Below are 115,343 nucleotides of genomic sequence, written 5' to 3' on the forward strand. Positions count from 1 at the left end.
AGAAATTAGAGTAAGTAATCCTTTTAAAAAGATAAAGTTGTAAGGAATGGAGGTGTTGATACAACCATTTTGCTAGCTTTGGAGTCTTTGGGATAAGATGCTCTAACATCTAACTCTTTATTTTTTGATAGCAGATATATGCAAAGCCATAAGATTCTGCAATTTTAAACCCCAATTATTGTATTTATTATGAAAAAACTCTTCTGGTTATTAGCGATTAGCTGCGCATTTTTGGTGACTTCTTGTATGAGTAATGGCGATCCAGACCCAGCTGCAACAGAGAAACTAAAACAAAATGAAGCAGCAGTAAAGAAATATATCACTGACAATAATCTTGCTGTACAACAACATGCCTCGGGCTTTTATTTTCAAATCAACAATTCAAATCCCTCAGGTCGTGTTCCTGTGGTAGGTGACTTGTCGTCAATTAACTTTGTCATTAAAAACCTTGCAGGTACTATTGTCGATAGCTCAAGAGTTAATCAGAAAATTGCTTATGATTATATTTTCGGAGCTTATAACAGCGTGTTCAATTATCCGTTGAGCATCATGCGTGTAGGTGATAAAGGTAAATTTATTTTCCCTCAACTTCAAAGTAATGGTGATCCTGTGATTATTGAGATTGAGTTATTGAATACGCTTACCGAAAATGAGAATATTGATAAATACATCGCAACAAAGTATCCGCAATTGTCATTTACCAAAACTTCTACAGATTTGCGATTTGCAGTAACAAGTGCTAATCCTACTGGGGAGTCTTTAACAGCAGGCAAAAAAGTGTCACTGAAGTACACAGGAAAGTTGCTTTTTGAAATGAGAAAAGTGGATGCCAATAGCAAACTTTATTATGATGCTCAATTTGACGCAGGTACTATGGACTTTACCGTTGGCGCAAATCTTACAGTTAGAGGGTTCGAAGAAGGCGTTGCAAGAATGAAGGTAGGAGAAAAAGCGGTGTTTATCTTTCCGTCAAATATTGGGTATTCAAGTAGTGGTCGTGTAAATCAAACTACTGGTGTATATGTGATACCTCCTTATTCTTCATTACAATTTGAAGTAGAAGTAGTGTCAGTAAAATAATGACAGTCAGGGTAGTACTCAACTGTTTTCTTTGTAGTTTTACAGAAAATATCAAAGCCTTCTTCTTAACAGAGGAAGGCTTTGATATGAAAAGTGTAGCCCGAAACTAAAATTTGAATGATTATTATGAAAAAGTTATGTTTTGCAACGAACAATGCCCATAAGTTGCAAGAAATTCAAGCCATGCTCGGCGAGCAGTTTGAACTTATCTCTCTTGAAGCTACAGGCTGTAAAGAAGAATTACCCGAAACAGGTAATACCCTTGAAGCCAATTCTCTACAAAAAGCCCAATACCTTTTTGATAATTATAGCAATATCAACTGTTTTGCAGACGATACAGGTTTAGAAGTTGAAGCACTCAATGGCGAGCCAGGGGTATATTCGGCACGCTATGCAGGAACCCATCGTAACAATGCCGATAATATAGCCTTGCTTTTGACCAATTTAAAAGATAAAGCAAGTCGTAAAGCAAGATTTAGAACAGTTATTACTTTGATATTAGATGGCGTAATTCACCAATTTGATGGTATAGTAGAAGGACAAATAATCGAAGAATTAAGAGGCGAAGGCGGTTTTGGCTACGATCCTGTATTTGTGCCAGATGGTTATGAGCAAACATTTGCTGAAATGACGATGGAACAAAAAGCCAGTATGTCTCACCGAGGACGAGCTTTCCAAAAATTAGTCCAATTCTTGAAGGAAATATAATGATGGTTTATCATCAAAGATTATCAACTTATCTTCAGTAAGTTATAGGGAAGAGTGTCTTTTTGTTGTCATACTATTAAGTTGTATTTTTAAGTTTCTTTTTCCAAATTTGAATAAAAAATCTCTTTAAATTAATGGCTCTAGTCGTCAACTGTTTAGTTTTCCGTTTACAAAATATCTAATCACAGATTTAAAACATTAACGCCATTTAGGTATTATCCTAAAAATGTTGGAATCAAAATCACTTGTCTCATACATGTGCACAAAAAACCTCTTTTTATTCACAAAAATTTTAACCATTCTAATCTTAACAACCCTAACAACAAAAGCACAATTCGTCATAAAAGGTAGAGTTACAGATGCAAAAAATGGTGATCCGCTTCCTTTTGCCACAGTCGGTATCAAAGGTAAAAATATAGGAGCTCAAACCAACTTTGAGGGTATTTTTACCATTCGTGCAAAAGAACTCGGTGATTCTCTCTATGTAAGTACAGTAGGCTATAAAACACGTACCAAAGCCATTGATAAAAATCTGGCTAATCAAACTATTGATTTTCAGTTATTAGGAGAAGCTAAGTCATTAGATGAAGTAATTGTTTATTCTGGTGAAAATCCTGCTTTTAAAATTCTTCGTAAACTTCGTGAAAATAGTGATAAAAATGACCGTAAGCGTTTGAATGCCTACGAGTATGATTCCTATTCGAAAATGGAACTTGATGTAGATAATATTTCAGAAAAGTTCAAGAAGAAAAAGGTCATGAAGCAAATCCAAGGTGCTATTGACAAATTTGAGAAAATGGCAGGCGAAGATGGAAAGGCGGTTATCCCAACGTTTATTTCAGAAACAGTATCAAAGTATTATTATCGTGAAAGTCCTTCTCGTAAAAAAGAGATAGTGCTTAAAAATAATGTAAAAGGAGTTGGCGTCAAAGAAGGTGGATTTGTGTCACAGTTGGTGGGCGGAAATCTTTTTGCTAACTACAACTTTTATAATAACTACGTAGCGTTTTTAGGAAAAGATATTATTTCGCCAATAGGTGAAAACTGGAAAGGTACTTACAAATGGTATTTGTCAGATACTACCGATATCGATGGGCATATCTGCTATGGAATGGAGTTTGACCCAAAAAACGATAAAGATTTGGTGTTTATCGGAAAAGCTTATATCGATACCACTACTTATGCCTTGGTTCAGATAGATGCCACAATTGGTAAAGAAGCCAATATTAACTTCATTGATAAAATTAAAATTTCTCAGGAGTTAACGCAAACCTCTGAAGGAGCATGGCTTCCAGCTAAAACACGTTTTTTGATTGATATTGCTGAAATTTCAAAAAACTCGGCAGGTATGCTTTTGAAAATGTATATCTCCAACAAAGACTTTGTGATTAATCAGCCAAAGCCTCTAGCGTTTTATGATATTCCTGTCGAAGTAGCCGAAGATTCAAAAGAAGCAGATCCTAAGTTTTGGGAACAAGCGCGTCATGAGCCTTTTAGTGCTCAAGATGTATTAGCGTCTAAGTTGATAGATACCGTTCGTAATGTGCCTATCGTACGCACATATGTAGAGATTGCAGAGATTGTTGCAAGTGGTTATAAGCGTTTCGATGGTATCGAAATTGGTCCATATTTGTATTCTATTGCCTTCAACCGAATTGAGGGAATGCGCTTAAGAATGGGCTTTCGAACGAATGCAGCATTTAGTAAGCATTGGGTCTTTAGAGGTTTTGCAGGGATTGGTACCCGTGATTTAAAAATGAAATATGGTGGTGAGGTTAATTATATTTTATCAAGAAGACACTGGACTGTAGTAGGACTAAGACATACTTATGATTTAGAGCGTATTGGGCTGACTCCTGAACTGATTGCGGATAATAAAGTATTCTATGCTTTCACACGATGGGGACTTTATTCGGGGGCTTTTTATCGTAGCGAAAATGAGGCATTTATCAAGACCGAGCCAACCAAAGGAATAACCTTATCAGCGTCACTGATTCAACGCAATTTTGACCCTCTTTTTGCCTTCAAATACCGTACTGATCCTGAAATGGGTAAACTTTCGCCATCGAGAGATTATTATGACGATACGTTTTTGACACTTGAAGCTCGTTTTGCAAAAAATGAAACTTTTATCATGGACGGCAACGAACGAATTACTCTCGACACCAAACGTGTTCCTGTGGTTACGCTTACCTATCAAAAGGGTTTGAAAGGAGTTTTAAACGGCGATTTTGATTATCACAAATTTACCGCAAAAGTATTTCAAACATTCAGATTGGGAACACTTGGTCGCTCGTCTTATTTGTTGCAAGCGGGTTATACTCCTTCAAACTTGCCAGCTCCCTTATTGTATCCACACTTAGGTAATCAAACTTTATTTTTTAATAGAGCCGCATTTAATACCATGCACTATTTTGAGTTCGTGAGCGATAAGTTTGTGTCAATGCAATACAACCACAATTTCGAAGGGTTATTATTCAATAGAATTCCTGCGATTCGTCAATTGAAATGGCGCCTTTTGGCAACAGCAAATATATTGTTTGGTAGTCAAAAGCAAGGAAATCAACAATTAATGGATGATGCAATGCCAATTTTTAATCCTCGACACCCTTCAAATGTACTTGAGTCAAAGTTTAATTTCTCTGGCTTAGATCCAAATATTCCGTTTGTTGAGGTTGGTTATGGTATTGATAATATCTTCAAAATATTTAGACTTCAGGCATTTCATCGCCTAACTTACTTAGACCATTTGTCACCATCGGGTAAATTACCAGATAAATTTACCATCAAAGGTTCAGTACATTTTTCATTCTAAGTTACCAGCTCCTATTGAACGTAATGTTTGGTAGGAGTTTTTTGTTAAGTCTCTTATTTTGCTATACCCTGTCAGATATCGAAAATGTCTTTGTTGAAGATAGTTTTTTTGCGATAAGGTATTTACTTTGTACAAAAAGTATATTACAGTGCCGTGAATCCAAAAAAAGAAATGAACCTTTAGGACTATACGTATTAAGCAATGCGTATAATTGAGTATTTTCCATTATGTAGAATTACTGAGTTTCCCCTCTGGTTCATTTCTATAGCATATCGACATCTACGTGCCTCCTAAAGTCGAAGACATTAGCTAAAAAAATTTGATGATTGATTGTCAAAAGTACCTTTTGACCGAATGTAAACTTGCGATTTGAAATTTAGAATATTGTAGATTTATAATTTTACTTTTCGCACTTGAGCGGTTTTGCGAATGTCTACAAATTAAGGATTTTTTGTTTTATGGCTAGGACAAACAACTGCTTAGAAATTAGAGATAATTGAAGCGGTATCATTGAAATTCGAAATGATCGAGGCGGTGTACTGAGCACCAACATTTGAGATAATCGAAGCCGTTTTGTGGTTAAGGGTATCTTGGTTGTTGAATTTTGCTACAGTAGATTTAGAAACAGAAAGCTTGTTGTTAGTTGTGATAGATTTCATGGCAATAAGAGTTTTAAATTTTTGAATGTTGTGTTGTTATTGATAAAAAGGGCTATTCTTAGAAATTCGAGATAATTGAAGCGGTATCATTGAAATTCGAAATGATCGAGGCGGTGTACTGAGCGCCAACGTTTGAGATAATCGAAGCCGTTTTGTGGTTAAGGCTATCTTGGTTGTTGAATTTTGCTACAGTAGATTTAGAAACAGAAAGCTTGTTGTTAGTTGTGATAGATTTCATGGCAATAAGAGTTTTAAATTTTTGAATGTTGTGTTGTTATTGATAAAAAGGGCTATTCTTAGAAGTTCGAGATAATTGAAGCGGTATCATTGAAATTCGAAATGATCGAGGCGGTGTACTGAGCGCCAACGTTTGAGATAATCGAAGCCGTTTTGTGGTTAAGGGTATCTTGGTTGTTGAATTTTGCTACAGTAGATTTAGAAACAGAAAGCTTGTTGTTAGTTGCAATATTTTTCATGGCAAAAATCTTTTATTTATTGAGTTATGTGTCTAGTAATAAGCTTCTTGCGAAGTGGTGATACAAAGTTGTTCAAAAGATTTTGGCCTATTTATTTTATCGGATTAATCCGTTTATTATCAATCCGAATAGGAAGATTGTCTATTTTAATTTTTTAATTATCCTAAAAAATTCTATGTTGAATCGAACAGCAGATACACAGAAAAGGACTTGGTGGGCTTCAGGAGAAGTGAGTACGCATATAATGATTTGGGTCTTATACACCATTTATTTTAGCTTACTTATTCATTTCTTCTCGGGTGACCCTATTACACCAAAGTTCATTCTACAGGCAATCGTGTATAGAATGGGCGACGCCATGCTGTTTTATGGGCTTGCGCTGGTAGTTTTGCCTCGTTTTTTTTCAAAATCGAAAATTTTTCAGCTAACTCTGTCATTTTTAGTATTGCTTGGTTTGTATTTAGGTTGGCGGGCGTGGATAGAGTATATTTTAATGCCAGGATTGTTTAATACAGTAGGTACTAAAATAGCACAGATGGTTTCTTTAACTATCTTTAATGGAAATACTTATGTGATGTTTAGTGTAGGGTATTTCTTTGCTCTGAAGTCGATTAAACAGCAAAAAGAAATTGCTCAACAAGAAATTGCAATTGCGGAAAAAGATGCAGAAATTGCACGTCAAGAAGCAGAACTGGCAATTTTAGCAAAAGAGAAAACTCTTGCCGAAATGGCCTTTTTACGTGCGCAAATCAATCCTCACTTTTTGTACAATACCCTAAACATGCTGTACAGCAAGGTACGTGGTGCATCCAAAGAAGCAGGAAATATTATCCTGACATTTGCTGAAATGATGCGCTATGCTACTAGTACTCGAATGCAGCAAGATACCGTCGACTTAGAAGGGGAATTGGATTTTGTCAAGCAATATCTCGAACTACAAAGACAACGTTTTAATAACAATATCTTTATTGATTATGAAGAACAAGGCGATTTTAGCTATTTTAGAATCATGCCTATGGTACTAATTACCATTGTGGAAAATAGCTTTAAACACGGCGAGCTCCATGACCCAGAGAGTCCACTCCAAATTCGTGCGATTCTCGAAGATGATATTTTGACGTTCTCTACTTGGAATTTGAAAAGAAAAGATGATAATCCTATCACTGATAAAGGTCAAACAGGTATTGGTATCGACAATATCAAAAAACGCCTGAAGGTTGTTCATGGCGAAGCTCAAGAATTGAGTGTGATAGATGATAAGGATGATTATGCTGTATTTTTTACCTTAAACTTTAACTATAACCCGAACGGAATATGATTAACTGTGTCGCAGTAGATGATGAGCAATCTGCCTTGGATATTGTGGTAGATTATATCAACGATACCCCATTTCTAAACTTAGTTGCGGCCACTACAAATCCCATGGAAGCGGTTGGTATCTTACAAACTAAAGAAGTTGATTTAGTATTTGCAGATATTCAAATGCCTCGTATGAATGGCATGAACCTAGTGAGTCTTTTTGATGGCCGCATGAAATTTATCATGACTACTGGCTATCAAGAATACGCGCTCAAAAGCTTTGAATATGGCGTACTTGATTATTTGGTAAAACCATTTTCATACCAGAGGTTTTTGAAGGCTGTCAACAAAATGCCTTTTCACATGACTTTGGTCGAAGAGCCTAAGCCTGTAGCGGCTCCTGAGCCTCAACCTGCCAAAAAAGAGGAGTTTATTTTTGTAAAGGTAGATGTAAAAGGTAAGTTTCATAAAGTACTATTTAAGGATGTGGTGTACATGGAAGCCCAAAAAAATTATGCTTCTATTTACATGAAAGATGAACGTATTTCTACCAATCTTACCTTGTCAGATTTAGAAAAACGATTGCCTTCAGACAGATTCATGCGTGTACATCGCTCTTACATTATCTCGATGGAAAAAATTACGGGCATCGAAGGCGACGAAGTATTACTCGATAAAGTAGTTCGTATTCCGATTGGGGATACCTATTCAGAAGAATTTACGAAGGTTATTGAAGGAAGTATTTTCTTCAAAGATAAAGATAGCGCAACTTTGATTGATAAAAGGTTGACAAATTAAGATTTGCAGCTTAGATCATTGGTTATGATTTCTCTGAAAAATCACATAATCAAGGATTTAAACTTGTTTGAAAATCTCGATCGCTAAACCTAAAAGTATTTTTTTGTTTCAAAATATATGTTCATATAAAAGCTGTTCTGTAACAATACAGGCAGCTTTTTTCATGTAAATACCACTTAATTTGTATTTATTTTGAACCCGTTGGATTATTCTAAGAACTTTTATTGCTTAATAGGTTTTGCATAAAGTTTCATTTATTTTTGTTTAGAGAGCAATTTATTACTCAACAAAAGTGCTAAAATTTGAAATCGGATAGATAAGTAGTAACATAGAGGTTATAAGCTTAGAAATTCCAGTTGAACAGATGTTATTCGGTGTTTTTATGGTAAGAATTAGAGATAAATCTTTCGCCAAAATACACAAACGAAATTCTTCATGTTTCGAAAACCCAGATGTTAGACGTTGCTTTTATTACAACATTCCGATTTTATACTTAATAATCTATTAGCAAAAAATGTTAACCCTACTCGTTGTTGTTTGTACAGTACTTGCCTACTTGTTAGGTTCCATCCCAACGGCTATTTGGTATGGCGAAGCTTATTTTGGAATCGACGTGCGCAAGCATGGAAGTGGTAATGCTGGCGCTACCAATACTTTCAGGGTGTTGGGTAAAAGAGCAGGAACTGTCGTGTTGTTGATTGATGCTATCAAGGGGTGGATTTCTACTTCGTTGGCATTAATGCTTTATTACGGTCACATGGTTGAATGGAACGAATGCCAAACATTAAAGTTGGTTTTTGGTTTTGCAGCGGTGGTTGGACATATTTTCCCTGTATTTTCAAACTTCAAAGGAGGAAAAGGCGTGGCAACGCTATTGGGTATGGTCATGTCGGTGCATCCTGAGGCGGCTTTGGTGTGTATGGTTATTTTCTTTGTAGTATTTATGTCGTTTCATTATGTATCACTAGGAGCTATTATTGCATCTTTGGCATTTCCAGTGCTTTTATTGTTACGTACATTTGGTAAAGAAAATGAATCGGTAATTGTCTTTGGATTTATGCTTTTTGGGATGATTGTGATTACGCATCGCAAAAATATTGTACGATTAATGAGAGGACAAGAAAGTCGTATTTATCTCCGAAAAAAGAAAGAGTAATCATTTAACTGGTAATATAATTCTGATGTAGATGTTTCGTTGCGATTATGACATCGGTTGATACCAAACTCGTAATGATAACTCCATAATAACTTACTATATTTGTACCTCCAATTACTAAGTAGTTGGAGGTATTTTTTTGAAATCAATCATCAACGTCTATGCAAGGCTATATTGAGCAAAATAAAGAGAAGTTTTTGAATGAACTTCTTGATTTATTGAGAATTCCATCGGTGAGTGCCGATTCAAAATTTAAGGGTGATGTACGTAAAGCAGCAGAATTTGTAGCCGAAAAAATACAGGTTGCAGGAGCTGATTTAGTAGAGATATGCGAAACGGCGGGTCATCCTATCGTTTTTGGTCAAAAAATCATCGATGAAACCCTTCCAACCGTGTTGGTATATGGTCACTACGATGTACAACCAGCTGACCCTTACGAATTGTGGAATTCTCCTCCATTTGAGCCAGTAGTAAAGGATGGTAAAATCTATGCTCGTGGAGCTTGTGATGACAAAGGCCAGTTTTATATGCATATCAAAGCTTTTGAAGCTATGATGGCAACAAACGCTTTGCCATGCAATGTGAAATTTATGATTGAAGGCGAAGAAGAAATCGGTTCGGATAACCTTGGTATCTTTGTAGCGGCAAATAAGGATAGATTGAAAGCAGATGTTATCTTAATTTCGGATACCGCTATTATCGCTAATGATACGCCATCTATTGATGTTGGTTTGAGAGGATTGAGTTATCTTGAGGTTGAAGTAACTGGAGCGAACCGTGACTTGCATTCGGGTGTATATGGAGGTGCAGTAGCAAACCCAATCAATGTGTTGAGTAAAATGATTGCTTCGTTGCATGATGAAAATAATCATATCACTATCCCAACATTTTACGATGATGTGCTAGATTTGACAGCAGAGGAGCGTGCAGCAATGGCTCAAACACCATTCAATTTGGATGCATATAAAGAAGATTTAGCGATTGATGAAGTATATGGCGAAACAGGTTATTCGACTATCGAGCGTGCTTCAATTCGTCCTACACTTGATGTAAATGGTATTTGGGGTGGTTATATAGGAGAAGGAGCTAAAACAGTTTTACCTTCTAAAGCATACGCTAAAATTTCGATGCGTTTAGTACCAAACCAACAATCAGATAAAATTACAGCGTTGTTTACTAAACATTTTGAATCTATTGCACCAGCGGGTGTTCAAGTGAAAGTTCGTCCTCATCATGGAGGAGAACCTTATGTAACACCAACTAATTCAATTGAATATTTGGCAGCAGAAAAAGCAATGGAGGAAGCATTTGGTAAAAAGCCTGTTCCTACACGTGGAGGAGGAAGTATTCCAATTGTGGCTTTATTTGAAAAAGAGTTGCAAGTAAAAACGGTTTTGATGGGCTTTGGACTTGACTCTGATGCGATTCACTCGCCAAATGAGCATTATGGCTTATTCAATTTTTACAAAGGAATAGAAACAATTCCGTTGTTCTTTAAATATTACGCAGAAATGGCTCAATAATGAGCCCACAAGGGCTTTGTTTTGTTGTATCGGTAGTGTTTGACCTTAAACAAAAGATGAGCTCTTACAGAAGAAAAACAAATTTTTAGTTTAAAGTAAAGAGTTGGACCTCGATAGCTAAAAACTAAATTTAAGGAGGTATTAAGTTGGTGGGTAAAATAAAATTTAAGGAGGTATTAAGTTGGTGGGTAAAATAAAATTTAAGCTTTCAGGTAATGGCTTTCGGCGGTGGGCTTTGAAAAAAGCATGTGTGGTTATTAAAAAACATTTTAACAATCTTTGCCTTGTGCCTGTTGCCTTGTCCCTAAAATAAAAAAACTTAAATGTAATTTTGCCCACAACTTACGGCCGAATATGATTGAGTCAATTTAGTAGGTAAAATAATGGTTATTTAAAATTTTCAACTATTTCAGATTTGGGATTTCTGATGTCGGCAATAAAGTAGAATGACTATATTTTTTACAAAATATTGAAGCTTACACTTCCGAAATCCAACATCCAATATCCGAAATAAACAGTTTTTATAATCGTTCGTTTAGTACTAATTCACAATTCAGCACTAATACTTAATTGCCACTTTGTACAATATCGTTCCATTCGATACTATAGCGGTTTAGGAGTGGGAATCTATTTCAAACCCTTCAAGAAGAAACAGACCCAATATTTTGTTTTGTAAAACTATGTCACAAGAAATCAACTTAGAAACACTCACAACCGAGGCAAGCTCAAAATATAATAATCTCGACGAAATGTCTATTACGACCATTTTGGAAGGTATTAACAATGAAGATAAAACAGTACCCCATGCTGTGGAGAAGGCTATTCCGCAAATTGAGGCCTTAGTTAGCCAAATTGTCCCAAGGATGAAACAAGGCGGTCGCCTGTTTTATATTGGAGCAGGTACTAGTGGCAGATTAGGTATCGTAGATGCCTCAGAATGTCCTCCAACCTTTGGTGTTCCTTTTGACTTGGTTATTGGTATCATTGCAGGTGGCGATACTGCTATTCGTAAGGCTGTTGAGTATGCCGAAGATGATGAAGAACAAGCTTGGAAGGATCTTGAACAGTATGATATCAATGAGTTAGATACAGTAGTAGGAATTGCGGCTTCGGGTCGTACTCCTTATGTGATTGGTGGTCTTCGTACTGCTCGCAATAATGGTGTATTGACTGGTTCGGTTTCTTGTAACATAGGAAGTGAGATTTCAAAAGAAGCAGAATTTCCTATCGAAGTGGTCGTAGGTCCAGAATTTGTAACAGGTAGTACACGTATGAAATCAGGTACAGCACAAAAGCTGATTCTTAATATGATTTCGACCTCGGTAATGATACAACTAGGACGCATTCGTGGTAATAAAATGGTAGATATGCAATTGAGCAACCATAAATTAGTGGCACGAGCTGAAAATATGATTATCAGAGAATTAGGCGTTGACAAAGCCCTCGCTGAAACCCTCTTACAAGAGCACGGAAGTGTTCGTAAGGCAATAGATGCTTATCGTTCTTCTTTGCGTTAACAAACCATTAACAACGAGCTCAGTACTTTTGGCTTAATATTGTCGTTGAAAGAGTATAGAAAAAATTTAAGAAGTACCATTATAAGGTTTTTTGAAGTGATAGGGCGTTTATCTTGTAAACAACAAAGTTCAATTTTAAGTTTATGACCTAAAACCTAATGCTTGTATCTCTATTTAAGTAGCTTTCTACATTAAATTTTACCGAAAAATCAAGAAACACATAGGTAATGATAAATAAATCATCTTTTTGTCTTTATTTTGTATTTCGAGAAGATTGGTAAAATAATATTTGGTGATATGCTTACTATCTTAAATTTTATTTTACTTTATTATACAATTCCTTAAGAAACCCTTTGAATTACAAATGAAAAAAGTTGTTTTGAGCTCTCTAATACTTGCTGCATTTGCCATCAATGCAAAAGCAGAAGATTTCCCAGAAGACATCAAACCATTGATGACTAAATATACTTGTACTGCTTGTCACAAAGTAGATACTCGTTTGGTGGGTCCAGCTTACACAGATGTTGCTAAGAAAAAATATACTAACGAGAAAATCGTTGAATTAATCGCTAATCCAAAGCCATCTAACTGGCCTGGTTATCCTCCAATGGCAGCGATGAAAAACGTTCCAAAAGACGATGCTATCAAAATCGCTACTTGGATTAACTCGTTGAGAAAGAAGAAATAAGAATTTTACAATTCTGTAAAAAACCTTGGTAATGTCATCATTATCAAGGTTTTTTGTTTTTAGGGCGCTAAATTATTGGAAAGTACAACTAATGGTCTCTTTTTTGTGTTATGATAAAAATCACTCTGTAGAATTTAAAAACTAGGAGAGAGGCCAAGGTTTATATCTAATCGCTACGACTATGCACAAATATCAGGTAATTTTTCAATTTGAACTTGACGAGGAGCTACTCTCAAAAGTACCTCAACATCGTAACTTTATAGGAGAGTTGATTCAGAAAGGAATTATAGATTCGTATGCGATTTCGGCAGAGTCGACCCAAGGCTGGATTGTGATGAATGCTAATAGTAAGAAAGAAGTGCTACAAACTTTAGAGAAATCGCCCATATATCACAAGTGGGTTGTAGAAGTCGAACAACTGGTAATTTATGATTCTCAGTTGTATCGTTTTCCAAAGCTTGTTATGAACTAATAGTCATAAGTAAGAAGACGTTATTAGTTAACAGTATATCAGTTATTATAGTACACTCGTACTCAAAAAATATTTTCGATTTTTACCTCAGAGATACTTTTGATTTAATCTTTCATGCTACATAAAAATAAAGGAGTGATAGACTTGGTCTATCACTCCTTTATTTTATAATTTTTTCAATAACGACTATTGAGCAGCAGTTTCTGTTTTAACCTCGAATGCTTCTGGCAAGTTTTTCAAAAGTGTATTGAACCAGTTGATGATTTTCTTTACATCAGAAGGGTAAACACGCTCACGATCAAAGTCAGGAGCAACTTCACCTAAAATTGCGTATAGTTCTTCGTCTGAGGCAGTTTTTGTATTTAATTCAACACCTTCGTTATATTTTTCTTTAAGAGCAAAGAAAATGTCAGCCAAAGGAACTGAACTATCTTGATGATCAGACATATATACTGAAATATCTTTCAAAACTGATACGCGAGCATTAGCTCCTACCACAGAACGTTCTTTTTTTCCATCAAGGCTTTCTACGATAACGCCAGTACGAGTAGGTTTTAAAATTCTGTATAATCCGCTTTTACCTGAAATATTAGCTACTTCTTTTAGTAATTCCATATGATATCTTAATAATTTGTTTTTACAAAATTAGTTATTTAAGGCTTTGACAAGTGTACTTGTTGTGAGTATTTCGTGAAAAAGGCCTAAAATTATTCTCAATTATGGCTTAAAGCCTTGATTTAGCTCATCTATATAGGCTAAGATTTCCTCCCGACCAGTCCCATTAACGGACGAAGTCACAAAATATTGCGGCATTTCTTCCCATGTTTCTAGCATGATTTGTTCATAAATGGCAAGATTTTTATTTACCGCAGTGTTTGAAAGTTTGTCAGCTTTTGTAAATACAATACAAAATGGAAGTCCATTTTCTCCAAGTTTTTGCATAAACTCAACGTCCACTTTCTGTGGCTCATGTCTTACATCGATCAGTACAAAAGTACATACAAGGTTGGTTCTGAGGGTAAGATACTCATTAATCATTTTTTCAAACTTCTCACGCTCCACTTTGCTCACCTTTGCATAGCCGTAGCCTGGCAAATCGACTAAGTACCAATCTTCATTAATAAAAAAGTGATTGATAAGTTGTGTTTTTCCTGGAGTTTGGGATGTTTTAGCAAGGTTCTTTTTTCTAACAATGCTATTGATAAGAGATGACTTTCCTACGTTGGATCTTCCGATAAAGGCATATTCAGGCTTATCAGGCTTAGGACATTGCTGATAAGTGGAATTACTCATTAAAAAAGACGCTTGATTGATTTTCATGGCGCTAAAATTTATGGTGAAAAGCGATAAGCTCCTCTTTTTTTAAATTATGAATTTACTAAGTCTAGCATTTTGCAAGAAATAGTAATATATTAGCACAAATAATGCCCTCTCAGGGTGTCTTTGTGTCAAATAAGTTTGTTAGTTTTAACAAACATCCGCAAATTTACACAATTTTAATTATCCGCTCTCTTACTCTACATATAAGAGTTAATTGTAAAATATAGTGACAGATGGGATTTGATTACGTCTATATGACGTAATTGTTGGTGACGTGGTGTATTAATGTCACTTTTTTTTTATTGTAACGACACGTAAATTTGTTATTAAATCCTTAACACCTGATAAATTTTTCTAACCATGAAGAAAAATTACTATTCGCTATTGTTAACGATAGCAACCCTAAGTACGGTCTCGACGGCAGTTGACGCCCAAAATGACCTACCGCCTAACGCTGTTAATGGCAAGTGTTATGCGAAATGTTTGAAGCCAGCGCAATTTACCACTAAGTCACAACAATTTGTATCTAAAGAAGCAGGCAAAACTTTATCAGTAGTGCCTGCAGTATTAGGTACAGAAACAAAATCGATTGTTGTAAAAGAAGCGGCAAAACGCTTAGAAGTAGTTCCTGCTGCTTACAAAACAGTATCGGAGCAAGTATTGGTAAAAGAAGCAGGCAAAACAGTTACAGTAATTCCTGCGGTTTACAAAACAGAAACAGAAACCATCTTAGTAAAAGAGGCTTCTAAGAAACTGGAAGTTGTACCTGCACAGTACAAAACAGTAACAGAACAAGTATTTGTAGGCGGATGTCCAACTGGCTCTTATATGGCTGGTTCATGGGATAATCAACGCAGATCTTTTGTTCGTCCGGATGGTTCTGAATTAACAGGCTCTCCATGTAAAAAATTAGAAGTAGTACCAGCTGTATTGAAAACTGAAACAGAACAATACGTAGCTAAACCTGCTTCAAAAAGCTACACTGTGATTCCTGCAGTGTACAAAACTGAAACAGAAAAATATGTGGTGAAGCCTGCATATTCTCGCTTGGAAGTAGTTCCTGCAGAGTTTAAAACTGTTACAGAAACAATCTTGGTGAAAGAAGCGTCTAAAGTGTTGACGGTAATTCCTGGAACTTTCAAAAAAGTAACAGAGAAGCGTTTAACAAAAGAAGCTTCAAAAACTTTGACTCCAAATGCCTTTACTTACAAGACTGTAACCGAGCAAGTATTGGTAAAAGAAGCTTCTAAAAAATTGGAAGTTGTTCCTGCTCAATATAAAACTGTAACTGAGCAAGTATTAGTAAAAGAAGCTACTACTGCTTTGGTGACAACCCCTCCTGTGTACGAAACAGTTACTGAAAAAGTAAAAATTCGTGATGAATATACAAAATACGAAAAAGGTAAAGCTGATCCATCATGTTTGTCTGCTAACCCTGATGACTGTCGTATCTTGTGTCTTGTAACAGTTCCTGCTGAATACAAAACAATTACTAAGCAAGTATTGAAAACTCCAGCGGGTACTAAAGAAGTAGTAACTCCAGCACAATACACTACCATCACTCGTCAGATTTTGGCTTCTCCTGCTACTGTGAAGGAAACTGTAATTCCTGCTGAATACAAAACTTTCTCAAAGCAAGTATTGGTGGCTCCTGCTGACTTAGCTTCTTCTAAAGATGTAGTTGCTGAATACGAAACTTATACAAAAGAGGTTGTAGACCAACCTGCTAGAGTTGTAGAAAAAGAAATTCCTGCTGAATACAAAACTATCAGCAAAACTGTAATTGCAAAGTCTGCTTCAACTCGTGAAACAGCTATTGCTGCAGAGTATGCTTCGGTTACTAAACAAGTTTTGGTGAAAGATGCAGAGGTAAAAGAGCAAGTGATTCCAGCTGTGTATGCTACTCGTACAAAACAAGTAGTAGGCACGCCAGCAAAATCTGTTGAAATTGATGTTCCTACGCCTTGTGTAGCGCCTGGTACTACGCCAAATGCTGCTGTAGCAAGCATCAAACTTCCAAACGGACAAAGCTGCTACCAAGTATTGACGAAGCAAATTGTTGCTGCTCCTGCTTCTACACGTGAAGTGGTAATTCCAGCAGTATATGCTACTCGCCAAAAACAAGTATTGGTATCTCCAGCTACGACTAAAGTTGTTGAAACTCCAGCTCAATACGAAACACGTGTTCGTCAGTTGTTAGCAGCTCAAGCTACTACTAAAGAAACCGAAATTCCTGCTGAGTCAAAAACTTATACTCGTACTGTAGTTAAGTCTGCGGCAAAAACTACGGAAAAAACAATTCCTGCTGAGTATGGCTCTTTCGTAACTACTACTAAAGTGGCTGACAATATGTACGCGGATTGGGTAGAAGTAATTTGTGGTAACAAATTGACTGTTGAAAAAATTATCCAAATCCAACGTGCTTTGAAAGTTAAAGGTTACGACCCAGGTCCTATCGATGATGTAATTGGACCAAGAACTCGTGCTGCCTTGACTCAATTCCAGAAAGATAACAACCTTCCATTGGGTAATATCAATATCGAAACATTGAAAGCCTTAGGCTTGAACGATAACTAACAGGGATTTAAGGATTTTAATAGCATAGCTCCGTAGCAACACTACGGAGCTTTTTGCGTTATAAAAGGCAAGCATCGGCATACAAAGGTTTCTTAAAATTTGTATTTTGATGAACAATACTATTTTATTTTGACATTCACTTCTATGAAATTGTTTTCTTTGATATCAAGCTTGTTGTTGTTTCTGAACCATTCATTAAAAGCTCAGGATAAGGTAACGCCTATTGATAATATCCTAGAGGCAACGTTTTTTCAAGGAACCTACCAAGAAGTATTACTTGAAGCAAAAAAGTTACACAAGCCTATCTTTCTTACTTTTTCGGCCAGTTGGTGTCAACCTTGTCAAAAGCTTGAAGCAGAAAGTTTCTCACAACAAGAGGTAGCTTCTGTATTAAGCTTAAGATATATTGCCAAAATAGTAGATGTAGAACAATTTGTGGGTATGGATGTGGCTGATATCTATAAAGTTTCAGAATATCCTATTACTATTATTTTGGATGAAAGAGGCAAAGAGCTAGAACGACTCAAAGGTTTTTTCCCTCCTGAATATCTGATAAAAACCTTGTTGAAATACAAAAAGACCACCTCGAAATAGGATTCTTTGAGTTTATCTTCTTTTTCAAAATCCCATACCGAAATATTGCCGTATATTTGCGGTAATATTATACGAGCCAGCCTACTATGACATACATATCAAGGCACTCGAATTGCTGAATCAATGGAAAACTTACAGAACGATTTAATATTGAGAGCTGCACGTGGGCAGCAAGTAGAGCGTGTGCCTGTTTGGATGATGCGTCAGGCGGGTAGAATTTTAGCTGAATACCGTGCCGTTCGCGAAAAAGCAGGAAGCTTTATACAATTGGCGACTACGCCAGAATTAGCTGCCGAAGTGACTATCCAACCAGTAGATATTTTGGGTGTAGATGCCGCAATTATTTTTTCTGATATTTTGGTAGTTCCCGAAGCTATGGGCTTACCTTATGTGATGGAAGAAAAAGTAGGTCCTATTTTTCCAACTACTATTCACTCAATGGCAGATGTCGAAAAGCTACATGTTGCCAATCCAGAAGAGGAGCTTAAATATGTATTGGATGCTATCAAAATTGTAAAATCAGAATTGAATGGCCGTGTGCCTTTAATTGGCTTTGCTGGTGCGCCATTTACGTTACTTTGCTATATGATTGAAGGAAGAGGTTCTAAAACCTTCTCTAAAGCAAAAAAAGCATTGTACTCTGAGCCTGAATTGTCTCATGCTCTTTTACAGAAAATCACTGATACTACCATTGCCTATCTGAAAGCACAGGTGGCAGCAGGAGCTAATTTGGTTCAAATTTTTGACTCTTGGGCTGGTATTCTTTCTCCTGAACAATACCGTACTTATTCGTTGCCATATATTGCTCAAATTTGTGATGCTATTACCGAAGTACCTGTGACAGTATTTGCTAAAGGTGCATTCTTTGCTCGTGAAGATATGGGTAAGTTGAATTGTGAGGTAGTGGGTCTTGACTGGAATATGGATATTGCTGAATCAAGAAAATTGGTTGGCAGTTCAAAAACATTGCAAGGAAATCTTGATCCATGTGTATTGTATGGTTCATTCGACGAAATCAAAAAACATACTCGTTCGATGATTCAGCAGTTTGGAACACAGAAATACATCGCAAACCTAGGGCATGGCGTATATCCAGATACTAATCCAGATAAAGTAAAATGCTTTATCGATACCGTAAAGGAATATCAAGCCTAGGGGAAATTTCGGATATCGGATGTTGGATTTCGGAAGTGTAACCTACTTTTAGGGAGTCTTTTTTATCCTTCCGCAATCAGAAATCTCTAGTCCGCAATTCTTTGACCTTATCAAAAAGGCTCAGTACAAATCGTACTGAGCCTTTTGAATTTCTACAAAGCTATAATTTATGATTATAAACTGCGGATGTTGCTTACTTCGCGCTATAGTTTGGAGCTTCCTTCGAGATAGTAATATCGTGTGGATGGCTTTCTTTTACCCCTGCTGCTGTAATTTTCACGAAGCGTGCTTTTTGCATTTCAGTGATATTTTTAGCACCACAGTATCCCATACCTGCTTTCAAACCACCTACCATTTGGTAAATGATTTCAGATACAGAACCTTTGAATGGTACACGACCTACGATACCTTCTGGAACTAATTTCTTAATGTCGTCTTCTGCATCTTGGAAATAACGGTCTTTCGAACCATCTTCCATAGCTTCAAGAGAGCCCATACCACGGTATGTTTTGAACTTACGTCCTTCGAAGATAATAACTTCTCCTGGCGCCTCGTCAGTACCAGCCAACATTGAGCCAATCATTACTGTACTAGCACCACCAGCGATTGCTTTTGCTATATCACCAGAGAAACGGATACCACCATCAGCAATAATTGGAACGCCTAAATCAGCAACAGCTTTGGCTGCTTCGTATACTGCCGTAAGCTGTGGCATACCCACACCAGCAATAATACGAGTTGTACAGATACTACCAGGTCCAACACCTACTTTAACAGCGTCTGCACCTGCTTCAGCTAGGGCTCTTGCGCCTTCGCCAGTAGCAACGTTACCCACAATTACATCTAGGTCTGGGAATTGTGCTTTAACACGTTTCAACGCTTCAATTACACCTTTAGAGTGCCCGTGAGCTGTATCGATACTAATTACGTCAACACCAACGGTTACTAAAGCTTGAACACGCTCCAACAAATCTGGCGTAACACCAACTGCAGCACCTACGCGCAAACGACCCAATGTGTCTTTTGATGCGTACGGATTGTTTTTGCGCTTGATAATATCTTTATAAGTTACCAATCCAATCAACTTGTTGTTTTCGTCAACGATTGGTAATTTTTCAATTTTAAATTCTTGCAAGATGCTTTCTGCCTCGTCCAAAGAGATTCCTTTTTGAGCTGTAATCAAACCATCTTTCGTCATGATTTCATTGACAGTTTTAGTCAAATCTTTTTGGAAACGTAAATCACGGTTTGTTAAAATACCGATAAGTTTACCTTCTGAATCGATAACTGGAATACCACCGATTTTGAATTCACGCATGATACGGTGTGCATCGCCAAGTGTTTGACCGTCAGTAAGTGTTACAGGATCGATAATCATACCTGATTCCGAACGCTTTACTTTTCTTACTTGCGCAGCTTGCTGTGCAATGGTCATATTTTTGTGGATAATACCAATACCTCCTTCTTGAGCCATCGCAATAGCCAAATCAGCTTCGGTCACTGTATCCATAGCAGCCGAAATCATTGGAGTATTAAGCGTGATGTTGCGAGTAAGTTTGGTCTGAGTGCTAGTTTCTCTCGGAAGAATTTCTGAGTAAGCAGGAAGAAGCAATACGTCGTCGTATGTTAATGCTTCGTATAAGAACTTGGATGTGTCTAACATGGCAAATAGCTTTGATTTGTTATTTGCCAGACAAATTTACGACGAGTTTTGTACTTTTAAAAGAAAAATCAAAAAATGATTATTATTTTTTTGTAAAATTCATAGTATGTCTTCATTTTAACTTGTCATATTATCTTCAAAATCACGCTATTTCGCTTTAAAGACCATTTTTCTTGTCTTTGAATCGCAAAATTTTAGTAATATTTTTTTTAGTACATTTTTTAGATAAGCATCATATCTAATTAATAGATTCTTAAAATCAATTCGTTAAATTTGCGATTATTTATAATAAATCTAAATAGCTTATGTTTTAATCTAGTTGTAGAAATTAAACTTTTGATGATTTTGATGGTCATTGATGAAAGTAAAAATAGCTAAAGCTATCGGGCAAAATGAAATTAATTATGCTTGCTCTAGGCTTTAAGCAATAGGCTGTAAGCTAAAAACATAAAGCCTATGAATGCAGGTAAAATCAATTTTTGATATAAAAAAATACATTCACAATTCACAGCTCATAATTCAGTACTACTATTTATTCACTCTTATCTCGGTACAGAACGAAACTAAATTTATGCACAAAATAATCTTTATATTTCTATTTCTTTTCTCAATTGCTTCTCAAGCACAGGTTCTTAAAAAGAAAACGACTTTGCTGATGGGGGGGAGGTTTGACATTACTGTTGTTGCGAAGGATACGGCAACTGCCAAACAAAGTATTGAGGATATCATTGCTGAAATTTCTAGAATTGAATATTTGATTTCAGACTGGAAAAGTACCACTCAGATTTCGGATGTAAATCGTAATGCAGGAATCAAACCTGTAAAAGTTGACCCAGAAGTATTTGAGTTGACAGAAAGAGCGCTACATTTTTCTGAAATAACAAACGGAGCTTTTGATATTAGTTTTGCAGCAATGGATAGAATCTGGAAGTTTGATGGCTCTATGACACAAATGCCTACGCCAGAAGCCGTCAAAAAATCAGTAGAAAAAGTAGGTTACAAAAACATCGAGTTAGATAAAGCCAATAGCACAATTTTTTTAAAGAAAAAGGGAATGAAAATTGGCTTTGGAGCATTAGGGGAAGGTTATGCTGCCGACCGTTGCCGTGAAATGATGTTGGCAAGGGGTATTCAGGCGGGTATTGTCAATGGTTCTGGAGATATGAATACTTGGGGTAACCAACCAGATGGTACGCCTTGGACAGTCGGAATTACCAATCCTATGAAAAAAGATACCGTTTTTGCGATAATACCACTTCTTAAAAGCGCTGTAGTAACTTCGGGGAGCTACCAGAAATTTGTGGTATTTAATGGAAAACGCTATTCGCATATCATCAATCCTGTAACGGGATACCCTGCGACTGGACTTTGTAGCGTTACAGTTTTTGGTCCAAGTGCCGAAACAGCCAATGGCTTTAGTACATCCATTATGGTTTTGGGAAAAGATAAAGGATTGAAGCTTTTGAAAAAACACCCAGAATATAGTGCGATTTTGATAACAGATGAGGGAAAGGTGGTAACTACTAAAAATCTGAATATTAAGGACTTTACCTTGAAGTAAGTTTAGAGATTTTAATATTTGAATTTTTCTAATTAGAGTGCGACTTCAGTCGCACTCTGTCGGAAAAATTAATAACAATCTGAAAGAATTTGTTCGTGTGCTTGGTAGTGACTCAAGGACTGAGAAAGTTCTTTCTTACAGATTTGTTCTAGTACGACCATTACATCTTTTTGCATAGCCAACGACCCACAAATCATAATAACGCCTCCATTTTGTAGTACAGTAGCCACTTGACTGGCATCTTTCTTAATCAAATCTCCAACATATTGCTTTTCAGTTTCACGTGACAAAGCGACAGCCAGCGCATTTAATTTCTTTTGTTCTTTGTAGGTATTCAATTGTTCTTGATACAAACTAAGCGAGCCTTTATCTCTAAAACCTGCATACAAATGACATGGTATTTGCTTGGTGTTTTGACTAAGCATTCCTAAAAAAGGACCGATACCTGTACCATTACAAATCATGATGACTTCGGGACTATTTTTAGGGAAATGGAAATGGCTATTTTGAACAATTTTAGCTTTGAATGTATCTCCAGCTCTGAGTCGATGCAAAAATCCTGAGCCTAGTCCATTTTCATGTAGTCTAACACTCAACTGAATATCACTTTTATCTACAACTCCAATCGAATACAGGCGTTCACGATGGTCGTTAGCTGGGTATATTGCCAGTAAATCTCCTGATTTTACCTTTGTCCATCGCTTAGTTTTAAACTTAATCAAGAAAGTATCGTCGTGTTGGTTCGATGTATTTGAAACCACCTCTAAGTTTCTGAAATTATTCGGTTGCTTTAGCGGTGCTTTGCTCGAAATAGTAATTCCTGTTTTTGTTGACCAAGCTTCTGCCCAAAGCGCATAATCTTCCTCCGATTTGTCATTTACGGTATGAACATCCAGCAAAGGTTTCGCCCATGATTTACTACTTAATGAATGATGTACTTCGTAAGCAAATTGACAGAAATCAGGATAAGCACGCGAACCAAAACCTAAAACCGAAATGTGAATATTTTGAGACTGTGAAATATTTTCAAGTAGTTCCTGAAATTTGTTACCACTATTTGGGGCATCGCCCGCCCCGTAAGTAGAGGTAAATATTACCAAATGTTCGGCATTTTGGTAGCTTTGATACTCGTTGAGCGTTGAGATATAGGTTTTTTCACCAAGTTTGACCAGTTGTTGATAAAAACCATTCGCAAAATCCCAAGTACTACCATTTTCAGAACCAACTAAGATAACAAAACGGCTTTCTTCAGCTGTAAATTGATTTTTAGATTTTCCAGAAAGTCTTTTGAAAGTAATGGCAAAGCCAGTGTAGATAAAAAATAGGATATTTCCAGAAGCAATAGCCAGAATGATAGCCAAAATGATACTCGCTCTACCTGTATGCAAATCGAGACTGAGGGTACTCATAATTTGCGTAAAAGGATAAGCTTGTTCGGCAAGAATTTCACCTGTAATTTGATTTACAGCAATTTCTCGGTCTTTGAGCTTGATAGTAAAATAATCTTCAGGATCTTCAGAAAAGGGGAATTCAATACTTTTTATTTCAGCGAGGGATGTATTCCTGAAAATAGGAAAATCTTCCAGTTTCTTTTGGGGTGTATCTTTTATTTTATCAAAATCCACCTCAAGATTTATTTTGGCAGCAGGAAAAACCTCAAAGCGTACCAATGAAAGATAGGCTCCCGTCAAAGCAATGAGCAAAATGGGCAATAACGACCAACGACTTAGCACAACATGGTAGTACTGAGCAAAGCTATCTTTGGGGATACCCTTGAAAAAATTACGAATACCTTGTTGACGTTGGATAAGCAGTAAAATACCCGAAATTGTAATTAAGAATAGGAGGAAAGCGGTGAGTCCTACAAAAAAACGCCCTAATTCATGTAAAAATAGAGAGCGGTGCAAAGCATTAACCCATTCAAAGAAAGCACCTTTTTGTTTAGACGCACCCAAAAATTCTCCAGTTTTGGGATGAATGTACCCCTCCTGAATATCTTTCGGAAAATCAGAGCTTTTTGCTACCAAAGAATGAAAATCATCTACCTCCACCTGACTAATTGAAGGATATTGTTTTTTCCAAACAGGAATACTTTCTGCCAATGTTACCTGACTAAGTGATGGAGTGTTGGGTCTGTTGATTTTTTCTAATGCTGGTTCAAACGACAAAATGATACCAGTAATAGCAGCAAGGGCCAGAAAAAGAAAAGAAGATACCGCCAACGTGAGGTGACTGTATCTCCAGATAGAGAGATTCATATTTTGAGAGTTGGTTGATTAACTGATGGGAAAGACACAAAGTAAAGCAATTGAACGCTGTTACTTTGTGTCTGAGGCCTCTTATGCTAGTTTGCAGGACTAAATCTTACATAACGGATATAACCTGTTCCTTCACTTTTAGCCGCTAAGCCATCTGTTGTTAATGGAACCTCCAAATCTTTTACGTAATAAGGCTTATCCTCAACGGCACTCTCAAAACGAATTTTGTAGTTGGCATTCAATTTCGCATTTTCGATTTCAAGTACAACCACACTACGGTCGCCACCTGTTACTGATGCCCCCGTGATAGCGCTTAAGTTACTTGGCTTTTTTGAGAAAGCTTTATGCCATTCTTTAAGGTCTTTGTACCATTTTTTATCAGAACCTAATACATACAAAGTTTTGTCATAAGCACCTTTAGCATCTACGATAGACACAACCATATAGGCTCCTTCGCCCATGTAGTTGGTCATTTGAATCATACATTTGTACTTCGTTGTCTGAGCTTGAGCAGCGCTAGCAACACCCAATGAAGCGATTATTGTAATAACGGCTAGTTTTAAGAATTTAAGCATTTTACTATTTTAAGAATGTGATAGATATTTTAGATTTTGAAAGTGATTCGTTTTCTGAAGCTAAATCAAAAGCCGTTTCGTTAAAATTAGTAACAGCTTCTTTTTTAGCACCAACAGATACCAAGTATTTCATAACTGTATCGTCTTTAGCAATCATGGCTGCTTTGTGAAGCGCTGTGATACCTTCTGAGTTTTTAGCATTTACGTCAATACCAAGTGCCTGAATGTGTTTGAGAAGTCCAAGGTCATTTTTCATAACGGCTAAATGATACAAGGTATTACCATTTTTTTGTGAAGTAGTAGCTTTTAATCCTTTTTCTTCCAACATTTTTAACTTGGCATCAAAGTCTTCAGTTTTTGCACCAAAACCACCACGACCTTCACCACCGCCTTGCGGAGCACCTTGCGGAGCTCCACCTTGTGGGCCACCCTGTCCTCCTGGAGCCCCAGGACCACCAAAGCCACCTGCGTTGTATGATTGTACCAAATAGGCTAACAAATTTTCACCGTCTTTGTTTGCTACATTTACATCAGCACCTTTTTCTATCAAAAACTTAACAACCTCAGGAGAGTTTCCTTTTACAGCTAGTGAAAGAGCCGATTCGCCTTTACTATTCGTTTGATTGATGTTTGATACTTTTGAAGCAAGTAATCCTAATGTCGCCAAATCTCTATTTGAGGCAGCTGCAAACATAAATGGTGTGTTACCTTCCTCGTCTGCTTGATTGACATTCACTCCTTTTGACAAGAAATGCTCAATAATTTCTTTTTGATTAGGTCTACGAACCAAGAAATGTAAAACATTTTCGCCAGCTTTAGTAGTAGCTGTAGGTTTTATGCCTAGGCTTTCTAAGTATTCAAAAAACTCTAAACTAAGAGTTGTACCTCTTCTACCGCCTTGCGAAGCAACTACAATAGCGTTATCGTTTGGCGTGATACCTTTTTGTGCTAAAGCTTTCAAAAGGTTTACATTTCCGCTACGAGCGGCATAGCCAAAAATATTATTGCCGTTTTTGTCAACACTTTTAATATCTAAACCTTTTGATACTAAATAATTAGTAATCGCCAAGTCTTTATCTCCCGCTACAGCAAGTAACAATACATTTGCACCGTCTTGGTTTACGTCTTTTTTCAAATTTGCTCCAGCTTTCACACAAAGGTCGATTACTTCTGGTGTAAGTCCGTTACCCGCAGCAAAGTTTAATGGAGTAGTTCCATGAGCATCAACCATACTTGCTTTTGAACCCTTATCAATCAACAACTGCATGATTTCGATATTGCCTTTAGCAGTAGCCCAGTGCAAATAGATACGTCCATCGTGAGTGATTTTGTTGACATCATTACCAGGTTGTTCCAATAAGTACTTGATGGTTTCGTTTGGTGCACCAGTATTAATGGCAATTACCACTGGGTCCATCGCCTGACGGTTAAGTTCAGAAGGGTTACTTCCTTTTGCTACTTCAGCTTTGACAGCTTCAGCGTTTGGTTGAGTTCTCCAAAAAGATTGTTCTAATAAGGTATTTCTTTGTGCGCTTGCAGCGAAACTGAAAAGTGCCAAAGATGCAGCAATGAATATTCTTTTCATTTGGAATATGTATGTTTAATCGGGTTGAAGTTTTGACGACTCAAAATAAATAAAATTCTCTTATTTAGAATTAGTACAAATATAAATTAGAATATTTGTTTAATCACAATACCAATTCTCAATTTTATATAATATCTAGTTGGCAAGAAGGTTTAAAAACTTCTGCTTTGACCTTAGAAAAGAGAAAAAGTCAAATGCGACAGTGATATTTTTGAAAAATATTATGTTCGAAACGTCTCAACTATACAATATAATAAGGCTGAAAACGGCATAAAATTAGGATAATTTTAATAGACCGAGTGACCCTCTTATTGAATTTCCTGCTAATAGGCTGATTTATTCGACCGAATACCATCTTGACTGTATAAAATCGTATATGAGTGGTACAAAAAGTAGGTGCTAAAACGATTCTATCTCCGTAAAACAGGGCAAGTTATCAAGCTCTTTTTGATTAACTTGTTAGACCATATCTGTTTAAAGTAAAACCTCTTTTTCTGTGAAAACCCTCAAAACGCTTTCTTTAATTCCTTTTTTCTTACTAATTCTACAGTTTTCAAGGGCTCAGAACCCTCGCAAATGGACTTTTACACAACCCAAGATGGGGTCGCCATTTTCTATTATTGTATATAGCAACGATTCTTTGAAGGTTTCTAGTGCAACTGCCAGAGCCTATAAATTAGTTGATTCTCTTAATCAAGTTTACAGTGATTATGATACTCAAAGCGAGCTAAGCATCCTATCTAGGAAAGGACAAAGTGCAGGCGTATCCGATGCTTTGTGGGATATTTTAAAGCAATCACAAGTCGCATATCAAAAAAGTAGTGGTGCGTTTGACATTACGATAGGACCGCTAGTCAAGCTTTGGAGAAAAGCTAGAAAAGAAAAACAGTTACCTGCTGATTCAGTACTTCGTAAAGCCCAAGTAAGCGTAGGGTTTCAATGGGTACAGATGAACGAAAAGACACATGCGGTTAAGCTTAACAAAAGCGCTATGCAACTAGACTTAGGAGGAATAGCCAAAGGATATATAGCTCAAAAGGTAGTAGACTTTTTGGCAAAGGAGGGTTTGGGTGCTTCATTGGTCGATGCGGGGGGCGATTTAGCCATGGGACAAGCACCACCAAGTAAAAAAGCTTGGAGTGTTGGTGTCAATATCCCTTCCTCTGAAGAGTTATTACCTCGATATCTATTGCTTCAAAATGCTGCTGTGGCCACATCGGGAGATATGTATCAATTTGTTGAGATAGATGGAAAGCATTATTCGCACATCGTGAATCCCAAAACAGGCTTAGGACTTTCGCATCAACGCAATGTTACCGTTATTGCTCCCGACGGCGCCACTGCTGATTGGCTTGCTACAGCCTGTAGTGTATTACCTGTAAAAAAAGCCTTGAAACTTTGTGATAGTTTTCCCAACACAGGATTACTCATTGCAGAGAAAAAAGGTACAATGCTTTTCAAATGGCAAAATAGTTATTTTGAGAAAATGATGGAGTAGGCACAAAGTGGCATAGGCACAAAGGCAAAAAGGCACAAAGTGTAAAACAGTAGAGACGCAATGCTTGCGTCTACATTAGAATAAAATTTTGAAATCACTCAACCACTCAATAACCACAGACATACTGTGAGGGTCTGTTGGGTAGGTGCCGAAATAGAAGGAGTATTTTAGTAAAGTATGTTTTTATATATGTTATAGTTATCTCAATTTAATATTGACTATCAACCTTGTAATTTTCTATGAAAAAAACTCTTTTGACCTTGAGCTTATTAACAGCGATTTTTGGTGCCTCTAAAGCTCAAAACTTCCAATCCTATGAAAAAACTATTCCTAATACTACTGTCAAATTTAAAATGGTAGCGATTCCAGCGGGCGAATTATCCTTAGGTAGTCCTGAAAGTGAATCGGGACATGAGCCAGACGAATCACCACAAGTAAAGGTAAAACTTTCAGCTTTTTGGATGGGTGCTACGGAAGTGACCTACGACGAATATCAACTGTTTTTGGAGGAGGAACGTGACCCTGAGCCAAAGCCTGATGCAATTACTCGTCCTAGTCCACCGTATATAGATTTTACTTTGGGCATGGGTAAAGTAGGAGGTTTTCCTGCTAATTCGATGCAACAATATGCAGCTTTGATGTATTGCAAATGGCTTTATCATAAAACAGGAATTTTTTATCGTTTGCCTACCGAAGCCGAATGGGAATATGCTTGTCGTGCGGGGAGTAAAACTCGTTTCTTTTTTGGAGAAAATGAAAAAGATCTCGCTCAATATGCTTGGTATGGTGCCAACGCCGACGGACATTATCATCGAGTAGGTGAAAAAAAGCCAAATCCTTGGGGATTATATGATATGTTGGGCAACGTAGCTGAATGGACAATGGACCAATACGATGAAGGATTTTATCAAAAAATGAGTGCAGGACAAGAAAATCCTTACTCTGAAAAGTTAAAGCGCTATCCGAGTACAGTGCGAGGAGGCAATTATAAAGATGAAGCGAAAGAATTGCGCAGTGCTAATCGCTTGAAATCCGACCCTATCTGGAATCGTCGCGACCCACAAGTACCCAAAAGTAAATGGTGGAATGCCGATGCGCCTTTTGTAGGATTCCGAATTGTACAACCTTTACAACAACCTTCGGCAGAAGAAGTCGAAGCCTTTTTTTGCAAAAGTATTAAAGTAGGTTGTAAGTGAACAGGAGCAAAGGCACAAAGTGTTAAGGCAAGTTGCTCTTACCGAAAGCTCTAAAATTATTGCGGATTAGGGATATCGGATTTCGGAGATATGAAAAACGTATTTGTTTTTTGTAAAAAGTAGCGAAAACTTCCTCAATCCCAAATCCAACATCCGAAATCCAATATTAAAATACCTCACATTTTCTAACTAATTCTAACTATGAGTCAAACTAGACGCGATTTTGTTAAAAGCACATCGCTAATTACTGGAAGTTTAATTGCAGCTCCGTTTTTGTCGGAAGCGAGTATGTTTAATAGTCTTGTCGACGATACCATCAAGGTTGCCTTGATAGGTTGCGGCGGACGTGGTACGGGTGCCGCTATTCAGGCATTGAGTACCAAGCAAAATGTAAAATTGGTCGCTATGGCAGATGCCTTCCAAGACCGTTTAGACAATTGCTATAAAGAAATTACAGGTGATGATTTTGAGAACTTGAAATCAAAAATTGATGTCCCTGCCGACAGACGTTTTGTTGGATTTGATGCTTATCTCAAAGCAATTCCTTTAGCAGATGTGGTTATCTTGACTACGCCTCCAGGTTTCCGCCCTTTACATTTTGAAGCAGCAGTGAACGCAGGGAAACATATTTTTATGGAAAAACCTGTAGCCACAGACCCAGCTGGTGTACAACGAGTGCTAGCCGCTGCCGAAAAAGCAAAAGCGAAAAAACTGAATGTCGTAGTAGGTTTGCAACGTCATTACCAAACTTCTTACCGTGAGCTCATGAAGCGCCTTCAGGATGGTATGGTTGGAGATGTAGTATCTGCTTCGGCTTGGTGGAATAATGATGGTGTGTGGGTAAATCCAAGAAAAGCGGGTCAAACCGAAATGGAATATCAAATGCGTAACTGGTATTATTTTAACTGGTTATGCGGCGATCATATCACTGAGCAACATATTCATAATATAGATGTAATCAACTGGGCTAAAAACTCTTATCCTGTCAAAGCTAGAGGAACGGGCGGTCGTGAGGTAAGAAAAGGAAAAGATTATGGCGAAATTTTTGACCACCATATCGTTGAGTTTGAATATGCCGATGGGACGATTCTCAACTCTCAATGTCGCCACATTAAGGGGACTTGGGCAAAAGTTGATGAATTAGTAGTGGGCACAAAAGGTAAAATTATGTTTGATGCGGGACATATTACCGACTACAAAGGAAATACTCTCTTCAAACACAATGGTAGCAAAGACCCTAACCCTTACCAAGTAGAGCATGACGAATTGTTTGAAGCAATCGCCAAAGGACAATATAAGTTTGCCGATGCCGAAAACGGAGCTAAATCAACCATGACCTCTATTCTAGGAAGAATGGCTACTTATTCTGGTCAGGTAATAACTTGGGATAAAGCCATTAATTCAGGCTTAGACCTTGCGCCAAAAACATTTGCTTGGGATGCAGATATGCCACTCAAACCAGATGCAAATGGTTTGTATCCTGTAGCAGTACCCGGTAAAACGAAGTTTGTGTAGTTTGTAGCATTGAGCCATTAGCTTTCGGATTTTTGTCGAAAGCTAATAGCTTAAAATTTAAGGCTGATACTGTTTAGGTAAGTTGGTACGCACAATAAACTTAAATTTTTTAGCCTTTGGCTCTCAGATATCGGCATTCGGCAAAAAAAATGCTATTATTACTAAAAAAACATTTAACACTCTTTGCCTTATGCCTGTTGCCTAAACACATAACTTAAATCTTATTTTGCATGATTACTTATCATTAATTAGTTTACATCTAGTCTCCTCAAATACCCTATGAAGTCAAAAATATGTATGCTCTCGATATTGCTAACTTACAGCCTCATGGTAAGGTCGCAAAGTAATAACCCTTTCAAGCTAGACATATTAGTTGGTATAGCAAAATCATCCTCGTCTTTTGGAGGAGGTATTTCTGTTGAACCTAAATATTGCTTTAATGATAAGGTATCTGTAGGACTTAAATTTGAATCAGCTAATGCGTATGGTAGTATTTCTTCAACAGGACCTATTGTTTCTGGTCCCATAAATAGCGTATCTTCTTATTTAGTCACATCCGAATATTGTATTGGAAATTATGGCAGACAAAAACAAACTCGACCTTTTTTCGGCGTAGGCTTTGGTATTTACAATGCAATTTTTGAGTCTGAAAATGCTGAACGTAGGTATGACAAAATGGGAGCCTCTCTAAGGGGAGGAGTTGATATTAAACACTTAAGATTATCAGTGGAACAAAACTTCATTTTGTCTTCTTCTCAATATGAACTTAATTTTCTTACACTTAGGCTTGGACTCACAATTGGACGTAATAAAAATTCAATCCCTTAATAGTCCATCATGTAAGTTCTTTTGTTTTTACATATTACTTCTTGCTATTAAAATAACAGTAAAAGAAAATCATAGAAAGAGCTCAATCGCTGATTTTCTCGTTAGTAAAGAATGAATTATTGTTAAATTTTTGGCAATGCCAGCGAAGTTTAGTAACATAGTATCCTCAGAGATAAAATTGAATCTTATGTTACATTATCGGTACTTTGTAGAATTTACAATACAGCTTTTGTAATCTTAAGATTCGTATTACAATCTAATTACAACAAACGTATGCAAAACAATCAGTATTCACCTTATTATTCACAAGAGGCTGTTCAGGCCGAACAGGCTCGTTATATGACCAAAGTATTTGGTTGGATGTCTTTGGCTCTCATTGTTACAGCAGCGGTTTCATTTGGTGTAGCGAGTACACCTCAAATCGTTGAAATTATTTTTAGTAGCAAGTTTACCTTTTATGGATTGATGATAGCTGAATTTGGGGTTGTGTTGTGGTTATCGTCGCGAGTGGCAACTATGTCGGCTACTTCTGCTACGGTATGGTTTTTTCTGTATTCGATTTTGAATGGATTAACACTATCGGTAATTTTCTTTGTATTCACTGCCGATTCGATTGTATATGTATTTGGTATTGCAGCCTCCATGTTTATGGCAATGGCGGCTTATGGATATTATACCAAAAAGGATTTGACCTCATGGGGTAGTCTTTTGATGATGGGTTTGATAGGTTTGATTATTGCGGGGGTGGTCAACATTTTCTTGCGTAGCGATATGTTTGGTATGGTAGTTAGTTCTATTGGTGTATTGATTTTTGTAGGCTTAACAGCTTATGATACTCAAAAAATCAAAGAAATGAATATCATCGGCAACGAAGGTACAGACGAAGATCATAAAGAAGCAATCATGGGGGCATTGACCTTATATCTAGACTTTATCAACTTATTCTTATATCTACTTCGTTTACTCGGAAATAGAAGAGATTAATACAAAAGCATTTTTCTTGAAACTCCTCATCTAAACTTAGGTGAGGAGTTTTATTTTTGAAGAAAAGTACAGAAGTGTAATTGACTTATTCATAAAAATATGCTCAAACACTTATTGGTTTAATCACAAACTGCTCATGAAGATTTTCAGAAATATTATTTTAGGTTTCTTGGCGCTTATTGTAATAGCCGCTATCGGGACTTTTACGACAGTAGACAGAACAGAATTGCACCAGACCGAGTTTTATGCTCAAACGCAAAACTGGCTGGCTAACTATATACCCGATACTGATCCCCAATATGATTCGGTATATGTAGGTTGGGCGAAGGTAAACCTAACACCTGCACAGCCATTGGCTACAGCAGGATATGGCAATCGTGACGGCAAACCCTATCAGAGCGTGCATGATTCGATTTATGTACGAGCTATGGTATTTGATAATGGTCGTAAGTTTGCGATGGTTTCTTGTGATTTACTGATTATTCCACCAGAGGTACGTTTGAGTCTACAAGATAAACTCGGCAAAATCGGCTTTTCATGGGAGCACGTGTTTATAGGTGCTACCCACACGCACAATAGCATAGGTGCATGGGGTAAAAATGCCATTGGAGAACTTTTTGCTGGAAAATATCACCCTGAAGTGGTGGAGGATATCGCTAACAAAATTGTTAAGGCCATCCAATTAGCGGATGCAAATACTACTGCTGCCGAAATAGGTTATGGTCAAATAGATACCCCAGAGCTAGTTTTTAATAGATTAGTTCATGAAAAAGGTACGGTAGACCCGACTTTACGATTATTGAAAATTCACAAAGACAATGGGCAAAATGCTCTTATTTGTGTGTATTCGGCACATGCCACTACGCTCAATGCTGATAAGATGGTTTTGTCAAGAGATTATCCTGGGGTCTTGGTAGATAAACTTGAAAAAGACCAAGCCGATTTTGCCATGTTTATGGCTGGCTCTGTTGGCAGTACTGGTCCAATAGGAGAGGAGATGAAAGATGATTATGCTCAACTCAATCGCGTGGCTGAAGGTCTTTATCAAAAAATAGCCAAAATTAATCCACAAATTAAAACAGCGCTTGTGGATAACCTACATGCTTCGGTGATTCCAATATCAATGCGTGACCCACAGGTGCGAGTATCGCAAGACCTACGTTTTCGTCCTTGGGTATTTCAAACATTTTTTGGAGAATACCCAGCCGAAATGAAAGTATTTCAGTTAGGTAATACCATTTTTATAGGCACACCTTGTGATTACAGTGGCGAATTAATGCCAGATGTACTCAAAACCGCTCAGAATCAACATCTAAATCTTATTGTAACTAGTTTTGATGGAAGTTATGTTGGATATATCACAGAAGATAGTCGTTATGATTTGAATAGTTATGAGACTCGTGTGATGAATTGGTACGGTCCACAGAACGGACAATATTTTCAAGAAATTATCAACAGTATTTTGACCAAAAATGCCCCTGTAGTCAAACAACCAGATGCTTTACAAAATCAAACGGAAGAATAGGCTTCGGATTCTAATATTTTGGGAAAGAAAGGCAGATATTAATTCAATGTAAACAAAAGTAGTTGTCTAATTTAGAATAATTCTGAATTAGCAAAATCCTGAAAAACATCTAAGTAATCATGCTCAAGCACAATAATTCCGTAGCTTTTTCAGGTAAAAAAAACACTTCATGTAAATTTTTATCAGTAAATTGCGACTTGATTTCTGAAATTGTTGCTAGGTGACCATCTAAAAGCTGTGATAGCAAAATCAATCTAGCAGCGAGCAAAACACAAGTCTCTCATTCAGAATATTTTGACTAAAAGCACCGAGAGAGAAGAGCCGTTGTAGGCAAATTTCAAAACTTAAAGACAAAGAAATGAACTATCAACCATCAGACTACCTTCCGATTATTGTCCAAATAGGGGCAGCACTTGCATTCATCGTATTGACAATGGTGGCTACTCACTGGTTAGGGCCAAAAAGACATAGTAAAGCCAAAGATGATGTTTTTGAATGTGGTATCGAGTCAGTTGGAAACGCTCGTACGCCAATTTCTGTAAAATACTTCTTGGTAGCTATTCTATTTGTACTTTTCGACGTGGAAATTATCTTCATGTATCCATGGGCTGTAAATTTCAAAACATTAGGATGGGACGGCTTCTTGGAAATGGTAGTTTTCATGGGTCTTCTTTTAGCAGGCTTTATTTATGTATTGAAAAAAGGAGTGCTTGACTGGGAAAAATAATTCTCGAAGCCTCTTTCTCTATAAAACCTTCTGCCTCAACAACTAGTTAGGTAGGAAGACATCAAATATTATTAATTGAATAAGACAATGAGTGATAGAATAATAAAGACAGTAGATGCCCCACAGGGACTAGAAGGTCAAGGATTCTTCGCTGGAAAACTAGACGACTTGGTTGGTTTGGCGAGAGCAAACTCCCTTTGGCCTTTACCATTCGCTACCTCATGTTGTGGTATCGAATTTATGGCAACCATGGCTTCGCACTATGACTTAGCTCGTTTTGGTGCAGAACGTCTTTCTTTCTCAGCACGTCAAGCCGACGTTTTGATGGTAATGGGTACCATTGCTAAAAAAATGGCTCCAGTTGTAAAACAAGTATATCTTCAAATGGCTGAGCCTCGTTGGGTAATCGCAGTTGGAGCTTGTGCATCATCTGGCGGTGTGTTTGATACTTATTCTGTTTTACAAGGTATCGACCGTATTATCCCTGTCGATGTGTATGTGCCTGGATGCCCTCCTCGCCCAGAACAAATCCTAGATGGCTTTATGGAAATTCAGGAGCTAGCTAAATCAGAACAAAGAAGAAGAAGAGAATCTCCTGAATATAAGGCGTTGTTGTCTTCTTATGGTATTGAATAGTTATAAAGCAAAATTTTATAACTAAATATCCCTTTTTCATTAGTCTATCATTTCAGCGTTTACAATGACAAACGAACAAATTGCTCAAGACTTAGTAGCGAAATTCGGAGAGGATAAAATTTACGGAATTATGGAAAATTACGGTCTTTTGAACGTAACTACCTCTGTAGATACTATTGTACCTCTTTTACATTATTTATATCAACATCCCACTTTCAAGTTCCAATTTCTTACCGATTTAGCGGGTATCCATTTTCCCGATGCTGTAGGTCAGGAATTCGGTGTCATCTATCACTTGCATAGTCTCGAAAACAATGTACGATTGATTATCAAATTGTATGTTCCTCTTGAGTCTCCTAAAGTGCCAACCATCACAGGGCTTTATGCTACAGCTAACTGGATGGAGCGTGAAGCATTCGATTTTTATGGAATTATCTTTGAAGGACATCCAAATCTTATCCGCATTTTGAATGTAGAAGATATGGACTATCATCCTATGCGCAAAGAGTATCCAATGGAGGATGCTACTCGTCAAGATAAGATTGATGCTTTATTTGGAAGATAATAATCGGTAACTATCGGGTTGCTATTCGGTAGCTCATTCACCCAAGCGAAATATGTCAGATGTTGCTTTAGTGTCGAGTCCTAATGTAGGAATCGCCAAATCAGGAGAAAACAAAAAATATGTTAATGAGTTGACCACCCTCAACCTTGGTCCTACTCACCCTGCCACTCATGGTATTTTTCAGAATATCCTTACCATGGACGGGGAGACAATCATCGATTCAGAACAAACGGTAGGGTATATCCACCGTGCGTTTGAAAAAATCGCTGAACGTCGTCCTTTTTATCAAATCACAACGCTTACCGACCGTATGAACTACTGTTCGTCACCTATCAATAATATGGGTTGGCACATGACTGTAGAAAAACTGTTGGGTATTGAAGTGCCTAAAAGAGCACAATATATGCGTGTGATTATGATGGAGTTGGCTCGTATCGCTGACCACATTATTTGTAACTCGGTACTCGCTGTAGATACTGGTGCCATGACTGGTTTCTTGTATGTAATGCAGTGGAGAGAGCATATATATGAAATTTACGAAGAACTATGTGGTGCTCGTTTGACTACCAACATGGGGCGTTTTGGTGGTATGGAGCGTGACTTCTCTGCCGAAGCTATTCGTAAAATCAAACATTTCTTAAGTGAATTCCCTAAAGGTCTTAGAGAGTTTGAAAGTTTGGTTAAACGTAACCGTATTTTCATGGATAGAACTACAGGTGTAGGAGCTATCTCTTCCGAAAGAGCTTTAAATTATGGTTTTACAGGACCAAACTTACGTGCAACGGGTGTTGACTACGATGTGCGTGTGATGAATCCTTATTCTTCTTACGAAGACTTCGAATTTGAAATTCCAGTAGGTACAACTGGAGATACCTATGACCGCTTCTTGGTTCGTGGTGAAGAAATGTGGCAAAGTTTACGCATTATTCAGCAAGCCATGGACAATCTTCCAGAAGGTCCTTATCATGCTGATGCTCCTCACTATTATTTGCCTCCAAAACAAGAAGTTTATAACAACATGGAAGCATTAATCTATCACTTCAAGATTGTAATGGGTGAAATTGATGCTCCTGTAGGCGAGGTATATCATTCTGTAGAAGGAGGTAATGGTGAGTTAGGTTTCTATCTAGTTTCGGATGGTGGACGTACACCTTACCGTTTGAAATTCCGTCGCCCTTGCTTCATTTACTATCAGGCTTTCCCTGAAATGATTAAAGGATCAACACTTTCTGATGCCATTATTACGATGTCATCTATGAACGTGATTGCTGGAGAATTGGATACCTAGTGTATTTCCATTTCAAATAAATCGACCCAATAGTTTTAGTAGAAATATTTAGTTAGAAGCGAAAAGGAATATCTAAAAGTATTCCTTCCGAAATGCTAATACCGAACATGACGAACACACAAACCGTTCAGTTTCCAGCAGATACGTTGGAGAGGGTACACAAAATCATCAAACGTTATCCAGAAGGTAAACAAAAGTCAGCTTTACTTCCAATTTTACACTTAGCACAAGCTGAGTGGCGTTGGTTGAGTCCTGAAGTGATGGATTACGTAGCTGGTTTATTAAATATCAAACCAATTGAGGTTTATGAGGTAGCTACATTTTATACTATGTTCCACCTTGAACCTGTAGGTGAACACGTAATTGAATACTGCCGTACAGGACCTTGCTGCCTAATGGGTGGTGGTGAAGTATATGACCACTTGAAGAAAAAATTGGGAGTTGATACTGGTGGTACTTCAGCAGATGGAAAGTTTACAGTGAAAGAAGTAGAATGTTTGGCTGCTTGTGGCTGGGGACCAGTTTTTCAGATTCGTGAGAAATACTATATGAATCTTACGACTGAAAAAGTAGATGCCATCATCGAAGAGCTTTCGAAATAACTGTAATAAACCATTTGATACTTAATTCCTCTACCCAATGATAGCTTTTTTGAAAAATACCTTTAGAAGACCTTATCACCATATTAGACATTATGTTGCGCCCCAAGGACCAAAGGACTTTGATAGCGAAACATTACCGTTAGTTGATAAGGATGTTTCATTAGAACAAGTAATTGATAAAGTTCAAATTGAAGGGTCTTTGCCTTTCGATTTAAAAGAAAAGCTAGCATTCTGGAGAGAAAATGGTTTTGTGGTTCTTGAAAATGTTTTACCAACCCAATGGTTAGATAACCTTTGGAATGAAGTAGAGGAAACAATCGAGAATCATGAGAAGTATGATATGACAGCCTTAGTATATCAATTTAATAATACTAAGGATGCGAAGCTAAAGGATATACCAAAAGATAAGCTTAAAAGTATAGGAGCTCGTATCAATGATTATCACAATGCTTCAATTGGAGCAAAAAAGGTGATGACTCATCCTAATATTGTAGCCTTTTTGCGTGCAGTGTTAGATAATGACCTTACTGCTTTTCAAAGCCTAATATTCAAGTATAGTAGCCAACAAAGTACTCACCAAGATTATCCTTGGGTAACATCAGGTGTACCGAGCCACTTAGCTGCTGCTTGGATTCCATTAGAAGATGTACACCCTGATTCTGGTCCTTTGTTCTATTATCCGGGTTCTCATAAATTGCCAAAGTTTCATTTTGGAGTAACAGGTATTTTGTACAAACATGGTTTGTCGCTGTTTAGCCCAGATCAATTTGGTAAATATTTGGACAAAATATGTGCTAAGTTTGGCATTCAAAAGAAAGTACTTTTGATTAAAAAAGGCGATATTTTGATTTGGCACGGAGCATTAGCACATGGCGGAAGTCGTATCAATAATGCTGAAATGACACGTAAGTCATTTGTTTGTCATTATTCGACAGTACAAGCACAACCTAAGCATCGTGCAGAAACTAAAGATGTGTCTCAGACAAGCTATTATAATGGGGTAGCAATTTATGCAAACCCTGCAAATTTGGCACAAGAAGATATTATTTCACAAGGAAAAGACTGGACAGAATAAGCACTTCCTACTTTTTTTGAAAATAACATTTCATGCTTTAATGTATTTTTTAATCACATGAAAATATTAACCCAACATATTGATGTACCTGGTATTGAAACCATCGACGTTTATCGTAAGCATGGTGGATATTCAGCGGTAGAAAAAGCCATCAAGACAATGGCGCCAGATGAAGTAACTGAAGAAGTGAAAAAATCAGGTTTGCGTGGTCGTGGAGGTGCAGGTTTCCCTGTAGGAATGAAATGGTCATTTTTGGCTAAACCAGAGGGTGTACCTCGCTATTTGGTTTGTAATGCCGACGAATCAGAGCCTGGTACGTTCAAAGACCACTATTTGATGATGAAGTCGCCACATACCTTAATCGAAGGTATGATTGTATCTTCTTATGCTTTGGGTGCCAATACTTCATACATCTATGTACGTGGTGAGTTGATGTATGTGATTAACATCCTTGAAAAAGCGATTCAAGAAGCTTACGACAAAGGATTATTAGGTAAAAATATCTTAGGTTCAGGGTATGATCTTGACCTTTTTGTACAACCAGGTGGTGGTGCATATATTTGTGGTGAAGAAACTGCTCTACTTGAGTCTTTGGAAGGAAAACGTGGTAATCCACGCAACAAGCCTCCTTTTCCTGCGGTAAAAGGTTTGTATCAGTGCCCAACCGTAGTTAATAACGTAGAATCTATTGCCGCTACATCTTGGATTGTAAACAATGGTGGCGAAGAATATGCTAAAATAGGCGTAGGACGTAGTGCTGGTACCAAATTGATTTCGGTATCTGGACACGTACGCAAGCCTGGTGTTTATGAAATTCCACTAGGTATTACCGTAGAAGATTTTATCTATTCTGATGAATGGTGTGGTGGAATTCGTGATGGACACAAACTCAAGGCTGTTGTAGCAGGAGGTTCGTCAGTACCTATCTTACCAGCAGAATTAATCTTGAAAACAACTAACGGTGAAAATCGTTTGATGACTTACGAATCGTTATCTGATGGTGGTTTTGCTACAGGTACAATGTTAGGTTCTGGTGGTTTTATTGTAATGGACGAAACTACTTGTATCGTGCATAATACCTTAACATTTGCTCGTTTTTATCATCACGAATCTTGTGGACAATGTTCTCCATGTCGTGAAGGTACGGGCTGGATGGATAAAGTGATTCACCGTATCGAGCACGGAAAAGGCCGTATGGAAGACATTGATTTGTTAGTTGATGTTGCGAAGAAAATCGAAGGAAATACAATTTGTCCATTAGGTGATGCAGCAGCATGGCCTGTGGCAGCAGCTATCCGTCACTTCCGTGACGAGTTTGAATGGCACGTAAAACACCCAGAAGAAGCTACAAAGCCAGGTGCGGTGTTTATGCGTGAAGGCGCTAGTTGGACATTGTAAGATTTGCCCATATTTTTCTATTAATAAGTCTTTTAAAATTTGATTATTTAAGGAAAAACCTTCAAATTCTCAAATCTTCAAATAAGAGAACAATGAAAGTAACTATTGATAACATCACTATTGAGGTAGAACCGGGTACCACCATTATGCAGGCGGCTCGTCAAATCGGTGCGCATGTTGCCCCTCCAGCGATGTGTTACTACGAACCACTCAAAGGTTCGGGTGGTAAGTGTCGTGCTTGTTTGGTGAAAGTAACTGCAGGTTCTGAAAAAGATCCTCGTCCTATGCCAAAATTAGTGCCTTCTTGTATTACTCAGGTACAAGATGGTATGATTGTAGAAAATACAACTAACCCACAAGTGCTTGATGCTCGTAAAGGTGTAGTTGAATTCTTGTTGTTGAATCACCCACTTGATTGCCCAGTATGTGACCAAGCAGGGGAATGTCACTTGCAAGATTTTGCGTTCGAGCATGGTGTGTCAAAAACTCGTACCATCGAAGAGCGTAACACATTCGAAACACAGGATTTGGGTCCATATATCCAATTGAATATGAATCGTTGTGTACTTTGCTATCGTTGCGTGTACACAGCAGATCAAGTTACTGAAGGACGTGTTCATGGTGTAATGCACCGTGGTGACCATGCCGAAATTAGTACTTATATCGAGAAGGCGATTGATAACGATTTTTCAGGAAACGTAATTGATGTTTGCCCAGTAGGTGCTTTGACTGATAAAACGTATCGTTTCAAAAACCGTGTATGGTTTACTAAGCCAGTAGATGCTCACTGTGATTGTGGCAAATGTTCAGGTAAAGTAACTTTATGGTATCGTGGCGATGAGGTAATTCGTGTAACTGCTCGTAAAAATGAGTGGGGCGAAGTACAAGACTTTATCTGTAATACTTGTCGTTTTGAGCGTAAGAAAACTTCTGATTGGACTATCGAAGGACCAATGAAAGTAGCTCGTCATTCTGTGATTTCAGCGAACAAATATGGTGCAAGTTCTATTAAACCTGCTTTCCCATTGAAACAAGCTGCTGAACAGTATAAGCAAATTGACGATAATCGTGATCGTTCATTCTTGGAACCACAAAAGCAGTTGAAATAATTTTTGTCGCTACTGTCAACAGTAGTCAATAGCACTAATATTGTATATTCATGGAACTTACATCCACAGTATTTACCGCAAAAGCCATATATGTAGGTGTTATCTTTGCTATCACCTTGGGCGTAGCAGCGTACTCTACTTATTTCGAGCGTATTTTTGCTGCCTTCTTTCAAGACCGTGTTGGTCCAGATAGAGCGGGACCATTTGGTATCTTACAGCCTCTTGCCGATGCTGTTAAGATGTTTATGAAAGAAGATTTTATTCCTGCTAATTCAAGTAAATGGCTCTTTATTCTAGGTCCATGCTTGTCAATGTTTACAGCACTAATGACTTCGGCTGTAATTCCTTTTGGCGATACAATCGACTTGGGTAATGGTGTGAAATTTGATTTACAAGGTATCGATGTAAATATTGGTATTTTGTGGGTATTTGGTATCGTATCACTTGGTGTTTATGGTATCTTAGTAGGAGGTTGGGCATCAAATAACAAATATTCGTTATTGGGTGCTATTCGTGCGGCTTCGCAAAATATCTCTTACGAATTGGCTATGGGTCTTTCAATCATCTCTATTTTGATGATGACAGGTTCTTTGTCAACTAAGGCAATCGTTGAAGCACAGCAAAATGGACATTGGAATATCCTTTACCAACCAGTTGGATTTATTCTCTTCATCATTTGTGCTTTTGCAGAATGTAACCGTACTCCATTTGACTTACCCGAATGTGAAACTGAGTTGATTGGTGGTTACCACACAGAGTATTCTTCAATGAAATTAGGTTTCTATTTATTTGCAGAATACATCAACATGTTTGTTTCAGGTGCTGTGATGGCTACTTTGTATTTCGGAGGTTATGACTATCCTTTTTACGAAACTGTAGTAAATTCATTTGGCGAAAATGTGGCAAACTTTATTGGTTTTGGAGCATTAATCGGAAAAGCTTTATTCTTTGTATTTGTGTTTATGTGGGTTCGTTGGACATTACCACGTTTCCGTTATGACCAATTGATGAACTTAGGCTGGACAGGTTTGATTCCAATTGCCATGTTCAATGTAGTTTGGACTGGTCTTATCATTTTGTTACCAGCTGAATTCAATTTGTCGAGCTTGGCTTCAATCGGTATCGCAATCGCAGGTATTCCTGTTTTGATTGTAGGTTTGTTTATTTATCACTCGATTGCTGGAGGAAAGAAAAAGAAAACAGCATTGGCTCGTTAATCCCTAATAGCCTTCAATATCCCAACTTTTACTGACTTAGTATGAAATTAAGTAATAGAACGAAAGTATTAGAACAAGAAGAATTGACGCTAGCAGAGCGTATTTATTTGCCAGCGATTGCAGGTGGGATGTTAACTACCCTCAAGCACTTCTTCCAAAAGCCAGTAACCATTCGTTATCCTGAGCAAAAAAGATATTTAGGTCCTGTATTTCGTGGACACCATATCTTGAAAAGAGATCAAAACGGAGCAGAACGCTGTACAGCTTGTGGTCTTTGTGCCGTAGCTTGTCCTGCTGAAGCAATCTCTATGGTTGCCGAAGAACGTAAAAAAGGAGAAGAAACTTTGTACCGTGAAGAGAAATACGCTAAAGTATATGAAATCAATATGCTTCGTTGCATCTTCTGTGGACTTTGCGAAGAAGCTTGTCCTAAGGAAGCTATTTTCTTGCGTCACGACAAAATGGTACCTGTTTTCAACGACCGTAACGAAGTGATTTTCGGTAAAGATAAACTTGTAGAGAAAATGGATGACCGTTATCTACGTGATGGTTGGAAATAAGAAACATTTATAGATTTAACAGCAGAAGGTATTTTTTACCTGTTTAAATTCGAAAAATATGCAATTTTGGTACTTTCTTACAGCCCTTACGTTAATTAGTGCGTTGATGGTTGTACTTTCCAAAAACCCAATTCACAGTGTATTGTATTTGGTGTTTACGTTCTTTTGTATTTCAGGACACTATGTATTGCTTAATGCACAGTTCTTGATGGCGGTCAATATCATCGTTTATGCTGGTGCTATTATGGTATTGTTCTTGTTTGTAATCATGATGCTCGATCTACGACGCAACTCCCCTGATTCGAAAACTAACTTAACTAAGTTGGCTGGGGCTGTTGTTGGAGGTACAGTATTAGTAATCATCATTGCAGCAACACGCAAGATCAATCTAGGTACAGGAGCTGATAACGCTCTTTATGATTCTCAAACGGGTATGGTTGAGAATTTGGGTAAGCTTTTGTATCGTAACTATCTTCTTCCTTTTGAATTAGTATCTATCTTGTTCTTTGTAGCAATGGTAGGTGCAGTAATGTTAGGTAAGAGAGAAGCAGGAGAAAGAAATTTCTAAAGTTTAGCTATATCAACAAAAAAGGGAGCTGCAAGCTCCCTTTTTTGTTGATATAGCTTTTAGATAAAATGTTAATTTACAAGCTAAAATCCTAGAAATCATAGCCAATCGAGAATCCTGTTACATTGGCTTTGGTAGAAGGCTGTGTAACACCTTTTAATGAGTCTGTAGAGCCTAAGTTTAGCCTTTCATATCGAATCTTAATAGTAAGCTTTTTGATCTTTGCAGCGGCCTCTATTGAAGGTGACAAATGCTTTGATAAATTAAATTCTGTATTAGGAGCAGTAAGGTTTTTTTCATCCGTTTTTAGCTTTGAAACAGCTGGATAACTTACGCCTATCCTCAAGGTTAATTTAACTTTTGATTTGGATGTATAATTCAATTTGGCTCCAAGACTTGGAGAAAGAAACTTATATTTTTCTTCAAAAATAGTTTGCTCTCCTTCCTGTCCATATATCAATGAGCGGCTCCACATTTTGCCTTCTAAACCGATAAATGGCTCGATGCTTATTCTTGAGGTATCACTAAGCTTAAAAGGAACACCTGCATCTATATTTGCATAAAAACCAGAGAGATTAGCTTTCGGTTGATTGTAAAGCGGATTAATACTGGCAGAATAAGGCGGAGAAGTCTTATAATCGCTAAAGTTTATGCTTAAGGCATTTCCACTTGACTGTGTGGCATAAGGTTTGTTAATATTTTTATAAGCTCCTAAATCCAGATTGATGTTGAGCTTGTTGGAGGGTTTTAGCTCAAACTTTATTCCTGCTTTTCCTGTCGTATAATTTTCAATCCAGTTAAACTGTTCAATAGATACTTGAGGTGTGATCGTCAATGGCTTTGAATCATCCACGGACTGAGCAATTGTGCCTGTGCTTGCACCTCCCAGTAGTAAACTTACGAGTAAAGCCTTTTTCATGAATGTAAATGTTTTTGAATATGTAAAAAATAGGTCAATAATTGACACTCAACAAGGTATGATTCTATACGTATACCTTATTATAACACAAAGTTGGAAAAAATATTTGATACTTTGTGTTAAAAATTCTTAAGTGTAGATATAGAAATTGATTTTGGTTAGAATCAATCTAAGAAGGGGATGGAAAAGCACCACTAAATTTGGAAACCCACGGCATAATACTTAGCTTTACTTAGATTATCTATAAACCAAATTGATATCATTTATTGACCATTCTGGTCATTTTACCACCTTTTAATCATTTCCCTTAGGGTAAAATTCATCAAACCAAATGAGTATATTGGAGCCGTCAGACAATAATCATCTATTGGGAAAAAAGCCAGCTGTTTACTCTGATCATCTTACTATGTATGATCAGTACGGAGCATTAGCCTATGGGGTAATTCTTCAAATTATTCCCAATGAACAATTAGCACAGGAGGTGCTAGTGTCGCTGTTTAGTTCAGTATCCTTGCATGGATGCAATGAAAATGTCGTGAATAAAACTATTTGTATTATACGTAATGCACGAGCAAAAGCCGTTGAATATAAAGCAAAATACACGAGTTCTACCTCACCTCCTATTAACGAAAACCTAGTTTCGGAAGACGCCATCCCAAAACTAGTGTTTGACTTATCGTTTAGACAAGGCCTAAAGCCTGAAGTGATTGCCGAAAAACTCAATATCTCAAGAGAAAGGGTATTGAAGGCTTTCAACGAGTATTTTAAACTATTTCGTTAATCCTAATTTTGAACCAAATTGAATACGCAAACATACATAGAAAGTGGCGTTTTGGAGGCCTATCTCTTGGGCGTGGCTAATGAGTCAGAGCAACAACAGGTAGAGCAATATGCTTATGAGTTTCCAGAAATTGCCGATGCCCTTAGCCAACTGAGTGTGACAATCAATCAGCACTTTATGGTACAAGCGGTACCCCCTCCTCCAGTGATTCGTGATAGATTGAAATACAAAGAAGAAACGAATGACCTCAAAAAATGGGAGTTTACTGAGCAAGGTAGACAGCATCAAGAAAAGCCTAAAGAAGATGCTAGTTATCTGGAGGTAGAATACGACAATACACACATAAAAGTACATAAATTCTGGCGTCCTGCCTTTATTGCGGTATTTGTGTTATCAAAAATATTTTTGGTTTTGGCTGTGTACTTCTATTTCAAAGCAGAGTCACTGATAAAAGAAAATGCCAAACTTCAGCAGGAAGTAGAGGCTAAAGTAAATCGTTAGAAAATAAAAACACCTGCCCAGAATATCCAGACAGGTGTCGTTCACTAACCATTTATATATTATCTTTATTTAGAGGTTAAATCACCTGTCTTCCCAAGGACAGGTGATTTTTTATTCTTCAAATTTCAATTATTTTACGCCATCTTGTTGCCCACGAGCTACTGCTTTATCTCCCACAAGTTTACCGTATTTCAATCCAAATTCGCAGTCCATGCGGTAGTGAATACCACCCATCAAACGTGACATTGAGGCTTCTGAAGCCATATCATTGAATTTGCTTGCATCCGTCGGGAACAAATATCCTAATACTGTAGCTGCTGCCGCAGAAAATGTTGAGTGACCTGACGAATAAGCAGGAAAGTTTGGTACTCCTGTCAAGGTCTTAATACTTGGGTCTGCTTGGCTAGGACGAGGGAAGTAATAGTAGGTTTTTGTATACCAACAACTTATCGCAGCGTCCATCATGGCTGTATTCAATAGGGCAAGGTTACGTGCTGCACGGAACTCCGACTGTTTATCTGCCACAATATATTTTTCTGCAATCGCATTCCAATGGCCTGGAGGAGTATAAGTACCAGCACCATCTGCCCAGAAATGTACAATAGCAATATTTTCACGCGTAGCTTTTGTCGTTACATACTCTTTTACTTCAGCTACTTGTTTTTTAAATTCTGCAGAATTGTAAGAGAGTGGAGGATACTGAATACTCAATTGCTGTAACTCAGGGTTGGTCATGTTCCAAGGTTTAACATTACCAAAGAATGGAAGCATTGGTGGACGAGGAGCATCTTCTAAAGATTTCCAAGCTACTTCACCTTTTTCTTCAACTCTTTTTGAAAGACTATCCCATTGTGCTTTTACACCAATAGCATTACGCATACCGTCTGAACTGTAACGAGCTAAAATTTTTGTAGCAATCGCTTTTCCTAATTTTTCACCAGCTTCAATATCTGAACGAGTAGAAGCACCAGCCCACAGTTTAAACCATTTCTGTTCTTCTTTCTTTTTATACAAGAATAAAGTATCTTCTGTTGCAGGAAATAAACGCTTCATGAATTCATAAGAAACCGCTGCCATAACAGCATCCTCAGAAGGAAAAGAGGGCAAAGTAGACTTACTCACAATTACAGGAGTAATGCTAGCATCTACCTGATAAGGTGCTTTTCTTTTATATTGTTGTTTGTAAGCCATTGCCGCTACCAAGGCATCATACTGTGCCACGGATACATATGCATAGGCACGCGATGCATATGGAGGATTGGCAAATGGGAAAATAGGGTCTGCATTTGGGTTTGCCGAGTTTGGAATAGGGTACTCACCAGTGGCGTTTTCAGCAGGAGGAAGGTTGCGTTTAGCAACCAAGCTACGCATAATCTGGTTCCAACGTAAAATTCCACCGCCAGCCCAATAACGGATAGCCAAGCGCTGCTCGTCGCTAATATTACCCATCGCTGTTTTTACTTCCTGAAGCTCTTTTTGATAGTTTGCTGAACTTACATCTTCAGGTGCTGTTAATGCTACTTCGGTAGCTGTCTGTAAAATATATGGTTTCCAAGTACCTGCATCAGCATCTACTTTCGTAGGTACAAGGGTTTCTAATTCTGTTCCGTCTTTATCTAAACTTTTTTCACAAGCCCAAATAACCACTAATGCTGAAACTGCTGCAAAAAGCTTTTTTATAGATATGAATGAAGATTTCATGATTCAAAAATTTCAATGATTAAGGAATATTATCAAGAAAAGGTTTTAAAAACCTTAAGAGATAGCTAATCAAGTGTGAGAAAAGGTTTGATTTACCTAAACAGAAATGATAATCAAAATTTTACACTCTTGAGGCTGCCCATTTATTTATGCCCGTCTTTATGTTCATCTGTTGACATATTGCCCATATGATTAACATCACCAGGACGACAAATTGGACCTGTTGGGATACCGCCACCGCCTTTATTTTTACGCAAGTCGATATATTGAAGAATACTAATGGAGAACGTGGTAGATTTTCCTACGTTTCTACCTGCAACCACTTGTCCGATTGTTCCCATAATTTGTAAGTCTTTCAATTGGGGAATACGATACGCTGCCACCAAACCAATACGAGTCAAGTCCATTTTGGCACACAAGCCTGGCATATCATTTCTACGAATGTCGATATCTCCATTTACGATATTTTGCTCATAAGTGGCTTCCAATTGCCAACGGTATGAATAGTGACCAAACTTAGCACCTAAGTTTACCACATCTGGCATCATCATTTCATTGGTGAAGTACGCTTGGTCAGAAAAATACATTTCACGGTCAACACGCACATTGCTACGATGTATATAAGCGCCTTGAGCTGTTAGTGCCAATTCGTGAGGAAGTGTATAATACAAAATTCCACGAGCGAAAACGGTTTTACTTTGCATACCTATTGCCAATGGCAAAAAGTCGGCAACATAGTTATTGGTAGGAAGAGATCCACCCACAGAGCCAATTACTGATAAGTTTTTGATTTGAGCGAGTCTATATTTCAAGGCCAACGTAAGGTCTTGTACTCCACTCATACCTTTCAAAGTACCTTTGGTTGCTTCGGTTTTTACATACGGAAGCATAAATAGTACATTGAAACGGTCAGAAATACCATAGTTACCCATGGCTGTAATAGTTTGGGTATTTACATTCCCTAAGTTTTTATTTTCTCTGAAAAGTGTGCCCTCCCAGTATTTATTCCATGTGTCATGTGTATAGCCAATTCCACCACAAAAATTGTTTTTGCCATGAAAATACCATCCGTCATATTTTGTGCAAAAAGCGATGAGCTAAATGCAAGAATGCTTGATACGAGTAATAGTCTAAATTTCATACTGTTATATATAAATTGGTATTTTACTATCAAAATAGTTCATCATTGGGTCATAGGGTGCATCTGAGAGCACCCCGACCCGTCTAAATAGAGTTTAGAAGCGATGAGAAAGGGTTGCCGAAATAAAGTAATCCGCAAAAGCGGCATCGCCATGCTTACCGTATTTCAAGTCTGCTACACTCTTAATTCTGTTACGAGTAGTAGCAATAGGTACTGTGAGAGCAAAGGTGTTTTTCCCTTTTGAGTAAACAATTCCAGGCTCTACTGAGATGATATAACCAGGACGACGGAAGCCTTCGCTTTTGCCAAAAACGTCGTGTGCAGGAACACCCTCGATACGACCGCCAAAGCTTACCGCTAAGCCAGCTTTTGGAAGTAGTGCATAACTTGCTCCAACACGACCTGCAAATTGATCTGCTACTGAATGGTATACCACAATCTCATTGGCAGCGGCTTCTTTAGAAACAGCATTCAAAGTATTGTTTACATTACGTGGGTTGAATAAATAAAATCCGTTGAAATAAAGAACAGTCTTAGGAAGTACTTGTTGATAACCTTGAATTTCTAGGTTTGCACCCCATCCGCCATCTCCGAGCTGAATCGATTGGTCTACAGCCTTAGTAAGTAGATAATCTTTTCCTTCTTTGTCTAGCTTATGAAATTGACCTTGTACGTTCGAATTGCCCGTTGGTGCTTTTACACCAAGACCTAAAGCAATATTGCCTTTTGCATGATCTAATGGATCTAATAACCAGTAAGTGGCAGTCAGACGCATATCGCCAATACCTGTTGAATAAGTATCAAAGTATTGAGAATTTGCAGCGGTATTGCCATAGTGTTCATATTTGGAGGCACGAACATTGACAGCAAAGGGAACATTCAATGCAAAACTCAAGCGACTGTTGTAGGCATAAGAGATGCCTAAATCAAAACCTTGAGAATCATTGATTACTTCAGTATTGTTTAGAGCTCTATGGGTTTGTTCTTCTGTACCCACAAAATGTCTGTGCGAATGAAGGTTTCTAAACCCTAATGAAACTTGCCATTGCCCTGGTTGTAACATCGATGAAGAGCTAGTTCCGCTACCTGTTGAGCAGCTCATGTGACGAACAGCTACACATCCTTGTGAAAAATTTTTAAAATTTATTAGAAAAATGCAAAAAAAGATAATTGCGATTGAGGAGAATTTTTTCATATAATGCTGAATTTTAGCGTTTTGTATGGACATAGAGGCTCTGTTGGATAAAATTTATCCAAGACAACCTATGCAATAGCTACAGCTACTGCCAACAAATCGTACAAATTAGCATTGCCGTGGAGGCGGCGATTGAGTATCTACAGAACGAGTTTCTGGGGTGAATAAATGAATGGTGTTTTGACGTGGTTGTACCCAGTCAATGACGAATACGATATGCTTCTTGTCAGAAGACATGTATTCCTTCAAGAAGTTTTTGAGTAATTGAGAAGATGATTTTTTAGAGAAGTCACCAGCTTTATCTGCCACATGCTCGTTGATGTGCGATGCGAGGTTGAAAAAGCGATCACGAGCAGATTGGTCTATTTTACAAACCGTATAAAGGGTATCATTGACCAATTTCTGAGAAATCATTTGATAATGAATATCTCCTTGTCTGATAGTCCCACTTACTTTTTTGTCTGTGCTCCAATCCGTTTGGTAAGGAAGCGATAATGGCATTTTGAGTAGCACATAGTCTTCTTTCCCTGAAATAGGCTGAACCGTATGCGCAAACGAACTTTCGGCTCTATTGGTCTCAAACCAATAGACTACCGAATACCCCATCATGTTATACAGAAGGAGTCCAACCAGTAATATGGAAAGAATACGTTTCAACGGATAGATATTTGCACAATGATTCTAGAACAAATTTACAGAAAAATATACCAAAAAAATCAGGGTAAAATTCGATTCTTAGGAATGTACAAGTTTTACAGGGCACTTGATGGAGATAAAACTAGTTTTGTCTGATTATTTCTATCAGCAAAAAGCCCTAATCCGTTGTTGTGATTAGGGCTTTTTTTAGAATAAACCTTGTATGTTATTTGAGGAAAGCTAAACTATTGACGTTTCTTCCTACTTTTTTACCCTCTCTTAAACCAACTTCATTATCCTGACGAGTATGAATGCCGCCATAAAAACGTGACATGGCCGATTCGTCGGCAAATTCATAGAAGTTATTAAAGCTTCTAGCCTTAAATGGCGTGCCTGTAGCGGCATCGTTTCCTCGACCTACGTGCGAATTGTCTACGAATTTAAAGTTGTTTCCATATACATACGTCAAAACCTCGGCGGCAGCACCTGACTGAGTTGCATGCCCCGACGAATACCCAGGAAAAGGTGGAGCGGGCCAGAAAGGTTTCCATGTTGGATCTATGGATCTTCTCACCATAGTGTAAGGGCGTTCGTTATTGAATAGAAATTTGCATTTCCAACAAAGGATAAATGCGTCTGCAACAGCAATTCCTGTGCGAGCAAATCCCTCAACAGCTTTGCCCAAAGTAGTTTTTGAGGTTTTGGCTGCAATGTTAGCCAGATTGTATGAGTGCCCAGGAGGTGTAAAAGTCTCGACGGGGTTATCGGCCCACCAAACGGCAATTTCTTTTTCTTCAGACGTTAAAGATTTATTTTTGGTATAAACCTCCAAATATTGTGCAAAATACTGAGATGTAATACTAGTCGAAAAAGCAATTGGCGCTGGAGGAACAAGAGAGGCATTCACGGGAACAAAAGTACGATTGTTGCCCCATGTGGGTTGCATAGGGATTTTTTGCCCATTCTCGGTAGCTTGCCAAGCCCCAGGAAAAATAGGAACTATGTAGTTTGAAGGAAAATTACGCTTATATCCCTCATGCCCACCGTCGGTTTTTGACCATTCGAAAATGGCATTGGCTATGTTTTTCCCGAAAGTAGTAGAGCGTTCTATTTCATCGGTATTGGAGCTACCCTTAAAAGCAGCAGTCATAGCCGTTTCGAGCGAGTCAATTTTCTTTTGATTATTAGAAGCCTGTGCTAAAGAGCTTTCAGCATATAGTGCTTTCAAGATAGTGGCTTGTCCAGCATTGAGTGCCAATGCCCAGTTATAGCTTTTTCCAGATTCGATGGTTGGAAGTTTACTTAAATTAGAAAGTTGACCAGCTAAAGAGCTATGATCTAACAAACCAGGAACAATAGATTCGTACATCGTAAGTCCGCCAAGGCCATAAGCTCTGGCAGCTACAGGAGGAGTATATCCACTGGTACTTTTGGTGAGATTAAGCTGCAATTCTGCCCAATTAGAGGCTATTTCGTATGTGAAGGCATCAGCTGGATTAGTTGTATTTGAGGGATTAACATCAGAGTTTTTAGAACATCCTGCAAGAAAAATAGTAAAGAGACCAAGTACAAACAGCTGTTTAACTACAGACAGTCTGGAGTGAAGTAATTTTTTTTTCATCATATTCTTTCGTAAACTACCATTAAAAGTAGTGTGATTGGTAATGGGCGGTTGCTTTCAAGGTTATCTCCACACAAAAATAATGCCTAAGAATGCGTTGTTTTGATGATATAAATCAAAACGATGGTTTGGTAAATGTAGATTTCTAAGAAGATACTCAAATGAAAAAATAGACCGTTTTATGGAATAACTAAGGATTTCGACAAAATCTATGAGACATTCATTAATTTAGTATTGTTTTTAGTAAAGAAGACATCGTGCTTGTAAAAGCGAATCCTTAAGTTGTAAGTATTTTTAGAAATTATTGAAATGAGACTTGACCAAGAAACCATAGAGCGAATCAAACAGGCTGCTCAAGTTGCAGATGTAATAGGCGACTATGTGTCGTTGAAGAAGAAAGGGGCGAATTTATGGGCTTGTTGTCCTTTTCATGGTGAAAAGTCACCGTCATTTTCGGTGTCTCCAGCCAAGGGTATTTACAAATGCTTTGGCTGTGGAAAAGCTGGTGATTCGGTTCGCTTTATTATGGACATCGAGGGTTTAGGTTATGGCGAAGCACTTCGTCACCTTGCCAAAAAATATAGTATTGCTATTCAAGAATCGCCTTTGACGGACGAACAATTGCAAGCTCAAAATGCACGAGAGAGTTTGTACATTGCTTTGAACTACGCCAAGAACTACTACCAAAATAACCTGTTTCAGCATGAAGAAGGGCAGTCAATAGGATATCCGTATTTTAAAGAAAGAGGTTTTTCTGATAAAACGATCAAAGCTTTCGAGTTGGGATATAGTCTCGATATCTGGGATGCTTTTACCAGAGATGCACTCAAAAATGGCTATAGTATCGATGTACTCGAAAAGGCAGGGTTGACAATTCGGAAGCCAGAAGAAAACAAAATGTTTGACCGATTCCGAAATCGTGTCATTTTTCCTATTCATAATGTTTCAGGTAAAACGATTGCTTTCGGGGCTAGGATTCTCAAAGCGGATAAAAATCAACCCAAATATCTTAATTCTCCCGAAACAGAAGTTTATCACAAATCCAATATTCTTTACGGAATCTACCAAGCCAAAAATGCTATCCGTTCAAAGGATGTTTGTTATCTGGTAGAAGGATATACCGATGTGATTTCATTGTATCAAGCAGGTATCGAAAACGTAGTGGCGTCCTCAGGAACATCCTTGACGCTAGAGCAGATACGCTTGATTGCGAGATTTACACAAAATATTACGGTTCTTTACGATGGTGACCCTGCAGGTATCAAGGCATCATTGAGAGGAATGGATATGATTTTGGAGGAAGGTTTGAATGTGAAATTGGTAGTTTTCCCACAAGGAGAAGACCCTGATAGTTATGTTCAAAAGATTGGCTCTGACGCATTTGTGCAATATATTACAGACCACGCCTCCGATTTTATTACTTTTAAAGCCGAATTATTCCTGAAAGAAGCGGGTAACGACCCCTTCAAGCGTGCCGAGTTGATTAAGGATATGGTAGGAAGTATTTCCAGAATTCCAGATTCAATAAAACGCTCAGTGTTTTTCAAAAAACAGCAGGCTTAATGCAAATCGATGAGGCATTATTGATCACAGAAAGCAATAAGCTGACACTTGAAAAAGCTAAGCAAAAAGAAAAAGACGCACAAAGAGATACCAATCGCCAACGACTTCAAAATGACTTGCCTTCGGGAATAACCTTATCAACAAACAACCTGCCTTCTTTTGATGAAGGTATGATGAGCTTTTCGGAAGAAGATAATTTTGGTTATGAAGAGTTTGGAGGAGCACCAGCCACTGCGCCACTTACGCCCGAGCCTAGCCCTTTACCTCAGATAGCACATTATGCCACCACTTTACATGAGCAAGAGTGTATTCGTTTATTGATTAATCATGGTACCCGAGAGGTCGATCCAGCAGTTGCCCCTGGCATTACGCTTATGCAATATGTCTTGGGTGAAATAGACGGATTACAATTTAATACTCCTATTTATCAAGAAATGTTGATGCTGTGTCGTCAGAAATTTCTGGAAGGAACAGTGGCAGATACACAATACTTTTTATCACATCCGATTGCAGAAATACAGTCTGAATCAATCAACCTAGTAGCCGAAAAACACTCCGTTTCGGAGGCATGGTTGAGTAAGCATGAAATATTTGTACCAACCGAATTGGATAAACTGGCAGATATGGCTTATACAAATATTTTGCGTTTGAAAAAGTCATTTAATGATGATCACTTAAGCTCATTGATGAAGCAACTATCGCAGACCAAAGACCCGCAAGAACAAAATACTTTGTTAATGCAGTTTATGCAAGCCAAGGAAGTAGAGAAACAGATAGCCAAAGAATTAGGAACGGTAGTGGTTCGATAAAGAGATAGATTTTTAGATAATATATAACCTGTTAACAGGTATTACCAACAATTTTAAACCGCTATTGGTCTATGAAAAAAACATTATTTTTGGTGCGTCACGCACAAGCGTCGAGTTCGGTAAGTCCAGATATATTTCGTCCACTTACACCAAGTGGAATGATTGATGCCGCACGTATGAGCAGACATTTAGCCGATAAATTGGCAGGCATTCAGTTAATTCTTACTTCAAATTCAGAACGTACACGTATGACAACGCAGGTGTTTTGTGAACAATTGAAGTTGGATGAGGGAATAATTCAAGAGGAGGCTTCTTTGTATGAAAGTACCCCAAAATATTATCTCGACGCCATCAATGCCATACCAGAAAACATTACCTCGGCAATGTTGGTTGGACACAATCCAAGTATCAGCTATTTTGCTGAGTATCTAACACATGAAGATATCGGCTCAATGCCAACTTGTGCAGTTGTAGGAATGACATTTGAGAACTTAACATGGGCGGAAGTTTCTAAAAGAACAGGAGATATGTTTATTTATGATTCGCCTGATTCGATTTTAGGAATAAAATTAGACTAATAGAGTAGCATGAATGCTATGTTGTGGAATTTGAATATAATTATTTGACAATCATATATTTAAAAGTATGTTTGAATTAGTGGATAGTATTAAATTGCATTAATATCCTATAGGCTGTAAGGCTTTAAAAATTAAGTCAAAATGCTTGTTTGAATTCATTGAGAATATTTTTGCCGAAAGCCCAAAAGCTCAGATATGTGAAATATCTCGCCAGTTATCAAACATGACTTATCCCTAATTTAGTGATTGAGCAAGTGAGAGATTATGTAAAAAATGTATTCCATCAGTAGAGACGCAATGATTACGTCTTAAGCCAATTAATTTCTAGTATAGCAGCATCAAACATGAGTCATCCCGAATTTTAAAAATCATAAAAAAGCAGTCGAAATTAGTTTTTCGACTGCTTTTTTATGATTGGAGAGTAACGAATTCCTACTGTTTCAGCGAAGCGAGTTTAGGAATTCTTGATTTTTTGTTACTTTTTGCATCAAGGCAAAAAGTAAGGAGGAGAACGAATCCCAAAACGTTGAAATCTTTTAAAGTTTACTTTTTCATGAGAAAATTCTGGATGACGCATGTTTGATTTTTATTCAGACATCACCATTAGTTTGTGGCTATAGATTGCATCATTCATCGACGATTTAACCATAATAGTATAAGTACCACTTTCAAGATTAGATAAAGAAAGTGCTATCTTTTCCTGATTTTGAATCTTTTGATTAACCCGCAATTGCCCGCTTAAATCCCAAACTTGTATCTCACCACTTATAGGTTTAATCAACGTGATGTGAGCTATACCTCTGGCTGGATTGGGATAAATTAACACTGAAGGATTAAGTTCAGCTGAGGTAGCAAGCGGGATTTGTGTTTTACCTTCTGTTATTGAGCTAGCTTCACTTGTATTGGTTTGCACCCTCAATCTATATTCATAAACCTGATCTGGCTCTAGATCATTATCGATAAAACTATTTGCCCGAGATGTTTCGAATACTGGAACAAAGTCTCCAATATCTTTTATTCGTCTTTCTAAAATATATTTTAGGTTATTATCTCTCACTTCCCATTTCAAGGTGATTTGGTTGTGTGTGGTATTGTCGATAAACAAAACTGGTGTTTCGATATAATTACCAATTTTTACGTTGTGAAAGGCAAAAGCTCTGTAGCCATCTGTATTCTTAATGAAAGGTCCAAGATATACCCATGGCATATCGCTCACATAGTCATAGTCGCCAGAATAGGGGAATACAGAAGGTAAATACTTGATTAAAGTATCCTGTAAAGAAGCAGGTTCTTTAAGCTTTAAGATAATTTTATTTTCAGAAGCGTACCCTGTTGCTACTTTTTTCCACCTTCCATTAAGATAAAAGAAGTCTTTTAGACTAAGTGTTCCTGTTTTATTAATGATAAAATTATCAGTCGTTGTATCATTCGGATAGATAACCTTTTGGTCATCTTGAAAAGCTAAGGTAATCTCGTCACGAGTAGGTGAAGAGTAGTAGGCACGACGAATATTGGGAGAAGCATATTTTTTATTTTCTCCATAAAAATGGAAAGATGTCATCTTGGCTAATTCTGTTCCTAATTGGCGATAGCCTGCAGTTTTATAATGAAAACCGTCCCATCCTGTTGCTCCTAAAGCAGCAAAGCTATTTACTTTAGGATAAATATCTTCCAACTGTCGTTGATAGTCGCGCATAACACCGACTTCTTCATTGTATGAAGCTCCCCCAAATAAAGGAAGTTGAAAAATATAATATTGTTGTATCGATGGGTAATCTTCAATAAGTTCTTTATAAAGTTTGTCAAATAATGGTTTCCATTCGCTAGGAATATGCGAAGCTTCTGTTTCTCCTTGCCAATAAAAAAGTCCTTTTACTGCATTATTGAGTTTAGCTTGTGTGACATAAGTTAGTAATCGACCATATTGGGTACTAATATCAGCATGATTAGTGGGATTACGCTCTACAAGATTACGAATTGGCTGTCCAGGAGAGGCATGAGAGATAACACAGGTAGGAATACCATAGGTATTCATAATATATTTTTGAAAACTAATACCCCATTGACCTACGATTTGCCTATCAAAACTATAACCAGTGTAGTCCGAATTAGAAAGTCCCCATTTAAACTGATTGGTGTCATAGCCGAATCCATAGGTTCTACAAAATTCATTGGTATAGGGGTCAAGTTCCTCCCATCCACGAGCATTAGATTGACCATAAATAATATATGCATCACCAGCCACAAGATTTTCTCTGGTTACCATCAATACAGAGTCTTGATCGTTGTGAATAGCATACACTTTGACATCATATTCTGCCAATTCAGCCTTGATAGTTGGCGATAGCACAAAGGTTCCAGTATCTTTACTAGCGGTGTAATTAATAGCAACTTTCTGATAAGAATACGGCTTTTTGTTTCTTAAAACCTGTACAGACATACTTTTCCAGTTTGGAATTTCGATACGCCCTTTGATTGGAATAACAGCAAGGTTGTTGTTGTTACGAGGGTAAAGTTGCCAGTCTCTTGGTAACTCTTCAAAAAAATGGAATAAAACTGCTGTGAAAAACATAAGTTAGAGCAAAGTAGCAGAGCAAAAATAAGTAGTTTTTTAGACATAGACATTTTGAGGTAAATGGTAGAAACTATCGAGATATCTCGTCTATGATGCTAATGGTAAAGTGTGCGTAATAACGATAGGATAGATGCAAATCTGGTAGTATTTTTACCAAAAATAGGCTAGTCAATATTACATTTACAGCAAATAGTCGTAGAGTCTCTCTAGTTTATTGGAACAAAAATGTTAGAGTGTTATGAACAAAAATCAAAAAATTCTTCGTTGGGTATTTGTTATTTTTACAACTATTGTCGTAATTCTTGCTATTGATATGGCTAGAAATACCACTGCCCCATGGAATAAGAAGAAACAACTTGTAAGGGCTTGGGGGGGAGATTCTACTAGTACGATAGAATCATCCGATACAGTAAAACAAAAGTAAGTTGGCATAAAAAAGGCTAAATCACGTATGATTTAGCCTTTTTTACTATTCAAATTCGTAATTATGCACCAGCGATAGTTTTGAATTCTTCAACATCGATAGCTTTTTTCTCAACTTTTACTTTTTCAACAATTACAGCAGCTACTTTGTCTGCATATACTTGGTTGAACATATTCATAAAGTTGTCTTTCTTCGATTTGTCAGTCAAGTAACCATTAGCGATACGCTCAATCATTTCTTCCATTTGAGCATCGCCAGGACCGTACATACCGAATTGACCACGAACCATATCTTTAGTCTTTTCGATTACTTCTGGATAGTCTACTTTTACTTCAAATTTGTCAGCGATTTCATTTTTGATAAAGTTCCAACGAACGTCACGTTTCACAGCTTCGAAATCTGCTTCGATTTGTTCCATTGTAAATTTACCTTCGTTTACTTTCACCAACCATTCTTTCAAGAATTCTTCAGGAAGTTCGATTGAGATATTTTCAAGAAGTGCTTTTTCAGCGTCGATTCTCAACAAATACTCAGATTCACGAACGTAGTTAGATTCGATGATAGAAAGAATTTCTTTTCTGAATTCTTCTTCAGAAGATACTTTACCAGCACCTAAAACTTTGTCGAACAATTCTTGGTTCAACTCAGTAGCACCTTGGCGAGTGATGTCTTCGATAGCGAAAGATACTTCACCAGTCAAAGCTGCAACATCGTCACCTTTTTTATTAGTAGCTAATCCTTTTGATTTTTCGTCAACAAATACGTTGTCGATATTAAATGTCAAAGTAGCTCCTTTAGCTGCACCTACGAAAGTAGCTTTAGCTTCGTCTTTGATTGATTTTGTAGGAATTGCAGATTTTTCTGACCATTCACCTTGTGAGAAAGTTCCGAAAATCATATCTCCATCTTCAACTGACTCAGCGTGGATTTGCTCAGCAAATTGCTTTTTCAAGTTGTCGATAGTTTCTTCAACTTCTTTCTCAGTTGCTTGAATTTCGTAAGAAGTAATAGCAGGAATTGCGTCGAAATCTACAGTGAAGTCACCAGCTAAACCTAACTCATAAGTGAATGTGAATTCTTTTTGAGTATTCCAGTCGATTGACTCTTGGTCTTCAACTACTGGCATTGGGTCGCCAACGATATTCAACTTGCTTTCTTTGATATATTCTTGAACAGAACTACCCAACAAGTTGTTAATTTCATCTAATAAAACAGATTTACCGAACATTTTTTGTACAACAGTCATTGGTACAGTTCCAGGACGGAAACCTTTGATGTTAGCACGTTTACGGTAATCTTTAAGTGTTTTCTCAACTTGTGATTTGTAATCCTCCTCAACCAATGCTACGATAAGCTTGGCGTTTACGTTGCTACTTTTTTCGAGCGTAATGTTCATTTTCTTGAGATTTCTGATTTGCAATTAAGGATTGCGGCTTGATACTTGAAGGTGGATAATTGTTGAAATCAAAAATTTACGTTTAAGTAATGCGAGAATGAGTCATCTCTGAAATGGAGGATATAGAAATGGATAGGCGCTTTATCTGTAGGCTGTCCTAAACTTTTCTACATTTTCGTTTACTTAAATGTGTAAATCTGATATCCGCAACCCGTGTATCCACAATCAAAAAAGCCCTCAAAACCTTGTCGGTTGAGAGGGCTTTGAGATAGTACGGGCGGAGGGACTCGAACCCCCATGCCTCGCGGCGCCAGATCCTAAGTCTGGTATGTCTACCAATTCCACCACGCCCGCTTGCGTTTTGGAGTTGCAAAATTAGTGAAGAGATTCGTCATTCCAAACTTTTTGCGAAAAAAAATGAAAATATTTTTTCTGTGTTTTGTTGTTTGTGTTGCAACTAATTGTCTTTCAGTAGATTGTTTCAAGATATTTTTTTGAAAATTAAAATAAAAATTTGCGATAAGTAATAGTGCAGAATAAGATTTAAGTTATGTGTTTAGGGACAAGGCAACAGGCACAAGGCACAGAGTGTTAAAATGTTTTTATTAACCACAGCCATGCTTTTTTCCAAAACCCACCACCGAAAGCCGATAACTGAAAGCCCTAAGCATAATCTTAAATTTTATTTTGCCCACTAACTTAAGATACATTCATGTGGTTTCAATGTTCAATCTACGCTACTTTGTCAATCACTTCGGCCATTGTCCATTCATGATTTCCTTACCTGCTATCTTTTTAGGATCTACAACCACATGCTTGATGGTTTTTCTTTTCCAAGTGTAGATGATATGTACCCTGCCATCGGTCGATTGAATGACGGCAGGATATGAAAATTCCCCAGGTTCGGTTTCTAATTCGGTAACTGCAAACCACTTTTTACCATCTGTCGAAATAGCGACATTGATAGGGGAGCGAGGGCCTCCCCATTTGCCTGCGTATCTTATGGTATGGTTATAGACTAACAAATGTCTACCATCTTTGAGTGTAACAGCATCTGTTCCTGAATTGGGATTGGGAAGGTTGGTTTTTTGAACTTCACTCCACGTCATACCATTGTCGTTTGAATAGGCTTCTAATATGGCATCGTTTTGGCTTCGACAAAGTAGTTGAAGTTTGCCTTTAGGATGAAATAAAACACTAGGTTGAATAGCCATAATATTTTTGCCATCGTTTAAAAATGCCGTTTTCTGCCATGTTTTTCCTAAATCTTTACTATATTCAAAGTATAATTTCCAGCCATCTAGCTCGGTGCTAGTAGGACATAAGATTGTGTTGTTTTGTAACCAAACGGGTTTGTTCTTGATAGGGCCCAAAATTCCTTCTGGAAGCTTTTCGGGTTCAGACCAAGTTCTGCCTTCGTCTTTTGACCGTCTAATCATTCCCCACCAATGTACAGGGTCGGGACCTACTTTGTAAAATAATAATAAATCACCTTGAGGTACTTGGAACAGCACGGGGTTCCAACAAGGGTAACGCACATCCGAAGATTGAATACCATTGGCTAGTTCGATGGGCTTAGACCACGTTCCGTGGCTATATCTGCTAGCATAAATAGAAACATCTGGATTTTTTTCGTGTGTACCTGCAAACCACGTAACCAAGAAACCATCCTTAGTTTGAACAATACTTGAAGCATGACATTCTGGGAATTCATTTGTTGGAAAAATGAATTCTGATTGGATAATGCCTTCAGGAGACGTTTGTGCTTGACCGTTGTGAAAAGGTAGAAGTAAGAAAATACTTTTACACAGTATTCTAAATAGAGATTTCATGAAAATAGTACAGTTTTTAGAGATGTTATCTTGAAATTACAGAATTCTCTGAGAACTTAAGTTGAATAAGCCGAATAATAACTTGGGCGAACAAGTTTGAAAAATAGTGAGCAATTTTAACCGTTTTTATTGCCTAAAATTGAAATTGATAAACTTTTAAAAATATGGAAGTAAGTGCTAATTGGGTATTTATTCTAATCATCATACCCATATCTGGGATTTTGGTAGGTGCTTGGGATCTTACCAAAAAGAAAGTCTACCTATGGCTTTTAGTAACACTTTGGGGAGTTGTGGGAATTATATTTTTGTTTAGTAGGCGTGGTGTTACTCAAGAAGAAAAACTGGTAAATATGCCTATTGAGAAAAAGCATTATTATGGCTCGTATGTCATAGCGAGAGAGTTTTTTTCGGGTGAGCAAGTAGACTGGCAATACGACCATTTTAGATTTGAAATAAAAGATAATGACTCTATCTATTTCCATTTGACTAATGGGACAAAAATCAACAAGACCTATCGTGGAGGTATTTCTACTGTTAAATTAGATACTAATGAAAATTTGGTGTTACACATGGAGCCCCAAACGCACCATATTCTCAAGACAAATCCACGATTGTATTTGAAAGACAACGAACTATTTTTAGTTTTTAAATCAAAAAAATATCATCATGTCTATTTCAAAAAAGGCGAATGGAAAGATACAGAGTAGATTTGTTGAGTGAGTTGGTGAATTAGTGAATTAGTAGTGTACGAAGGATTTCCAATAATTTCGGATATCGGATTTCTGATTTCGGAAATAAAGTAAAACTTTTCTGTTTTATGAAATACCATGTAACACGTGGATTACACTTCCGAAATCCAACATCCGATATCCGAAATTGACAAATCTTTCTCCGCTCATACTTATATTGTTGTTCCGCCGTCGGCTTCGTAGATTCCTCCTGTGCAATAACCAGAGGCTTCAGAGGCAAGGAATAAGGCTAAGCCAGCGATTTCGTCTACAGTTCCCATACGAGCAATAGGCAGACGTTTAACAAAATGGTTGAGTACTTGCTCGTTTTGCCAGAGCGCTTCTGAAAACTTGGTTTTGATAAGCCCCGGGCAAATAGAATTTACCCTGATGCCATCGCTTCCCCATTCTTTAGCAGTAACTTTTGTCAGCATATTCAATGCTGCTTTCGATACTGAATACATACCTAAGCCCGGGTCGGGTGTGAGGCCAGCAATGGAACTAATATTGATAATCGAACCTCCTCCACGTTGTTTCATGATTGGGTGGACTAACTTACTGATTTCAAAAGGAGCTTTTACATTGATGTTCATAATTTTGTCGAATGCCCATTCTTCGCAGTCTAATACTGGACCATATACAGGATTGGTAGCGGCATTGTTGACAAGAATATCGATACCACCGAGTTCATCAACTACTTTTTGAATGAGAGCTTTACAACTTGGAATATCGCCAGCGTTAGCGGCCATACCTACACAGAATCCACCTTCGGCACGAATGCTTTCCGCAACTTTATCCAACTCTTCTTGTTTTCGAGAGTTGATGACCACTTTGGCGCCACAAGCTGCAAAATGACGAGCTATTGCTTCTCCGATTCCTTTACTGGCACCTGTGATGAGGGCTACTTTATTTTCAAGACTAAAAATCTGATTGGCATTCATTGGTTTGATAGTTAAGATTGTTTTAGTGTAAAATATTATGCTTGCATACTAAATTTAAAAGTATTTTTTCAAAAACACAAGATAGAAGCACTTTGTAAGCGATGTTTCAATTCCATTTCAAATGTCTTATCTTGCAGAAGGTTTATTGCTGATTAAATAAAGACTATTGATTAATGATTTATGAAACCAGAAACTAGAAAAGATAAAACGTTACCGCCATTTGTTTCTTCTTGGAGACAATTATATTGGATTGTTGTCGGCAACCTTGTACTGATGATATGTTTATTCCAACTATTCAGCGAATATTTTCGCTAGACTAAAATACCACTAGTAAAAGCTTGGTTATAGTTTATGAATTTTGTATTTCTAAATCGCAAGCTTTGATTTTATAACTGATTAAATAGATGAAGAATATCGACTGGTTGGTCTTGGTAGCTACCCTTGGGGGAATTGTAGGATTTGGTATGTGGAAGGGGCGTGCTTCTAGACAAAATATTGAAGGCTTCTTGTTGGCTGACAGACAATTACCTTGGTATCATGTTACACTTTCGGTAATGGCTACACAGGCAAGTGCTATTACTTTTTTGTCGGCTCCAGGACAGGCATATACCGACGGTATGCGCTTTGTACAATTTTATTTTGGTTTGCCCTTAGCCATGATTGTATTGTCGGTGACCTTTATCCCGATGTTTAAAAAACTCAACGTTTATACCGCTTATGAGTTTCTGGAAGGTCGTTTTGATTTAAAAACAAGGGTGCTGACTTCTTTCTTATTTTTGATTCCAAGGGCACTTTCTACAGGGGTGACTATTGCGGCGCCTTCGATTATCTTATCCACCATTTTGGGTTGGGATTTGTATTGGACCAATATCATGACAGGTTTGGTCGTAACATTTTATTGTATGTATGGTGGCTCAAAAACCATTTCATATACCCAAATGCAACAAATGTTTGTGGTATTAATAGGGATGTTTTTGGCAGGATACATGGTCGTACACCTTTTACCTGCTGAAATAGGTTTTGTAGATACGCTAAAAGTGGCTGGTAAAATGGGGAAGCTTAATGCCATCGACTGGAAATTTGATTTGAATAATCGCTACAATGTTTGGTCTGGTTTGATTGGAGGTTTCTTTTTGCAGTTATCTTATTTTGGTACAGACCAGTCGCAGGTAGGTCGATATTTGTCTGGGGAATCTGTAGGAGAAAGTCGTATTGGTTTACTCATGAATGGTATGCTTAAAATACCGATGCAGTTTTTGATTTTGTTGGTTGGTGCCTTGGTTTTTGTCTTTTATCAGTTCAATCAACCACCACTATTTTTTAACCAAACAGGTTTAGATAAAATTGCCAATACGCAAGAATACCGTCAAATTGAAGCCAAGCATACACAGGTTTTCCAAGAAAAAAAGATAGCAGTTGCTCAAATGTTCGATGCCCTTAAAAGTGGCAATGAGCAACAAATCGAGCAAACGAAAGTCAAGGTGACTGAGGCCGATAAAGCAAGTGGTGTGTTGAGAACAGAAGTAAAAGATTTACTGAAGAAAACGAGTCCCGAAACTGATACCAACGACACCAATTATATCTTCTTGTCGTTTGTGACCAAATACCTTCCTGTTGGGATGGTGGGGCTGTTGATTGCGGTGATTTTATTAGCCTCTATGGGTTCGATGGCATCAGCATTTGGCTCGCTGACCTCTTGTACTATTATTGATATTTACAAAAGGTTATTACATCCCGAAGATACTGATCAACACTACCTGAATGTATCGCGTTGGGTTACGCTTGGTTGGGGGATTTTTTGTATTATCGTGGCGCAATTTACTGTCAATATTGGAAGCTTGATAGAGGCAGTAAATATCTTAGGATCTTGGTTTTATGGAACAATCCTTGGGGTATTTTTAGTGGCTTTTTATTTCAGAAGCATCCAAGGAAATACTGTGTTTTGGGCTGCAATTTTAGCAGAAATTATCGTGATTTATACTTGGTGGATTGACCTAACTGCCTTTTTATGGCTAAATCTGATTGGCTGTGTATTAGTGATTGTATTTGCGTATTTGATTCATTTACTAACACCTAAAAGGGTTGTTGAAAAAATTGATGAATTGTGAGTGGTGAATTGTGAATATAAATGTTTTATTGTCGAAGCTGTTTAAACTTTGTAGAATTGCTGGCGTAAGCAATGAATTTATACTGTTTGAGCGAAGCGAGTTTATAAATTCTTGAATTTTTGTTACTTTTTGTTTCAAGACAAAAAGTAAGACGAAGAATTAATCCAAATAACTGTTGTTTTTTGAAAAGTTTAAACAGCTTCGTCATTTATATTTAAAATTCATTAAGCATTAAGTAAAAAGCTTTAATAGATACATGAAAAATTTTAAGCTTACAGCACAAAGCCTAGAGCTAAAAGCCAGTAAAATTACCTTAATTTTGTACTTTCCTTAAACAAACCATTACCTCTGTCTCATGATTACCATTCAAAATCAATATCTCAAAGCAACAATCAATCACAAAGGCGCTGAATTAGTAAGCCTTATACAACTATCCAGCAATATTGATTTTATGTGGGAAGGAGATGCTACTTTTTGGGGCAAACACTCGCCTGTGCTTTTTCCAATAGTTGGTTCGCTCAAAGACAATACCTATTTCTATGAGGGAAAATCATACCAGTTGGGACGTCATGGGTTTGCTAGAGATAGAGAGTTTGCAATAGAAACCCACACAGAAGGTTCAGTAACTTTTTTGCTAGTTTCTGATGAAAATACCAAAACGGTATATCCTTTTGATTTTGAGTTTAGGTTAAAATATACTCTTCAAGAAAACCAGCTGGAATTGCAATACATTGTGGATAACTCTGGGGATAAGTTACTTTGGTTTTCGGTAGGCGGGCATCCAGCCTTTAAAGTGCCGATTGAAGAAGGGCTTGCTTATGAAGAATATAGATTAGTGTTTAATAAAACCGAAAACTTTGCACGTTGGCCTTTATCGCCAGAGGGTTTGATTATGGACGAACCTGAAAGTACAGTAATTACTTCTAACGAAATTGCACTTACCAAAGAACTTTTTCAGCAAGATGCTTTAGTCTATAAAAACCTGCAATCAGATAGTATTACATTAAAGTCTCATTCGGGGCAACATAGATTAGAGTTTGGGTTTAAAGGGTATCCATTCCTTGGAATCTGGGCAGCTAAAAATGCTAATTTTGTTTGTATAGAACCATGGTGTGGCATTGCAGACCATGTAAGTCATAACCAAGATATTACCCAAAAAGAAGGAATGATAGCATTGAATCCTTCTGAGACTTTTACTCGTGCATGGAGTGTAAAGTTGGCATAGGAAAATTTTAGTAAAAATAAAAAGGCACAAAATTTAAGGAATAGATGTATAAAAACACTATCTTAAATTTTGTGCCTTTTTTCTTTATTTTCAGGATGTTGTTGAAAAAAACTAACCTTCAATACTATCTTTTATGAATACCAATATGAAAAAACTAGTTCTTCTTTTGCTTGTTTTTCAAGCACTTTTTATCAGTTGTAAAAGCGGACAAACGCCGAACGCTTCTTCTTCATCAACCGTAAATGTTACCTTCTTGCATCTCAACGATGTGTACGAAATTGCACCACTCGAAGGAGGTAAAGTAGGAGGAATGGCACGCGTAGCTACAGTTCGAAAAGAGTTATTAGCTCAAAACCCCAATACGATAACGCTTTTGGCGGGCGACTTTTTGAACCCTTCGCTCATTGGGACTTTTAAGCACGAAGGTAAAAGCATCAAAGGTAAACAAATGGTTGAAGTGATGGATGCCATTGGCATGGATTGGGTCGGATTGGGCAATCATGAATTTGATGTAGACGAAGCCGAATTAGTAGAGCGTATCAATCTTTCTAAATTTAATTGGTTGGCTTCAAATGCTTTTCATAATGCTCCTAATGGCGTAGAGCCTTTTACCAAAAATGGTGTTCCTTTTCCAAAAACTACAGTTTTGACTTTCAAAAATGCTTCAGGTGCTTCCGTAAAAGTGGGAATGTTCTCGGTAGTTTTGCCAGCAAATAAAAAGAATTTTGTAGTGTATGATGACTTTTTTGAATCAGCCAAAAAAGCATATCAAGAACTTAAACCACAATGTGACTTTGTGGTGGCTATCACTCACCTCAACAAGGTAGACGACGCAAAATTGGCAGAAATGTTACCAGAGGTAAAACTTTTGATGGGTGGGCACGATCACGACAATATGATTCAGAAAGTTGGTGACGTAGTCATCGCAAAAGCGGATGCTAATGCAAAAACAGTTTATGTGCACAATCTTTCTTTTGACACCAAAACGAAAAAAGTGAGCCTTACGAGCGAATTACGCAAAATAGACGATACCATTGCGGAGGATGCCTCTGTGGCAACTATTGTACAAAAATGGGAGCAAATTTTGAATGCAGCTATCAAGAAAATGGGGCTTGATAAAAATGATGTAGTAGCCACCCTCGATACTCCTCTTGATGGTCGTGAAAGCAGTATTCGTAATTTTCAAACTAACCTAGGTACAGCTATCGCCAAAGCAATGTCAAAAGCATCTAGCCAACCCAACGACTGTGCGATATTTAATGGTGGTTCGGTGCGTATCGATGACCAAGTGGGAGGTAAAGTAACGCAGTTGGATATTATGCGGGTATTGCCTTTCGGTGGAAAAATCGTGGAGGCCGAAATGAAAGGTCGATTACTCGAACAAGTATTAAATACAGGCTTGAAAAATAAAGGTAATGGTGGGTATTTGCAGTGGGATAAAATTACTTACAATAATGCTAAAAACGAATGGACTATCAATGGGAAGTTATTAGATGTGAATCAAACCTATTATGTGGTTTTACCTAAATTTTTGATAGAAGGAAAAGAAACAAATCTAGGCTTTTTGACAGATAAAAATCCTGATGTTTTGAAGATTATCGAACCCGATGCCAATGATACTAATGACGTGCGCTCAGATGTGAGAAAGGTATTGATTGCGTATTTGAAGACAAAATGATTTTATTAGTTTGAAAACCTAAGAATTTGAAGATTCGGGAATTTGAAAATTTGAAAATGAAGAGATTTTTTCCTGATAGTGTGCAACTTAAGTCGCACCCTATCAGGAAAAAATGCAATAGTTTATCTTTTAGAATTCGAAGATTAAAAAAACATTTTCAAATCTTCAAATTAGAAAGAATCTATTTCTTCTTTTTGATAGGATTCATTACTGGAAGTTTTGCTGTCCATTCTGCTACGCCTTTTTCGATAGCATCTTTGAAGAAACCGAAGTTTGCGTCGCTTTTACCTAATTCAAGCGCTTTTTGTGCCAATGGAACCGCCTCTACGAAGTTGTTCATTTTAGCCAAAATTTGAGCTTTTGTCCAAACATTTCTGAACGTTTCTACTGCTCCAACTGAAGAGTTAGCCAATTTCAAAGCTTGTTCCAATTTGCCTTTTCCTAACAAAAAGCCAGCCGCATTATTCATCGTATTGGCATTGTCTGTAGCAGCTTTTGTAATAGCAGCTTCAATCATTTTGGTAGTTTCAACGCCAATTTTAGCAGATACTTTTTTGTCAGCCCAAGAAAAATTTAAGTTGGCAGTACTATCCGTAATATCAGATAAATCAAAGCTGAACGATTCAACTTTGGCAATACCACTTGCTGCAGCTTTTACACGAAGAGCGTCTTTTTCTTGGCTATAAGATTGCTCAGAAGCTGTAATATCTTTGTTAAAAATCAAAGTCCATTCGCTTTGTGAAGGAATAGAGAAGATAGAATAGGTTCCAGCAGCTAATTTTTGACCATTTACTGTTACATCGTTCGATAATGTGATTTGTGTTGCAGCATTAGCACCTGTACGCCAAACTTTGTCATAAGGAACTAAGGCACCAAAGATTTCACGACCACGTACATTTGGGCGAGAATATTTGATCGCAATATCAGTGGTACCAACAGTTTGAGACACTGATGCCGCCGAACTAGGTTGTGGCAAACGTAATTGAGCTGAGGCTGCAAATGAGCCAGATACGAGTAAAGCTAAGAGGAATTTTTTCATGAGATTGGTAAAAATGATGATTAGAATGAATTGAATACAAAGCTAAAAGTCTTTCGTGGAGATAGACTATTTTTTCGCTCAAATGCTTAGAAAGTTAGCTATGTAAGATTGATGAGATTGTAACTCGGAGCACATTACGCTTGCTATCACAACAGAATATCCTCAACTTTGTAAGCTCAATTAAAATCCTTATTTCATGCACAGAAAGCAACTTCTTCAACTGCTAGAGCAATACACGCCTGCCGATGCCACCGAACAACTACACTATGAGGCTATTTGTGAGTTTGTTAACCAACAACCAGACTGTTTTGAACGTACTTTATTGATAGGTCACGTTACTGGTTCGGCTTGGATTGTCGATGCCGAACGTAGACACACTTTATTGACACATCATCATAAATTGAATCAGTGGTTTCAGACAGGAGGGCATTGCGATGGTGATCCTGATGTATTGGCAGTAGCCTTACGCGAAGCGGAGGAAGAAACTGGTTTGACATCTGTAAAGGCTATATCTCCTCAGATTTTCGATATTGATGTACATATCATTCCTGCTCGTAAAACTGAGCCTGAACACTATCATTATGATGTTCGTTTTTTGATAGAAGCTGATAAAAATGAACCATTGATTGTGAGTTCAGAATCAAAAGATTTGGCTTGGGTAGCTATTGCTGAAGTAGCTAATCTTAACAATAGCGAATCGATTATGAGAATGGCTAGAAAGAGTTTGGAAATTTGAAAATGAGATAATTTGAAGATTTGAAAATTTCAGTTTTAAAACTGTTTAAATAAATAGTCCAAGACTAAGTCTTGAACTAGGGATGAAAATTACCCTCATTTTCAAATCTTCAAATTCCCCAAATTTTCAAATTACAAAATCAATCCTTCCACTAAGGCGTCTATATCATTCATATCGTTATACACGTGTGGTGCAATACGAATAGCCTGTCCTCTGAAAGAAACCTGAACATTTCGAGCTTTGAGTGAGGCTTGAATTCGAGCAATATCTGCTTGTGGTGGAATACGTAAGCCAACAAGGTGTTTGCTACGATAAGGTAGATCGTCTACCCAGAAACCTTTTTCTTGTAGTAATTTTAAAGGTTCTTCTAGTAATTGATGGCAATACGACTCAATGTTTTCGACACCCCAATCAAGAATTTGTGTCAGCGAAGCGCAAAACATAGGATTCAAGATAAAATTACTTCTTTCGCCCACATTATAACGATCTGCAAATGAACGATATTCGGTTTGATAATTGACTAAGTTTTTAAATTCTTCCGAACCTATTCTATTAATCCAGTTGCGTTCCAAAGGGCGACCTTCGTCGAAAGCAGGGCCAAAATACGCAGCTCCCGCCGAATAGGGCCCCAATAACCATTTATACCCTACATTGATAATGGCATCTGGTTGTACTTGCTGAACATCAAAAGGCATAGCGCCAATCGACTGTGTACCATCCAATACCAACCAAGCACCAACTTCTCGACAACGTGCTCCAATTGACATGAGGTCAAAACGTGTACCATCAGCCCAATGTGTTGGCGAAACTACTACCATACAAGTGTTAGCGCTCACAGCTTCGAGCAAACGCTCATTCCAGATTTTACCACGATTTTCTAAGGTATCTGGAGGTAAAATATAGCGAACAGTTAAGCCCTTATCTTCCGCAATTTCCTCCCAAGCATATACATCCGAAGGAAACTCTTCGTGCACCATCAGGATTTCCTGTCCTGATGCCAAGCCTGCTTTGAAGGCCAAGTTTTTGGCAATGATGGCCATACCATAAGAAGTCGATGGAATTAAGGCAATTCGTTTAGGTTCAGGACAATTAATCAGCTTTGAATACGCTTCTTGCACGGGAGCTGTAGTTTCAAAAAAGCTTTCTTGGGTAATACGTTGCGGTTGTGATTTACGTAAAATTCCTTGAATACCAGCCTCCTCCACCGATTTGAGGTTGGGCGACATAGTAGCGCAATTGATATAATGAATTCCGTCTTCGAGACTAAAAAGATGTTTTTGACAGGTTAACGACATTTAGTTTGAATTTAGAAGTGAACGTCTTTCAAAGATAGAGTTTTTTAGGGAATAGTTGTGTTGAGTGAACAGGGGCAAAGGCACAAAGGGGGTTTAGGGGATTGGTGAGGAGTCAAATTACTAGTTCAAGACTTAGTCTTGGACTTATTTTTTAACAGTTTTAAAACTGAATCAATAAATGGTTAAATATAGTACTCTTTAAACTCTCTCATTACAAGTGAATAAATTCACCCGCTAAGTGGAATCATTGATTTAGAACTAGCTATATGTCAACTTTAGAGAGACTATATCCCTAAATCCACTATGTGCCTATGCCCTTGTTCCCTAAAAAAACTACAGCCTCTTAGCCTAACCCCAAATCCCTAACTTCACTATGTGCCTTTGTGCCTATGCCCCTGTTCCCTAAAAAAAACTACTGCCTCCTTGCCTAACCCCTATCCCCTAAACCCCCTTTGTGCCTCTGTGCCTATGCCTCTGTTCACTCAAATAAATATTTCCCCTCAAAGAAACATTTATTCTATCAAATCGTTATATTTAAAAAGTTTAATAAATTCTTGGATAGTTTAAATATATAATCGAATGGAGCTACCTATTTTTAATTATAACTATTCGAATGAAGGAAAAGGTCAGAAAGATGATTTGGAAGTAGTGAAGGATGAAAGATGGCTTGGGAATTCGTTGGTTGGATATATGGTCGATGAGCAAAATGGTGAATGGCTGGTATCCTTGGTTTTTATTTCAAATGAAAATCCTTTAAAATTTGCCATCCGACGATTGGAACGACACCATTCTATCGAAAAGGCAAATCAATATGCTATTCTTTCGCAAAAAACAGCAAGAATGCTGCAACCTTGCTATCAAAGTTTTAGTAATTAGGCAGTGAATTTTGAATGATGAATTGTGAGTTGTGAATAATGTTTTTTATCGCTAAATTTCGAGTGAAAAACACCATTTATTAATAATTTATACTTACAATTCATCATTCACAACTCATCACTCACAACTCAAATACATTCTGATATTACCAGACTTTGTTCTCTTACTTGTTCCTCTTTTTCGAGACGTAACAAAATTCTTCTGAAAATTTCTTGTAAACTGATGCCTTGATGTTGGGCAATAAATGGCAAAAAGCTATTTGAATCTAAATTTGGCATGGTATTGATGTCCAAAATATAGATTTTTCCGTCTGACACACGCACATCCGTGCGTGACATTCCTCTTAATCCTAAGGCATGATGTACACGTAAAACCATTTCTTGCATGGCTTGGCAAGTCTCTGCATCTAAGTCATGATACAACACTTTTTCGGTACGACCGTATTGCTGTCCCGCAATGTACACTTCTCGCTCGTCGTCTGGACGAATTTCTAAGGGATTCAAACAAATATAATCGCTCGCTTCTTCATTTGGAATTACACCGACCGTAAACTCTCGCCCCGAAAGATATGGTTGGATAATCATTTCATCTTTTTCCAATAATTGCTGATAAGGAATACTTTCTTTATCAAATACCAACATATTTTGATGAAGACTACCGAAACGAGGTTTAGCAATAAAGCGAGTAAAGCTGGAAGTACTAATTTCACTCAAAGGAATGATAGCAGGTGTCGGAACGCCCACTTTGGCACATACCTCTGGTAAATGTAGTTTATCTTTAGCCAATATCTGTGACTGATAATTGCTAGCAGTATGCTTAATTCCATTATCTTCGAGCCAACGAACGATGTCATGTTGTCCTTCGTCGCCAAAACCATAACATACGTTGAATACAATATCAAATTGTTTGAGAAAATTGGCAAATTCGGAAGTGAATCCTACAAAATGGGTGACATAGGGGTAATATTCTTCGGGTGTGGAGGCTAAAAAATTAGCTACTGTACGAGCAAAAATATTTTCCTTCCATGGGGTAAAGCTAGAATCCGAGTAAAGGTAGATAAGCCTTTTGGTTGTCATGGGTAAAAAGGGTTTTAATTTCGACCCAAAATACTTGAACAAAATGGAGAAAAGGTTATCGGAATGTTATCTGTTTATTATTCTTTTTTCGCTTGTTTATCAGCATGTTACATATATTTTTCTTTAATGCTAAATTAATAATTCCATAACCCGAAATACCATTTTAGCATTGCATCTTTGCCCCTTAATTATGTTATCAAATCAATTTATTTTGAAAGTGTTTTATCGACCACTTTGGCTTTTTTGTATTCTACTAATTGCTTGGAATTCTAGTGCACAAACTTATATCAAGGTAAAAGGAAAGGTGGTTGATGCCAAGACCAGCGAGGTGATTCCTTTTGCTAGTATTTTGATTCAAGGCACCAATCGTGGAACGCAAACCGACCTCAACGGTAATTTCTTTATAGAAACTTCCGTTCAGCATCCTTCTATCAAAATCTCTATTATTGGGTATCAGTCCCAAACCAAAACCTTTCAAACTGCCAAAGACGTGCAACAACTTACGGTGCGTCTTCAATCGCTCAATACTAGTTTGGACGAAGTGGTGGTAAAAGGGAAAAAAGATAAATACCGCAATAAGGACAATCCTGCCGTGCAACTGGTGCGAAAGGTGATTGAGCATAAATCCATGAACCGCCCCGAGGCACTTGATTTTTATCAATACAATAAATACGAAAAGTTAGAATTTGATTTGAGTAATATTTCTGAAAAATTTAGAAATAAGCGCTCTCTTCGCAAGTTTGACTTTGTATTTAACCACCTCGATACGTCTAAAATCACTGGGAAGGTTACGTTGCCCATGTATCTCAAGGAGACTATCTCGGATGTGTATTACCGTAAAAATCCAGAAGCTAAAAAAGAGCTTATTACTGGAGATAAAATGACTGGTCTGGGTGGCTATGTCGATAACAATGGGATAAAACTCTATTTGGAGGCATTGTATCAAGAGGTCAATTTTTATGACAATAATATTCTATTACTGGCGAAGCAGTTTTTAGGGCCAACCTCACCGATTGCACCGCAGTTTTATCGGTATGCCATTATTGATACAACCGTTTATAAAGACACAAAATGCATCACTTTAGGCTTTGCACCTCGCAATACCAATGATCAACTGTTTCAAGGGCAAATGCTCGTAGCTATGGATTCTAGCTATGCGGTACGAAAAGTGGAAATGGGTTTTTCGAAAGATATTAATGTCAATTTTGTTACCGACCTCAAAATTTCGCAAGAATTTGAATTTGTGGGTGATAAAGGTTTGATGCTTACCAAAGACGATTTAATCATTGAATTTAATCCTCTGAAAAAAGAAAATGGTATGAGCTTATTTGGACAAAGAAGCGTGTCCTATCATGACTATAAGCTCAATATGCCTATAGAAGCAAGCCATTTTGAGGGATATCGTACCGAAGTGCTCAAAGACGCCACTCAACGAAAAGATGATTATTGGGCTAATGCACGTCACCAACCGCTCAGTACCAAAGAGATGGGTATTTACACCATGGTAGATAGTGTCAAAAGTGTGCCAGCATTCCAAAGGTTTATGAATACGGCCTCTTTCTTGTTGGAGGGATACAAACCTTTGGGAGCCTTCGAAATAGGGCCTGTAAATACTTTTTATAGCTTCAACCCTGTTGAAGGACTCCGTCTGCGCTTTGGCGGGCGTACTACTGCCAAATTTAGCGAAAGAATGGCCTTTGAGGTATATTCGGCTTATGGTTTCCGTGATCAAAAGTGGAAGTATTTTGCCTCGGCGACACTATCGCTTACCGACCATAACATTTATACCTATCCGATTCGTCATTTACGATTGTCTTATCAAAATGACTTAAAAATCCCTGGGCAAGAGTTACAGTTTGTTCAAGAAGATAACTTTTTACTTTCTTTCAAAAGAGGTATCAACAACCAACGAACCTACAACCAAGTTTGGACACTAGACTGGCTACGAGAATCGAAATCTGGGGTAGCGTGGAGTGCACAAATCAAGAAAACGATTCAAACACCAACGGGCTCGTTGACCTACGAAAATGGCTTAGGTCAAACCGTACCTCAACTCGACAATACAGAATTTGGGGTAGGGTTGAGATATGCCCCTAATGAGCAGTTTTATCAAGGAAAAAACTATCGTATCCCGATTGTGAATCAATATCCCGTTATTCAACTACGCTATAATTATTCGCCAAAAGGATTTTTGGGAAGTGAATACGAATATAGTCGCGTAATGGCACAGATGTACAAAAGGGTAAATATTCCGCCATTGGGTTATACCAATTTAACGATTGAAGGTGCCAAACTGTGGGGGAAAGTACCATTTCCGCTGTTGCTCATTCATAGAGCCAACCAAACGTATTCGTATCAGTTAGAGTCCTATAACTTGATGAACTTCTTGGAGTTTGTGAGTGACCAATATGCTACCATATTTTTCGATCATCATTTCAACGGATTTTTCTTTAATAAAATCCCCTTGTTGAACCGACTCAAAATTCGTGAAGTAGCCTCATTTACGGGTTTGTGGGGAAGTGTATCTGACCAGAACAAACCTTCGTCGGATAATCAGTTACTGGCGTTTCCAAAATATGCCAATGGCGACCCTATTACCTATTCCTTAGATCACCGACCTTATATGGAGATGAGCGTAGGGGTAGAAAACGTATTTAAAATTCTTAGAATAGATCTCCTCAAACGACTATCTTATCTCGATCATCCAAATGCACCAAGTTCGCTGGCAATTAGATTTAGAGTGAAGTTTGATTTCTAGGCACAAGGCAACAGGCACGAGGCAAAGAGTGTTAAAATTGTTTTTAGTAACGATAGAGATGCCAAACTTGGCGTCTCTATTTTTGTAATATCTCAATCCTATTTTATCATCATTCCTATCAAAAATTATTAGAAAAATGGTCTAATAAGTTCTATTTGATTACCAATGGTTTTACTAAAATGAGCTTTGTAGAAAGGTCCTGAATTATTAGGGTCAAATAGAAAATTTCTACGAATACCCATATATTCAAACGAAAAAATGTATCCGCCTTGGTCGTAAGCATCGGGATTGCCAAAAATGTTTCTAGGTTCAAAAAGCATCCACAAAGGAATCGTCACTAATAATTTGGCATTAGAATTTTCATTTCGTTTCCATTGTGTTGGCAAGTTAGATGGGTTTCTCTGTGAATTACAGTAAGTGTTTGGATATGATTTAGATAACCCTTGCGGACTCACTTCATATACAACTGCGCATGAGTCCATACATTCACACGTATAAAAGCCATACGACTGTATAGAGGGAGTGATAGAAATAGTAAAAGACAATAAGAAAAATAGACTCAAGCCTAAAAAAATCTTTGATGAACGATTCATGATATTAATGTGAGCTACAATTACAGTTTACTTGTTTCCAAACCTCATTGTAAGTTGGCAGTAATAGATTTTGCTTCAGCGAAACTTTAGTTTTTTGAATTCTTTTTCTTTGAAAATCAATGAATCCCAATTCACTTGTCAAGCTTCCTTCTTTGGGAAAATAGGAAACGTAATACGCCCCATTTTTATCATAAATATTTTGATATTCTAATCCATCCATATTTTCGATACTCATGAGTATTTTATGATTTTTTAAATCGTAAATGGTCAAAATTTGAATATCAGAGGAGTAATTAGCAAAAAGATAACGCCCATCCTTTGACACTGCAAAAGCTCCGCCTTGTAATGTGGTCAACTTTCCACTAGCATCAATCAGTAGAGTTTCACCATCATAGTCACCAAATTTAGATACGATAAAGTAATCCTTGAGAGGTTGCTGAGAGGGAAGATATAGACCAGAGCATGAGCCTACAGGATCTATATCATAAAATTTCTTGCTCACAGTTTTTCGATTCTTTCTGATATATAACCAAGCACGACATGCAAATTGATTGGCAGTGTTTTTCTTGGGATGTATCATCGTAGTAATAACTTCTAACGAACCCCACTGCAAAGTATCACTTTGAGTTATGTACTTACGACTAGGGTAAATCTCCTTTTTGTAGGTCAAAAACTTATTAACTTGTCCCCAACTCTTAAAGGATAACAAAGTAAAGAATAGAAAAAATGCTTTTTTCATAGGCGTTTACTAACAAGGTTTGATTGATAAGACAAGTTATAAAAAACAATATCATTCAGCCAAATTTACTAGTTCAAGACTTAGTCTTGGACTCATTTTTTAAACAGTTTAAAACTGTATTTACAAAATTCAGCTGAATAAAACTTTTCGTTTTGCCCAACAATAACCTAAGGTTTGTTTTTGGGTTGCACTTCCTTTATTATCAAATTGTTAACTCAATAATTCGTAACCTATTCATAATATTTGGGTAATAATAATTCTCTACTTTTACATCACAGAAAACGCTAGATATTCCTAGAATTCTGGACTCACTAAGCTTATCAATAGCGGATGCATATACCAAAGAAAATACTGTTTATCACAGGGTCGATTAACCAAACCTCGCAGATGCACCAAATCGCTCAGCAATTGCCTGAGTATGATTGTTGGTTTAGTCAGATTTTTGCAGACTCGCCCTTGGTGAACTGGGTGATTGAAAATACCACTTGGGCCGACCGCACGGTGCTGGCTGGGCAGTTTCGTCGTAATTCTGAGACCTATTGCACAGAACACGGTTTGCAGATGGACTACAAAGCACAAAAAAATCGCTATGATTTGGTGGTCTATTGTTCGGATTTGATTATTCCTGACAGAATGCTTCAAACCAAAACTTTGTGGGTGCAAGAAGGTATGATAGATGAATGCACCACTATTAGTAAATGGGTCAAAAAATTACATCTTCCTCCTTATTTAGCTATAGGAACATCCCTGAACGGTACTTCCAATATTTGCGATGTATATTGTGCTGCATCGGAAGGCTACAAAGGATATTTTTCTGACATGGGAACCCAAGCTCACAAAATTATGGTCACAGGTATGCCTAATTTTGATAATTGTGAAAAGTTTGTGGATAACACCCTCGATATGAAAAACTATGTGTTGGTAACTACTTCTGATATTCGCGAATGTTACCGACCAGACGATAGAGTAGGCTTTATCAAACGTTGTGTTGAAATCGCCAACGGACGACCATTGGTGTTTAAGCTACATCCCAACGAGATTTTTGAAAGAGCCATTGCCGAAATCAAAGAAAATACGCCCGAAGGTACTTTTATTTACACTAATGGCAATGTAAATCACATGATTGCCAATTGCGACGAATTGATTACACAGTATTCGACGCTCGTATATGTGGGTATTGCCTTGGGGAAAAAAGTACATTCTTATTTTGATGTGGAGGACCTAAAAAGATTAGCGCCAATTCAGAATGGGGGTACTTCTGCTCAAAATATTGCTCGTGTATGCCGTGACTTTTTGGAGTTTAATGGTAAAAAAGAAGACTTTACCAAACAGTACCAATACACTGCGACACCCATTATTAAACCTAGTCTTTGCGAAATCGCATGAGTCAAGCGCCAGTTATCACCATCGTCGTACAAGCTCGCATGAGTTCGAGCCGATTGCCAGGTAAAGTAATGCTTCCTATCTTGGAAGAGCCCCTACTTTACCGCATGATAGAGCGTCTTCGAATGGTAAAGCGTATATCGCATATCGTTATAGCAACTTCTGATCATACACAGGACGATGTCATTGAGCGTTTTTGTAAAAACTATCAAATAGATTGTTACAGAGGAAGTCTTAATGATTTACTAGACAGGCATTGGCAAGTAGGGCATCTGACCGAGGCAGACGTTGTTCTTAAAATACCATCAGATTGTCCACTTATCGACCCTCGTATTGTGGATAAAGTATTAGATGTGTACTTGTCAGCACCCGACAAATATGATTATATAAGTAACTTACATCCTGCTACTTATCCCGATGGCAACGATGTAGAGATTATGAGTTTTAAAGCCCTAACCAAAGCTTGGGAGGAGGCAGTTCGTCCTTTGGAACTAGAGCATACAACGCCTTATTTCTGGGAAAATCCAGAGAAGTTCAAACTAGGCAATGTACTTTGGGAAACAGGTTTGGATTATTCAATGTCACACAGATTTACTATAGATTATCATGAAGACTACCAATTTATTAAGCGGATTTTTGAAGAGCTATATCCTCTCAAGCCTGAGTTCTCTTTGGAAGATATTTTAAATTTATTGGTGCAAAAGCCTGAAATTATGGCTATTAACGCTCAGTGGGCAGGTGTCAACTGGTATCGAAACCATTTGGACGAGCTAAAAACTATCGACGCTTCCATGACGGTTCAGGTAGAAGCACAGGGTCTGGTGCCTTCCCCAAAACTATCAAATTCCAATGAGTCATAAGTAACAATGATTGTTGGAAAATAAGTCTTTTTTTATTAGAATTCTTGGTATAAGACGCGGCGTAGAACGTCTATCCTTTAAAAATAAAAAAGTGTAATTAGATTGAAAAATCACTCATTTATTCAATCGAAACTCACTCAATAAACTCCCCATGAACGAAGTAAAATTAAAGAAATTGGAGCAAACGGCTTTACGAGTTCGTGAGCATATCATCAAGCTTTCGACCGACGGAGGCTGTTTTGTGGGTGCATCGCTTTCAGCAACCGATTTGATTGTTTACCTCTACACAGAATTCCTCAATTTAAACTCTTCTAACTTGGATGACCCCGACAGAGACTACTTGTTTTTGTCGAAAGGGCACGATGTGCCTGCACTTTATGGAACGTTGGTTGAAATGGGTGTTTTAGAAGCAGAGAGACTGCAAAACCACTTATCTACCAACGACCATATCTATTGGCATCCTAACACCCAAATTCCTGGTATTGAGTTCCATTCGGGTTCTTTGGGACATTTGCCAGCGGTATCAGTGGGTGTGGCAATGGACTTGAAAATTAGTGGTTCTCAAAATCGCGTGGTATGTATCTTGGGCGATGGCGAGCTTAATGAAGGTTCGGTTTGGGAGGCGGTTATGGTGGCACACGCGCACAAATTAGACAACCTTATTTTTGTGGTGGATCGTAACAATTTCCAAGCTAATATGGCCACAGAAGACCTTATTCCACTTGAGCCTTTAGTAGATAAATTTGAGGCTTTTGGTTGGGAAGTGTGTCGGATTGATGGTCATAATTTCTTGGATTTGGAAGAAGCATTTGCAGACTTGCCATACAAAAAACATAAACCAAGTGTAGTAATAGCCGATACAGTTCGTGGAAAAGGTTTACCAAGTATCGAAGCTCGTGCTGACCGTTGGTTTTGCAATTTTTCGACTGTAGAAATTGAACAACTCTTACAAGAACTCCACGGTGAACACACGACTACCTTAGTCTCAGAAACCTTGGTGGTGAGGTAGATGGAAGGTATATCCCGTAGAGACGTTGCACCGCAACGTCTTATTGAGTGGCTGAGTAAAGTATGTAATTATTAATTCACAACTCACTCATTCACAATTAACTAATTGAATTTATGTACGAAGAACTACTAAAAAATATAGCCATCGACGACGAGCGTATTGTTGTCATGACAGCCGAAAACCGTGCTTTGATTCGTAATTTGCCTCCAGTTTTAGGTAAAAGATTTATCGATACAGGAATTACCGAACAATGTATGGTAGGCGCCGCCGCAGGGTTGGCATTACGTGGAAGGATACCTGTATTACACGCCTTGGCGTCTTTTCTTTCGATGCGTGCTTTTGAATTTGTACGCACCGATGCAGGAATCCCCAATTTACCTATCAAGTTGAGTGCCTTTATTCCAGGTTTTTTATCAGATGGAAACGGTCCCACACACCAAGCTGTAGAGGATGTCTCTCTCATGCGAGGAATTCCAAATATGCAAGTTTTTGCACCAGCAAATGAGCAAGATTTGGCCATAATGTTACCCGAAATTCTTGCCTCTAAACATCCAGCTTATATTCGTATTTGTCACCGTACTACCTCTTTTCAACATCAAAAACACTTTGAAATTGGCAAAGCTGAAGTTATTGCTGAAGGTACTGATGTTACCTTGCTGACTTACGGTTTTATGCTTGAGCAAACGCTTATCGCTGCCGAAATTCTTAGAGCAGAAGGCAAGTCTGTGGGTATCGTCAATCTTCGTAGTCTCAAGCCAATCGATGAAGCCTATCTGGTAGATTTAACGCAAAAAACAGATTTGTTAGTAACCATTGAAGACCATTTTGTTACAGGAGGTTTGTATTCAATTGTTGCAGAAATTTTCTTGAAAAAACAGATACAATCACCTGTTTTACCTATTGCATTATTCGAGAAATGGTTCAAACCGGCACGCTTGCAAGAGGTACTAGAATACGAAGGATTTACAGGGAAACAAATAGCAGAACGTATTTTGGGCTATCATACTGAATCCATTCAGCCTCATATCGTAGCGTCTGAATTTGCAGAATAATCCCCACTTGTAGAGACGTTGCACGCAACGTCTTTTAGGCTAAAGAAAAAAGGAGTTTTATATGAAATTATAAAGACCTTTTGCCTAATGCATACAGCCTAAGCCAAACTATATACAACATTGCATTTCGAGAATCACCATTAATTCATTGTCATGCCAAACGGAGTAAAATTTAACGACCATTATCCTAATATTACTATTTCGGATATCCTATATGAACGTGCATTGGCAGTTCAAAAACCTATTACTCAGACCCTTGCTAAAGGGCCAGGTCAATTTACCAAAGGTATTGCACCAAAGTATTTGGTAAAAGGAAAAGGCTCACACGTTTGGGATGTCGATGGCAACGAGTATATCGACTACAACGCCGCAATTGGTCCAGTATCTTTAGGATATTGCTACCCAGCAGTCGATGAGGCCATCCAACGCCAATTAGCTGACGGAATTTCGTTTTCTCTGACGCATCCTTTGGAAGTTGAGCTTTCAGAACTGATTCAAGATATTATTCCAAACGCTGAGGCAGTCAAAATCTCCAAAATGGGAGCAGATGTTTGTTCGGCGGCTATTCGTGTATCACGTGCTTTTACAGGTCGTGAAAAAATCTTTTGCTGTGGCTATCACGGTTGGCATGATTGGTATATCGGTATCACAAGTCGTAATGCTGGTGTGCCCGAAAGTACGCAAAATATGACTTATACTTTCGAATACAACGACATCGAAAGTATTCGTGCTGCCTTGGACGAAGACGTAGCAGCTGTGATTTTAGAGCCATTTATTTTTGAAGCACCTAAAAATAACTTCCTCCAAGAATTAGCCGAAGCTTGTCGTGAAAATGGAACATTACTCATTTTTGATGAAATGTGGACTGGCTTTCGAATTGCCTTGGGTGGTGCGCAAGAATATTTCCAAGTAAAACCAGACTTAGCGGTTTATTCAAAAGCTTGTGCTAATGGAATGCCAATTGCCTTGTTGACGGGTCGTGCAGACGTTATGGAGCTGTTCAACAAAGAAGTATTCAGTTATACTACTTTCGGTGGCGAAACTTTGTCTTTGGCAGCTTGTATTGCTACTATTCGTGAATTACAAGAAAAAAATGTACCAGCATATTTAGCCGAAAAAGGGGCGATTTTGCAACAAGGATATAACCAGATTGCCGAGGAGTTTGGCTTAGGCGCATTTACCAAATGTATCGGTTATCCATGTCGCTCTATGGTAACATTTAGTCCAGAAGCTGGCAATGGCCTTGAGCTAAAAACGCTTATGCAACAAGAAATGATTAAGCGTGGTATCCTGTGGGCTGGTTTTCATAATATGTGCTACAGTCATACCGACGAGGATATTGCTTACACTTTGTCTGCTTATCGCGATGTTATGCCAATCATGAAAAAAGCGATTCTTGATAAAGATGCAATGCCATTGATTCGTGGAGAAGTATTGGAAGCTGTTTTTAGAAAAACCTCAAACTACAATATCAAACCTGCTTTGCAGAAAGCCTAACCATGAATCAGCTAATCTCGAATCCTTCTTTGGCTGTACCCCAATTGTTTTCATTGGCAGGTAAAACGGCTATTGTTACAGGGGCTACAGGATTGATTGGACAAAAACACTGCGAAGCTCTCGCTGCCGCAGGCGCCAACGTGGTAGTAGCCGACGTACTCGAATTACAAGCCAAAGGTTTGGCTAATCAATTAGGAGAAAAACATATCGGTCTAAAGCTCGATGTAACAAATCCTAATAGTTTGGAGAAGGCGAAAGCGACTATTCTCGAAAAATATGGTTCAATCGATGTGTTGGTCAACAATGCGGCTATCAACGATATGTTCGAAAATCCATTGATGGCAAAAGAATTGTCCGCCTTCGAAAACTATCCATTGGAGTCTTTCCGAAAATCACTTGAAGTCAATGTTCTTGGGGTCTTTTTATGCTCGCAGATATTTGGTTCAGTAATGGCAGAGGCAGGTGCTGGTAGCATTATTAATATTGCCTCTACTTATGGCATGGTGGGTCCTGATCAACAAATTTACCGTGACGAAAACGGGGAGCAGAGTTTTTTTAAATCTCCATCATACCCAACTACCAAAGGTGCTGTTCTCAACTTTACTCGCTTTTTGGCTGCCTATTGGGGGCACAAAGGTGTGCGTGTGAATACACTGTCGCCAGGGGGTGTTGAAAACGGTCAGAATGAATTTTTTATCAAAAACTATACAAATAAAACGCCACTTGGTCGTATGGCTCAGCCTAACGATTATCAAGGGGCATTGGTATTCCTTGCTTCTGATGCTTCGGCTTATATGACAGGCGCCAACCTAGTAGTCGATGGCGGGTGGACAAGCATTTAGAGTTTTGAATTTTGAGTGCAGAGTTTTGAAATAGCTCCAATGTTCAAGTAAGCTTAACCACAAATTACTCAATGGAAAAATTACAACATATAAAATTGCTCCTTACCGACTGTGACGGTGTTTTGACCGATGCAGGGGTGTATTATGGAGAAAATGGTGAGGTATTGAAAAAATTCAATATCCGTGATGGGATGGGTGTCGAGCGTTTGCGCAATAGACAAATTGCTACAGGTATTATTACTGGCGAGCTTTCGCCTTCTGTACGCAAACGTGCCGAAAAGCTCAAGATTACCGAATTGCACATGGGTATCAAAGATAAGCTGGCGGTACTCCAACAAATATTGGTGAACCGTAATATCCTTCCTGAGCAAATTGCCTACATCGGCGACGATGTCAATGACCTCGAAATCATGAAGCACGTAGGCTTTACGGCTTGTCCTGCCGACGCCCTTAAGCAAGTGCGTAGCCAAGTAGACTATATCTGCGAAGCCAAAGGCGGCGAAGGCTGTTTCCGCGAACTAGCTGAACTTATTCTAGAGGCACAAACTCAAGAGGTGATAACTGAAATTTTATTAGAAGCTTAATAGTGGCAAAGGTTCAAAGGCACAAAGTGGCAAAGTGATTTACAATAAAGTGAATGAGGTACAAAGTAGCAAAGGCACAAAGTGAATTTGAATAAGATAATATAAACCACTTTGTGCCTTAGTGCCTGTTCCCTTTGTGCCTTCAAAAAACTAACAATAAAGTAGCAAAGGCACAAAGTGAATTAGAATAGGATAATATAAACCACTTTGTGCCTTAGTGCCTGTTCCCTTAGTGCCTTCAAAAAAAACTAACAATAACAAACGCATGAAATCAATTGAACTTAACACAGGAAAAGTAATTGGCGAAGGTGCGCCATGTTACATTATTGCAGAAATTGGTATCAATCACAATGGCTCGATTGATATTGCTAAAAAACTCATCGACGAGGCAGTCAATGCTAGAGTAGATGCGGTGAAATTTCAAAAAAGAACTCCAGAAGTATGTGTGCCACGCGACCAATGGGAAATCATGCGTGATACACCGTGGGGACGTATGTCATATATCGACTATAAGCGCAAAACTGAATTTGGTACAGTAGAGTTTTCTATCATTGACCAATATTGCAAAGAGCGAGGAATGGACTGGTTTGTATCGGCTTGGGATGTAGAATCAGTAGATTTTATGGAGCAGTTTGAAACACCTTTGTACAAATTGGCTTCAGCGTCGTTGACTGACTTTGAATTGATTGAACGTATTTTGAAAACTGGTCGCCCATTGATGATTTCAACAGGGATGTCTACGCAAAATGAAATCGTTGAAACAGTTCGTTTTATCTTAGATTTTGACCCTGAATATCCTTTGTCGATTGCTCACGCTACTTCGGCGTATCCTTGCAAGCCTGAAGAGTTGAATTTGAACATGATTCATACCTTAAAAACGATGTTCCCTAATCACCCTATTGGTTATTCTGGACATGAAACTGGCTTGGCTACTACCGTGGCAGCAGTGGCAATGGGTGCGACTTTTGTAGAGAGACACTTCACGCTTGACCGTGCTATGTGGGGTTCTGACCATGCGGCGTCGGTTGAACCACAAGGTTTGGCTCGCCTAGTAAAAGACATCCGCGACGTAGAAACAGCGAGTGGCGACGGTATCAAAAAAGTATATGATTCTGAAGTAGGTCAGATGAAAAAATTAAGAAAGCATATTTCTGCTGAGTATAATAAATAGCTGACGGCTTTCGGCAATCAGCTTTCGGGCGGAAAACCGACAACTGAAAGCTGATTGCCCATGGCTTATAAAAGACCTATAGATTCAACTCTGTAGGTCTTTGTGCTAAAAAACGGAACCCTTTATTTATATGACAACGGTTGAAATTACCACACTAATTTTGGTAGTTTGGATTGTACTGATTATTACGCTCGAAAGACTTTTCCCTTATCGCAAAGGACTTCCTTTTTTTAGAGAAGGCTTTTGGGTTGATTTGGTTTGGTACACCATAATTCAAAGCTATTTTCTCAAAATTCTTATTTTTCAATACATCATTGAGCCTATTCATGAGGCTTATCCTTGGTCTTCTTGGGTGTCGGTGAGTCATTGGCCATTAGCATTGCAGGTGTTCTTTTTTCTGGTAACCCATGATTTTTATATCTATTGGTTTCACCGTTTTCAACATGCCAATGCTTTCTTTTGGCGGACACATGAGGCGCATCACTCGGGCAAAAATGTAGACTTTCTGAGTGGCTCACGCTCGCATATTGTCGAGATTGTTATCAATCAAACGATTGAGTTTTTGCCAATTATTTTGCTAGGTGCATCCCCCGAAGTATTACCGATAAAAGCCTTACTAGATGCTATGTTTGGTATGTTTATTCATAGTAATCTTGATGTGAAACTGGGAAAATGGAAATACCTTTTCAATTCACCTGAGTTACATCTTTGGCATCATGCTAATTATAAAGAGGTTTTTCATGCCAATTTTTCGACCAAATTTGCCACATGGGACTATCTCTTCAAAACAGTATATGATCCCAAGCACAAGCCTGGGAATGCCCCCGAAAATTGGGGTTTATACTATGATTTCCCGAAAGACTATTTTTTACAACATGCTTTTTCAGTTAAAAGATTTGAGGAAAAAAAACTCTTGAAATATCCTTTGTTTCGAAAGTATTATTTCCTCAGAATCAATCTGTGGAATTGGTTTTTACAGAAAATAAAAAAAAGATAATAGCGAGTTAGACGTAACGTGTTATGTCTCTACAACATCATAAATCTGTGAGAGACGTAACATGTTACGTCTCTACATAAACCATAAATTATGCAATGGATTTATTTATTAATTGCTGCGGTATTTGAAGCCGCTTGGACATTTTCTTTGAAATATCTTGATTTTCAGAAAATCAAAACGATTCAATGGGATACCATTTTCTCCATGCATACTTGGGTGCTTATTTCGCCTTTGCTGGGATATATCTTTTTTGGGATTGGCAATATTTATTTTTTCGCACTAGCACTCAAAATGCTCCCTACAGCAGTGGCTATGGCCGTTTGGACAGCTCTTGCCTTGGTTTTTATCAAGCTGGCCGATGTTTTTATCTTACATGAAAAATGGGTTTGGCAAGAAATCGGGTGGATAACCCTCATTGCTATTGGTATTGTTGGGTTAAAAACATCGGTAAAAGCTTGAAAACAAAAAACGGTAAGACAAAGCCTTACCGTTTATAAACGAGAACCACTTATTTCATAACTAGCTACCAAAAAAATATTCTCAGTGCATGTCGTAATAGATGAGCGAACCTAATGCAATTTGGAAATATGAAAATGAGGTAAGACCAAAGTATGAGTGATGAGTTTTGAATGTAATTTTATGATTACTACTATTTTATTTCATCGATTTCCTTCACTTAATTTTTGAGCTTTCAGCTTTGGGCATTCGGCAAAAACATATCTATCATTACTAAAAACAATTTAACACTCTTTACCTTGTGCCTAAACACATAACCTAAATCTTATTCAGCACTAATCCTTAAAAAGGCTTTTATGATACTTTTGGCTATAAGCTTCGGCATTAAGAAAAATACGTTTTTGAATTCATAAAAAATATTTTGCCAAGAGCTCATAGCTGAAAGCCGAATGTTAAATAGTGACCATTAAAATATTACATTCACAACTCAGCATTCATACTAATGCCTACAGCTCACAGCCTAAAGCCATTAATAACTTATATAGGTATTAGTAAACGAACCGTCGTCGTAAAGGTCGATGATGGCATAGCCTGCTTCGGTATGCTGGTATTTACCAAACCACCATCTACCAGATACAGCGCCATTACAACAGTAAGAAACGCCATTATAATCAACTCGGTCGGTTAGGTGAATATGTCCCGAAACAGCCAGTTTTACATTTTTATGGTCATCAAAAAGATTTGAAATACGTTTGGCGTCGGTGTGCATCCAGCTGCCAGGTACTTCCCATTTGCCGTTATTGCTATTGTCACCATCAAAAAATACACAAGCCGCTAAAATCGGAATATGCGAAATCACCATTACAGGCTTGTCGTCGGGCGTAGCCTTGAGTGTCGACTTCAGCCAATCGTATTGCTCGTCGTCGAGGTGGGCGGTGTACCATGAGCCGTCTTTTTTGCGCTGAACGCTATCGAGCATGACAAAACGCCATTGGTCGGTATCATGCGAGTAATAGCGCTTGCTTATAGACATCTCGTCCATGGCCCATTTTTTGCCGTCCTCGAAGGTCTTGAAACTATCGCCCTCGCAACAGATGTCGTGATTGCCTACACAACTGATGACTGGTAAATTATTTTCACTTTTGAGTACTTCATTAAAAAGCTTCCATTGTTTGTCTGCATTGTGTGGAGTGCGTTTATGTGCATCCATCACACAATCACCAGAGTTGATGATAAGGTCTGGTTTGATATCCAATGATTGAATATGGTGCAAACAACGCTCAAAACCTTTGGCCGCCCCAATCAAGGGTTGGATGTGTACATCGGTAATATGAGCTACACGAAGTACACGTTTAGGAGCGCTGGGTTTTTGAGCATTTGCCAACGAAGGAAGCGATAAACCTCCTGCGGTAAGAGCCAATTGTCGAAGTAAATCTCTTCTTTGCATAATATGCGATTGCTTGGTTAGAAATAGCTATCAAGTAGTGCTTGGCTACCACCTCTACCTCCTCAGAAGCACAGTGCAAAATTGTGATTTTAGTGTAACTTCATGATTTGTAATAAGTTAAGAATTTGTAAAAAGAGGAGGCTCAATATGAATTTCTTGTCAAATTTTGAAGACATCGTGGGAACTTAAATACAATCAAAGAAGATTTAACATAAACAATTCATAAAGTTTTTTTACTTTTGTCGCCCTTTTAATAAATATAAAAGGTGCTAATTATCAGGAAGTTGGAGTGGAAAAGGATAAATGCCGACTAAAGTTAAGACCATAACTTTACAAATAATATACTTGCAGAACGCCAAGGGCTAAAAACCTAATCATGTAGAATAAGATAGAAAGGGGTTTTAATATAAAGTATTGATAATTAAAACTTTGTATTCACAATTTACAACTCATAATTCAGCATTAATACTCGCAGTCAAAAAATAATAAAATTATGAACCATCAACAGTTGCGTAAGGAAAATTTTGGAAATGATTTTGTGTGGGGCATCGCAATGTCGGCCTTTCAAAATGAAGGTGCTTGGAATGAAGGAAATAAAAGTGAGTCTATTTGGGATAGATTTAGCCATAAAAAGAATAGAATTTTAGATAAAACAAATGCCGATGTAACTACAGATTTCTATCATCGCTACCGCGAAGATATCCGTCTGACCAAGGAGTTGGGATTTGAAGTGTTTCGCTTTTCTTTTGCTTGGTCAAGAATTCTACCTAATGGCATTGGCACGGTCAATCATGAAGGAATTGACTTTTACCATAAGGTGATAGATACTTGTTTGGAATTTGGTTTAGAACCTTGGCCTACGATTTATCACTGGGATTTGCCTCAGATTTTGGAGGATATGGGTGGTTGGACCAACCGCCATATCGTAGATTGGTTTGTGGAATATTGTGAGGTATTGACCGAAGAATTTGGCTCAAAAGTCAAACATTGGATGGTGCTCAATGAGCCAGCAGGTTTTACGGGTTTGGGCTATATGACGGGTTATCATGCGCCTGGGCGTATGGGTATGAGTAATTTTTTACCTGCAGTCCACCACACAGCACTATGCCAAGCTGAGGGTGCAAGAGTGATTCGTAGAAATGTGTCAGATGCCGTGATTGGCACTACTTTTTCATGTTCTCATATCGAACCACATACGCATCGCTTCGCCGATATTAAAGCCGCCCAGAAAGTAGATGCCCTCCTCAATCGGTTATTTCTTGAGCCTGCTTTGGGTTTAGGATATCCTATTGAAGATTTACCTTTTCTTAAGACCATGATGAAAAAGTATGTCTTTGAAGGTGATATGGAGCGACTGGCGTTTGACTTTGATTTTATTGGTATTCAAAACTACTTTAAGTTGGTGATGAAAGGAGCTTGGTGGATGCCCTATATCAATGCCATGGAAGTAAAACCCCACAAACGAGGCGTACATCATACAACGGATTTGGGCTGGGAGGTATCGCCAGATGGAATGTATGAAATTATCAAGAAATTTGCTTCGTATTCTCAAATCAAGCAGTTGATTATTACCGAAAATGGCGCTGCTTTTAAAGATACCCTTCGTCATGGTGAGGTACATGACCCTGAGCGAACAGCTTTTTATCAGACCTATTTGCATAGTATTCTGAAGGCAAAGCAAGAAGGTATCAATTTGGGGGGATATTTGGCGTGGACACTAACCGATAATTTTGAATGGAGAGAAGGTTATCAGCCCAAATTTGGTTTGGTATATGTAGACTTCGAAACTCAAGAAAGAATTGTAAAAAGTTCAGGAAAATGGTTTAAGGAGTTTTTAACAGCCGAAAAAAAGCATAAGCAAGCAGATATATTAGTTTCGGAAAAGGTTATTTGTTAAGTGATGAGTTGTGAGTGGTGAGTTGTGAATTTTAGTACTGATACATCATTCACAATTCACCATTTTAAAAATCACTAATTCACCCAATCACTCAGCAGCAAGGTTTTATTTTACTGTAAACCCACCTGTTCCGATTTGATAACCTTCTGAATATAATTCTACCTTATAGTTGCCAGCACGATACGGAGAATTTCCGCCACGTTGGTATGAAATTTCAACGTTTTGGTTATTGTTTTGAAAGAAGATTGACTTTTTAGCTGTATAATTAGTTTCCTTCCCAAATATGTTAAAACTTCCCGAACCAGCAGCCGTGTCAAACAATACAGCACCGTCTGGGTCGAGCACACGGAGGTAAATTACTTTTTCGTCTTGTTTGGCAATTGGATTAGGCATCAAGCTAAATGCGACCTTAATTTTACTCACCTTTGATGCTCTGTAAGTACCGCCATCACGCTCTTTTCCTCTGTCTGATATGGCCAATACTTGTACTTCTTGTGCTTGTAAGGCGGAGGCTCTACTCACTTTTGCCGAAAGCTCAGAGTTTTTACGAGATACATTTTCGACTGAATCGCTCAAAGATTTTTTGATGCCTTTCAACGAAACATTTTCGGTACTCAAGTCGGTATTTTCAGAAGTTAGTGTACGATTTTTTTCTGCCAAAATGCCATTTTCTTTACGAAGGCGATTCAGTTCGGCGTCCTTGTTGTTGAGGAGACTAATATACTCAGCTATTTTGCCATCATATTGTTGTTTCGAAAGTTCACCAGCTGATTTGAGTCCAGCAACATCAGCTTCTAACTGTTTTTTGGCAGCTTCTAACTCTTCTACTCGTCCACCCAAAGATTTGATTTCTGCAATTTTGGCATCCATTTGCATCCCAATCGAGTCCAAGCTCATACGTGCCGACGAAATTTCGGCTACACGCTGGTCTATCATTCGATTTTGGTCTTTACTAATACCTTTTGCTTCAAATAGTAAATAGCCTAAAACAGCTGATAAAATAGCAAATGCACCTGTACCAGCTTTCCAGAGACTATTGTTGGACTTGTTTACATCCATAAAAGAGTTGATTAGATATTAAGGCTTATTGGCTGGCTACAGTCTAATATTCTGACAGCAAACAGCCAAAGGTATATTAAAATAAGGCTAAATCTGAGCTGCTGGTATAGATATATCATTGATTCATAAGTGCTCTGAGATACATCTTTGACCTAGCTTCGCTCAATTCAAAGCCCGAAATTAAACAATTTAGGCTGATTCAAGAAATCTCTTTTTCTAAACTGTTTAAACAAATATAGAATTTTGAAGGAATGATTTTATCCTGATTCTGGTGGTTTTTCAAAATACCTCAGCTGAGTGCTTATATTTGTAAATAATTCTGGAGATTGTGTAAATAATTTGCGATTTCTAGGAAATATTTTCTTTTTAACTCAAGATGATGTCGTCTTTGCACGTAACTTTGACGACATTTCAAAACGGCTTTAGGCTGTGAACGGTATGCTTTAGGCAAAATATTTCTATGATTTATTAAAATATACTTTTAAGCTTAATCATATCTTTTCTATCGAAGTAATACAGACTTTATTCTAGTACCTACGGCTTATAGTCTAAAGCATATTAATGCAATTTTACTCTATATTTTACTTAGATTAGGACATAATTCAATAGCTGATGGCTAAAAGCTGATAGCCGATAGCCAAGATAAACTTATTTCAAAATAATGCCCAAATACGATTTTTTAGTCATAGGCTCTGGTATTGCAGGACTTTCCTACACCGCCAAACTTGCATCACATTTTGCTGATAAAAAACAAGATGTCAAAATCGCAGTCATCACTAAAACGGTGGCCGAAGAAACCAATACCAAATATGCACAAGGAGGTATTGCTGCTGTTTGGAATAATGAGGATTCCTTCGAAAAACATATCGAAGATACCATGATTGCGGGCGATTTTTTATCAGATCCCAAAGTCGTAGAAATTGTGGTAAAAGAAGCCCCTGCTCGTTTGCAAGAGCTGATTGATTATGGCACAGAATTCGACAAAAAAGCTGATGGATCCTATGATTTGGTAAAAGAAGGAGGTCACTCAGACCATCGTATTTTACACCATAAAGATTCGACAGGTAACGAAATAGAACGCGCTTTATTGGCGAAAGTAAAGTCCTTTCCAAGCGTTGAGATATTTACGCATTATTTTGCCGTTGACTTGATTACACAACACCATTTGGGTGAAAAAGTAACTAAAGATACACCCGACAAAAGATGCTTTGGGGTATATGTATTCAACACTTTGACAGGTAGACCCGAGACTTTTCTTGCTAAAACTACACTTTTGGCAACGGGTGGTATTGGTCAAATATATCAGAGTACTACCAACCCAACCATTGCTACGGGCGACGGTATTTCGATGGCCTATCGTGCCAAGGCTTTGGTGGACAATATGGAGTTTATCCAGTTTCACCCAACGTCTTTGTATCAGCCAGGCAAAAAGCCTTCTTTCTTAATTTCGGAAGCTGTACGTGGGCATGGCGGTATTTTGAAAAATAAGGATGGAGAGACATTCATGGAAAATTATGACCCTCGTTTGTCGTTGGCACCACGTGATATTGTGGCTAGAGCGATAGACTCTGAGATGAAGAAGAATGGGGTTGACCATGTTTATTTGGATACTCGTCATTTGGAGGCAGAAGATTTCAAGCATCATTTTCCGATGATTTACAAATACTGCAAGGATAACTTGGGCTTGGATATTACTGGCAACGATATGATTCCTGTAGTGCCAGCGCAACATTATTTGTGCGGTGGTATTAAGGTCAATGAATATTCACAAACGACGATTAATTACCTTTTTGCCGCAGGCGAATGTTCGTGTACAGGCTTGCATGGAGCTAATCGTCTGGCTTCCAATTCTTTGCTAGAGGCTATTGTGTATGCACATCGTGCGTTTGAAAAAACGATCGAGATTTACCAAGAAAATACCATTCCTGACAATATTCCAGATTGGAACGACGACGGAACAACTCACCCAGAAGAATTGATTTTGGTGACCGAAATGACCCGTGAGTTAGAGTCGGTGATGAGTAATTATGTTGGTATTGTAAGAACTGACCGTCGTTTGAAACGTGCGTATGACCGTCTAGAGCTGATTTATATCGAACACGAAGAGTTGTATCGTGAATCCAAGCTATCAGTACCAATTTGTCAGTTGAGAAATATGATTAATGCAGCGTACTTGGTGATTAAACACGCCATAGCTCGTAAAGAAAATAGAGGCTTGCATTATAACTTAGATAACATCAGGTAGGTGAGGAGTTTTGAATCTTTTCTTGAAATCCACATTTCACCAGTAGAGACGCAATGTTTGCGTCTGAAGCCGAGTAAAACATAGCATAGTAGTATCAAAAAAGCGGTCTGAAAATATTCTTCGACCGCTTTTTTGATGCTATCATGTTACAATCATTGAATCTCTACTGCTAAAATTTAGATTTTAAAACAATCACTCATTTACTCATTCACAAATCACTCAATATCATTAGCTGAACAATTCTTTTAGTTTAAGGGCGACCATAACATTTCCTGCAAATTTTAATTTTCCTGTGATTACCGCACTCATCGGGTCAATATGACCATTAATAAGGCTTTGTAAGACTGTAGTAGTCGTTCTAAACGAGCAATCTGCTGTTTGGTAGTCGTCGCTTACATGACCTTTGGGACAAATCATGATACTTCCTTCAGGCAGGTCAAAACGAACCGTGCCGCCCATTTGTGTTAATTTCTCTTGATGTTGAGCGATTTGATGCATTAATCTTTCCATAGCCGTATTTTTTACTTGTTTAAGTTCTTATATCAAAGCTAATTAATTGAAAAAATAAAAACAAGCGAAATTTCGCTAAAATGTATATTTTCGCAAATGTGTTTTTCGGAATGCCTCAAAAACCCTATTCAGGCCTAATAATTTCCTGTTCACCAGCATATTAGGGCTTCTTAGCAACGAAACTTTCTATATATCAGTCAACATTTCATAATAAATCCAACCACATTTTTGGGCATATAAATAGTATCTTTGTGAATAAATACAAAATATTCACAACAGACTAAACCCTATTTTCGCTCAGACAAAGCGATATTTATCACATGCAAAAACTTTTTACAACCTTAGTAGGGCTATTATGGCTATCGTCTTTTAGTATTATTGCGCAAAATTTTACCCTAAAAGGACAAATCATCAACCAATCGACACAGTTGCCTATCGAAGGAGCGATTGTTCGATCTTTTCCTCATGGTTATGCGATTACCAATTCTTTGGGAGAATTTTCTATCTCAAAACTGACCTCTGCTGAAGTGCAAGTGCAAGTTTCACATATTGGTTTTCAGAAATATGAAGCTAAAGTAAAAACGAGTCAAACACTTAAAGTTGCTCTACCTGTAGCGATGGTTCAGCTCGAAGAGGTAGAGGTTCATCCCGAAAATGCACACCAACAACAAACAATCAGTAGTATAGATTTGCAATTGCGCCCTATCAATAACTCACAAGAAGTATTGCGCTCAGTACCAGGGCTATTCATGGGTCAACACGCAGGAGGAGGCAAAGCCGAACAGATATTTCTACGCGGATTTGACCTTGACCATGGTACTGATATTCGCTTGACAGTGGATGGTATGCCTGTAAATATGGTATCACATGCACACGGACAAGGATATGCCGATTTGCACTTTGTGATTCCTGAATTGATAGAAAGAGTAGATTTCAAAAAAGGGTCCTATTATGCCGATAAAGGCAATTTTACCACAGCAGGTTGGGTAGATTTTAGAACAAAAAATGTCTTGGACAAAAACTTTGTAAAGGTTGAAGCAGGGCAATTTAATACCTATCGTGCAGTGGGTGCGTTTAATCTTTTGGGACAAAAAGCCAAAGAACGCAACGAGTCGATGTACGTAGGAGGGGAGTATAGCTATTCGGATAGTTATTTTGACTCACCACAGCATTTTCGACGTGTCAATGCTGTTACCAAATACAATCGTCAATTTTCGAGTAAATCACAATTAACCCTGACGGCTTCTACTTTTTGGAGTAAGTGGAACCACTCAGGACAAATCCCCGACCGTGCAGTAGATTCGGGTCAAATTTCATTTTATGGTGCGATTGATGATACCGAAGGTGGCGAAACTAGTAGAAGTAATGTTAATGCGCAATTGGTTACTCAATTGGGAAATGGCGTGTTGAAAAACCAATTATTTTATTCCAACTACAACTTTTTATTATTCTCCAATTTTACCTTTTTCAAAGAAGATCCAGTAAATGGAGATCAGATAAAGCAACATGAAAATCGTAATCTTTGGGGAGGAAATACCAGTTATTCGATAGAACATGGTAATGGTGCGAGTTCGAATATTGGCGTGGATTATCGACAAGATTTTGTAAATAATCTTGAGCTTTCACGAACTGTCAATCGCACCTTTGTTAGTGATTCATTGAAATATGGTAAAGTCATGGAGCAAAACTTAGGATTCTACTATGATTATACCATGCGACTATCTGAGCGATTGACAGCCAATGTTGGTTTGCGATATGATGTGTTTTGGAATCGATATAATAACTTTTTGAGTGATTCGAGTAAATATACATTGAAAGCAAATGCCTCTATTTTAAGTCCTAAATTCAACTTGTATTATACGCCAAACAATCGTGTACAATTGTATTTGAATACAGGAAAGGGTTTTCACTCAAACGATACACGTGTAGTAGTAGCTACTCAAGGACGTGAGATATTACCAGCAGCTTACGGTTCTGATTTGGGCGTTGTATGGAAGCCATTACCTAAATTATTGCTCAATATGTCGGCGTGGTATTTATGGCTCGACCAAGAGTTTGTGTACGTGGGCGACGAAGCCGTAGTGGAGCCAAGTGGTAAAACTCGTCGTATGGGATTAGATCTTTCGTTGCGTTACCAAATTACAGACTGGCTGTACGCCGATATGGATTGGAACATAGCAAAACCAAGAGCGTTAGGTGTAAACGAATTACAAGCATTTTTACCATTGGCCCCAACCCGAACCTCAACGGGAGGATTGAATGTCAGAACACAAAATGGATGGAGTGGCTCGTTGCGATACAGATATATGGCCGACCGACCAGCCAATGACGATAATACAATTATTGCCAAAGGGTATTTTGTCAACGATATGCAGGTCAATTATCAATACAAGGCATATAACTTTGGATTATCGGTTCAAAACCTCGCCAATGTACGCTGGAAAGAGACGCAGTTTGCGACAGAAAGTCAGTTGAAAAATGAAACAGAACCTGTAAATGAAATCCATTTTACGGCAGGAACACCATTTTTGCCAAGCTGTCGGTAGGTATATCATTTTAGAATAGGAGCTAGAAAAAATGAAAAGGGTAGGATATAAACCATTAGTCTATATTCTACCCTTTTCTTGTAAATGTCTTAAAGCTTACTGATGAATTTTTGCTTTCAAGAAATTAATCAGCACATCCAAACCTAAGTCGAAGCTATGGTTGTTTGGGATTACGATATCGGCTACTTTTCTATAAGGTTTAATGAATTTCTTATAAGTAGGGTTTACGTGATTTTTCCAGCGATACATCACGTCCATCAAATCATATCCTCTTTCTTCGGCGTCGCGTTTGATACGGCGATTAAGTTTGATTTTGTTGGTAGCATCAATAAATACCTTCAAATCCAACTGGTTGGCTACTTCAGGGTAATGGAATACAAAAATACCTTCAACTACCACAATAGGGGCTGGTCTAAAGCATAACATTTTTGGTGTTACAGCTTTGTTATTGAAAGTATATTCTTCTTTGTGTACTTCCAATCCTTTTTTCAACAGCTCAACATCGTGGGCAAAAGCCTCTCCATCAATTGATTCAGGAAGGTCAAAATTTTCAACACCATTTTCATCTTTCAACTGAAGATGACGTGGGCGATAATAATTGTCTTGAGAAATCAAACAAATTTCATTTTCTGGAAAAGCCTCAAGCAATCGCTTCAGGAACAAAGTTTTGCCCGAAGCACTGCCACCAGTAATACCTACGAGATACGGTCGTTGGGGAATAGCCATTGATTGGATTAATGTTAAAGAAATTTTACTACTAGAATTCTACCCAAACGGGCAATGAACCATGCTTATACACATAAACTCCCCCAGCCGATAGAATAGTTTCTTTGAATGGGGGAATTCTTAATAGCGCTGAATGGAGAGATAAGAGTGAAGAATTCAACACCCACTTTCGATTTAGACTATTGTATATTTCAGCAAAGTTCGGAAAGATTCACGACTTTATTTTCGTCCAGTAATAATTTTCTTATCTAAAGCAGCCCAAAGTTGATTACGATAGGTATCTCCTAAGGGGATAGAGGTCTCATTATCGAGGAATATCTGGTTTCCTTCTACAAAATCTATTTTACCCAAAGAAATGATATAGGAACGATGAACCCTCAAAAATAAGTCTGGCGAAAGGGCTTCTTCCAAGTCTTTTACATTGAGTAGTGATACAAATTTTCCACGGGTGGTATGCACCGTTACATAATTTCCTAAACCTTCTACAAAGAGTATGTCATTGAGTTCTATTTTCTGGATTCTACTTTCAGTTTTGATAAAAACATAGTCATCTGCTGTACCCGGGCGCTCGCTTTCGGTGCTTCTTCTCAAAATAGATTGAGTTTTATCGATGGCACGTACAAAGCGTTCGAAAGGAACAGGCTTTACCAAATAGTCGATATTATGATATTGATATCCTTCAAGAGCATATTCTTCATAGGCTGTAGTAATAATGAATCGGCAGCGACTGCCCGCCAATTTCATGAGTTCGATGCCCGACAATTCAGGCATTCTTATATCTACAAAAGCTAAATCAACGGACTGGGTTCTGATTAGTTCGAGTGCTTCAACTGGACTTGTAAAGGTGGCTAGTAAGTTTAGTTGAGGCAAACGATTGACATAATTGCTTAATACATCAATGGCAGCACGTTCATCATCAATAATGATACAATTCAACATTTTTATAAAGTATTTAAAGTACTAAGTGTAGCGTCAAGCTAAAGAAATCGCCTTCATCGCTGGTGGTTAGTTTGTGCCTATTAGGATAGGCCAGCAAAAGTCGTCGGCGGGTATTGCTTAAGCCAATACCTCCTGATTGTTTTTTAGCTTCGGAACACTTTTTATTATAAGTTTTAAATATTAAGTGGTTTTCTTTGACCAAAATTTCTATCAAAAGTGGGTGATCGGGGTTCGACAAATCTCCAAATTTGAAAGCATTTTCTACAAAAGTTAATAGAATCAAAGGCACAATACGGCGATATTCCAAATTGCCCTTGATATTTAATTGCACACACAACCTATTGTCAAAACGTAGTTGATTAAGTTCGACATAGTTTTGTATTTGCGCTACTTCTTTACTCAAATGAACTTTCCCTTCCTCATCATCGTCTTTTATGGCATAACGCATAATTTCAGAAAGTAGCATAATGCCACGAGAAAGGTTTTCAGAGTATTGCACAGACTGTGCATAAAAGAAGTTTAGGGTATTGTAAAAAAAGTGTGGACTGATTTGTTTTTTCAGATTAGTTAACTCTGCTTGTTTGATGGCGTCATTCAAGCGATCATTCTCTTGTTGATTAAATTGTTGTTGTTGTTGTTGAGTAAAAAAAAGCTGAGCAAATCGATAAGTAATTGCCCAAGAGATCACAACTGTATAAGTAATAACCTGAAACCAAAAGTTCTGTTTTCCGCTAAAATATACATAAGAGTCAAAAAAGCGGGGTATTAAAAGGAAATGAACCAAGCAATTCCATACAACAATAGTTCCAAGTATTAGTGCTGTGCGTCGGAATAAAGTTCCTTTCAAATTTAGCGTGGCTTGAGAAGGAATAATATATTTTAAGATAAAAATAAAGACGCAAAGCTTACAAACAGAGTGTAGTATGAGCGGTACACTAGATTTGAGGTTGAAGGGTGCTTCCAATAACCCATTGAACACCATAACCTCGCAAAACATGTATAACAACCATACCAAAAGATATATCCAAACAAGCCTCAATTTGTTATTCATTCCCAAATTTACCATGAAGAAATACACTTATCATCAAAAAAACATCATTTTGTAAATTTCATAACCTAAGTTAAGAGACTCTATTTATTTAGCCCTATTTTGAGAATAGCTTCACACAGAAATCTGACTTGTTGACCCTCTTTATATACCCGTCCACGTAAATAATTTTTAGAATTGTGTATTAATATTGAAATTTGATTTCCAAATAATATTTGGTATGAGTACACCTCAAAAGCATTTAAAGTTAATAGTCTCTACTCCTATTTTCCCTTCAAAGGACTCACTTGTTGAGTCCTTTGTAATTTATAGCTATCTCCAATTTGGCAATTTCCTCTTTACTTCCTATCGCTTAAAGAAACTTACAAGCTATCTTTGCGGTTAAGTTTAATAAACGATAGTGATAAGATATCAATTCTTGTCTAAATGGCATAAGTTTTATTTGCCACTAATTTCGAAAAACAATCATGGGCGATTTAAAAATCAATAAAGAAGAGATTCTCAAGGCTTTATCTACGGTTCCTGAACCAGACTTGAAAAAGGACCTTGTTACCCTTAATATGATTAAGGACATTGAGTTGGGGGTAGGCGAAGTTCGCTTTACTGTTGTACTTACAACACCAGCTTGTCCTTTGAAAGAAAAAATCAGAAAAGACTGCGAAAATGCTATCCACGAGCACGTAGACCCCAATCTGAGAGTGGTTATTAATATGACTGCTGATGTTACTACGACTCGCTTTGGCAATTCTACTTTATTACCCGATGTCAAAAATATTATTGCAGTAGCTTCAGGTAAAGGTGGTGTGGGTAAGTCTACAGTAACAGCCAATTTGGCTATGGCGCTCAAATTGTCTGGTGCTAAAGTGGGTATTATCGATGCCGATATTTCTGGCCCTTCGATTCCAGTGATGTTTGGTGCTGAAGATTTACAACCAATGGTACAGCAGATAGATGGCAAAAATATGATTCAGCCAATCATGCAGTACGGCATCAAGATGATTTCAATGGGCTTTTTGGCTCCGCAAGACAATCCTGTGCCTTGGCGTGGTCCTATGGCTACACAAGCTTTGCGTCAGTTTTTTGGTGATACACACTGGGGAGAATTAGACTATTTATTGATTGACCTCCCTCCAGGTACTTCAGATATTCACTTGTCGTTGGTACAGCTTGTGCCTGTAACAGGTGCAGTTGTAGTAACTACGCCACAAAAAGTGGCGTTGGCCGATGCTACTAAAGGTTTGATGTTCTTCCGTCAAGCACAAATCAACGTTCCTGTATTGGGGGTTGTGGAAAACATGGCTTATTTTACTCCAGAGGAATTACCAGACAATAAGTATTACATTTTTGGAAAAGATGGAGGTAAAAAATTGGCTGAAAAATACGAAACTGAATTATTAGGCTCTATTCCGTTGGTACAAGGAATCCGTGAAGGTGGTGATGAAGGCAAACCTGTAGTAATGGGTGATTCGATTATGACTCAAGCCTTTAAAGACCTTGCCGAAAACGTAGCACAACAAGTAGCTATTCGTAATGCAACGATAGACAAAACTACACCAGTACAGTTGAAAGTGTAGACGATAAATACATATAGCTAAATTTCCTAGCCATCTGTCGGCTTTAGTATCAAATAATTACGATATTTGTATTACTAGCAAAATCGAATAGGGCAGAAGCAAAATTCTAGCTTGAATATATTTATGGATCTTGCTAAAAGACCATACAACCAACTTGTTATAAAGCATGGAAACAACGTTTGAGAATTCTCTAGCAGAAAAAGTAGAATCGGCCTTAAATAAGATTCGTCCTTATTTGGTAGCTGATGGTGGCAATGTGGAAGTTATCGAAATCACAAACGATTTGGTTCTCCGATTACAATTTGTAGGCGCATGCAGTTCGTGTTCAATGTCTGCCATGACTTTCAAAGCTGGTATAGAGGAAACCATTCGTCGTGAAGTTCCTGAAATTGCTCGTGTCGAAGCTGTCGTGGCCTAATTCACTCAAAGCTTTGTCCAAAATATATATAGCCCTTGCAAATTATTTTGCAGGGGCTATTCGTTGTGTAGGAGCAATAATCAATTTCGGATTGGGGATTTTTGATTTCGGATTTTAATAATAGTATTTGTTTATAAAAATAGATACTTCCGAAATCAAACATCCGAAATCCGCAATACTTAAAATAAAACCGTATGAAAAAAATTGCTTTACTATTTGCCTTCGTAGTAGGTTTGGTACAGGCTCAAGCACAGGTACGTGGAGGTATTAACTTCTTTAAAGGAACACTCAAAAGTGCCTTTGCTTTAGCTCAAGCTCAAAACAAACCTCTTTTTGTCGAAATTTATGCGATTGGTTGTCCTCACTGTGAAAACTTCAAAAAGACTTTTGATGCTAATGCCAAAGTCGGAGCTTTTTACAACAAAACCTTTATCAATTACCAATTGGAGGTAAACTCTCCTGAAGCAAAAGCTTTTCGTCAAAAACATAATATCTATGTGTTGTCAACGCCTTTGATGAGTTTTTGGGATAAAGACGAGAAATTATTACATATCCAGTCGGCTGGAGATGAGCAAAACAATGAAGCCTATATCATCAATATGGGCGAGCGCGCTATTAATCCACAAATGCAATCGGCTACTTGGAAAAGCTATTTCAAACAAGGTATGAACGATGATAATTTCTTGATTGAATATGCCTACACTTGCCGCTTATTATGTGATACAACCGACAACCTTGCAGCAATGCGCACGTATGCGCAAAAACAAAAATCAGAGGTGATGTCTAGTCCAACCAATTTTGTGGTTTTACAGAAAATCATCATGGATGACGAAAACCCCTTGTTCATCAATATGATGAATCATTTGGAGGAGTTTAATAAAAAGTTTGGTGCGCAGAATGTCAAAGTTACAGCCGAGAATATTATCATGTATAGTTTGTATTGCAGTCGTGCGCAACAATATTCGCCTGAAAAATTTACTCAAATGAAAGAATATCTTCGTCGTTTGGGCATCGACGAACAATCAATTCGTGGGCGTTTTGTATGGACCGAATCGACGATTCTTTTCAAAGCAGGAAAAGACATAGAAGCTGCCAATTTGATTGATGCGTTTTGTAAAAACGTAAAGCAAATCGACAAAAAAGATGCAGCATTTATTGAGAATTTTGTGAAAACAAAAACAACTAACTCCGCAGCTCTCGAAAAACTAGACTGGATTTTTAAGAAAAAATAAGTTGATGCTATTCGCTGTAGGCACTACGCTGTAAGCAAAATGATGAAAGTCAAAGACTCACTTTGCCTACAGCTTCTAGCCTACAGCAGCAAGCAACCTATAATGACTCACTTTGCTTTAGGTTAAAGCTTATACATTTTATCGCCTCAAATCTTCCAAAACCCTGCTGTCTCGCCTAAATTTGCTATATTGCACGCCAAAAATAGCATTCTCTTCAACGTTTAATCCCGATTGCTTAATCGGGCGTTTCAAGCATGAATATAGGTATCTTCTTTGGCGGGCCCGCTCGTGAACGTGAAATTAGTTTTGCAGGTGGTAAAACGGCGATGGAAAACATCGACAAATCACTTTTTACGCCTGTTCCAATTTTTGTAGACGGCACAGGAAACTTCATCATTCTCAATGAGTCGCTGGTATATTCTAGCGCTATCCGTGATTTTTATCCCCCAAAATCTTATCAAGGCGATTATACAATATACTCAGAATCGTTAGGGCAATTATCTGATGAAGAACTTGATACCATGCTTCAATCCATTGGTACACGTATTTCACCCGACAAATTTAAGTCCTACATCGACTTTGCCTTCATTGCTATGCACGGTCCTGGTTGCGAGGATGGAAGTATTCAAGGTTTGTTGGAATGGTACGGTATTCCATATTCAGGTCCAAGTGTGATGGGTTCTTCGATTGGGATTGATAAAATCGCCCAAAATGACTTGATTCGCTTGGCAGTAGGTCTTAACAAAAGAACAGCAACATTGACTCGCCAGTCTTTTGAGCAAGAGGAGGCTAGTGTTTTGTTCGAACAAATCAAAGCCCAAGTTGGCTTACCATTTGTCGTGAAAGCACCACATCAAGGGTCATCTATTGGGGTAGCTTTTGTGAAAAAAGATGAGGTAAGTGATTTTGTAAAAGCAGTAAAACAGTGTTTCTTTATTCGTGAGGTAAGTGCTGAAGAATGGAATGCATCTGACAAGAAAGAATATGTTCAAAAAATGGCGAATCTCGATGAAGGTATCGGTTTGCCAGTAGCATTGAACAACGAATTAGTATATCATCCTGCGGAGTTGTTGACCAAACTTGATGCGCATTTTGCACAAGCAAATACCAAAGCAGAGTTGATTTCGAGCAATGCCGAAGATGCTGTTTTGTTTGAAAGTTTTGTAAAAGGACAAGAATTTAGTTGCGGTGTCATCCAAACGCCAGATTGCGTATCGGTAGCATTGCCGCCAACCGAAATCATAGCAGGGGTAGAGGTATTTGACTTTAAAGCAAAATACCAATCTTCCGCAACTCGTAAGCGTATTCCTATCGAAACGTCATTGGATAACCTTCATAAGGTGCAAGCTGATGTTAAAAAGGCTTTTGACTCATTGAAATTTGGCGTTTGTACACGTATCGATGGTTTCTTGACACCAGATGGTGAAGTTTTATTGCACGATCCAAACACTATTCCAGGTATGTCGCCAACCTCCTTGATATTCAAGCAAATGGGAGAAATCGGATTGAATGTGACAGACGCAATTACCTATTTTATTCGTCAATCAATTCGTGAGCGTGTTCGTACAGGAAAAAATACGATCAAGTTTCAATTACTATTAGAAAAATTAGATGCGGCTATTGCCGCTCGTATCGCAGGTTTGCCTTCTCGTAAACAAGTAGCCTTTTTGTTTGGTGGTTTCGACGCCGAAGCGCAAGAGGCATCTTATGCCGAAGCAAAAAAAGCGTATGGTCGTTTGGCAGCTAGTGTGGATTCGCTTCCTGTTCCTATTTTTGTGACAGGAAATGACGCTTCTTCAGCGAAGTATTACAAGCTTCCTACGAATATTATGTTCAAAGAGTTCGCCGAAGATATTGTGAAAGCATTAGATGGTTCAGTTCACCCATTAATTACTCAGACTCGTATCAATGCAGAGGCCATCACACTACATTTTACGGGTAAATTGGTAGGTTCTGTGGAAGAAATCGACTTATCCACAATCTTATCAACATGCCAAGCACAGCAAAACTTTGTAGCTGGCTTGGAGATTGAGCTGTAGTATTGAAGGATTATTTGTATCCGTAGAGACGTAATATTTTACGTCTTAAGCCGAGTCAGAGATAGTGTAGTAGTATCAAACATGAGTCATCATGAAACATGATTCAATAATTTTATCAAAAAAAGCGGTCGAAAAACAATTTTCGACCGCTTTTTTTGATGCTAGATACAACTCAGTTTTAGACATAAAGTATTACGTCTCTACGGTTGACATACCAATTTTAACATAATCACTCATTTACTCAATCGCTATTTACTAAATTTACTTAACCGTAAATACGCCTTGACCGATTTTAAAACCTTCGGCATACAATTCTATAGTATGATTACCAGCATTATATTTTGAGTTTTCGCCACGACTAAAAAGCATTTCTACACGTTGGTCATTGCTCGTATATTCTATGACTTTTTTGGAAGTGTAAGCCGTTTCGATACCATTAAATTGGAAAATACCAGACCCCAATGCACTATCCGAAATCACAGCACCCGTTGGGTCAAGAATACGAAGAATGATTTCCTTTTCATTTTGCTCAGTCAGAGGATTAGATGGAAGTGTGAAAATGACCAATAACTGATTCATTTTCTTTGATTTATAATTGCCACCATCTTGTACTTTTCCACGAGAACTTACTGCCAGCGCCTGAATGTTAATAGCTTTCAATTGAGCACCAATTCGTACTTTTTTGCTAAGTTCTTCATTTTTACTTCGTTCTTCTGTAACTGATTGCGTTAGCACTTCACGTTCGGCGCGTAAGCCTGTATTTTCACGTACAACGCCTTCTTTCTCTTGTGTCAAAATTCCCTTCTCTTTCACCAAACTTTCATTTTCAGAACGAAGCTTATTGATTTGTTGGTCTTTTTCAGATAGTAAGGCAATGTATTCTTGAATTTTTTCTTCGTAGGTATTTTTGTCAAACTTACTGGTATTCTTAAGTTCGGCTTTGTCATGATTTAAGCGAGCTTTCAAGTTTTCTAGTTCCTCAACTTTTCCTCCAAGCTCCTTTATTTCAGCGATTTTGGCATCTAGTTGTGTCGAAATAGAATCCAAACGTGTCCGTACCGTAGTCAGTTCTTCTATTTTCTGATTAATGATAGACTCTTGACTTTCAGTTTTTTGATTTGCATTAAATAGCATATAGCCTAAAACCAAAATAACAACAGCTGCAAGTCCCAGAAGGATTTTGAGAAGGCCATTATTACCTGAGTTAGGCGAATTTTGATTATTCATAATAATAAAGTACTAAAAATGAAAAGATATATTTTACCATAAATTACGGTTGCAATAATAGATAAAGTTTTGAACCGAAATAAATTTTCATTTGAAATATCAATATTTTGTGCGTATTGATGAAAATCGGGTATTATTGATTAAAATATAATGTAAGGGAACGTGTTGTAAAACTATCCAAACGTGGATATAGATGGACTAATGGAAAACTAGCAGAAACAAGGATAAGGCTTATAACTCAGAAAGCTTTACTAAAGTACGCTTTTCTGGGCATATAAGCATCATGTAAAGGATACCATTTACTGGATTATGATAATGTTTGCTTTTATTAAGTTAGTGGGCAAAATAAAATTTAAGATTGTTCTTTGGGCTTTCAGGTAGTGGCTTTCGGCGGTGGGCTTTGTGAAAAAGCATGGCTGTGGTTATTAAAAAACTCTTTGCTTAGTGCCTAACGCTTGTTTAAATTCATTGGGAATATTTCGCCGAATGCCCATTGCTGAAAGCCGAAAGCTCAAAACTCAGCACTCATACTTACCTTAATAGGCATATTACCTTTTGGTTTTAGGGTAATTTGTGGGTCAGGAATCACATTCTCCATTTTTTCAAAATCAAAATGTTTGACTAATAGAGCCAGCATAACCTGCATTTCCATTAAGGCAAAATTGTTTCCAATACAAAGTCTAGGGCCACCTCCAAATGGTAAATACGAATAACTAGGACGTTGTTTTATCCGCTCAGGCAAAAAATTGTCAGGATTAAATTCCTCTGGATTTGTCCAATAGGCTTTGTTGCGGTGTAACAAATATGGGCAGAAAAAAACTTGTTCTTTGGCAGGAATCAAATATTTACCAATTTTTTGGTCTTCCATGACTTGTCTACTAATTGCCCATGCTGGAGGATATAACCGTAACACTTCATTTACGACTTGTGATGTATAAGTTAGTTGTCTGATATTCTCAAAATTGGGTAAATGCTCTCCTAATACCTCCTGAGCTTCACGACGCATCTTTTGGACTATTTCAGGGTGTTGTGCCAACAGGTACATCGCCCAAGACATTGCCATTGCGGTAGTTTCATGACCAGCAATAAACAGCGTAACAATTTCGTCTCGTAGTTGCTTATCAGTCATTTGCTCTCCTGTCTCTTCGTCCTTAGCAGTGATAAGCATTTGTAATAAATCATCAAATTGAGCCTCTGGATTAGATTGAAGGGCATTTCTGCGAGTGCTGATAATTTCCTGAATCACAGCATCTAGTCGCTTAGAAGCAGCTTTGAATCCCTGATTTGTCTTGGTAGGCACCCACATCGGGAATCTTACTGGAGTACGCATCTGCATGCTCAAGATTTCATTGAGGGTATCAATATCTTGTGAAATATGAGCAATTTTATTTGGGTCGATACCTGTACCAAACAGCGATTTTGTGACAATCAACAAAGTTGCCTTCATCATTTCCTTGGTCATAGGTAGTGTCGTAGAACCATTCTCTTGTTGGAGTGTAGCTTCCCAACGTTTGACCAAAGTCATAGTCTCGTCGTTCATGATATCGACTAATAAGGCCAAACGCTGTTTGTAAAATGCGGGCTGTGCCAATTTGCGTTGGCGGTGCCAAAACTCACCATGACTCGTCAAAATACCATTTCCTAATACTTGCCCAAGAACTCTGTAAGCACGCCCTTTGACGAAGGATTTGCTATTTTCTTGTAGTACATATTTGATATCTTCTGCATTAACCAACAGGTAGACTTTGAGATACACAATTCGTAATTGCGCAATACGTTCATAGTTATTTTGAAGTTTAAGCAAGAAATTGAGAGGGTCTCGTCCAAATTCTAATGCATGTCCAAAGAAAAACACACCCTTGACCACTGGAGCTTTTTTAAGAAACATAGACTGTTAGTAAATTGTAATGCTGAAATATCAGTTAGTCCTGTAAGAATGATTCTAAAACTGTCTATTTCGGATATCGGATGTTGGATTGTGAAAGTTTAATCTTTTATGTTTTGTAAAAAATAAAGGTATTTTACTTTATTTCCGAAATCAGAAACCCCCAATCTGCAATAGTTTGAAATCCTATCTGGATGATTAACTATCTGTAAAATAAATGATTGTGTAAAAGTAAAACACTCAATTCACTCAATCTAAAGATATATCTGTACCATTTTTCGCCAATAGCGAGCTTTGTGAGCTTCCTCGTCCCATACGTACAAATGATGGTGAATATCTTTATAATTCAGAATTTCACTAAAATGAATATTGTTTTCTAAAAATGCATCCTCCTGTCCGATGGCTAAAATAATATCCATTTTACGTAAATCAGAAAGTGTTCGCTCGTCTTGAAGATTGGGAATAAATTGAATAGGCGTGTTGAAATAAATATCTTCATCGTGATAACCACTAAACAAATCCCTAAAATACCCAGTTGCCCAAGTTAAGTCATAGCGTCCGCTCATACCTACAGCCTTACAGAAATAATGTGGGTATTTCATTGCTACGTTGATAGCATGATAAGCTCCTAAGCTACAACCTGCCGAAATCATATCACTAAAAGGATTGATTTGGTGCATGAATGGAATTACCTCCTGTATAATATATTGTTCGTAAGCAATATGCCGTACAATGCGTTCACGAGGAGTAATATACTCGTTATATAAACTTTCGGCATCTACGCTATCTACACAAAAGACCTGTAAATACCCAGCTTCGATTTTGTCTTGGATGGCAGCAATTACCCCCCAGTCTTCATAGTCATAAAACCTTGCAGCCCTTGTAGGGAAAAACAGTACACGTGTTCCAGTATGCCCAAATACCAGTAACTCCATGTTTTTTTGAAGGTTTGGACTAAACCATTGGTGGTATGAGCGGGTCATGTTAGCGGAATTTTAAAAGGGATTGATAGGTCAGAAATTTAATAGGAAATCTTTTAAACTTGTTTAAATTGAGATAAATGTTTCAATAAAATTTCCTTCAAAATAGTATGTCCTTGTGTATTGAAATGCAATCCGTCGTTTTCGTAATACTGTGGATTGGGACGATTGTCGTATCCTAAATAATTATCATAGATATTCACAAAATGCCAATAAGGATTTTGACGAGCTTCAATTTCGTTTTTGATAATTATATTGGTGTATTTTACTTGGTCGTTGAGATACCAACGAATCGGACTAGGCTTTATCGAAACATAAGAGCAATGAATATCGCCATAGCGCTCTTTTACTTTTTCAAAAAGCTGAAAAAGAAAGATATAAATTTCCTCTGGATGACGGTTATTGCTCAGGTCGTTGTCGCCTGCATATACGATAATATTATCGAGAGACTTTTGGTATTTGAATACTCTATCAAAATACCAAGTACAGGCTGCTAATGTAGAGCCACCAAAGCCTAAGTTGACAGGTTGGAAAGGTGCAAAGTCATGGTAAAGTGATTGCCAAAGTGTAAAAGTCGAACTTCCATAAAAAGCCGTTTGGGGTTGATATTCTAAGGTTTTTTGTAATTTCTCTAATCTTTTAACTTCTTCTTCGTACCAAAACATGACTTTAGTGGATAACAGGGTTATGATATTTGGGTGTGGACTGTTGACTCTCAGAAAGCAAAACAGCATAAAGCCATTTGCTAACCACCTTGAAGGTTACAGCATCATTCAAATATAGCCAAAAGACTTTAAACAAAAGGGCTGGCTGTGTCAATTTTACACGAACTCTTGTGTAGATAGGATAGACGATTTATCTAAATGACCTATAAATAGTTATTTGTTTTAGATAAAATTGCCTTAAAGCACTACGAAAAATACAAAATTGCTTATTTTTGCACTTTCATTCTGACGAGGTTAGTTGTAGGGTAACACACATAAACTAAAGCCCTAACGAGCAACTAGCCGAAAATGTATCAAAACAATGTCATCCAAAAAAATCCAATCAGCCCTCATTTCGGTTTATTACAAAGACGGACTCGCTCCAATTGTTGAACTCCTCCACAAGAACGGGGTAAAAATTTACTCAACAGGTGGTACTCAAACTTTCATCGAAGAAATGGGTATTCCTGTAACTGCCGTAGAAGATCTTACTAGCTATCCTTCTATTTTTGGTGGTCGCGTAAAAACTTTGCACCCAAAAGTATTTGGTGGAATTTTATACCGTCGTGACAATGAAGGCGATGTGCAAACAGCAGCTCAATTCGAAATTCCTTCGATTGACTTGGTAATTGTGGACCTTTATCCATTTGAAGAAACTGTAGCAGGTGGTGCTTCTGAAGACGACATCATCGAAAAAATCGACATCGGTGGAATCTCATTGATTCGTGGTGCTGCTAAAAACTTCAATGATGTATTGATCGTTTCTTCTCGTACACAATACGCAGAAGTATTAGCATTGTTGGAAGCTAAAAATGGTGGAACTGACTTGGCAGACCGTAAGCGTTTTGCTATGTTGGCGTTTGGCGTGTCATCTCATTATGATACTGCTATTCACGCGTATTTCTCTGGCAATACAACAGATATTTATGATTTCAAAGCTTTACCAAACCACTCGTTACGTTATGGTGAAAACCCTCACCAAACAGCCACATTCTATGGCGATTTGGAAGCGCTTTTCGAGAAATTAAATGGTAAAGAACTTTCTTATAACAACTTGGTTGACGTAGATGCTTGTATTACATTGTTGGATGAGTTTACTCAAACTTCATTTGTCATTATCAAGCATACTAATGCTTGTGGTGTAGCTTCGGCCGAAACGGTAAAACAAGCCTACTTGAATGCTTTTGCTTGTGATACTATTTCAGCGTTTGGTGGTGTGTTGGCAACAAACGGCGAAGTAGATGCTGAAGCGGCTGAGGCAATGAACTCATTGTTCTTCGAAATTTTGATTGCTCCTTCTTTCACTCCAGAAGCGCTTGAGATTTTGAAAACAAAGAAAAACCGTATCTTATTGAAGCGTAACGAAGTGGCGTTTGGTAAGAAAATGTTCAAAACTTTGTTGAATGGTGTTTTGGAGCAAGATAAAGATTTGGCTACAGAAACAGCTTCTCAAATGCGTACTGTAACTGAAAAAGCTCCTTCTGAAGCAGAATTGAAAGCCTTAGAATTTGCATTGAAAGTTTGTAAGCATACAAAATCTAACACAATTGTATTGGCGAAAGATGGTCAATTAATCGCCTCAGGTGTAGGTCAAACTTCACGTGTGGATGCCTTGAAACAAGCTATCGAAAAAGCAAATGAGTTTGGTTTTGACTTGACTGGTTCAGTAATGGCATCAGATGCATTCTTCCCATTCCCTGACTGTGTTGAAATTGCTCATAAAGCAGGCATCACGGCGGTTGTGCAGCCAGGTGGTTCTATCAAGGATAAAGATTCTATTGCTTATTGCGACGCCAATGGCTTAGCAATGGTTATGACTGGTGTGAGACACTTCAAACACTAGAAAATATGGAACGCCTCAATCAGCCAGATTGAGGCGTTTTTATGCTTTATTGTGTAGATTTGGTGTTACCACTTACACAATATCTATTCTTCAAAACGACAGCCAAAATACTTCTTTTTTCTTCAATTATTTTTGATTTTATCTTCAGAAAAATATTTCCTGAAAATTTCGAAAGTCAAGCCCTTGAAAATGCCCATTTTTTAGGCTTTTAAAGCCCTTAAAGTGCCGTTATTTGTAGGTAAAGCAATACTTTTTTCGTATTTTTACGTTTTAAAGCAAAATTTCAAAGAAAGTGACTTGTTATCCTTACAAAAAAATCAGCATACAAACCCACGCATTACATAGGTTTTCAATCGCTACTCAAGTCCACTCAAGGAAGCATGTTATACTTCCTTTACTTTCTGGTACGTTTTATCATTAACAAACTGTAATTTATAACAAGCTACGCATGCTAATTGCGCCCTAATTAAAGTAACAACTTCAAAGAAGATATGTCAGAAATTCAAGAAACAATCGACAACAAAGCAAACTATGGTGCCGACAATATCCAAGTATTAGAGGGTTTAGAGGCAGTACGTAAACGCCCATCCATGTATATTGGAGACACGGGTATTAAGGGACTTCACCACCTAATTTGGGAAGTTGTAGATAACTCAATTGATGAGGCTTTGGCGGGTCATTGTGATACAATCAAAGTAACTATCAATGTAGATAACTCGATAACAGTAGAAGATAACGGTCGTGGTATTCCTACGGGAATGCACTCTAAAGAGAAAAAGTCTGCTTTGGAGGTTGTAATGACAGTATTGCACGCAGGGGGTAAGTTTGATAAAGATACCTATAAAGTATCTGGTGGTTTGCACGGTGTGGGTGTATCTTGTGTGAACGCCTTGTCTACAGACTTGAAAGTGACAGTATATCGTGAAGGAAAAATTTTCCAACAAGAATATAAAATCGGGGTGCCTCAATACCCTGTAAAAGAAATCGGTATTGCAGACCGTACAGGTACAACCGTACACTTCAAACCAGATGATACGATTTTTACTGTTACGGAGTACAAATACGAAACCGTAGCAAACCGTTTGCGTGAGCTTTCGTTCTTGAATGCAGGTATCAAAGTATATTTGACAGACCTTCGCGACTTGGATGAAAATGGTGTACCAAAATCAGACGAATTCTTCTCTGAAGGTGGTTTGCGTGAGTTTGTAACTTATTTGGACTCTACTCGCGAACGTTTGATTGCTGAGCCAATCTATATGGAGGGCGACAAAAATGGCGTTCCTGTACAGGTGGCGATGATGTACAATACTTCGTATTCAGAAAACGTAGTATCGTATGTAAACAACATCAATACCATCGAAGGGGGTACTCACGTAGCGGGCTTCCGTGGTGCGTTGACTCGTACTTTGAAAAACTATGCCGATAAATCAGGTGCTTTAGATAAACTAAAAATTGATATTGCTGGTGATGACTTCCGTGAAGGTTTGACTGCTGTAATTTCAGTAAAAGTAGCTGAACCACAATTCGAAGGTCAGACTAAAACAAAATTAGGTAACGGTGAAGTGTCGGGTGCGGTATCGGCAGCGATGTCTGATATGCTTGAAACTTGGTTGGAAGAGCATCCAAAAGAGGCTCGCCAAATCGTTGCTAAAGTTATCTTGGCGGCACAAGCTCGTCATGCTGCTCGTAAGGCGCGCGAAATGGTACAGCGTAAAACGGTATTGGGTGGTAACTCATTGCCTGGTAAATTGGCTGACTGTTCTGATAGTGATCCTGCTACTTGTGAATTATACCTTGTAGAAGGGGACTCAGCAGGTGGTACGGCAAAACAAGGTCGTAACCGTGCTTTCCAAGCGATTTTGCCTTTACGTGGTAAAATCTTGAACGTAGAAAAAGCGCAAGAATATAAAATTTACGAAAACGACGAAATCAAGAATATGATTACGGCGCTAGGTGTAAGTTTTGGTAAAGATGGTGATGAGCGTGCTTTGAATATCGAAAAGTTGCGTTACCACAAAATCATTATCATGACCGATGCCGACGTCGATGGTTCTCACATCCGTACCTTGATTTTGACGTTCTTCTTCCGTTATATGAAGGATTTGGTGGATAATGGTTATATCTATATCGCTCAACCTCCTTTATATTTAGTGAAAAAAGGTCAACAATCACGTTACTGCTGGACTGAAGCACAACGTGACCAAGCGATTCGTGAATTGGGTGGTGATAAAGAAAGTTCTGTAGGTGTACAACGTTACAAAGGTTTGGGTGAAATGAACGCCGAACAGCTTTGGGAAACTACAATGGATCCTGAAAGTCGTACCTTGAAACAAGTAACTATCGAATCGGCTGCAGAGGCGGATCACTTGTTCTCAATGTTAATGGGCGATGAGGTAGCACCACGTCGTGAGTTTATTGAGAAAAATGCAAAATACGCAAAAGTAGATGTTTAGTCATCTTGCTATTTTTGAATTGTGATTGAGTGAATGAGTCATTGTTTTTTATAAATTTTACTCGTAGAGATGCAATATTTTGTGTCTAAAGCTCATAAACTATTTGCTAAAATATTCTGTTAAAAAGGCGGTCGGAATTGGTTTTTCGACCGCCTTTTTTGATATTATTATACCAAAATAGCTCGGCTTAAGACGCAAAGTATTGTGTCTCCATTATTGGAATACAGATTTTAAAAATCACTAAATCACTCACCCACTCAATCAGCCATTATCCATGCAGGCTACCACGCATACCATACCACAAGATTTGTTTCAGGCGGAGGATTTATCTGAAATGAATGTCTTTGATTATTTTGCTACCGAAGATCACCTTAATAGCAAAGTGATTTTGCGTCAGCATGTGATTAGTTTTTTGGTAAATGGACAAAAGAAAATACATTTCTCGAATGACACCGTAGAAGTTGATAATCAATATGCTGTAATGATGGCATCAGGCAATTGTTTGATGTCCGAATGTTTGGGAGGAAGTAATTCTTATCAAAGTGTATTGCTATTTTTTTCATCAGAAAATGTATCTAACTTTTTCCTGAAATACCCTCAATTTGTTCGAACAAAAGCGGAGAGACAAAATGCTTTTTTTGTCCTAGAGCAAGATAACTATATTCAGCATTTGGTTGCGTCGCTGAGGTTGTATCTTCAAAAGCCTCAGTTGCTTAGTTCTGCCATAGTGACCTTGAAATGGGAAGAAATTATGCTCTATTTGATAGACAAATATGGTAACTCGTTTGTGGTGTTTCTACAAGGGCTTTTACTCAACCAGCAAGAAGTATCCTTTAGAAAAGTCATAGAGGATAATCTTTATACCAATCTCAATTTAGAAGAGCTTGCTTTTTTATGTAATATGAGTTTGTCTACGTTCAAGCGACATTTTACGAGTATCTACCATGAAAGTCCAGGAAAATGGTTACAAGCCAAACGCCTCGAACGTGCCAAAGAAATGTTAAGCCACGGAGAAATGAAAGCTTCGGAGATATATCAATTATTTGGTTATGAGAATTTATCCAACTTTAGTGCAGCTTTCAAGCATCAGTTTGGTGTAAGCCCAAGACAAATTGCTTAGTTTGACCTTTTTTCATAAGTAATTAAGCTAAAAGCAACACTCCTGTTAGCATTCAATCCTGTAATTTTGTAGTGTACCAAAGGATATTAGCTAAAAGAATGACCTTCCTAGCTAAAAATGCCTTTTTCTTATCAATTAAAACCTTATTAATATGTTACGCTCAAAATTATTACTTATTGCAGCTTTTGTATTAACTGCGTTTGCAGGTACTTATGCACAAACTTTCACCCTTAAAAGTAACGATATTGGTGGACAGTTTACCAAAAAACAAGAGTTTAATGGTTTCGGATGTAGTGGTGAAAATATTTCACCGCAATTGTTGTGGGAAAATGCTCCAGAAGGAACAAAGAGCTTTGCCATTACAGT

General features: G+C 37.9%; 99 protein-coding genes and 1 tRNA gene (1 of these 100 running past the window's edge). 65 read left to right on the plus strand and 35 right to left on the minus strand.

The features are described 5' to 3' along the window. Window positions 1-189: 189 nt before the first annotated feature. The 3 genes from BWI92_RS06805 (at window position 190) to BWI92_RS06815 (ending at window position 4,603) form a co-directional block, all read left to right on the plus strand. Window positions 190-1,080: an FKBP-type peptidyl-prolyl cis-trans isomerase gene (locus BWI92_RS06805; protein ID WP_095161364.1), complete on the plus strand. Its 891-nt coding sequence runs from the start codon at window positions 190-192 to the stop codon at window positions 1,078-1,080. A 126-nt stretch (window positions 1,081-1,206) separates the two neighbouring features. Further along, on the plus strand, window positions 1,207-1,788 hold the full coding sequence (locus BWI92_RS06810; protein WP_095161657.1) for a non-canonical purine NTP diphosphatase: 582 nt from the start codon (window positions 1,207-1,209) through the stop codon (window positions 1,786-1,788). 256 nt (window positions 1,789-2,044) lie between these two features. Next, the gene (locus BWI92_RS06815) at window positions 2,045-4,603 is read left to right on the plus strand and encodes a DUF5686 and carboxypeptidase-like regulatory domain-containing protein (protein ID WP_176464361.1); all 2,559 of its coding nucleotides are present in this window, start codon (window positions 2,045-2,047) and stop codon (window positions 4,601-4,603) included. A 479-nt stretch (window positions 4,604-5,082) separates the two neighbouring features. Here the strand turns inward: BWI92_RS06815 and BWI92_RS06820 are convergent, their stop codons facing one another. Genes BWI92_RS06820 through BWI92_RS06830 form a run of 3 tightly spaced genes read right to left on the minus strand, consistent with a single transcriptional unit; the run spans window position 5,083 to window position 5,738 of the window. Further along, window positions 5,083-5,262 (minus strand): hypothetical protein, encoded by a 180-nt coding sequence (locus tag BWI92_RS06820; protein WP_095161366.1) that lies wholly within the window; start codon window positions 5,260-5,262, stop codon window positions 5,083-5,085. Between the two features lie 58 nt (window positions 5,263-5,320). Next, window positions 5,321-5,500, minus strand: a complete 180-nt coding sequence (locus BWI92_RS06825) for a hypothetical protein (protein ID WP_095161367.1) — start codon at window positions 5,498-5,500, stop codon at window positions 5,321-5,323. A 58-nt stretch (window positions 5,501-5,558) separates the two neighbouring features. After that, window positions 5,559-5,738, minus strand: a complete 180-nt coding sequence (locus BWI92_RS06830; protein WP_095161368.1) for a hypothetical protein — start codon at window positions 5,736-5,738, stop codon at window positions 5,559-5,561. Between the two features lie 175 nt (window positions 5,739-5,913). On the opposite strand from BWI92_RS06830, the gene BWI92_RS06835 reads away from it, so the two are divergent. From BWI92_RS06835 to BWI92_RS06865, 7 genes are all read left to right on the plus strand, one after another. After that, window positions 5,914-7,056, plus strand: coding sequence for a sensor histidine kinase (locus BWI92_RS06835; protein WP_095161369.1), 1,143 nt, complete (start codon window positions 5,914-5,916; stop codon window positions 7,054-7,056). Next, complete coding sequence (locus tag BWI92_RS06840) at window positions 7,053-7,835, plus strand: LytTR family DNA-binding domain-containing protein (protein ID WP_095161370.1); 783 nt, start codon at window positions 7,053-7,055, stop codon at window positions 7,833-7,835. The genes BWI92_RS06835 and BWI92_RS06840 overlap by 4 nt, the downstream gene beginning before the upstream one ends. Window positions 7,836-8,349: 514 nt before the next feature. Next, window positions 8,350-8,991, plus strand: coding sequence for a glycerol-3-phosphate 1-O-acyltransferase PlsY (gene plsY, locus BWI92_RS06845; protein WP_095161371.1), 642 nt, complete (start codon window positions 8,350-8,352; stop codon window positions 8,989-8,991). A 161-nt stretch (window positions 8,992-9,152) separates the two neighbouring features. Next, window positions 9,153-10,514 carry a dipeptidase gene (locus tag BWI92_RS06850; protein WP_095161372.1) on the plus strand — a complete coding sequence of 454 codons (1,362 nt, stop codon included), beginning with the start codon at window positions 9,153-9,155 and terminating at the stop codon, window positions 10,512-10,514. Between the two features lie 680 nt (window positions 10,515-11,194). Continuing rightward, entirely contained in the window at window positions 11,195-12,031 is an 837-nt protein-coding gene (gene murQ, locus BWI92_RS06855; RefSeq protein ID WP_095161373.1) for an N-acetylmuramic acid 6-phosphate etherase, read from the plus strand. Between the two features lie 364 nt (window positions 12,032-12,395). Continuing rightward, window positions 12,396-12,719, plus strand: a complete 324-nt coding sequence (locus BWI92_RS06860; RefSeq protein WP_095161374.1) for a c-type cytochrome — start codon at window positions 12,396-12,398, stop codon at window positions 12,717-12,719. Between the two features lie 181 nt (window positions 12,720-12,900). After that, window positions 12,901-13,191: a hypothetical protein gene (locus BWI92_RS06865; RefSeq protein ID WP_095161375.1), complete on the plus strand. Its 291-nt coding sequence runs from the start codon at window positions 12,901-12,903 to the stop codon at window positions 13,189-13,191. 186 nt (window positions 13,192-13,377) lie between these two features. Here BWI92_RS06865 and BWI92_RS06870 read toward each other — a convergent pair whose 3' ends face one another. Continuing rightward, on the minus strand, window positions 13,378-13,806 hold the full coding sequence (locus tag BWI92_RS06870; protein WP_095161376.1) for a DUF5606 domain-containing protein: 429 nt from the start codon (window positions 13,804-13,806) through the stop codon (window positions 13,378-13,380). Between the two features lie 102 nt (window positions 13,807-13,908). Further along, entirely contained in the window at window positions 13,909-14,511 is a 603-nt protein-coding gene (yihA, locus tag BWI92_RS06875; protein ID WP_095161377.1) for a ribosome biogenesis GTP-binding protein YihA/YsxC, read from the minus strand. A gap of 360 nt (window positions 14,512-14,871) precedes the next feature. On the opposite strand from yihA, the gene BWI92_RS06880 reads away from it, so the two are divergent. From BWI92_RS06880 to hemE, 3 genes are all read left to right on the plus strand, one after another. Continuing rightward, window positions 14,872-17,088, plus strand: coding sequence for a peptidoglycan-binding protein (locus BWI92_RS06880; RefSeq protein ID WP_095161378.1), 2,217 nt, complete (start codon window positions 14,872-14,874; stop codon window positions 17,086-17,088). A 144-nt stretch (window positions 17,089-17,232) separates the two neighbouring features. Next, window positions 17,233-17,682 carry a thioredoxin fold domain-containing protein gene (locus tag BWI92_RS06885; protein ID WP_141234704.1) on the plus strand — a complete coding sequence of 150 codons (450 nt, stop codon included), beginning with the start codon at window positions 17,233-17,235 and terminating at the stop codon, window positions 17,680-17,682. Between the two features lie 123 nt (window positions 17,683-17,805). Then, entirely contained in the window at window positions 17,806-18,837 is a 1,032-nt protein-coding gene (gene hemE / locus BWI92_RS06890) for a uroporphyrinogen decarboxylase (RefSeq protein WP_095161380.1), read from the plus strand. Between the two features lie 193 nt (window positions 18,838-19,030). Here hemE and guaB read toward each other — a convergent pair whose 3' ends face one another. Beyond that, entirely contained in the window at window positions 19,031-20,500 is a 1,470-nt protein-coding gene (guaB, locus tag BWI92_RS06895) for an IMP dehydrogenase (protein ID WP_095161381.1), read from the minus strand. A gap of 571 nt (window positions 20,501-21,071) precedes the next feature. Here guaB and BWI92_RS06900 point away from each other — a divergent pair. Continuing rightward, window positions 21,072-22,061: an FAD:protein FMN transferase gene (locus BWI92_RS06900; protein ID WP_229362760.1), complete on the plus strand. Its 990-nt coding sequence runs from the start codon at window positions 21,072-21,074 to the stop codon at window positions 22,059-22,061. Window positions 22,062-22,129: 68 nt separating this feature from the next. On the opposite strand, the gene BWI92_RS06905 is transcribed toward BWI92_RS06900, so the two are convergent. From BWI92_RS06905 to BWI92_RS06915, 3 genes are all read right to left on the minus strand, one after another. Continuing rightward, window positions 22,130-24,319 carry a PepSY domain-containing protein gene (locus BWI92_RS06905; protein ID WP_095161382.1) on the minus strand — a complete coding sequence of 730 codons (2,190 nt, stop codon included), beginning with the start codon at window positions 24,317-24,319 and terminating at the stop codon, window positions 22,130-22,132. An 86-nt stretch (window positions 24,320-24,405) separates the two neighbouring features. Next, window positions 24,406-24,894, minus strand: a complete 489-nt coding sequence (locus tag BWI92_RS06910; protein WP_095161383.1) for a DUF2271 domain-containing protein — start codon at window positions 24,892-24,894, stop codon at window positions 24,406-24,408. 4 nt (window positions 24,895-24,898) lie between these two features. Continuing rightward, window positions 24,899-26,479 carry an ankyrin repeat domain-containing protein gene (locus tag BWI92_RS06915; RefSeq protein ID WP_095161384.1) on the minus strand — a complete coding sequence of 527 codons (1,581 nt, stop codon included), beginning with the start codon at window positions 26,477-26,479 and terminating at the stop codon, window positions 24,899-24,901. Window positions 26,480-26,975: 496 nt separating this feature from the next. Between BWI92_RS06915 and BWI92_RS06920 the strand changes: the two genes are divergently transcribed. The 17 genes from BWI92_RS06920 to BWI92_RS07000 all read left to right on the plus strand — a co-directional run bounded on the left by BWI92_RS06920 (window position 26,976) and on the right by BWI92_RS07000 (window position 43,770). Then, entirely contained in the window at window positions 26,976-27,977 is a 1,002-nt protein-coding gene (locus tag BWI92_RS06920; protein ID WP_095161385.1) for an FAD:protein FMN transferase, read from the plus strand. Between the two features lie 239 nt (window positions 27,978-28,216). Continuing rightward, window positions 28,217-29,173 carry an SUMF1/EgtB/PvdO family nonheme iron enzyme gene (locus tag BWI92_RS06925; RefSeq protein WP_095161386.1) on the plus strand — a complete coding sequence of 319 codons (957 nt, stop codon included), beginning with the start codon at window positions 28,217-28,219 and terminating at the stop codon, window positions 29,171-29,173. 201 nt (window positions 29,174-29,374) lie between these two features. Further along, the gene (locus BWI92_RS06930; protein WP_095161387.1) at window positions 29,375-30,688 is read left to right on the plus strand and encodes a Gfo/Idh/MocA family protein; all 1,314 of its coding nucleotides are present in this window, start codon (window positions 29,375-29,377) and stop codon (window positions 30,686-30,688) included. Window positions 30,689-31,015: 327 nt separating this feature from the next. Continuing rightward, window positions 31,016-31,516 (plus strand): hypothetical protein, encoded by a 501-nt coding sequence (locus BWI92_RS06935; RefSeq protein WP_141234705.1) that lies wholly within the window; start codon window positions 31,016-31,018, stop codon window positions 31,514-31,516. A 273-nt stretch (window positions 31,517-31,789) separates the two neighbouring features. Next, entirely contained in the window at window positions 31,790-32,500 is a 711-nt protein-coding gene (locus BWI92_RS06940; protein ID WP_095161389.1) for a Bax inhibitor-1/YccA family protein, read from the plus strand. Between the two features lie 136 nt (window positions 32,501-32,636). Further along, window positions 32,637-34,025 carry a neutral/alkaline non-lysosomal ceramidase N-terminal domain-containing protein gene (locus BWI92_RS06945; protein WP_095161390.1) on the plus strand — a complete coding sequence of 463 codons (1,389 nt, stop codon included), beginning with the start codon at window positions 32,637-32,639 and terminating at the stop codon, window positions 34,023-34,025. A gap of 358 nt (window positions 34,026-34,383) precedes the next feature. After that, complete coding sequence (locus BWI92_RS06950) at window positions 34,384-34,752, plus strand: NADH-quinone oxidoreductase subunit A (protein ID WP_095161391.1); 369 nt, start codon at window positions 34,384-34,386, stop codon at window positions 34,750-34,752. Between the two features lie 87 nt (window positions 34,753-34,839). After that, complete coding sequence (locus BWI92_RS06955) at window positions 34,840-35,388, plus strand: NADH-quinone oxidoreductase subunit B (RefSeq protein ID WP_095161392.1); 549 nt, start codon at window positions 34,840-34,842, stop codon at window positions 35,386-35,388. Window positions 35,389-35,452: 64 nt separating this feature from the next. Then, window positions 35,453-35,953 carry an NADH-quinone oxidoreductase subunit C gene (locus BWI92_RS06960; RefSeq protein ID WP_095161393.1) on the plus strand — a complete coding sequence of 167 codons (501 nt, stop codon included), beginning with the start codon at window positions 35,453-35,455 and terminating at the stop codon, window positions 35,951-35,953. A gap of 52 nt (window positions 35,954-36,005) precedes the next feature. Continuing rightward, window positions 36,006-37,241, plus strand: coding sequence for an NADH dehydrogenase (quinone) subunit D (nuoD, locus tag BWI92_RS06965; protein WP_095161394.1), 1,236 nt, complete (start codon window positions 36,006-36,008; stop codon window positions 37,239-37,241). A gap of 107 nt (window positions 37,242-37,348) precedes the next feature. Next, on the plus strand, window positions 37,349-37,843 hold the full coding sequence (gene nuoE / locus BWI92_RS06970) for an NAD(P)H-dependent oxidoreductase subunit E (RefSeq protein ID WP_095161395.1): 495 nt from the start codon (window positions 37,349-37,351) through the stop codon (window positions 37,841-37,843). Window positions 37,844-37,892: 49 nt separating this feature from the next. Continuing rightward, window positions 37,893-38,918, plus strand: a complete 1,026-nt coding sequence (locus tag BWI92_RS06975; RefSeq protein WP_166578087.1) for a phytanoyl-CoA dioxygenase family protein — start codon at window positions 37,893-37,895, stop codon at window positions 38,916-38,918. 57 nt (window positions 38,919-38,975) lie between these two features. Beyond that, a complete protein-coding gene (gene nuoF / locus BWI92_RS06980; protein WP_095161397.1) occupies window positions 38,976-40,316 on the plus strand; it encodes an NADH-quinone oxidoreductase subunit NuoF in 1,341 nt (446 codons plus the stop codon). A 92-nt stretch (window positions 40,317-40,408) separates the two neighbouring features. Then, a complete protein-coding gene (locus tag BWI92_RS06985) occupies window positions 40,409-41,425 on the plus strand; it encodes a 2Fe-2S iron-sulfur cluster-binding protein (RefSeq protein ID WP_095161398.1) in 1,017 nt (338 codons plus the stop codon). 50 nt (window positions 41,426-41,475) lie between these two features. After that, a complete protein-coding gene (gene nuoH, locus BWI92_RS06990) occupies window positions 41,476-42,642 on the plus strand; it encodes an NADH-quinone oxidoreductase subunit NuoH (RefSeq protein WP_095161399.1) in 1,167 nt (388 codons plus the stop codon). Between the two features lie 41 nt (window positions 42,643-42,683). Beyond that, the gene (locus tag BWI92_RS06995; protein ID WP_095161400.1) at window positions 42,684-43,202 is read left to right on the plus strand and encodes an NADH-quinone oxidoreductase subunit I; all 519 of its coding nucleotides are present in this window, start codon (window positions 42,684-42,686) and stop codon (window positions 43,200-43,202) included. A gap of 58 nt (window positions 43,203-43,260) precedes the next feature. Beyond that, window positions 43,261-43,770 carry an NADH-quinone oxidoreductase subunit J gene (locus tag BWI92_RS07000; RefSeq protein WP_095161401.1) on the plus strand — a complete coding sequence of 170 codons (510 nt, stop codon included), beginning with the start codon at window positions 43,261-43,263 and terminating at the stop codon, window positions 43,768-43,770. 91 nt (window positions 43,771-43,861) lie between these two features. On the opposite strand, the gene BWI92_RS07005 is transcribed toward BWI92_RS07000, so the two are convergent. Beyond that, on the minus strand, window positions 43,862-44,689 hold the full coding sequence (locus tag BWI92_RS07005; protein WP_095161402.1) for a hypothetical protein: 828 nt from the start codon (window positions 44,687-44,689) through the stop codon (window positions 43,862-43,864). Window positions 44,690-45,020: 331 nt separating this feature from the next. On the opposite strand from BWI92_RS07005, the gene BWI92_RS07010 reads away from it, so the two are divergent. Together BWI92_RS07010 and BWI92_RS07015 are read left to right on the plus strand one after the other, a co-directional pair. Further along, complete coding sequence (locus BWI92_RS07010; RefSeq protein WP_095161403.1) at window positions 45,021-45,470, plus strand: hypothetical protein; 450 nt, start codon at window positions 45,021-45,023, stop codon at window positions 45,468-45,470. 18 nt (window positions 45,471-45,488) lie between these two features. Next, window positions 45,489-45,971, plus strand: coding sequence for a hypothetical protein (locus BWI92_RS07015; protein WP_095161404.1), 483 nt, complete (start codon window positions 45,489-45,491; stop codon window positions 45,969-45,971). Between the two features lie 129 nt (window positions 45,972-46,100). Here BWI92_RS07015 and BWI92_RS07020 read toward each other — a convergent pair whose 3' ends face one another. The 5 genes from BWI92_RS07020 to BWI92_RS07045 form a co-directional block, all read right to left on the minus strand. Next, the gene (locus tag BWI92_RS07020) at window positions 46,101-47,672 is read right to left on the minus strand and encodes a phosphatase PAP2 family protein (RefSeq protein WP_095161405.1); all 1,572 of its coding nucleotides are present in this window, start codon (window positions 47,670-47,672) and stop codon (window positions 46,101-46,103) included. Window positions 47,673-47,815: 143 nt separating this feature from the next. After that, window positions 47,816-48,604: a transporter gene (locus BWI92_RS07025; RefSeq protein ID WP_095161406.1), complete on the minus strand. Its 789-nt coding sequence runs from the start codon at window positions 48,602-48,604 to the stop codon at window positions 47,816-47,818. Between the two features lie 303 nt (window positions 48,605-48,907). Next, entirely contained in the window at window positions 48,908-49,915 is a 1,008-nt protein-coding gene (locus tag BWI92_RS07035) for a hypothetical protein (protein ID WP_229362763.1), read from the minus strand. A 201-nt stretch (window positions 49,916-50,116) separates the two neighbouring features. Continuing rightward, entirely contained in the window at window positions 50,117-50,665 is a 549-nt protein-coding gene (locus BWI92_RS07040) for a hypothetical protein (protein ID WP_141234706.1), read from the minus strand. Between the two features lie 205 nt (window positions 50,666-50,870). Beyond that, window positions 50,871-52,268 (minus strand): vanadium-dependent haloperoxidase, encoded by a 1,398-nt coding sequence (locus tag BWI92_RS07045; protein WP_229362765.1) that lies wholly within the window; start codon window positions 52,266-52,268, stop codon window positions 50,871-50,873. A 306-nt stretch (window positions 52,269-52,574) separates the two neighbouring features. Here BWI92_RS07045 and dnaG point away from each other — a divergent pair, with 306 nt between their 5' ends. The 3 genes from dnaG (at window position 52,575) to BWI92_RS07055 (ending at window position 55,215) form a co-directional block, all read left to right on the plus strand. Further along, window positions 52,575-53,828 (plus strand): DNA primase, encoded by a 1,254-nt coding sequence (dnaG, locus tag BWI92_RS28635; protein ID WP_310588873.1) that lies wholly within the window; start codon window positions 52,575-52,577, stop codon window positions 53,826-53,828. Beyond that, the gene (locus BWI92_RS28640; protein WP_310588874.1) at window positions 53,828-54,637 is read left to right on the plus strand and encodes a hypothetical protein; all 810 of its coding nucleotides are present in this window, start codon (window positions 53,828-53,830) and stop codon (window positions 54,635-54,637) included. The genes dnaG and BWI92_RS28640 overlap by 1 nt, the downstream gene beginning before the upstream one ends. A gap of 71 nt (window positions 54,638-54,708) precedes the next feature. Then, window positions 54,709-55,215 (plus strand): histidine phosphatase family protein, encoded by a 507-nt coding sequence (locus tag BWI92_RS07055; protein WP_095161410.1) that lies wholly within the window; start codon window positions 54,709-54,711, stop codon window positions 55,213-55,215. Between the two features lie 586 nt (window positions 55,216-55,801). Here BWI92_RS07055 and BWI92_RS07060 read toward each other — a convergent pair. Continuing rightward, complete coding sequence (locus tag BWI92_RS07060; protein ID WP_095161411.1) at window positions 55,802-57,787, minus strand: fibronectin type III domain-containing protein; 1,986 nt, start codon at window positions 57,785-57,787, stop codon at window positions 55,802-55,804. A gap of 241 nt (window positions 57,788-58,028) precedes the next feature. Here BWI92_RS07060 and BWI92_RS07065 point away from each other — a divergent pair, with 241 nt between their 5' ends. Then, entirely contained in the window at window positions 58,029-58,214 is a 186-nt protein-coding gene (locus tag BWI92_RS07065; RefSeq protein ID WP_095161412.1) for a hypothetical protein, read from the plus strand. A 61-nt stretch (window positions 58,215-58,275) separates the two neighbouring features. Here BWI92_RS07065 and BWI92_RS07070 read toward each other — a convergent pair whose 3' ends face one another. From BWI92_RS07070 to BWI92_RS07080, 3 genes are all read right to left on the minus strand, one after another. Then, on the minus strand, window positions 58,276-59,610 hold the full coding sequence (locus BWI92_RS07070) for a trigger factor (protein ID WP_095161413.1): 1,335 nt from the start codon (window positions 59,608-59,610) through the stop codon (window positions 58,276-58,278). Window positions 59,611-59,882: 272 nt separating this feature from the next. Further along, window positions 59,883-59,964 (minus strand) — tRNA-Leu (locus BWI92_RS07075). A gap of 395 nt (window positions 59,965-60,359) precedes the next feature. Next, a complete protein-coding gene (locus BWI92_RS07080) occupies window positions 60,360-61,442 on the minus strand; it encodes an exo-alpha-sialidase (protein WP_095161414.1) in 1,083 nt (360 codons plus the stop codon). 164 nt (window positions 61,443-61,606) lie between these two features. Here BWI92_RS07080 and BWI92_RS07085 point away from each other — a divergent pair, with 164 nt between their 5' ends. Next, window positions 61,607-62,149 (plus strand): hypothetical protein, encoded by a 543-nt coding sequence (locus tag BWI92_RS07085; RefSeq protein ID WP_095161415.1) that lies wholly within the window; start codon window positions 61,607-61,609, stop codon window positions 62,147-62,149. Window positions 62,150-62,343: 194 nt separating this feature from the next. Here the strand turns inward: BWI92_RS07085 and BWI92_RS07090 are convergent, their stop codons facing one another. Next, window positions 62,344-63,111: an SDR family NAD(P)-dependent oxidoreductase gene (locus tag BWI92_RS07090; protein WP_095161416.1), complete on the minus strand. Its 768-nt coding sequence runs from the start codon at window positions 63,109-63,111 to the stop codon at window positions 62,344-62,346. A 404-nt stretch (window positions 63,112-63,515) separates the two neighbouring features. Between BWI92_RS07090 and BWI92_RS07095 the strand changes: the two genes are divergently transcribed. The 3 genes from BWI92_RS07095 to BWI92_RS07110 all read left to right on the plus strand — a co-directional run bounded on the left by BWI92_RS07095 (window position 63,516) and on the right by BWI92_RS07110 (window position 68,122). Next, complete coding sequence (locus BWI92_RS07095; RefSeq protein ID WP_095161417.1) at window positions 63,516-65,219, plus strand: sodium:solute symporter; 1,704 nt, start codon at window positions 63,516-63,518, stop codon at window positions 65,217-65,219. A 355-nt stretch (window positions 65,220-65,574) separates the two neighbouring features. Then, on the plus strand, window positions 65,575-66,444 hold the full coding sequence (locus BWI92_RS07105; protein WP_095161419.1) for an aldose 1-epimerase family protein: 870 nt from the start codon (window positions 65,575-65,577) through the stop codon (window positions 66,442-66,444). Between the two features lie 145 nt (window positions 66,445-66,589). Then, entirely contained in the window at window positions 66,590-68,122 is a 1,533-nt protein-coding gene (locus tag BWI92_RS07110; protein WP_176464362.1) for a bifunctional UDP-sugar hydrolase/5'-nucleotidase, read from the plus strand. 181 nt (window positions 68,123-68,303) lie between these two features. On the opposite strand, the gene BWI92_RS07115 is transcribed toward BWI92_RS07110, so the two are convergent. Then, window positions 68,304-69,161, minus strand: a complete 858-nt coding sequence (locus BWI92_RS07115) for a DUF2911 domain-containing protein (RefSeq protein WP_095161421.1) — start codon at window positions 69,159-69,161, stop codon at window positions 68,304-68,306. Window positions 69,162-69,357: 196 nt separating this feature from the next. Here BWI92_RS07115 and BWI92_RS07120 point away from each other — a divergent pair, with 196 nt between their 5' ends. Continuing rightward, entirely contained in the window at window positions 69,358-69,897 is a 540-nt protein-coding gene (locus tag BWI92_RS07120) for an NUDIX hydrolase (RefSeq protein ID WP_095161422.1), read from the plus strand. 131 nt (window positions 69,898-70,028) lie between these two features. Here BWI92_RS07120 and BWI92_RS07125 read toward each other — a convergent pair whose 3' ends face one another. Then, entirely contained in the window at window positions 70,029-71,192 is a 1,164-nt protein-coding gene (locus BWI92_RS07125; RefSeq protein WP_095161423.1) for an aminotransferase class V-fold PLP-dependent enzyme, read from the minus strand. Between the two features lie 579 nt (window positions 71,193-71,771). On the opposite strand from BWI92_RS07125, the gene BWI92_RS07130 reads away from it, so the two are divergent. After that, window positions 71,772-72,068, plus strand: a complete 297-nt coding sequence (locus BWI92_RS07130) for a hypothetical protein (RefSeq protein ID WP_095161424.1) — start codon at window positions 71,772-71,774, stop codon at window positions 72,066-72,068. Window positions 72,069-72,196: 128 nt separating this feature from the next. Here BWI92_RS07130 and BWI92_RS07135 read toward each other — a convergent pair whose 3' ends face one another. Further along, window positions 72,197-73,144: an ATP-grasp domain-containing protein gene (locus BWI92_RS07135; protein WP_095161425.1), complete on the minus strand. Its 948-nt coding sequence runs from the start codon at window positions 73,142-73,144 to the stop codon at window positions 72,197-72,199. Window positions 73,145-73,334: 190 nt separating this feature from the next. Between BWI92_RS07135 and BWI92_RS07140 the strand changes: the two genes are divergently transcribed. Beyond that, window positions 73,335-75,902 carry a DUF5686 and carboxypeptidase-like regulatory domain-containing protein gene (locus tag BWI92_RS07140; protein ID WP_095161426.1) on the plus strand — a complete coding sequence of 856 codons (2,568 nt, stop codon included), beginning with the start codon at window positions 73,335-73,337 and terminating at the stop codon, window positions 75,900-75,902. Window positions 75,903-76,030: 128 nt separating this feature from the next. Here BWI92_RS07140 and BWI92_RS26990 read toward each other — a convergent pair whose 3' ends face one another. Both BWI92_RS26990 and BWI92_RS07150 read right to left on the minus strand, forming a co-directional pair. Next, complete coding sequence (locus BWI92_RS26990) at window positions 76,031-76,495, minus strand: hypothetical protein (RefSeq protein ID WP_141234707.1); 465 nt, start codon at window positions 76,493-76,495, stop codon at window positions 76,031-76,033. A gap of 4 nt (window positions 76,496-76,499) precedes the next feature. Beyond that, on the minus strand, window positions 76,500-77,234 hold the full coding sequence (locus tag BWI92_RS07150) for a hypothetical protein (RefSeq protein ID WP_095161428.1): 735 nt from the start codon (window positions 77,232-77,234) through the stop codon (window positions 76,500-76,502). Between the two features lie 330 nt (window positions 77,235-77,564). Between BWI92_RS07150 and BWI92_RS07155 the strand changes: the two genes are divergently transcribed. From BWI92_RS07155 to BWI92_RS07200, 10 genes are all read left to right on the plus strand, one after another. After that, window positions 77,565-78,620, plus strand: a complete 1,056-nt coding sequence (locus BWI92_RS07155; protein WP_229362768.1) for a hypothetical protein — start codon at window positions 77,565-77,567, stop codon at window positions 78,618-78,620. Continuing rightward, window positions 78,617-79,477, plus strand: a complete 861-nt coding sequence (locus BWI92_RS07160) for a cytidylyltransferase domain-containing protein (protein ID WP_095161429.1) — start codon at window positions 78,617-78,619, stop codon at window positions 79,475-79,477. The genes BWI92_RS07155 and BWI92_RS07160 overlap by 4 nt, the downstream gene beginning before the upstream one ends. A gap of 151 nt (window positions 79,478-79,628) precedes the next feature. After that, the gene (locus BWI92_RS07165; RefSeq protein ID WP_095161430.1) at window positions 79,629-80,486 is read left to right on the plus strand and encodes a transketolase; all 858 of its coding nucleotides are present in this window, start codon (window positions 79,629-79,631) and stop codon (window positions 80,484-80,486) included. 113 nt (window positions 80,487-80,599) lie between these two features. Further along, window positions 80,600-81,538: a transketolase family protein gene (locus BWI92_RS07170; protein ID WP_095161431.1), complete on the plus strand. Its 939-nt coding sequence runs from the start codon at window positions 80,600-80,602 to the stop codon at window positions 81,536-81,538. A gap of 153 nt (window positions 81,539-81,691) precedes the next feature. Further along, a complete protein-coding gene (locus tag BWI92_RS07175; RefSeq protein WP_095161432.1) occupies window positions 81,692-83,035 on the plus strand; it encodes an aminotransferase class III-fold pyridoxal phosphate-dependent enzyme in 1,344 nt (447 codons plus the stop codon). A gap of 2 nt (window positions 83,036-83,037) precedes the next feature. Continuing rightward, entirely contained in the window at window positions 83,038-83,877 is an 840-nt protein-coding gene (locus BWI92_RS07180) for an SDR family oxidoreductase (RefSeq protein ID WP_095161433.1), read from the plus strand. Between the two features lie 71 nt (window positions 83,878-83,948). Beyond that, on the plus strand, window positions 83,949-84,461 hold the full coding sequence (locus BWI92_RS07185; RefSeq protein ID WP_095161434.1) for an HAD family hydrolase: 513 nt from the start codon (window positions 83,949-83,951) through the stop codon (window positions 84,459-84,461). A 265-nt stretch (window positions 84,462-84,726) separates the two neighbouring features. Next, window positions 84,727-85,632 carry an N-acetylneuraminate synthase family protein gene (locus tag BWI92_RS07190; protein ID WP_095161435.1) on the plus strand — a complete coding sequence of 302 codons (906 nt, stop codon included), beginning with the start codon at window positions 84,727-84,729 and terminating at the stop codon, window positions 85,630-85,632. Between the two features lie 130 nt (window positions 85,633-85,762). Then, window positions 85,763-86,629: a sterol desaturase family protein gene (locus BWI92_RS07195; protein ID WP_095161436.1), complete on the plus strand. Its 867-nt coding sequence runs from the start codon at window positions 85,763-85,765 to the stop codon at window positions 86,627-86,629. A gap of 90 nt (window positions 86,630-86,719) precedes the next feature. After that, window positions 86,720-87,088: a multidrug efflux SMR transporter gene (locus tag BWI92_RS07200; RefSeq protein WP_229362772.1), complete on the plus strand. Its 369-nt coding sequence runs from the start codon at window positions 86,720-86,722 to the stop codon at window positions 87,086-87,088. 526 nt (window positions 87,089-87,614) lie between these two features. On the opposite strand, the gene BWI92_RS07205 is transcribed toward BWI92_RS07200, so the two are convergent. Beyond that, a complete protein-coding gene (locus BWI92_RS07205; RefSeq protein ID WP_095161438.1) occupies window positions 87,615-88,532 on the minus strand; it encodes a metallophosphoesterase in 918 nt (305 codons plus the stop codon). 493 nt (window positions 88,533-89,025) lie between these two features. On the opposite strand from BWI92_RS07205, the gene BWI92_RS07210 reads away from it, so the two are divergent. Further along, window positions 89,026-90,429, plus strand: a complete 1,404-nt coding sequence (locus tag BWI92_RS07210; protein WP_095161439.1) for a GH1 family beta-glucosidase — start codon at window positions 89,026-89,028, stop codon at window positions 90,427-90,429. Between the two features lie 105 nt (window positions 90,430-90,534). Here the strand turns inward: BWI92_RS07210 and BWI92_RS07215 are convergent, their stop codons facing one another. Continuing rightward, entirely contained in the window at window positions 90,535-91,488 is a 954-nt protein-coding gene (locus tag BWI92_RS07215; RefSeq protein WP_095161440.1) for a hypothetical protein, read from the minus strand. 661 nt (window positions 91,489-92,149) lie between these two features. On the opposite strand from BWI92_RS07215, the gene nadB reads away from it, so the two are divergent. Beyond that, window positions 92,150-93,733 carry an L-aspartate oxidase gene (gene nadB / locus BWI92_RS07220; RefSeq protein WP_095161441.1) on the plus strand — a complete coding sequence of 528 codons (1,584 nt, stop codon included), beginning with the start codon at window positions 92,150-92,152 and terminating at the stop codon, window positions 93,731-93,733. A 228-nt stretch (window positions 93,734-93,961) separates the two neighbouring features. Here nadB and BWI92_RS07225 read toward each other — a convergent pair whose 3' ends face one another. Next, entirely contained in the window at window positions 93,962-94,243 is a 282-nt protein-coding gene (locus BWI92_RS07225) for an SCP2 sterol-binding domain-containing protein (RefSeq protein ID WP_095161442.1), read from the minus strand. Between the two features lie 320 nt (window positions 94,244-94,563). On the opposite strand from BWI92_RS07225, the gene BWI92_RS07230 reads away from it, so the two are divergent. Next, complete coding sequence (locus BWI92_RS07230) at window positions 94,564-96,789, plus strand: TonB-dependent receptor domain-containing protein (RefSeq protein WP_095161443.1); 2,226 nt, start codon at window positions 94,564-94,566, stop codon at window positions 96,787-96,789. Window positions 96,790-96,885: 96 nt separating this feature from the next. Here the strand turns inward: BWI92_RS07230 and BWI92_RS07235 are convergent, their stop codons facing one another. The 3 genes from BWI92_RS07235 to BWI92_RS07245 all read right to left on the minus strand — a co-directional run bounded on the left by BWI92_RS07235 (window position 96,886) and on the right by BWI92_RS07245 (window position 99,301). Continuing rightward, on the minus strand, window positions 96,886-97,515 hold the full coding sequence (locus BWI92_RS07235; protein ID WP_095161444.1) for a uridine kinase: 630 nt from the start codon (window positions 97,513-97,515) through the stop codon (window positions 96,886-96,888). Window positions 97,516-97,734: 219 nt separating this feature from the next. After that, a complete protein-coding gene (locus BWI92_RS07240) occupies window positions 97,735-98,454 on the minus strand; it encodes a LytTR family DNA-binding domain-containing protein (RefSeq protein ID WP_095161445.1) in 720 nt (239 codons plus the stop codon). A gap of 13 nt (window positions 98,455-98,467) precedes the next feature. Beyond that, window positions 98,468-99,301: a sensor histidine kinase gene (locus BWI92_RS07245; protein ID WP_176464363.1), complete on the minus strand. Its 834-nt coding sequence runs from the start codon at window positions 99,299-99,301 to the stop codon at window positions 98,468-98,470. Window positions 99,302-99,969: 668 nt separating this feature from the next. On the opposite strand from BWI92_RS07245, the gene BWI92_RS07250 reads away from it, so the two are divergent. The 4 genes from BWI92_RS07250 (at window position 99,970) to BWI92_RS07265 (ending at window position 104,765) form a co-directional block, all read left to right on the plus strand. After that, the gene (locus BWI92_RS07250) at window positions 99,970-101,076 is read left to right on the plus strand and encodes an Mrp/NBP35 family ATP-binding protein (protein ID WP_095161447.1); all 1,107 of its coding nucleotides are present in this window, start codon (window positions 99,970-99,972) and stop codon (window positions 101,074-101,076) included. A 166-nt stretch (window positions 101,077-101,242) separates the two neighbouring features. Then, complete coding sequence (locus BWI92_RS07255; protein ID WP_095161448.1) at window positions 101,243-101,494, plus strand: NifU family protein; 252 nt, start codon at window positions 101,243-101,245, stop codon at window positions 101,492-101,494. Window positions 101,495-101,688: 194 nt separating this feature from the next. Then, a complete protein-coding gene (locus BWI92_RS07260; RefSeq protein ID WP_095161449.1) occupies window positions 101,689-102,726 on the plus strand; it encodes a thioredoxin family protein in 1,038 nt (345 codons plus the stop codon). Window positions 102,727-102,980: 254 nt separating this feature from the next. Then, the gene (locus tag BWI92_RS07265; protein ID WP_095161450.1) at window positions 102,981-104,765 is read left to right on the plus strand and encodes a hypothetical protein; all 1,785 of its coding nucleotides are present in this window, start codon (window positions 102,981-102,983) and stop codon (window positions 104,763-104,765) included. 261 nt (window positions 104,766-105,026) lie between these two features. On the opposite strand, the gene BWI92_RS07270 is transcribed toward BWI92_RS07265, so the two are convergent. From BWI92_RS07270 to BWI92_RS07285, 4 genes are all read right to left on the minus strand, one after another. Further along, window positions 105,027-105,992: a hypothetical protein gene (locus BWI92_RS07270; RefSeq protein ID WP_095161451.1), complete on the minus strand. Its 966-nt coding sequence runs from the start codon at window positions 105,990-105,992 to the stop codon at window positions 105,027-105,029. Window positions 105,993-106,503: 511 nt separating this feature from the next. Continuing rightward, a complete protein-coding gene (locus BWI92_RS07275; protein WP_095161452.1) occupies window positions 106,504-107,880 on the minus strand; it encodes a cytochrome P450 in 1,377 nt (458 codons plus the stop codon). A 251-nt stretch (window positions 107,881-108,131) separates the two neighbouring features. Beyond that, the gene (locus tag BWI92_RS07280; RefSeq protein WP_095161453.1) at window positions 108,132-108,860 is read right to left on the minus strand and encodes an esterase family protein; all 729 of its coding nucleotides are present in this window, start codon (window positions 108,858-108,860) and stop codon (window positions 108,132-108,134) included. Between the two features lie 53 nt (window positions 108,861-108,913). Beyond that, on the minus strand, window positions 108,914-109,522 hold the full coding sequence (locus BWI92_RS07285) for a GDSL-type esterase/lipase family protein (RefSeq protein WP_176464364.1): 609 nt from the start codon (window positions 109,520-109,522) through the stop codon (window positions 108,914-108,916). Between the two features lie 361 nt (window positions 109,523-109,883). Here BWI92_RS07285 and purH point away from each other — a divergent pair, with 361 nt between their 5' ends. The 4 genes from purH to BWI92_RS07305 all read left to right on the plus strand — a co-directional run. After that, complete coding sequence (gene purH, locus BWI92_RS07290) at window positions 109,884-111,404, plus strand: bifunctional phosphoribosylaminoimidazolecarboxamide formyltransferase/IMP cyclohydrolase (RefSeq protein ID WP_095161455.1); 1,521 nt, start codon at window positions 109,884-109,886, stop codon at window positions 111,402-111,404. Window positions 111,405-111,895: 491 nt separating this feature from the next. Continuing rightward, entirely contained in the window at window positions 111,896-113,857 is a 1,962-nt protein-coding gene (gene gyrB / locus BWI92_RS07295) for a DNA topoisomerase (ATP-hydrolyzing) subunit B (RefSeq protein ID WP_095161456.1), read from the plus strand. Between the two features lie 274 nt (window positions 113,858-114,131). Next, window positions 114,132-114,977 carry an AraC family transcriptional regulator gene (locus tag BWI92_RS07300; RefSeq protein WP_095161457.1) on the plus strand — a complete coding sequence of 282 codons (846 nt, stop codon included), beginning with the start codon at window positions 114,132-114,134 and terminating at the stop codon, window positions 114,975-114,977. Between the two features lie 151 nt (window positions 114,978-115,128). Further along, on the plus strand, window positions 115,129-115,343 hold the 5' portion of the coding sequence (locus tag BWI92_RS07305; protein ID WP_095161458.1) for a YbhB/YbcL family Raf kinase inhibitor-like protein. The gene runs 337 nt beyond the window's last position; the window shows 215 of its 552 coding nt (coding positions 1-215); it begins with the start codon at window positions 115,129-115,131; its stop codon lies off the right edge, out of view.

This window comes from Flectobacillus sp. BAB-3569 (assembly GCF_002270355.1).
Lineage (GTDB): Bacteria > Bacteroidota > Bacteroidia > Cytophagales > Spirosomataceae > Flectobacillus > Flectobacillus roseus.

Excerpts from the sequence above, each read along its gene's own strand:
- BWI92_RS06805 (WP_095161364.1), top strand. The coding sequence starts at position 190 with ATGAAAAAACTCTTCTGGTTATTAGCGATTAGCTGCGCATTTTTGGTG.
- BWI92_RS06810 (WP_095161657.1), top strand. The coding sequence starts at position 1,207 with ATGAAAAAGTTATGTTTTGCAACGAACAATGCCCATAAGTTGCAAGAA.
- BWI92_RS06815 (WP_176464361.1), top strand. The coding sequence starts at position 2,045 with ATGTGCACAAAAAACCTCTTTTTATTCACAAAAATTTTAACCATTCTA.
- BWI92_RS06820 (WP_095161366.1), bottom strand. The coding sequence starts at position 5,262 with ATGAAATCTATCACAACTAACAACAAGCTTTCTGTTTCTAAATCTACT.
- BWI92_RS06825 (WP_095161367.1), bottom strand. The coding sequence starts at position 5,500 with ATGAAATCTATCACAACTAACAACAAGCTTTCTGTTTCTAAATCTACT.
- BWI92_RS06830 (WP_095161368.1), bottom strand. The coding sequence starts at position 5,738 with ATGAAAAATATTGCAACTAACAACAAGCTTTCTGTTTCTAAATCTACT.
- BWI92_RS06835 (WP_095161369.1), top strand. The coding sequence starts at position 5,914 with ATGTTGAATCGAACAGCAGATACACAGAAAAGGACTTGGTGGGCTTCA.
- BWI92_RS06840 (WP_095161370.1), top strand. The coding sequence starts at position 7,053 with ATGATTAACTGTGTCGCAGTAGATGATGAGCAATCTGCCTTGGATATT.
- plsY (WP_095161371.1), top strand. The coding sequence starts at position 8,350 with ATGTTAACCCTACTCGTTGTTGTTTGTACAGTACTTGCCTACTTGTTA.
- BWI92_RS06850 (WP_095161372.1), top strand. The coding sequence starts at position 9,153 with ATGCAAGGCTATATTGAGCAAAATAAAGAGAAGTTTTTGAATGAACTT.
- murQ (WP_095161373.1), top strand. The coding sequence starts at position 11,195 with ATGTCACAAGAAATCAACTTAGAAACACTCACAACCGAGGCAAGCTCA.
- BWI92_RS06860 (WP_095161374.1), top strand. The coding sequence starts at position 12,396 with ATGAAAAAAGTTGTTTTGAGCTCTCTAATACTTGCTGCATTTGCCATC.
- BWI92_RS06865 (WP_095161375.1), top strand. The coding sequence starts at position 12,901 with ATGCACAAATATCAGGTAATTTTTCAATTTGAACTTGACGAGGAGCTA.
- BWI92_RS06870 (WP_095161376.1), bottom strand. The coding sequence starts at position 13,806 with ATGGAATTACTAAAAGAAGTAGCTAATATTTCAGGTAAAAGCGGATTA.
- yihA (WP_095161377.1), bottom strand. The coding sequence starts at position 14,511 with ATGAAAATCAATCAAGCGTCTTTTTTAATGAGTAATTCCACTTATCAG.
- BWI92_RS06880 (WP_095161378.1), top strand. The coding sequence starts at position 14,872 with ATGAAGAAAAATTACTATTCGCTATTGTTAACGATAGCAACCCTAAGT.
- BWI92_RS06885 (WP_141234704.1), top strand. The coding sequence starts at position 17,233 with ATGAAATTGTTTTCTTTGATATCAAGCTTGTTGTTGTTTCTGAACCAT.
- hemE (WP_095161380.1), top strand. The coding sequence starts at position 17,806 with ATGGAAAACTTACAGAACGATTTAATATTGAGAGCTGCACGTGGGCAG.
- guaB (WP_095161381.1), bottom strand. The coding sequence starts at position 20,500 with ATGTTAGACACATCCAAGTTCTTATACGAAGCATTAACATACGACGAC.
- BWI92_RS06900 (WP_229362760.1), top strand. The coding sequence starts at position 21,072 with ATGCACAAAATAATCTTTATATTTCTATTTCTTTTCTCAATTGCTTCT.
- BWI92_RS06905 (WP_095161382.1), bottom strand. The coding sequence starts at position 24,319 with ATGAATCTCTCTATCTGGAGATACAGTCACCTCACGTTGGCGGTATCT.
- BWI92_RS06910 (WP_095161383.1), bottom strand. The coding sequence starts at position 24,894 with ATGCTTAAATTCTTAAAACTAGCCGTTATTACAATAATCGCTTCATTG.
- BWI92_RS06915 (WP_095161384.1), bottom strand. The coding sequence starts at position 26,479 with ATGAAAAGAATATTCATTGCTGCATCTTTGGCACTTTTCAGTTTCGCT.
- BWI92_RS06925 (WP_095161386.1), top strand. The coding sequence starts at position 28,217 with ATGAAAAAAACTCTTTTGACCTTGAGCTTATTAACAGCGATTTTTGGT.
- BWI92_RS06930 (WP_095161387.1), top strand. The coding sequence starts at position 29,375 with ATGAGTCAAACTAGACGCGATTTTGTTAAAAGCACATCGCTAATTACT.
- BWI92_RS06935 (WP_141234705.1), top strand. The coding sequence starts at position 31,016 with ATGGTAAGGTCGCAAAGTAATAACCCTTTCAAGCTAGACATATTAGTT.
- BWI92_RS06940 (WP_095161389.1), top strand. The coding sequence starts at position 31,790 with ATGCAAAACAATCAGTATTCACCTTATTATTCACAAGAGGCTGTTCAG.
- BWI92_RS06945 (WP_095161390.1), top strand. The coding sequence starts at position 32,637 with ATGAAGATTTTCAGAAATATTATTTTAGGTTTCTTGGCGCTTATTGTA.
- BWI92_RS06950 (WP_095161391.1), top strand. The coding sequence starts at position 34,384 with ATGAACTATCAACCATCAGACTACCTTCCGATTATTGTCCAAATAGGG.
- BWI92_RS06955 (WP_095161392.1), top strand. The coding sequence starts at position 34,840 with ATGAGTGATAGAATAATAAAGACAGTAGATGCCCCACAGGGACTAGAA.
- BWI92_RS06960 (WP_095161393.1), top strand. The coding sequence starts at position 35,453 with ATGACAAACGAACAAATTGCTCAAGACTTAGTAGCGAAATTCGGAGAG.
- nuoD (WP_095161394.1), top strand. The coding sequence starts at position 36,006 with ATGTCAGATGTTGCTTTAGTGTCGAGTCCTAATGTAGGAATCGCCAAA.
- nuoE (WP_095161395.1), top strand. The coding sequence starts at position 37,349 with ATGACGAACACACAAACCGTTCAGTTTCCAGCAGATACGTTGGAGAGG.
- nuoF (WP_095161397.1), top strand. The coding sequence starts at position 38,976 with ATGAAAATATTAACCCAACATATTGATGTACCTGGTATTGAAACCATC.
- BWI92_RS06985 (WP_095161398.1), top strand. The coding sequence starts at position 40,409 with ATGAAAGTAACTATTGATAACATCACTATTGAGGTAGAACCGGGTACC.
- nuoH (WP_095161399.1), top strand. The coding sequence starts at position 41,476 with ATGGAACTTACATCCACAGTATTTACCGCAAAAGCCATATATGTAGGT.
- BWI92_RS06995 (WP_095161400.1), top strand. The coding sequence starts at position 42,684 with ATGAAATTAAGTAATAGAACGAAAGTATTAGAACAAGAAGAATTGACG.
- BWI92_RS07000 (WP_095161401.1), top strand. The coding sequence starts at position 43,261 with ATGCAATTTTGGTACTTTCTTACAGCCCTTACGTTAATTAGTGCGTTG.
- BWI92_RS07005 (WP_095161402.1), bottom strand. The coding sequence starts at position 44,689 with ATGAAAAAGGCTTTACTCGTAAGTTTACTACTGGGAGGTGCAAGCACA.
- BWI92_RS07010 (WP_095161403.1), top strand. The coding sequence starts at position 45,021 with ATGAGTATATTGGAGCCGTCAGACAATAATCATCTATTGGGAAAAAAG.
- BWI92_RS07020 (WP_095161405.1), bottom strand. The coding sequence starts at position 47,672 with ATGAAATCTTCATTCATATCTATAAAAAAGCTTTTTGCAGCAGTTTCA.
- BWI92_RS07025 (WP_095161406.1), bottom strand. The coding sequence starts at position 48,604 with ATGGGTAACTATGGTATTTCTGACCGTTTCAATGTACTATTTATGCTT.
- BWI92_RS07035 (WP_229362763.1), bottom strand. The coding sequence starts at position 49,915 with ATGAGCTGCTCAACAGGTAGCGGAACTAGCTCTTCATCGATGTTACAA.
- BWI92_RS07045 (WP_229362765.1), bottom strand. The coding sequence starts at position 52,268 with ATGATGAAAAAAAAATTACTTCACTCCAGACTGTCTGTAGTTAAACAG.
- dnaG (WP_310588873.1), top strand. The coding sequence starts at position 52,575 with ATGAGACTTGACCAAGAAACCATAGAGCGAATCAAACAGGCTGCTCAA.
- BWI92_RS28640 (WP_310588874.1), top strand. The coding sequence starts at position 53,828 with ATGCAAATCGATGAGGCATTATTGATCACAGAAAGCAATAAGCTGACA.
- BWI92_RS07055 (WP_095161410.1), top strand. The coding sequence starts at position 54,709 with ATGAAAAAAACATTATTTTTGGTGCGTCACGCACAAGCGTCGAGTTCG.
- BWI92_RS07060 (WP_095161411.1), bottom strand. The coding sequence starts at position 57,787 with ATGTTTTTCACAGCAGTTTTATTCCATTTTTTTGAAGAGTTACCAAGA.
- BWI92_RS07065 (WP_095161412.1), top strand. The coding sequence starts at position 58,029 with ATGAACAAAAATCAAAAAATTCTTCGTTGGGTATTTGTTATTTTTACA.
- BWI92_RS07070 (WP_095161413.1), bottom strand. The coding sequence starts at position 59,610 with ATGAACATTACGCTCGAAAAAAGTAGCAACGTAAACGCCAAGCTTATC.
- BWI92_RS07080 (WP_095161414.1), bottom strand. The coding sequence starts at position 61,442 with ATGAAATCTCTATTTAGAATACTGTGTAAAAGTATTTTCTTACTTCTA.
- BWI92_RS07085 (WP_095161415.1), top strand. The coding sequence starts at position 61,607 with ATGGAAGTAAGTGCTAATTGGGTATTTATTCTAATCATCATACCCATA.
- BWI92_RS07090 (WP_095161416.1), bottom strand. The coding sequence starts at position 63,111 with ATGAATGCCAATCAGATTTTTAGTCTTGAAAATAAAGTAGCCCTCATC.
- BWI92_RS07095 (WP_095161417.1), top strand. The coding sequence starts at position 63,516 with ATGAAGAATATCGACTGGTTGGTCTTGGTAGCTACCCTTGGGGGAATT.
- BWI92_RS07105 (WP_095161419.1), top strand. The coding sequence starts at position 65,575 with ATGATTACCATTCAAAATCAATATCTCAAAGCAACAATCAATCACAAA.
- BWI92_RS07110 (WP_176464362.1), top strand. The coding sequence starts at position 66,590 with ATGAAAAAACTAGTTCTTCTTTTGCTTGTTTTTCAAGCACTTTTTATC.
- BWI92_RS07115 (WP_095161421.1), bottom strand. The coding sequence starts at position 69,161 with ATGAAAAAATTCCTCTTAGCTTTACTCGTATCTGGCTCATTTGCAGCC.
- BWI92_RS07120 (WP_095161422.1), top strand. The coding sequence starts at position 69,358 with ATGCACAGAAAGCAACTTCTTCAACTGCTAGAGCAATACACGCCTGCC.
- BWI92_RS07125 (WP_095161423.1), bottom strand. The coding sequence starts at position 71,192 with ATGTCGTTAACCTGTCAAAAACATCTTTTTAGTCTCGAAGACGGAATT.
- BWI92_RS07130 (WP_095161424.1), top strand. The coding sequence starts at position 71,772 with ATGGAGCTACCTATTTTTAATTATAACTATTCGAATGAAGGAAAAGGT.
- BWI92_RS07135 (WP_095161425.1), bottom strand. The coding sequence starts at position 73,144 with ATGACAACCAAAAGGCTTATCTACCTTTACTCGGATTCTAGCTTTACC.
- BWI92_RS07140 (WP_095161426.1), top strand. The coding sequence starts at position 73,335 with ATGTTATCAAATCAATTTATTTTGAAAGTGTTTTATCGACCACTTTGG.
- BWI92_RS26990 (WP_141234707.1), bottom strand. The coding sequence starts at position 76,495 with ATGAATCGTTCATCAAAGATTTTTTTAGGCTTGAGTCTATTTTTCTTA.
- BWI92_RS07150 (WP_095161428.1), bottom strand. The coding sequence starts at position 77,234 with ATGAAAAAAGCATTTTTTCTATTCTTTACTTTGTTATCCTTTAAGAGT.
- BWI92_RS07155 (WP_229362768.1), top strand. The coding sequence starts at position 77,565 with ATGCATATACCAAAGAAAATACTGTTTATCACAGGGTCGATTAACCAA.
- BWI92_RS07160 (WP_095161429.1), top strand. The coding sequence starts at position 78,617 with ATGAGTCAAGCGCCAGTTATCACCATCGTCGTACAAGCTCGCATGAGT.
- BWI92_RS07165 (WP_095161430.1), top strand. The coding sequence starts at position 79,629 with ATGAACGAAGTAAAATTAAAGAAATTGGAGCAAACGGCTTTACGAGTT.
- BWI92_RS07170 (WP_095161431.1), top strand. The coding sequence starts at position 80,600 with ATGTACGAAGAACTACTAAAAAATATAGCCATCGACGACGAGCGTATT.
- BWI92_RS07175 (WP_095161432.1), top strand. The coding sequence starts at position 81,692 with ATGCCAAACGGAGTAAAATTTAACGACCATTATCCTAATATTACTATT.
- BWI92_RS07180 (WP_095161433.1), top strand. The coding sequence starts at position 83,038 with ATGAATCAGCTAATCTCGAATCCTTCTTTGGCTGTACCCCAATTGTTT.
- BWI92_RS07185 (WP_095161434.1), top strand. The coding sequence starts at position 83,949 with ATGGAAAAATTACAACATATAAAATTGCTCCTTACCGACTGTGACGGT.
- BWI92_RS07190 (WP_095161435.1), top strand. The coding sequence starts at position 84,727 with ATGAAATCAATTGAACTTAACACAGGAAAAGTAATTGGCGAAGGTGCG.
- BWI92_RS07195 (WP_095161436.1), top strand. The coding sequence starts at position 85,763 with ATGACAACGGTTGAAATTACCACACTAATTTTGGTAGTTTGGATTGTA.
- BWI92_RS07200 (WP_229362772.1), top strand. The coding sequence starts at position 86,720 with ATGCAATGGATTTATTTATTAATTGCTGCGGTATTTGAAGCCGCTTGG.
- BWI92_RS07205 (WP_095161438.1), bottom strand. The coding sequence starts at position 88,532 with ATGCAAAGAAGAGATTTACTTCGACAATTGGCTCTTACCGCAGGAGGT.
- BWI92_RS07210 (WP_095161439.1), top strand. The coding sequence starts at position 89,026 with ATGAACCATCAACAGTTGCGTAAGGAAAATTTTGGAAATGATTTTGTG.
- BWI92_RS07215 (WP_095161440.1), bottom strand. The coding sequence starts at position 91,488 with ATGGATGTAAACAAGTCCAACAATAGTCTCTGGAAAGCTGGTACAGGT.
- nadB (WP_095161441.1), top strand. The coding sequence starts at position 92,150 with ATGCCCAAATACGATTTTTTAGTCATAGGCTCTGGTATTGCAGGACTT.
- BWI92_RS07225 (WP_095161442.1), bottom strand. The coding sequence starts at position 94,243 with ATGGAAAGATTAATGCATCAAATCGCTCAACATCAAGAGAAATTAACA.
- BWI92_RS07230 (WP_095161443.1), top strand. The coding sequence starts at position 94,564 with ATGCAAAAACTTTTTACAACCTTAGTAGGGCTATTATGGCTATCGTCT.
- BWI92_RS07235 (WP_095161444.1), bottom strand. The coding sequence starts at position 97,515 with ATGGCTATTCCCCAACGACCGTATCTCGTAGGTATTACTGGTGGCAGT.
- BWI92_RS07240 (WP_095161445.1), bottom strand. The coding sequence starts at position 98,454 with ATGTTGAATTGTATCATTATTGATGATGAACGTGCTGCCATTGATGTA.
- BWI92_RS07250 (WP_095161447.1), top strand. The coding sequence starts at position 99,970 with ATGGGCGATTTAAAAATCAATAAAGAAGAGATTCTCAAGGCTTTATCT.
- BWI92_RS07255 (WP_095161448.1), top strand. The coding sequence starts at position 101,243 with ATGGAAACAACGTTTGAGAATTCTCTAGCAGAAAAAGTAGAATCGGCC.
- BWI92_RS07260 (WP_095161449.1), top strand. The coding sequence starts at position 101,689 with ATGAAAAAAATTGCTTTACTATTTGCCTTCGTAGTAGGTTTGGTACAG.
- BWI92_RS07265 (WP_095161450.1), top strand. The coding sequence starts at position 102,981 with ATGAATATAGGTATCTTCTTTGGCGGGCCCGCTCGTGAACGTGAAATT.
- BWI92_RS07270 (WP_095161451.1), bottom strand. The coding sequence starts at position 105,992 with ATGAATAATCAAAATTCGCCTAACTCAGGTAATAATGGCCTTCTCAAA.
- BWI92_RS07275 (WP_095161452.1), bottom strand. The coding sequence starts at position 107,880 with ATGTTTCTTAAAAAAGCTCCAGTGGTCAAGGGTGTGTTTTTCTTTGGA.
- BWI92_RS07280 (WP_095161453.1), bottom strand. The coding sequence starts at position 108,860 with ATGACCCGCTCATACCACCAATGGTTTAGTCCAAACCTTCAAAAAAAC.
- BWI92_RS07285 (WP_176464364.1), bottom strand. The coding sequence starts at position 109,522 with ATGTTTTGGTACGAAGAAGAAGTTAAAAGATTAGAGAAATTACAAAAA.
- purH (WP_095161455.1), top strand. The coding sequence starts at position 109,884 with ATGTCATCCAAAAAAATCCAATCAGCCCTCATTTCGGTTTATTACAAA.
- gyrB (WP_095161456.1), top strand. The coding sequence starts at position 111,896 with ATGTCAGAAATTCAAGAAACAATCGACAACAAAGCAAACTATGGTGCC.
- BWI92_RS07300 (WP_095161457.1), top strand. The coding sequence starts at position 114,132 with ATGCAGGCTACCACGCATACCATACCACAAGATTTGTTTCAGGCGGAG.